Source organism: Clostridium sp. Ade.TY (assembly GCF_000498355.1).
Lineage (GTDB): Bacteria > Bacillota > Clostridia > Clostridiales > Clostridiaceae > Clostridium.
This window is the reverse complement of the sequence record NZ_AVSV01000028.1, coordinates 57,672-173,014: the sequence shown is the minus strand read 5'-3', so window position 1 is coordinate 173,014 and position 115,343 is coordinate 57,672. Positions and strand designations below refer to the sequence as shown.

Annotated in this window: 115 protein-coding genes (2 of these 115 cut by a window edge); 101 read left to right on the top strand and 14 right to left on the bottom strand. The window is 26.9% G+C overall.

The window, feature by feature from the left end:
- From O212_RS0111365 to O212_RS0111315, 11 genes are all read left to right on the top strand, one after another.
- Nucleotides 1-686, top strand: partial view of a formate/nitrite transporter family protein gene (locus tag O212_RS0111365; protein WP_024615228.1) — the 3' portion only. It extends 88 nt beyond the left edge of the window; the window shows 686 of its 774 coding nt (coding positions 89-774); its start codon lies off the left edge, out of view; the stop codon is at nucleotides 684-686.
- Between the two features lie 13 nt (nucleotides 687-699).
- A complete protein-coding gene (asrA, locus tag O212_RS0111360) occupies nucleotides 700-1,719 on the top strand; it encodes an anaerobic sulfite reductase subunit AsrA (RefSeq protein WP_024615227.1) in 1,020 nt (339 codons plus the stop codon).
- Nucleotides 1,709-2,503, top strand: coding sequence for an anaerobic sulfite reductase subunit AsrB (gene asrB, locus O212_RS0111355; RefSeq protein WP_029699343.1), 795 nt, complete (start codon nucleotides 1,709-1,711; stop codon nucleotides 2,501-2,503). Before asrA ends, asrB begins: the two co-directional genes overlap by 11 nt.
- 12 nt (nucleotides 2,504-2,515) lie before the next feature.
- The gene (gene asrC, locus O212_RS0111350; protein ID WP_024615225.1) at nucleotides 2,516-3,487 is read left to right on the top strand and encodes a sulfite reductase subunit C; all 972 of its coding nucleotides are present in this window, start codon (nucleotides 2,516-2,518) and stop codon (nucleotides 3,485-3,487) included.
- A 245-nt stretch (nucleotides 3,488-3,732) separates the two neighbouring features.
- Nucleotides 3,733-4,929 (top strand): glutamyl-tRNA reductase, encoded by a 1,197-nt coding sequence (hemA, locus tag O212_RS0111345; protein ID WP_024615224.1) that lies wholly within the window; start codon nucleotides 3,733-3,735, stop codon nucleotides 4,927-4,929.
- A complete protein-coding gene (locus O212_RS0111340) occupies nucleotides 4,887-5,558 on the top strand; it encodes an NAD(P)-dependent oxidoreductase (protein ID WP_024615223.1) in 672 nt (223 codons plus the stop codon). The genes hemA and O212_RS0111340 overlap by 43 nt, the downstream gene beginning before the upstream one ends.
- 13 nt (nucleotides 5,559-5,571) lie before the next feature.
- Nucleotides 5,572-6,441 carry a hydroxymethylbilane synthase gene (gene hemC / locus O212_RS0111335; RefSeq protein WP_024615222.1) on the top strand — a complete coding sequence of 290 codons (870 nt, stop codon included), beginning with the start codon at nucleotides 5,572-5,574 and terminating at the stop codon, nucleotides 6,439-6,441.
- Between the two features lie 18 nt (nucleotides 6,442-6,459).
- Complete coding sequence (cobA, locus tag O212_RS0111330; protein WP_024615221.1) at nucleotides 6,460-7,932, top strand: uroporphyrinogen-III C-methyltransferase; 1,473 nt, start codon at nucleotides 6,460-6,462, stop codon at nucleotides 7,930-7,932.
- A 2-nt stretch (nucleotides 7,933-7,934) separates the two neighbouring features.
- The gene (hemB, locus tag O212_RS0111325; RefSeq protein WP_024615220.1) at nucleotides 7,935-8,900 is read left to right on the top strand and encodes a porphobilinogen synthase; all 966 of its coding nucleotides are present in this window, start codon (nucleotides 7,935-7,937) and stop codon (nucleotides 8,898-8,900) included.
- A gap of 13 nt (nucleotides 8,901-8,913) precedes the next feature.
- Nucleotides 8,914-10,200 carry a glutamate-1-semialdehyde 2,1-aminomutase gene (gene hemL, locus O212_RS0111320; protein WP_024615219.1) on the top strand — a complete coding sequence of 429 codons (1,287 nt, stop codon included), beginning with the start codon at nucleotides 8,914-8,916 and terminating at the stop codon, nucleotides 10,198-10,200.
- A gap of 2 nt (nucleotides 10,201-10,202) precedes the next feature.
- Complete coding sequence (locus O212_RS0111315) at nucleotides 10,203-10,958, top strand: sirohydrochlorin cobaltochelatase (RefSeq protein ID WP_024615218.1); 756 nt, start codon at nucleotides 10,203-10,205, stop codon at nucleotides 10,956-10,958.
- A gap of 37 nt (nucleotides 10,959-10,995) precedes the next feature.
- Here O212_RS0111315 and O212_RS16860 read toward each other — a convergent pair whose 3' ends face one another.
- Nucleotides 10,996-11,145, bottom strand: a complete 150-nt coding sequence (locus tag O212_RS16860; RefSeq protein WP_173391488.1) for a hypothetical protein — start codon at nucleotides 11,143-11,145, stop codon at nucleotides 10,996-10,998.
- Nucleotides 11,146-11,318: 173 nt separating this feature from the next.
- Between O212_RS16860 and O212_RS0111305 the strand changes: the two genes are divergently transcribed.
- The 3 genes from O212_RS0111305 to O212_RS0111295 all read left to right on the top strand — a co-directional run bounded on the left by O212_RS0111305 (nucleotide 11,319) and on the right by O212_RS0111295 (nucleotide 13,432).
- On the top strand, nucleotides 11,319-11,825 hold the full coding sequence (locus O212_RS0111305; protein WP_024615217.1) for a hypothetical protein: 507 nt from the start codon (nucleotides 11,319-11,321) through the stop codon (nucleotides 11,823-11,825).
- Nucleotides 11,826-11,913: 88 nt separating this feature from the next.
- On the top strand, nucleotides 11,914-12,480 hold the full coding sequence (locus O212_RS0111300) for a DUF3867 domain-containing protein (RefSeq protein WP_024615216.1): 567 nt from the start codon (nucleotides 11,914-11,916) through the stop codon (nucleotides 12,478-12,480).
- Nucleotides 12,481-12,565: 85 nt separating this feature from the next.
- Nucleotides 12,566-13,432 carry an ATP-binding protein gene (locus O212_RS0111295; RefSeq protein WP_024615215.1) on the top strand — a complete coding sequence of 289 codons (867 nt, stop codon included), beginning with the start codon at nucleotides 12,566-12,568 and terminating at the stop codon, nucleotides 13,430-13,432.
- Between the two features lie 27 nt (nucleotides 13,433-13,459).
- Here the strand turns inward: O212_RS0111295 and O212_RS0111290 are convergent, their stop codons facing one another.
- The gene (locus tag O212_RS0111290) at nucleotides 13,460-14,140 is read right to left on the bottom strand and encodes a Crp/Fnr family transcriptional regulator (protein ID WP_024615214.1); all 681 of its coding nucleotides are present in this window, start codon (nucleotides 14,138-14,140) and stop codon (nucleotides 13,460-13,462) included.
- A gap of 127 nt (nucleotides 14,141-14,267) precedes the next feature.
- Between O212_RS0111290 and O212_RS0111285 the strand changes: the two genes are divergently transcribed.
- From O212_RS0111285 to O212_RS0111260, 6 genes are all read left to right on the top strand, one after another.
- Nucleotides 14,268-14,630: a C-GCAxxG-C-C family (seleno)protein gene (locus tag O212_RS0111285; RefSeq protein ID WP_024615213.1), complete on the top strand. Its 363-nt coding sequence runs from the start codon at nucleotides 14,268-14,270 to the stop codon at nucleotides 14,628-14,630.
- Nucleotides 14,631-14,933: 303 nt separating this feature from the next.
- The gene (locus O212_RS0111280) at nucleotides 14,934-16,265 is read left to right on the top strand and encodes an MATE family efflux transporter (protein ID WP_024615212.1); all 1,332 of its coding nucleotides are present in this window, start codon (nucleotides 14,934-14,936) and stop codon (nucleotides 16,263-16,265) included.
- A 38-nt stretch (nucleotides 16,266-16,303) separates the two neighbouring features.
- Complete coding sequence (locus O212_RS0111275) at nucleotides 16,304-17,059, top strand: carbohydrate deacetylase (protein ID WP_024615211.1); 756 nt, start codon at nucleotides 16,304-16,306, stop codon at nucleotides 17,057-17,059.
- A gap of 22 nt (nucleotides 17,060-17,081) precedes the next feature.
- Nucleotides 17,082-17,270: a DUF4250 domain-containing protein gene (locus O212_RS0111270; protein WP_024615210.1), complete on the top strand. Its 189-nt coding sequence runs from the start codon at nucleotides 17,082-17,084 to the stop codon at nucleotides 17,268-17,270.
- Nucleotides 17,271-17,395: 125 nt separating this feature from the next.
- Entirely contained in the window at nucleotides 17,396-17,518 is a 123-nt protein-coding gene (locus O212_RS17045; protein ID WP_278244710.1) for a hypothetical protein, read from the top strand.
- Between the two features lie 19 nt (nucleotides 17,519-17,537).
- Nucleotides 17,538-19,307, top strand: coding sequence for a bifunctional diguanylate cyclase/phosphodiesterase (locus O212_RS0111260; RefSeq protein WP_024615209.1), 1,770 nt, complete (start codon nucleotides 17,538-17,540; stop codon nucleotides 19,305-19,307).
- Between the two features lie 19 nt (nucleotides 19,308-19,326).
- Here O212_RS0111260 and O212_RS0111255 read toward each other — a convergent pair whose 3' ends face one another.
- Nucleotides 19,327-20,031 (bottom strand): polysaccharide deacetylase family protein, encoded by a 705-nt coding sequence (locus O212_RS0111255; protein ID WP_024615208.1) that lies wholly within the window; start codon nucleotides 20,029-20,031, stop codon nucleotides 19,327-19,329.
- Nucleotides 20,032-20,378: 347 nt separating this feature from the next.
- Between O212_RS0111255 and O212_RS0111250 the strand changes: the two genes are divergently transcribed.
- The 3 genes from O212_RS0111250 (at nucleotide 20,379) to O212_RS0111240 (ending at nucleotide 22,656) form a co-directional block, all read left to right on the top strand.
- The gene (locus O212_RS0111250) at nucleotides 20,379-21,644 is read left to right on the top strand and encodes a uracil-xanthine permease family protein (RefSeq protein ID WP_024615207.1); all 1,266 of its coding nucleotides are present in this window, start codon (nucleotides 20,379-20,381) and stop codon (nucleotides 21,642-21,644) included.
- A gap of 68 nt (nucleotides 21,645-21,712) precedes the next feature.
- Entirely contained in the window at nucleotides 21,713-22,093 is a 381-nt protein-coding gene (locus O212_RS16050; protein WP_024615206.1) for a SpaA isopeptide-forming pilin-related protein, read from the top strand.
- Nucleotides 22,094-22,179: 86 nt separating this feature from the next.
- On the top strand, nucleotides 22,180-22,656 hold the full coding sequence (locus O212_RS0111240) for a deoxyuridine 5'-triphosphate nucleotidohydrolase (RefSeq protein WP_024615205.1): 477 nt from the start codon (nucleotides 22,180-22,182) through the stop codon (nucleotides 22,654-22,656).
- A 35-nt stretch (nucleotides 22,657-22,691) separates the two neighbouring features.
- Here O212_RS0111240 and O212_RS0111235 read toward each other — a convergent pair whose 3' ends face one another.
- Nucleotides 22,692-24,626 (bottom strand): ABC-F family ATP-binding cassette domain-containing protein, encoded by a 1,935-nt coding sequence (locus O212_RS0111235; protein WP_024615204.1) that lies wholly within the window; start codon nucleotides 24,624-24,626, stop codon nucleotides 22,692-22,694.
- A gap of 150 nt (nucleotides 24,627-24,776) precedes the next feature.
- On the opposite strand from O212_RS0111235, the gene O212_RS0111230 reads away from it, so the two are divergent.
- The gene (locus O212_RS0111230; protein ID WP_024615203.1) at nucleotides 24,777-25,382 is read left to right on the top strand and encodes a TetR/AcrR family transcriptional regulator; all 606 of its coding nucleotides are present in this window, start codon (nucleotides 24,777-24,779) and stop codon (nucleotides 25,380-25,382) included.
- Nucleotides 25,383-25,431: 49 nt separating this feature from the next.
- On the opposite strand, the gene O212_RS0111225 is transcribed toward O212_RS0111230, so the two are convergent.
- The gene (locus O212_RS0111225) at nucleotides 25,432-26,052 is read right to left on the bottom strand and encodes a DUF4397 domain-containing protein (protein ID WP_024615202.1); all 621 of its coding nucleotides are present in this window, start codon (nucleotides 26,050-26,052) and stop codon (nucleotides 25,432-25,434) included.
- 8 nt (nucleotides 26,053-26,060) lie between these two features.
- The gene (locus O212_RS16245; protein WP_024615201.1) at nucleotides 26,061-26,603 is read right to left on the bottom strand and encodes a hypothetical protein; all 543 of its coding nucleotides are present in this window, start codon (nucleotides 26,601-26,603) and stop codon (nucleotides 26,061-26,063) included.
- A 135-nt stretch (nucleotides 26,604-26,738) separates the two neighbouring features.
- On the opposite strand from O212_RS16245, the gene O212_RS0111215 reads away from it, so the two are divergent.
- Together O212_RS0111215 and O212_RS0111210 are read left to right on the top strand one after the other, a co-directional pair.
- Nucleotides 26,739-28,046 carry an aminotransferase class V-fold PLP-dependent enzyme gene (locus tag O212_RS0111215; protein ID WP_024615200.1) on the top strand — a complete coding sequence of 436 codons (1,308 nt, stop codon included), beginning with the start codon at nucleotides 26,739-26,741 and terminating at the stop codon, nucleotides 28,044-28,046.
- Nucleotides 28,047-28,065: 19 nt separating this feature from the next.
- Nucleotides 28,066-28,332: a hypothetical protein gene (locus O212_RS0111210; protein WP_024615199.1), complete on the top strand. Its 267-nt coding sequence runs from the start codon at nucleotides 28,066-28,068 to the stop codon at nucleotides 28,330-28,332.
- A 41-nt stretch (nucleotides 28,333-28,373) separates the two neighbouring features.
- Here the strand turns inward: O212_RS0111210 and O212_RS0111205 are convergent, their stop codons facing one another.
- Nucleotides 28,374-29,591 (bottom strand): 6-phosphofructokinase, encoded by a 1,218-nt coding sequence (locus O212_RS0111205; RefSeq protein WP_024615198.1) that lies wholly within the window; start codon nucleotides 29,589-29,591, stop codon nucleotides 28,374-28,376.
- Between the two features lie 269 nt (nucleotides 29,592-29,860).
- On the opposite strand from O212_RS0111205, the gene O212_RS0111200 reads away from it, so the two are divergent.
- Nucleotides 29,861-30,280, top strand: coding sequence for a Fur family transcriptional regulator (locus tag O212_RS0111200; protein WP_024615197.1), 420 nt, complete (start codon nucleotides 29,861-29,863; stop codon nucleotides 30,278-30,280).
- A gap of 15 nt (nucleotides 30,281-30,295) precedes the next feature.
- On the opposite strand, the gene O212_RS0111195 is transcribed toward O212_RS0111200, so the two are convergent.
- The 3 genes from O212_RS0111195 to O212_RS0111185 all read right to left on the bottom strand — a co-directional run bounded on the left by O212_RS0111195 (nucleotide 30,296) and on the right by O212_RS0111185 (nucleotide 32,232).
- Nucleotides 30,296-31,090 (bottom strand): metal ABC transporter permease, encoded by a 795-nt coding sequence (locus tag O212_RS0111195; RefSeq protein WP_024615196.1) that lies wholly within the window; start codon nucleotides 31,088-31,090, stop codon nucleotides 30,296-30,298.
- A 16-nt stretch (nucleotides 31,091-31,106) separates the two neighbouring features.
- Entirely contained in the window at nucleotides 31,107-31,781 is a 675-nt protein-coding gene (locus O212_RS0111190; RefSeq protein ID WP_024615195.1) for a metal ABC transporter ATP-binding protein, read from the bottom strand.
- Nucleotides 31,782-31,854: 73 nt separating this feature from the next.
- Nucleotides 31,855-32,232, bottom strand: coding sequence for a hypothetical protein (locus tag O212_RS0111185; protein WP_024615194.1), 378 nt, complete (start codon nucleotides 32,230-32,232; stop codon nucleotides 31,855-31,857).
- Nucleotides 32,233-32,389: 157 nt separating this feature from the next.
- Between O212_RS0111185 and O212_RS0111180 the strand changes: the two genes are divergently transcribed.
- The 4 genes from O212_RS0111180 to O212_RS0111165 all read left to right on the top strand — a co-directional run bounded on the left by O212_RS0111180 (nucleotide 32,390) and on the right by O212_RS0111165 (nucleotide 36,377).
- Nucleotides 32,390-32,794 (top strand): DUF6762 family protein, encoded by a 405-nt coding sequence (locus tag O212_RS0111180; protein WP_024615193.1) that lies wholly within the window; start codon nucleotides 32,390-32,392, stop codon nucleotides 32,792-32,794.
- Nucleotides 32,795-32,894: 100 nt separating this feature from the next.
- The gene (gene pepF, locus O212_RS0111175) at nucleotides 32,895-34,691 is read left to right on the top strand and encodes an oligoendopeptidase F (protein WP_024615192.1); all 1,797 of its coding nucleotides are present in this window, start codon (nucleotides 32,895-32,897) and stop codon (nucleotides 34,689-34,691) included.
- Between the two features lie 99 nt (nucleotides 34,692-34,790).
- On the top strand, nucleotides 34,791-35,756 hold the full coding sequence (locus O212_RS0111170) for a rhomboid family intramembrane serine protease (RefSeq protein WP_024615191.1): 966 nt from the start codon (nucleotides 34,791-34,793) through the stop codon (nucleotides 35,754-35,756).
- 18 nt (nucleotides 35,757-35,774) lie between these two features.
- The gene (locus O212_RS0111165; protein WP_024615190.1) at nucleotides 35,775-36,377 is read left to right on the top strand and encodes a hypothetical protein; all 603 of its coding nucleotides are present in this window, start codon (nucleotides 35,775-35,777) and stop codon (nucleotides 36,375-36,377) included.
- A gap of 32 nt (nucleotides 36,378-36,409) precedes the next feature.
- On the opposite strand, the gene uvsE is transcribed toward O212_RS0111165, so the two are convergent.
- A complete protein-coding gene (gene uvsE / locus O212_RS0111160) occupies nucleotides 36,410-37,648 on the bottom strand; it encodes a UV DNA damage repair endonuclease UvsE (RefSeq protein ID WP_024615189.1) in 1,239 nt (412 codons plus the stop codon).
- Nucleotides 37,649-37,808: 160 nt separating this feature from the next.
- On the opposite strand from uvsE, the gene gdhA reads away from it, so the two are divergent.
- The 25 genes from gdhA to O212_RS0111035 all read left to right on the top strand — a co-directional run bounded on the left by gdhA (nucleotide 37,809) and on the right by O212_RS0111035 (nucleotide 68,744).
- Nucleotides 37,809-39,155 (top strand): NADP-specific glutamate dehydrogenase, encoded by a 1,347-nt coding sequence (gene gdhA / locus O212_RS0111155; RefSeq protein WP_024615188.1) that lies wholly within the window; start codon nucleotides 37,809-37,811, stop codon nucleotides 39,153-39,155.
- Nucleotides 39,156-39,385: 230 nt separating this feature from the next.
- Entirely contained in the window at nucleotides 39,386-40,774 is a 1,389-nt protein-coding gene (locus tag O212_RS0111150; protein WP_024615187.1) for a glycosyltransferase family 2 protein, read from the top strand.
- Nucleotides 40,775-40,993: 219 nt separating this feature from the next.
- Nucleotides 40,994-41,491: a thiol peroxidase gene (tpx, locus tag O212_RS0111145; RefSeq protein WP_024615186.1), complete on the top strand. Its 498-nt coding sequence runs from the start codon at nucleotides 40,994-40,996 to the stop codon at nucleotides 41,489-41,491.
- A 131-nt stretch (nucleotides 41,492-41,622) separates the two neighbouring features.
- Nucleotides 41,623-42,660, top strand: coding sequence for a tRNA 2-selenouridine(34) synthase MnmH (mnmH, locus tag O212_RS0111140; RefSeq protein ID WP_024615185.1), 1,038 nt, complete (start codon nucleotides 41,623-41,625; stop codon nucleotides 42,658-42,660).
- A gap of 13 nt (nucleotides 42,661-42,673) precedes the next feature.
- Nucleotides 42,674-44,623: a DNA topoisomerase IV subunit B gene (locus O212_RS0111135; RefSeq protein WP_024615184.1), complete on the top strand. Its 1,950-nt coding sequence runs from the start codon at nucleotides 42,674-42,676 to the stop codon at nucleotides 44,621-44,623.
- Nucleotides 44,624-44,643: 20 nt separating this feature from the next.
- Nucleotides 44,644-47,550 carry a DNA topoisomerase IV subunit A gene (locus O212_RS0111130; protein WP_024615183.1) on the top strand — a complete coding sequence of 969 codons (2,907 nt, stop codon included), beginning with the start codon at nucleotides 44,644-44,646 and terminating at the stop codon, nucleotides 47,548-47,550.
- A gap of 21 nt (nucleotides 47,551-47,571) precedes the next feature.
- Nucleotides 47,572-48,117, top strand: a complete 546-nt coding sequence (locus O212_RS0111125) for a DJ-1 family glyoxalase III (RefSeq protein ID WP_024615182.1) — start codon at nucleotides 47,572-47,574, stop codon at nucleotides 48,115-48,117.
- 16 nt (nucleotides 48,118-48,133) lie between these two features.
- Nucleotides 48,134-49,900 (top strand): single-stranded-DNA-specific exonuclease RecJ, encoded by a 1,767-nt coding sequence (gene recJ, locus O212_RS0111120; protein WP_024615181.1) that lies wholly within the window; start codon nucleotides 48,134-48,136, stop codon nucleotides 49,898-49,900.
- A gap of 40 nt (nucleotides 49,901-49,940) precedes the next feature.
- A complete protein-coding gene (locus O212_RS0111115; protein WP_024615180.1) occupies nucleotides 49,941-51,020 on the top strand; it encodes an undecaprenyldiphospho-muramoylpentapeptide beta-N-acetylglucosaminyltransferase in 1,080 nt (359 codons plus the stop codon).
- 301 nt (nucleotides 51,021-51,321) lie between these two features.
- On the top strand, nucleotides 51,322-54,834 hold the full coding sequence (gene nifJ, locus O212_RS0111110) for a pyruvate:ferredoxin (flavodoxin) oxidoreductase (RefSeq protein WP_024615179.1): 3,513 nt from the start codon (nucleotides 51,322-51,324) through the stop codon (nucleotides 54,832-54,834).
- 305 nt (nucleotides 54,835-55,139) lie between these two features.
- On the top strand, nucleotides 55,140-56,393 hold the full coding sequence (locus O212_RS0111105; RefSeq protein WP_024615178.1) for a PocR ligand-binding domain-containing protein: 1,254 nt from the start codon (nucleotides 55,140-55,142) through the stop codon (nucleotides 56,391-56,393).
- 8 nt (nucleotides 56,394-56,401) lie between these two features.
- Nucleotides 56,402-57,157: a response regulator gene (locus O212_RS0111100; RefSeq protein WP_024615177.1), complete on the top strand. Its 756-nt coding sequence runs from the start codon at nucleotides 56,402-56,404 to the stop codon at nucleotides 57,155-57,157.
- 240 nt (nucleotides 57,158-57,397) lie between these two features.
- On the top strand, nucleotides 57,398-59,062 hold the full coding sequence (locus O212_RS0111095) for a propanediol/glycerol family dehydratase large subunit (RefSeq protein WP_024615176.1): 1,665 nt from the start codon (nucleotides 57,398-57,400) through the stop codon (nucleotides 59,060-59,062).
- Nucleotides 59,063-59,079: 17 nt separating this feature from the next.
- Complete coding sequence (locus O212_RS0111090) at nucleotides 59,080-59,655, top strand: propanediol/glycerol family dehydratase medium subunit (protein WP_024615175.1); 576 nt, start codon at nucleotides 59,080-59,082, stop codon at nucleotides 59,653-59,655.
- A gap of 19 nt (nucleotides 59,656-59,674) precedes the next feature.
- Nucleotides 59,675-60,097: a diol dehydratase small subunit gene (locus O212_RS0111085; protein WP_024615174.1), complete on the top strand. Its 423-nt coding sequence runs from the start codon at nucleotides 59,675-59,677 to the stop codon at nucleotides 60,095-60,097.
- A 23-nt stretch (nucleotides 60,098-60,120) separates the two neighbouring features.
- A complete protein-coding gene (locus tag O212_RS0111080; protein WP_024615173.1) occupies nucleotides 60,121-61,953 on the top strand; it encodes a diol dehydratase reactivase subunit alpha in 1,833 nt (610 codons plus the stop codon).
- A gap of 6 nt (nucleotides 61,954-61,959) precedes the next feature.
- Entirely contained in the window at nucleotides 61,960-62,322 is a 363-nt protein-coding gene (locus O212_RS0111075) for a glycerol dehydratase reactivase beta/small subunit family protein (protein ID WP_242829571.1), read from the top strand.
- An 18-nt stretch (nucleotides 62,323-62,340) separates the two neighbouring features.
- Nucleotides 62,341-62,856, top strand: coding sequence for a cob(I)yrinic acid a,c-diamide adenosyltransferase (locus O212_RS0111070; RefSeq protein ID WP_024615171.1), 516 nt, complete (start codon nucleotides 62,341-62,343; stop codon nucleotides 62,854-62,856).
- A gap of 17 nt (nucleotides 62,857-62,873) precedes the next feature.
- Entirely contained in the window at nucleotides 62,874-63,305 is a 432-nt protein-coding gene (locus tag O212_RS0111065; RefSeq protein WP_024615170.1) for a heme-binding protein, read from the top strand.
- Nucleotides 63,306-63,351: 46 nt separating this feature from the next.
- Complete coding sequence (gene dhaT / locus O212_RS0111060) at nucleotides 63,352-64,509, top strand: 1,3-propanediol dehydrogenase (RefSeq protein ID WP_024615169.1); 1,158 nt, start codon at nucleotides 63,352-63,354, stop codon at nucleotides 64,507-64,509.
- An 89-nt stretch (nucleotides 64,510-64,598) separates the two neighbouring features.
- Nucleotides 64,599-65,309 carry an MIP/aquaporin family protein gene (locus tag O212_RS0111055; RefSeq protein ID WP_024615168.1) on the top strand — a complete coding sequence of 237 codons (711 nt, stop codon included), beginning with the start codon at nucleotides 64,599-64,601 and terminating at the stop codon, nucleotides 65,307-65,309.
- A 139-nt stretch (nucleotides 65,310-65,448) separates the two neighbouring features.
- The gene (locus O212_RS0111050) at nucleotides 65,449-65,832 is read left to right on the top strand and encodes a DUF1292 domain-containing protein (protein WP_024615167.1); all 384 of its coding nucleotides are present in this window, start codon (nucleotides 65,449-65,451) and stop codon (nucleotides 65,830-65,832) included.
- A gap of 120 nt (nucleotides 65,833-65,952) precedes the next feature.
- A complete protein-coding gene (locus tag O212_RS0111045; protein WP_024615166.1) occupies nucleotides 65,953-66,774 on the top strand; it encodes a PHP domain-containing protein in 822 nt (273 codons plus the stop codon).
- A gap of 14 nt (nucleotides 66,775-66,788) precedes the next feature.
- On the top strand, nucleotides 66,789-67,979 hold the full coding sequence (locus O212_RS0111040) for a pyridoxal phosphate-dependent aminotransferase (RefSeq protein WP_024615165.1): 1,191 nt from the start codon (nucleotides 66,789-66,791) through the stop codon (nucleotides 67,977-67,979).
- Between the two features lie 126 nt (nucleotides 67,980-68,105).
- Nucleotides 68,106-68,744, top strand: coding sequence for an HAD-IB family hydrolase (locus O212_RS0111035; RefSeq protein WP_024615164.1), 639 nt, complete (start codon nucleotides 68,106-68,108; stop codon nucleotides 68,742-68,744).
- A gap of 30 nt (nucleotides 68,745-68,774) precedes the next feature.
- Here O212_RS0111035 and O212_RS0111030 read toward each other — a convergent pair whose 3' ends face one another.
- Complete coding sequence (locus O212_RS0111030) at nucleotides 68,775-70,415, bottom strand: putative manganese-dependent inorganic diphosphatase (protein WP_029699332.1); 1,641 nt, start codon at nucleotides 70,413-70,415, stop codon at nucleotides 68,775-68,777.
- 152 nt (nucleotides 70,416-70,567) lie between these two features.
- Here O212_RS0111030 and O212_RS0111025 point away from each other — a divergent pair, with 152 nt between their 5' ends.
- Nucleotides 70,568-73,123 (top strand): calcium-translocating P-type ATPase, PMCA-type, encoded by a 2,556-nt coding sequence (locus O212_RS0111025; protein ID WP_024615163.1) that lies wholly within the window; start codon nucleotides 70,568-70,570, stop codon nucleotides 73,121-73,123.
- 94 nt (nucleotides 73,124-73,217) lie between these two features.
- A complete protein-coding gene (locus tag O212_RS0111020) occupies nucleotides 73,218-73,508 on the top strand; it encodes a Dabb family protein (protein ID WP_024615162.1) in 291 nt (96 codons plus the stop codon).
- A gap of 38 nt (nucleotides 73,509-73,546) precedes the next feature.
- Here O212_RS0111020 and O212_RS0111015 read toward each other — a convergent pair whose 3' ends face one another.
- The gene (locus O212_RS0111015) at nucleotides 73,547-73,960 is read right to left on the bottom strand and encodes a hypothetical protein (protein WP_024615161.1); all 414 of its coding nucleotides are present in this window, start codon (nucleotides 73,958-73,960) and stop codon (nucleotides 73,547-73,549) included.
- A 214-nt stretch (nucleotides 73,961-74,174) separates the two neighbouring features.
- Here O212_RS0111015 and O212_RS0111010 point away from each other — a divergent pair, with 214 nt between their 5' ends.
- The 27 genes from O212_RS0111010 (at nucleotide 74,175) to holA (ending at nucleotide 94,735) form a co-directional block, all read left to right on the top strand.
- The gene (locus O212_RS0111010) at nucleotides 74,175-74,558 is read left to right on the top strand and encodes an NADH-quinone oxidoreductase subunit C (RefSeq protein ID WP_024615160.1); all 384 of its coding nucleotides are present in this window, start codon (nucleotides 74,175-74,177) and stop codon (nucleotides 74,556-74,558) included.
- A 1-nt stretch (nucleotide 74,559) separates the two neighbouring features.
- Nucleotides 74,560-75,642, top strand: a complete 1,083-nt coding sequence (locus O212_RS0111005; RefSeq protein ID WP_024615159.1) for a nickel-dependent hydrogenase large subunit — start codon at nucleotides 74,560-74,562, stop codon at nucleotides 75,640-75,642.
- A 4-nt stretch (nucleotides 75,643-75,646) separates the two neighbouring features.
- Entirely contained in the window at nucleotides 75,647-75,985 is a 339-nt protein-coding gene (gene hypA / locus O212_RS0111000; protein ID WP_024615158.1) for a hydrogenase maturation nickel metallochaperone HypA, read from the top strand.
- Nucleotides 75,986-76,639, top strand: coding sequence for a hydrogenase nickel incorporation protein HypB (gene hypB / locus O212_RS0110995; RefSeq protein ID WP_029699331.1), 654 nt, complete (start codon nucleotides 75,986-75,988; stop codon nucleotides 76,637-76,639). It abuts the gene before it with no gap.
- Nucleotides 76,640-76,647: 8 nt separating this feature from the next.
- Nucleotides 76,648-77,172 (top strand): Na+/H+ antiporter subunit E, encoded by a 525-nt coding sequence (locus O212_RS0110990; RefSeq protein WP_024615157.1) that lies wholly within the window; start codon nucleotides 76,648-76,650, stop codon nucleotides 77,170-77,172.
- Entirely contained in the window at nucleotides 77,169-77,429 is a 261-nt protein-coding gene (locus tag O212_RS16955) for a monovalent cation/H+ antiporter complex subunit F (protein ID WP_024615156.1), read from the top strand. The genes O212_RS0110990 and O212_RS16955 overlap by 4 nt, the downstream gene beginning before the upstream one ends.
- Entirely contained in the window at nucleotides 77,426-77,758 is a 333-nt protein-coding gene (gene mnhG / locus O212_RS0110980; protein WP_051373009.1) for a monovalent cation/H(+) antiporter subunit G, read from the top strand. Before O212_RS16955 ends, mnhG begins: the two co-directional genes overlap by 4 nt.
- 2 nt (nucleotides 77,759-77,760) lie before the next feature.
- Nucleotides 77,761-78,018, top strand: a complete 258-nt coding sequence (locus tag O212_RS0110975; protein WP_024615154.1) for a DUF4040 domain-containing protein — start codon at nucleotides 77,761-77,763, stop codon at nucleotides 78,016-78,018.
- Entirely contained in the window at nucleotides 78,015-78,293 is a 279-nt protein-coding gene (mbhE, locus tag O212_RS0110970) for a hydrogen gas-evolving membrane-bound hydrogenase subunit E (RefSeq protein WP_024615153.1), read from the top strand. Before O212_RS0110975 ends, mbhE begins: the two co-directional genes overlap by 4 nt.
- Nucleotides 78,290-78,742 carry an MnhB domain-containing protein gene (locus O212_RS0110965; protein WP_024615152.1) on the top strand — a complete coding sequence of 151 codons (453 nt, stop codon included), beginning with the start codon at nucleotides 78,290-78,292 and terminating at the stop codon, nucleotides 78,740-78,742. Before mbhE ends, O212_RS0110965 begins: the two co-directional genes overlap by 4 nt.
- Nucleotides 78,723-79,076, top strand: a complete 354-nt coding sequence (locus O212_RS0110960) for a sodium:proton antiporter (protein WP_029699329.1) — start codon at nucleotides 78,723-78,725, stop codon at nucleotides 79,074-79,076. The genes O212_RS0110965 and O212_RS0110960 overlap by 20 nt, the downstream gene beginning before the upstream one ends.
- On the top strand, nucleotides 79,073-80,926 hold the full coding sequence (locus O212_RS0110955; RefSeq protein ID WP_024615150.1) for a proton-conducting transporter membrane subunit: 1,854 nt from the start codon (nucleotides 79,073-79,075) through the stop codon (nucleotides 80,924-80,926). The genes O212_RS0110960 and O212_RS0110955 overlap by 4 nt, the downstream gene beginning before the upstream one ends.
- A 13-nt stretch (nucleotides 80,927-80,939) precedes the next feature.
- Complete coding sequence (locus O212_RS0110950) at nucleotides 80,940-81,896, top strand: complex I subunit 1 family protein (RefSeq protein ID WP_024615149.1); 957 nt, start codon at nucleotides 80,940-80,942, stop codon at nucleotides 81,894-81,896.
- A 14-nt stretch (nucleotides 81,897-81,910) separates the two neighbouring features.
- On the top strand, nucleotides 81,911-82,342 hold the full coding sequence (locus tag O212_RS0110945; protein ID WP_024615148.1) for an NADH-quinone oxidoreductase subunit B: 432 nt from the start codon (nucleotides 81,911-81,913) through the stop codon (nucleotides 82,340-82,342).
- Nucleotides 82,343-82,344: 2 nt separating this feature from the next.
- Nucleotides 82,345-82,731, top strand: coding sequence for a 4Fe-4S dicluster domain-containing protein (locus O212_RS0110940; protein WP_024615147.1), 387 nt, complete (start codon nucleotides 82,345-82,347; stop codon nucleotides 82,729-82,731).
- 184 nt (nucleotides 82,732-82,915) lie between these two features.
- Nucleotides 82,916-83,884, top strand: a complete 969-nt coding sequence (locus O212_RS0110935) for a DUF4003 family protein (protein WP_024615146.1) — start codon at nucleotides 82,916-82,918, stop codon at nucleotides 83,882-83,884.
- Between the two features lie 3 nt (nucleotides 83,885-83,887).
- Entirely contained in the window at nucleotides 83,888-84,943 is a 1,056-nt protein-coding gene (locus tag O212_RS0110930; protein ID WP_024615145.1) for a DNA polymerase IV, read from the top strand.
- A gap of 92 nt (nucleotides 84,944-85,035) precedes the next feature.
- Nucleotides 85,036-85,710 (top strand): deoxyribose-phosphate aldolase, encoded by a 675-nt coding sequence (gene deoC, locus O212_RS0110925; protein ID WP_024615144.1) that lies wholly within the window; start codon nucleotides 85,036-85,038, stop codon nucleotides 85,708-85,710.
- 170 nt (nucleotides 85,711-85,880) lie between these two features.
- Nucleotides 85,881-88,172 carry an AAA family ATPase gene (locus O212_RS0110920; RefSeq protein WP_024615143.1) on the top strand — a complete coding sequence of 764 codons (2,292 nt, stop codon included), beginning with the start codon at nucleotides 85,881-85,883 and terminating at the stop codon, nucleotides 88,170-88,172.
- Nucleotides 88,173-88,320: 148 nt separating this feature from the next.
- Nucleotides 88,321-88,656: an anti-sigma F factor antagonist gene (gene spoIIAA / locus O212_RS0110915; RefSeq protein WP_024615142.1), complete on the top strand. Its 336-nt coding sequence runs from the start codon at nucleotides 88,321-88,323 to the stop codon at nucleotides 88,654-88,656.
- A gap of 15 nt (nucleotides 88,657-88,671) precedes the next feature.
- Entirely contained in the window at nucleotides 88,672-89,106 is a 435-nt protein-coding gene (gene spoIIAB, locus O212_RS0110910; protein WP_024615141.1) for an anti-sigma F factor, read from the top strand.
- A gap of 9 nt (nucleotides 89,107-89,115) precedes the next feature.
- Nucleotides 89,116-89,871: an RNA polymerase sporulation sigma factor SigF gene (gene sigF / locus O212_RS0110905; RefSeq protein WP_024615140.1), complete on the top strand. Its 756-nt coding sequence runs from the start codon at nucleotides 89,116-89,118 to the stop codon at nucleotides 89,869-89,871.
- 135 nt (nucleotides 89,872-90,006) lie between these two features.
- Entirely contained in the window at nucleotides 90,007-90,507 is a 501-nt protein-coding gene (spoVAC, locus tag O212_RS0110900; protein WP_051373010.1) for a stage V sporulation protein AC, read from the top strand.
- A gap of 23 nt (nucleotides 90,508-90,530) precedes the next feature.
- Nucleotides 90,531-91,547 carry a stage V sporulation protein AD gene (spoVAD, locus tag O212_RS0110895; protein WP_024615138.1) on the top strand — a complete coding sequence of 339 codons (1,017 nt, stop codon included), beginning with the start codon at nucleotides 90,531-90,533 and terminating at the stop codon, nucleotides 91,545-91,547.
- A 19-nt stretch (nucleotides 91,548-91,566) separates the two neighbouring features.
- Complete coding sequence (spoVAE, locus tag O212_RS0110890; RefSeq protein WP_024615137.1) at nucleotides 91,567-91,920, top strand: stage V sporulation protein AE; 354 nt, start codon at nucleotides 91,567-91,569, stop codon at nucleotides 91,918-91,920.
- A 62-nt stretch (nucleotides 91,921-91,982) separates the two neighbouring features.
- Nucleotides 91,983-93,677 (top strand): ComEC/Rec2 family competence protein, encoded by a 1,695-nt coding sequence (locus tag O212_RS0110885; RefSeq protein ID WP_024615136.1) that lies wholly within the window; start codon nucleotides 91,983-91,985, stop codon nucleotides 93,675-93,677.
- Between the two features lie 23 nt (nucleotides 93,678-93,700).
- Nucleotides 93,701-94,735, top strand: coding sequence for a DNA polymerase III subunit delta (holA, locus tag O212_RS0110880; RefSeq protein ID WP_024615135.1), 1,035 nt, complete (start codon nucleotides 93,701-93,703; stop codon nucleotides 94,733-94,735).
- A 112-nt stretch (nucleotides 94,736-94,847) separates the two neighbouring features.
- Here the strand turns inward: holA and rpsT are convergent, their stop codons facing one another.
- Nucleotides 94,848-95,111 carry a 30S ribosomal protein S20 gene (gene rpsT, locus O212_RS0110875; protein ID WP_024615134.1) on the bottom strand — a complete coding sequence of 88 codons (264 nt, stop codon included), beginning with the start codon at nucleotides 95,109-95,111 and terminating at the stop codon, nucleotides 94,848-94,850.
- A gap of 174 nt (nucleotides 95,112-95,285) precedes the next feature.
- Here rpsT and gpr point away from each other — a divergent pair, with 174 nt between their 5' ends.
- The 16 genes from gpr to O212_RS0110790 form a co-directional block, all read left to right on the top strand.
- Nucleotides 95,286-96,260, top strand: coding sequence for a GPR endopeptidase (gpr, locus tag O212_RS0110870; protein WP_024615133.1), 975 nt, complete (start codon nucleotides 95,286-95,288; stop codon nucleotides 96,258-96,260).
- Between the two features lie 70 nt (nucleotides 96,261-96,330).
- Nucleotides 96,331-97,389 carry a stage II sporulation protein P gene (locus O212_RS0110865; protein WP_029699323.1) on the top strand — a complete coding sequence of 353 codons (1,059 nt, stop codon included), beginning with the start codon at nucleotides 96,331-96,333 and terminating at the stop codon, nucleotides 97,387-97,389.
- Nucleotides 97,390-97,461: 72 nt separating this feature from the next.
- Nucleotides 97,462-97,833, top strand: coding sequence for a hypothetical protein (locus tag O212_RS0110860; protein ID WP_024615132.1), 372 nt, complete (start codon nucleotides 97,462-97,464; stop codon nucleotides 97,831-97,833).
- Nucleotides 97,834-97,962: 129 nt separating this feature from the next.
- Nucleotides 97,963-99,768 carry a translation elongation factor 4 gene (gene lepA, locus O212_RS0110855; protein WP_024615131.1) on the top strand — a complete coding sequence of 602 codons (1,806 nt, stop codon included), beginning with the start codon at nucleotides 97,963-97,965 and terminating at the stop codon, nucleotides 99,766-99,768.
- A gap of 209 nt (nucleotides 99,769-99,977) precedes the next feature.
- Nucleotides 99,978-100,247: a hypothetical protein gene (locus O212_RS0110850; RefSeq protein ID WP_024615130.1), complete on the top strand. Its 270-nt coding sequence runs from the start codon at nucleotides 99,978-99,980 to the stop codon at nucleotides 100,245-100,247.
- Between the two features lie 87 nt (nucleotides 100,248-100,334).
- Nucleotides 100,335-100,775, top strand: coding sequence for a hypothetical protein (locus O212_RS0110845; RefSeq protein WP_024615129.1), 441 nt, complete (start codon nucleotides 100,335-100,337; stop codon nucleotides 100,773-100,775).
- 106 nt (nucleotides 100,776-100,881) lie between these two features.
- A complete protein-coding gene (gene hemW, locus O212_RS0110840; protein WP_024615128.1) occupies nucleotides 100,882-102,006 on the top strand; it encodes a radical SAM family heme chaperone HemW in 1,125 nt (374 codons plus the stop codon).
- 172 nt (nucleotides 102,007-102,178) lie between these two features.
- A complete protein-coding gene (gene hrcA, locus O212_RS0110835; protein WP_024615127.1) occupies nucleotides 102,179-103,210 on the top strand; it encodes a heat-inducible transcriptional repressor HrcA in 1,032 nt (343 codons plus the stop codon).
- 23 nt (nucleotides 103,211-103,233) lie between these two features.
- Nucleotides 103,234-103,845, top strand: coding sequence for a nucleotide exchange factor GrpE (gene grpE / locus O212_RS0110830; RefSeq protein WP_024615126.1), 612 nt, complete (start codon nucleotides 103,234-103,236; stop codon nucleotides 103,843-103,845).
- Between the two features lie 72 nt (nucleotides 103,846-103,917).
- Nucleotides 103,918-105,774, top strand: a complete 1,857-nt coding sequence (gene dnaK, locus O212_RS0110825) for a molecular chaperone DnaK (RefSeq protein WP_024615125.1) — start codon at nucleotides 103,918-103,920, stop codon at nucleotides 105,772-105,774.
- 102 nt (nucleotides 105,775-105,876) lie between these two features.
- A complete protein-coding gene (gene dnaJ, locus O212_RS0110820; RefSeq protein WP_024615124.1) occupies nucleotides 105,877-107,013 on the top strand; it encodes a molecular chaperone DnaJ in 1,137 nt (378 codons plus the stop codon).
- Between the two features lie 350 nt (nucleotides 107,014-107,363).
- Nucleotides 107,364-108,323, top strand: a complete 960-nt coding sequence (locus tag O212_RS0110815) for an ROK family protein (protein WP_024615123.1) — start codon at nucleotides 107,364-107,366, stop codon at nucleotides 108,321-108,323.
- A gap of 669 nt (nucleotides 108,324-108,992) precedes the next feature.
- Nucleotides 108,993-111,149 carry a 1,3-beta-galactosyl-N-acetylhexosamine phosphorylase gene (gene gnpA, locus O212_RS0110805; protein WP_024615121.1) on the top strand — a complete coding sequence of 719 codons (2,157 nt, stop codon included), beginning with the start codon at nucleotides 108,993-108,995 and terminating at the stop codon, nucleotides 111,147-111,149.
- A 115-nt stretch (nucleotides 111,150-111,264) separates the two neighbouring features.
- Nucleotides 111,265-112,977, top strand: coding sequence for a sensor histidine kinase (locus tag O212_RS0110800; protein ID WP_024615120.1), 1,713 nt, complete (start codon nucleotides 111,265-111,267; stop codon nucleotides 112,975-112,977).
- Nucleotides 112,970-114,553 (top strand): response regulator, encoded by a 1,584-nt coding sequence (locus O212_RS0110795; RefSeq protein ID WP_024615119.1) that lies wholly within the window; start codon nucleotides 112,970-112,972, stop codon nucleotides 114,551-114,553. Before O212_RS0110800 ends, O212_RS0110795 begins: the two co-directional genes overlap by 8 nt.
- 122 nt (nucleotides 114,554-114,675) lie before the next feature.
- A protein-coding gene (locus O212_RS0110790; protein ID WP_024615118.1) for a carbohydrate ABC transporter substrate-binding protein crosses the window boundary here: on the top strand, nucleotides 114,676-115,343 show its start. 688 nt of this gene lie beyond the right edge of the window; the window shows 668 of its 1,356 coding nt (coding positions 1-668); its start codon is at nucleotides 114,676-114,678; the stop codon falls past the right edge of the window.

Sequence of the window (115,343 nt, the reverse complement as noted above, 5' to 3'; positions counted from 1 at the left end):
GTGCTATTCTTGCAGGTCTTTTTGTGGGATTTGGAGTAATACTTGCTTATACAGTAGGAGGCACATTAAACGAAGCAGGATCGTCATTTACAAAAATAGTTATGGGACTTTCGTTTTCAGTAGCGTTAGCTTTAGTTATTTTTGCAGGTGCAGAGCTATTTACTAGCAATGCTTTAGTTATGGCATCAGGATGTTTAGGAGAAGAAATTAAATTTAGAGATTTAATAAAAATATGGGGAGTTAGTTACTTTGGTAATTTTATTGGATCAGTTTTAGTAGCTTTTCTTTATTATGCATCAGGGCTTTGGAGAGGCATTTCAGGAGAATTCATGGCAGAGTATGCAATGAAAAAAGTAAATGTTATGCCAGGGGAATTATTTGTAAGAGGAATTCTTTGTAATATATTAGTTTGTTTAGCTGTGTGGTGTTGTTACAAAATGAAAGAAGAATTAGGAAAAATTCTAATGATTGTACTTTGTGTATATGTATTTTTTACAACAGGATTTGAACATAGTATAGCAAATATGTCACTTCTTACTATTGGGAATCTAGTGCCTTATGGAGATGTTAACTTAATAGGAAGTTTGTATAACTTAGTATTTGTAACATTAGGAAATATTGTAGGAGGAGTAGTATTCGTTGCAATCCCATATTATATAATTTCAACAAATAAAAGAGCTCATTAGGAAGGAGTTTATTATGGGATTTAAAATTAGAACTAAAGATTTAAACGATGTTTTTGAAAACTTATCAAAAAGTTATAAGATTATGGCACCAACTGTTATAAAAGGAGCTGGAAGATCATCAGAAACAGATGTTGTAAGATACGAAGAAGTAAAAAGAGTAGAGGATATTGAATTTAATAAAAAATCAGATTATTCATATAAGGAAGCGTTAATTCCTATAACAGAAACAATATTATTTTTCAATCAAGATGAATATAAAGTACCAGATTATAAAGATAAACCTCAAATAATATTTTTAAGAAGCTGTGATTTACATGCTGTTAAAAGATTAGATGATATTTATTTAAGAAATGGATTTGAAGATCCTTATTATAAAAGAATAAGAAATAATGTAAAGTTTGTTCTTATTGGATGTGAAAATAGTTTTGATAGCTGTTATTGCGTTGATATGGGAACAAATAAATCAGAAAATTATGATGCATATTTAAAAGTTAAAGATGAATACGCATACTTAGATATAAAAGATGAAGAATTTAATAGCTATTTTAATGATATTCCTAAAAAAGAGGAAGATATAAAACCAGATTTTGTTTTAGAAAATAAAGTGAGTGTTAATATTCCAGATAATTTAAATATAAATATATTTAAATCAAAAATGTGGGATGAATATTCAGAAAGATGTATAGCTTGTGGAAGATGTACATTTGTTTGTCCAACTTGTACTTGTAATTCAATGCAAGATATATACTACAGCGATAATGAAAATGTAGGTGAAAGAAGAAGAGTTTGGGCTTCATGCCAAGTTCCTGGATATACTACAATGGCTGGTGGACATGAATTTAGAAAATCAAATGGGGAAAAGATGAGATTCAAAATCATGCACAAAGTATATGATTATAAAAAGAGATGGGGATACCATATGTGTGTAGGTTGTGGTAGATGTGATGACATATGCCCAGAATACATAAGTGTATCAGGATGTATAAATAAGTTACAAGATGCAATGGATGAGGTGAACGCAAATGATAAATAATGATTATATACCATTTCCTTCAAAAATATTAGAAGTTATTGAACATACAGATATAGAATATACATTTAGAATGGAATTTAAAGGTGATGTAAAACCAGGACAATTCTTTGAAGTTTCAATACCAAGATATGGTGAAGCACCAATATCAGTAAGTGGGATAGGAGAAAATTTTGTTGACTTAACAATAAGAAGAGTTGGAAAAGTTACAAATGAAATATTCAAAAACTATGTTGGAGATAAATTATTCATGAGAGGACCATATGGAAATGGATTTGATGTGAATAATTACAAAAATAAAGAATTAATAGTTGTAGCTGGAGGAACAGGACTTTCACCAGTTAGAGGAGTTGTGAATTATTTTGCTAATAATTCAGAAGAAACTACTGGTTTAACTTTAATTACAGGATTTAAAAGCCCAAAAGATATGCTTTTTAAAGATGATTTAAAAGCTTGGGAAGAAAAAATGAACTTAATAGTTACAGTTGATTCAGCAGAAGAAGGATATACTGGACACACTGGTCTTGTAACTAAGTTTATACCTGAACTTGAAATTAAAAATAAAGAAAGTGTTCAAATTATAGTTGTAGGACCACCTATGATGATGAAGTTTACTGTAATGGAGTTTTTAAAACTTGGAATAAAAGAAGAAAATATTTGGATTTCTCAAGAAAGAAAGATGTGTTGTGGTCTAGGAAAATGTGGACATTGTAAAATAGACGATACATATATATGTTTAGATGGTCCAGTATTTAATTATACAAAAGGTAAACTTTTAATAGATTAGGAGGAACGCTTTATGGATATGAATACAAAGAAGCTTAAAAAAAATGCGTTCAGAGTAACTAAGACAAGAGGAATTACTGCTTCAAGAGTAAGAGTTCCAGGAGGACACTTAGATTCAAAATATTTAGGGATGATTCAAGAAATAGCAGATAAGTACGGTAATGGATCTGTTCACATAACAACAAGACAAGGATTTGAAATACCAGGAATTAAATTTGAAAATATTGATGAAGTTAATAAAATGCTTCAACCTATAATAGAAGGACTTCAAATAAATCAAGAAGTTGAAGGTGAAGGATATACAGCAGCAGGAACAAGAAATGTTTCAGCTTGTATAGGAAATAATGTTTGTCCTTTTGCAAATTATAATACAACTAATTTTGCAAAAAGAATAGAAGAAGCAATATTCCCAAATGATCTTCACTTTAAGGTAGCTCTTACTGGTTGTCCAAATGATTGTATAAAAGCTAGAATGCATGACTTTGGAATAATTGGAATGACAAAGCCACAATATGATTATTATAGATGCGTAAGTTGTAAAGCTTGTGTTAATGCATGTAAAAAGAAAGCTACAGGGGCATTAACTTTTGAAAATTATAAAGTAAAAAGAGATGCTAGTAAATGTATTGGTTGTGGTGAATGTGTAATGGCATGTCCTACAAGAGCATGGACAAGAAGTAAAGAAAAATATTATAGACTTTCAATAATGGGAAGAACAGGAAAGAAAAATCCAAGACTTGGAGAGGATTTCTTAATTTGGGCTGATGAAGATAGTATAGTTAAAATTATAGAAAATACTTACAAGTATGTAAGAGAATATATAGCTAAAGATGCTCCAGGTGGAAAAGAGCATATTGGATATATTATAGATAGAACTGGATTTATGGAATGGAAAAAATGGGCTTTAGAAGGAGTTAATCTTTCAGATGAAGCTATAATGAAAAATAATGTTTATTGGAGTGGAATAAAATATCCTAATCTTTAATAAGTTTTAGTTTTAAATCTCATATAACTACGAGTTTATATAAAATATAATAAAAAGTTATTTGAATATCACTAGAATCTGATTTACAATTTATATTGAAAGTCATATTTCTAGTGATATTTTTTATTTAATAAAATATAATGAAAAAATAAAATAGAAGATATATATAAATCGTTGTATAATGGTAAAGATAGTTATAAATAATATTTTATAATTTTATATAAATTAATTAATGGAGTGAGAAGATGATAGCAGTTTTAGGAATACGCAAACATATTCCATTGCATATAAGGGAAAAATTTTCTGTAAAGCAAACCCTTAGAGAAAAAGCAACAAAGGAACTAAAAGAAAGCCTTAAAGAAGTAGTTATATTAAGTACTTGTAATAGAACAGAAATATATTTTAATCATTCTTTATCTGAAAAAGAGGCTTTAGAAAAAATATTTAAAGCATTTGGATGGGATGAAGAATTAAGAGAATATATTTTTTATATAACAGGTGATGATGCAGCAAGACATTTATTTAAAGTAATATGTGGATTTCATTCTAAAATATTAGGCGAAGATCAAATTTTAGGTCAAGTAAAAGATGCTTATATGTATGCTTTAGAAGCTAAATCAATAAATTTAGAACTTCAAAGATTATTTCAAGAAGGAATAACATGTGGTAAGAAATTTAGAAATGAGGCTAAACTTTATGAAATACCAGTGTCATCAGCATCAATTGCTGTTAATAAAGCTATAGAAAGTAATTGTAAAAAAATTATGGTTTTAGGACATGGGGATGTAGGAAAACTTGTTGTTAAACATTTATTATCTCACAATGTTAAAGAGGTAATCATAGCTGTAAGAAATATAAATTCTGTAAGCTATGATGAAGAAAATATTAAAATAATAAGTTTTAATGATAGAGATAAGTACATAAATAATGTTGATGCTATAATATCTTGTACATCAGCACCTCATACTGTAATTACAGAAAAAGAGATAATTAATGAAGGTGAAGATATTATTGTATTTGACTTAGCAATTCCAAGAGATGTAAGTGAAGAAGTTAAAAAGATAGATAGAGTTACTGTTTATAATATAGATGAAATTAGTAAAATAGATGATATAAATAAAGAACTTAGATTAAAAAGAATGGATGAGTTTTATTATTTAATAGATGAATATATAGAAATTTATAATAATTGGAGAAGACTTAGGGAAGTAACTCCATATATAATAAATTTTAAAAAACATGGTGATTTAATTTATAAAAAAAGATATGAAACATTTAAAAATAAAGAGAGTAAAGAAGACAAGTTAGTTAAAATGCTCATGAAAAGTACATCAGATGCTTATGTAAATAAGGCTATAGAAGTTTTGAAAGAAGAAACTATAAAAGGTCGTGGTAATGAATGTATGAGAATTCTAGAGAAGATATTCACGGAGGAAATTTAAATAGATTAATGATTTCACTTTATTCTGAAAGCTTAAGTGTTTTAGTAATAGGCGCTGGAAGAGCTGCTTTTATTAAGACAAAAACTTTTTTAAAAGGTGGAAGCAAAGTAGTTGTTGTTGGAAAAGATATAAGTGAAGACTTTTATAAAATAAAAAATGAAAATTTGAAGATAATAAAAGGTGAATACAACAAAACATACTTAAAAGGAAAAAATATAATTATTATTGCAATAGATGATAAGCTTGCTATGGATAATATAATAAAGGATTGCAAAGAGAAAGATAAAATTTATATAAATTGTAATGATATTAAAAAAAGTATTGGAATGATACCTATGAATATAAAATCTAATGAGATGATTATAGGTATTAATACTTTAAGAGGAAATCCAAAAGGCGCAAGATTTGTATCAAATAAAATATTAAATGAAGCTAAAAATTTAGATAAATTTATAAAGGTAACCTCTATAATTAGAAATAATTTAAAAAATATAGATTGCAATAAAGAAGAAATATTAAATTTTATAATAAGTGATGATTTTAAATTAGCTATAGATAAAGGTAAGGAAAAGATTTTGTTGAATATTTTTTATGATAATGATTTAGTAAATAAATTATTTTATATTTAGGTAGGGTGAAAAAATGAAATTTATAGTAGCAACAAGAAAATCTATGTTAGCTCAAGTTCAGGCAGATAGATTTATAGATTTGTTAAAGAAAGTTAATGTAGAAGGTGAAAAACTTTTAGTTGTAACTGAAGGTGATAGAAGATTAGACATAACTTTAAATAAAATAGGTGGAAAAGGCTTATTTGTTAAAGAAATAGAACAAAAAATGATAGATAAAGAAGCTCATATAGCTGTTCATAGTATGAAAGATGTACCACATGAACTTCCAAAAGGATTTGAACTTATATGTATTCCAGAAAGAGAAGATATAAGAGATGTATTTGTATCTTCAAATGGAATACATTTTAATGATTTAAAAAAAGGTGCGGTAATTGGAACAAGTAGTTTAAGAAGAGAAATTATGCTTAAAGAGCTTAGACCAGATTTGAAAATTGTTCCTATAAGAGGTAATGTTCAGACAAGACTTAAAAAGATGGAAGAAGAAAATATGGATGGAATAATTTTAGCTGCAGCTGGACTTAAAAGATTAAATATGGAAAATATAATAACAGATTATTTTGATCCTAAAGTATTTTTACCAGCAGTTGGACAAGGTGCACTTGGTATAGAATGTCTTGAAAGTTTAGAAGGTAAAGAAGTTTTAGAAAAACTTGATAATCAAGAAGTTAGATTACAAGTTTTATCTGAAAGAAGTTTTATGAGAGCTTTAGGAGGAGATTGTCATAGTATGATTGGAGTTTACTCTGAAATTCAAGAGGATAACTTATATATGATTGGTACGTTTTTAGTTAATGGAAAAGTAGTTAGAAAAGAGATTATAGGAAATAAAAATAATGGTGAGCAGTTAGGAAAAACTTTAGCTGATAAAATATTAAGTAAATAGATATTTAGGAGGAAGACTATGAGCAAAGCTTATATTATAGGGACAGGACCTGGAGATGAAGAACTTTTAACTTTAAAGGCAAAAAGAGTAATAAATGAATGTACAGCAGTACTTTATGATAGATTAGTTTCAAATAATATTTTGAATTATTTAAATGAAGATTGTAAAATTTATTATTGTGGAAAAGAGCCAGGAGCTCATTATAAGACACAAGAAGAAATAAATGAAATGATTGTAAAACTTGCTAAAGAAGGACATATAGTAGGTAGAATAAAAGGCGGAGATCCATATGTATTTGGAAGAGGAGGAGAAGAAGTTTTAGCTTGCAAGGAAGCTGGTGTAGACTTTGAAGTTATACCAGGGGTTACATCACCTATTGCAGTATTAAATTATGCAGGCATTCCAATAACACATAGAGGAATAGCACAAAGTTTTCATATTGTAACTGGTATGTCGGCTAAAGATTTAAATGTTAATTATGAAGCTTTAGCAAAAGAAAATGGAACATTAGTATTTATGATGGGTCTTTCAAATATTGATAAAATCACGAGTGAGCTTATAAAATATGGAAAAGATAAAAATACTAAAGCTGCTGTAGTTATGAGAGGAACTTCTTCAAAACAGAAGAAGGTTATTGGAAACTTAGAAAATATAGGTGATAAAGCTAGAGAAGCAAATTTACAATCTCCATGTATAATAGTAGTTGGAGATGTTGTATCTTTAGAAAATGAATTATCATGGTATGAAAATAAGCCTTTATTTGGTAAAAATATATGCATAACACGTTCAAAGGAACAAGCTAAAGACTTAAAAAATGAACTTAAAGTTTTAGGGGCTGAAGTTACAGAAATAAATTCTATAGTAATAAAAGATACATCAGATAAACTTGATGCTATTAAAGAAGAATTAGGCTTATTTGATCATATAGTATTTACTTCAGTAAATGGAGTTAATAAATTTTTTGATTATTTAGTTAGAGAACAGATTGATGTAAGAAGTATAAAGGCTAAAATATCATCTATAGGAAAAGCAACAACTAAAGCAATAGAAAAAAGAGGTATAATTCCATTTAAAACTTCAAGAGAGTTTGTTGGTGAAGCACTTTTTGAAACTATAAAACCTTTTGTGAATGAAGGAGATAGAGTACTTATACCATCATCATCAAAAAGTAGACCTTTCTTAGCAGAACAACTTAAAACTTTAGGTGCTATAGTTACTAAAATAAATGTTTATGATGTAGAAAAAGGCGAAGTTAAAAATACTAGAGCTTTTGATGAAGTTGATGCAATTTTATTTACATCACCATCAACATTTGAAAATATGAAAGAAATGGTAGGACTTAATAAAATAAAAGAAAAAATATGTATAGCAATAGGACCTATAACTAACAAAGCATTAAAGGAAAGCGGTGTGGATGCATTTGTTTGTAAGGAACATTCACAAGCTGGATTTTTAAAAGAGATAAAGGATATATTAAAGGAAGTGCATTAATAATGATGAGAAGAGGAAGAAGATTAAGAGTAAATGAAAATATGAGAAGTTTAGTAAGAGAAACTTCTCTAGCTCCAGAAGATTTTATATTACCATTATTCGTTGTTGAAGGTAATGGAATAAAAAGAGAAATTAAATCTTTACCAGGAGTGTATCATTATTCAGTTGATATGCTAGATGGAGTTATAAATGAAGCTGTAAGACTTGGAATAAAAGGAATAATTTTATTTGGAATACCAGAGCATAAAGATGCTTGTGGTAGTGAAGCATTTGCAGATGATGGAATTGTACAAAAGGCAGTAAGAAAAATAAAAGAAATAACAGATGATATATTAATAGTTACAGACGTTTGTATGTGTGAATATACAGATCACGGACATTGTGGAATAATACATAATCATGATGTAGATAATGATGAAACATTAGATTATTTATGTAAAATAGCTGTATCTCATGCTAAAGCAGGAGCAGAAGTTATAGCACCATCAGATATGATGGATGGAAGAGTATATAGAATAAGAGAAGCTCTTGATAAAGAAGGATTTAAAAATGTTTCTATAATGAGTTATTCAGCTAAATATTGTTCAGCTTATTATGGACCATTTAGAGCTGCTGCAAATTCAGCACCTTCATTTGGAGATAGAAAAACATATCAAATGGATCCAGCAAATAGAAGAGAAGCAATAAAAGAAGTTTTATATGATATAGAAGAAGGAGCAGATATTGTAATGGTAAAGCCAGCTCTTTCATATTTAGATATAGTAAGAGAAGTTAGAGATACTGTTAATCTTCCTGTATGTGTTTATAATGTAAGTGGTGAATACGCAATGATAAAAGCTGCTGGTAAAATGGGATTAATAGATGAAAATAGAATTATACTTGAAACTTTAACATCAATGAAAAGAGCAGGAGCGGATATAATAATTACTTATCATGCATTAGAAGCTTCTAAGCTTTTAAGAAAGTAAGGAGATGTTATTTATGATGAACGAAAAAATATTTGAAGAATCAAAAATTTACATGCCAGGTGGTGTAAATAGTCCAGTTAGATCTTTTAAAGATATGGGAATAACTCCTCCAGTAATAAAGAGTGGAGAAGGAGTTATAATTAAAGACGAAGATAATAAAGAATATGTTGATTTTGTTTTAGCATGGGGACCATTAATACTTGGTCATTGTGATAAAGATGTGGTTAATGCAATAAATGAAGAATCAAAAAGAGCATTAGCTTTTGGAGCTCCAACTAAACTTGAACTTGATATGAGTAAATTTATGTGCGAAAACTTAGATACAGTTGAAATGATTAGAATGGTTAACTCAGGAACAGAGGCTACTATGAGTGCTATAAAACTTGCAAGAGGATATACTAAGAAAAATAAAATTGTAAAGTTTGCTGGATGTTATCATGGTCACTTTGATGGGTTTTTAGTTGAAGCAGGTTCAGGAGTGCTTACAGAAGGAATAGCAGGATCATTAGGTATACCAGAAGGAAGTATAGAAAATACTTTAATAGGTATATATAACGATGAAGAAAGTATGGAAAAATTATTTTCAAAGTATGGTGATGATATTGCTTGTGTAATCATAGAACCAGTTGCAGGTAATATGGGTGTTATAAAGGCTAAAGATAGTTTCATAAAAACATTAAGAAGACTATGTGATGAATATGGAGCACTTTTAATATTTGATGAAGTTATGAGTGGATTTAGAGTAGCGTTTAAAGGAGCTCAAAGTCTTTTTGAAGATAAACCAGACTTAGTAACTTATGCTAAAATAATGGGAGGTGGACTTCCATCAGGTGCTTATGGCGGAAAGAAAAATATAATGGAAAAGCTTTCACCTTTAGGAGGAGTATATCAAGCAGGAACTATGTCAGGAAATCCTATTGTTATGGCAGCAGGTCTTACTACATTAACTAAACTTAAAAATAATTTAAATTTATATGATCATATAGAGAGTTTAGGAAAAAAATTTGAAAATGGTATAAAAGAAATTTCTGAAAGGTATGGAATAGGAACTGTTGTAAATAGAGTTGGTGGAATGATGACAGTATTCTTTACAGATGCAGAAAAAGTAGAATTTTATGAAGATGTTAAAAAGTGTGATGGAGATAGATTTAAAAGATATTTCCTTCATATGTTAAATTCAGGATTTAATATACCACCTTCACAATTTGAGGCGTTATTTTTATCAGTGAAACATGAAGAAAAACATATAGATAAATTTTTAAACGCTTTTGAAGAATTTGCAAAAAGTGAAGTGAAATAGAAATGAATAATAAAAAAGCTGTCGTTATTGTAGCTTTTGGAACAGCAAAAGATGAAGGCTTTAATAAATACTTATTACCCTTTTTAAAAGATATAAAAGATAAATATGGAAAAGAATATGATTACTTTTTTTCTTTAACAAGTGAAAAGATGATTAGTAAATTAACAGTAGATATAAAAGGTTATAAAGAAACTTTAGAAGAGCTTAAAAATAATAATTATAAAAAAGTTTATGTAGAAGCTTTGTATTTATCTAGGGGCAAAGAATATTCAAAAGTATTAGAAGCTACAGATGAGTACAAAAAGTATTTTGATAAAATTAAAGTTACTAAACCTTTAATGGAAGAAAGAGAAGATCTAATAGATTTTTATATTAATAAATATAAAAACATATTATTTATTTGTCATGGAATATTAGGAAGTAAAGATAATTTTGAAGAAAAATATATAAGAAAATCTATAGAAGTTAATAACAAGTTAGATAAAAGCTATATAGCATTAATTAATAATAAAGATGGTTATAAATATTTACTAGAAGATATAAAAAGAGATAAAATAAAAGAGTTAGCTATAATTCCTGTTCTTATAACGAAAGGATATCATTTTAACATAGATATTATATCTGATAAAGATGATAGTATATTAAGTAAACTTAAATCTATGAATATAAAAGTTGAAGTGATTGATAAAGTTTTATCGGAAAATAAACTATTTAGAAATATAGTTTTAGATGTATTTGATAATATGATTATAGAATAAAAATAAAGAGGTAATTTAAAATTACCTCTTTATTTTTTTAAATATCATCTACATCAGTTTCTTCTCCATATCTAACTGTTCCTTCAGCTGAAAAACTATCTTTAGGACTTCTGTTTATAAAAGTTCCATCATTAGGTTCAGGCGAATTAATTGTACTTCTTTTTTGATTTTTCTTTTTATTTTTCATACTAAAAAACCTCCTTACAATAATGATTATTTTGTGCATATATAATTTGGTTATTCATAAAATATAAAAATAAAATTTACTAATTAGAAAAAAAGTTTACAAAATAGTTTAAAATATGATGTTTTGTGATAAAATATATATAAATATTAAGTTTCTTAGATAGGAGATTAAAAATGCCAGAAGAATTAATAAAATCATTAAGTACAATATTTATTGTAATGACTATTTTCTCATTTATAAATTATATTGTTGTTTCTTTAGCTCTTTATAAAATAGCTAAAAAAGAAAAATTAGACAAGCCATGGCTTTCATGGATACCTGTTGGTAATGCATACATATTAATTACTTTGGGAAAAGGAAATATTGGATTTGTATTCACTTTAGTTGTAGCTATGTTTAGTAGAGGATTAATTGCAGATATTGCAATGACGTTATATACTGTGTATTCTGTTTATATGTATTTTAAAATATGTAAAAAATATAATGTTAGTATAATACCTATTGCAATTGGAGCATCTTCATTAGTAGTAAGTATTATTCCTTTTTTATCAATGCTTGTAATTCCAATGTATTTAATAAATCTTTATGGACAATGGAAACTTTTAAAAGCAGCTGATAATGAAGTAGTTGGAAATAAGAAAAATATAAAAACAAAGATATCTTTAAGTAATGGAAGATAAATATTTAGGATACCACTTTTTTGGTATCCTATTTTGATATATAATATGATTTAAGGGGACGTAAATTTTTTTTAAGGAGCTGAAATTTATGAGCGATGATAGAATAATTGATTTTAATGAATTAAAAAATAGAGTAAATGAAAAAGATATAGATAATTTTGAAAGTTATATGTATGATTTATATTATAAAACTCAAACTGGTGAAATGAATTTAAGTGATTTTTCAACTAAAATTGCAGATTACATGGAAAAAAATAATATATCTCAAAAGAAACTTTTTGAAATTCAAAAAAAGGTTATGGAGAGATATGGGTTTGACCCATCTAGTATGGAAGAAAGTCTTAAAAGTATGGGTGTTGATTTAAATTTAGAAGATATTCAACCAGATTATGAAATAATGAGAAAGAAGATGTCTTTTAAGGAAAAGTATAATCAAAAAGTTGAATCAAAAACAGTTGATACTTATTATATAAAAAATCAAATAAATGATGTTAAAATAAACTTAGATAAAGAATATGTAACACTTATAAGTGAAAAAGCTATTGATTTAAATGATAATGAGTTAAATGAGTTTTTATGTTCATACAAAAAGATGGTTGAGGGAGATACTTTAAAAATAACAATATGTCAAAATAGTAATATTTATGAATATTAAAGTTTAAAAGTCAGATTATTTTCTGACTTTTAATTTTATTTTTTTTTAAAAGATGATATAATATTTTGATGGATGAGGTGATAAGATGAGCGATATAGCAGGACAAGGATGTCCAAGATTAATTCCAGAAGAGGAAAAAAAGCCTTTAAAAGAAATAGAAAGAAGTATTGTAAAAAGATACAGAAAAAATATTTGGTCTAAATTTATTAAGGCTATTAAACAATATAATTTAGTTGAAGAAGGAGATAAAATTGCTGTTGCAATATCTGGAGGAAAAGATTCGCTTTTAATGGCAAAACTTTTTCAAGAATTAAAAAGACATGGACAAATAAATTTTGAATTAGAATTTATTGCTATGGATCCAGGATATCATGAGCAAATAAAAGAATTATTAGTAGATAATTTAAATTATTTAAATATACCAGCACATATTTATGAATCAGGAATATTTAATGTTATAGATGAAAAAGCTAGTGATTATCCATGTTATCTTTGTGCAAGAATGAGAAGAGGTTCATTATATGCAAAAGCACAGGAACTAGGTTGTAATAAACTAGCACTTGGTCATCATTATAATGATGTTATAGAAACTACACTTTTAAATATTTTATATGCTGGTAACTTTAAGACTATGCTTCCTAAATTAAAATCACAAAATTTTGAAGGATTAGAACTTATAAGACCAATGTATCTTATAGAAGAAGATTACATAAAAAGATTTATAAATTATAGTGGAATATGGCCACTTAATTGTGCATGTATGGTTGCAGCTAAAAAAGTTGGAAATAAGAGATTTGAAATAAAAGACTTAATAAAGAACTTAAAAGAAAACTTTGATGGTGTTGATAAATCAATATTTAAAGCAGCAGAAAATGTTTCAATGGATTCTATACTAGGATGGGAAAAAGACGGGGTAAAACATTCTTATTTAGATTTTTATAACGAAGAATAAAAAAGATGATTTAAAAATCATCTTTTTTTATTTTGATAGTTCTATTAGTTTAGTTTTATCTATTAATTCTATTTTACCTCTATGAAGTTTAAGTATATTTAATAATTCAAATTTTTTAAGCATACGACTAACTACTTCTCTTGCAGAACCTAAATTATTTGCAATTGAATCATGAGTTATATTTAAAGTAGTAGTGTTTTGAAGAAATGATTCATTTATTAAAAACTTACTAAGTCTTTTATCAAAACTTAAAAATACTATATCTTCAATTAAACATAAAACTTCTGATAGTTTATCTTGAGTTAAATCAAATAAAAATTTTTGAACATGTATATTAGAATCAGATAAACTTTTAAAATAAGCTCCATTTATAATTAAAACTAATGAATTCTCTTCAGCTTGAAGACTTACATCATAAGACATATTTTTAAAAGCACAAGATGCAGATAATAAACAAAAATCTCTACTAAGAAGTCTAAAGATAGTAATTTCTTTACCTGATTTTGAATGAATAAAACTTCTAATTTGTCCTTTTAAAACAAGTATAATACCTGAACAATTTGATGAATATTTTGAGTTTATTAAATCACCTTTTGAGTAATTTTGTATATGACTTATTGATAATAATTTATTTAATTCATCTTTAGATAATTCATTGAAAAAAGGTAGAAATTCTTTTAAATAAAATAAATTATCTTCATTTATCATTAAAATACCTCCATAATCTGATATAATTAAATATTATCACTTACATGTGATAATGTCACAGAAAAAAATAAAAAAATTATATATTATATATAGAGAATAAAAATAAAATTTTAAGGAGAAATGTATAATGATAAAGCCATCAGAATACCACAGTCAAGGATATACTTGTGCAGAATCTATAATAAAATCATATAATGAAGAGCATAATACTGATATTCCAGTATCACTTGGAAGTGGAATGGGGACAGGAATAACAGTTGGAAGTCTTTGTGGTGCAGTTAATGCTGCAGTATTAATAATTGGATATTTAAAAGGAAGAGAAAATAAAATAGAAAAAAATGAAGCAAGAATTTATTCAAGAGAGCTTATGAATAGAGTTAGAGAAAAATATAGTTCAGAAATATGTTTAGATTTAAAAAAGAATAAAGTTGGATGTGGAGAAATAATAAATTTCGCATATGAAGCACTTAATGATATATTAGATAATTAAAATAAAAGCATTTAAAATAGTACGTTATGTTTAAAGATAATGTTGAAAATAAAATGTTTTAAAAGGAGCAATGAATTAATAATTTATTGCTCCTTTTAGTGCATTATTTTATATTAAAATTGCTTTAGGTATTATCCTACAAATTTTAAACTAATGATTATCTGTGGTTTAATATATAATTATTAGTTAATCTTGACATTTATGTATTTGAAAAGTATTTTATATATAGAGATATTTGAATAAATAACTTTAATAATGTAGAAAAATATATTAATAAAATTATTAATTAAGAGGTAGCTTTTTATGAAAAAATTAGATCCAATAAATGATAATATAATTAGTTTAGTTATTAAATTTATGTTGCCAAGTGTAATTGGCATGATAGGGTTATCTTTATGTATATTTTTAGATACTATGTTTATTGGAAGAGGCATTGGAAATGATGGATTAGCGGCTCTTAATATATCAATACCTGTATATAATATATTTTCAGCAACTGGATTAATATTTGGAGTTGGAGGAGCTACAGCACTTGCAATAAATATTGGTAGAAAAAAATATAATGTTTTAAATGAAATATTTACTACATCAATAGTTTTAGCTCTATTGGTTGGGATAATATTTTCAGTTTTTGGTAGCTTTTATTTAAATAAAATAGCAATTATTTTAGGTTCATCTAATGAACTTCTACCATTAGTAATGGATTATTTAAAAGTTATTTTGTTTTCAAGTATTATATATATACTATCTAATTGTTTAAATGTATTTGTAAGAAATGATCATGATCCTAAAGTTGCAATGTGGGCAATAATAGTTACTAATATTATAAATATAGTTTTAGATTATATTTTTATATTTAATTTAAATATGGGAATGAAAGGTGCATCACTTGCCACAACTATAGGACAGCTTTTTGGAGTTTTTGTTTTACTTACACATTTTTTAAAAAAATCATGTAGAATAAAATTTAATATTAAAAATTTATCTTATAAGTACATAAAAAGAATAATTACAAATGGTTTTGCAAGTTTTATTTTAGAAATATCAGGTGGAATAGTAATACTTATGTTTAATATGAGATTGTTAAGTATAGGTGGAGATATTGCTGTTTCAGCATATAGTATAATAGCAAATGTTGCATTAATATTTATAGCAATATTTAGTGGGATATCCCAAGGAATACAACCACTTTTAGGAACAAATTATGGGGCTAATAAAATGGATAGAGTTTTATCAATATATAAAATAGGAACTAAAATTTCTTTTTCACTTGGAATAATATTTTTTGTTATAGGAATTTTAGAGCCTCAAGTTTTAGTTAGTATATTTTCAAGTAGTAAAGATGAATTAATGGAAGTTGCAAAGGTTGGAATAATGATTTATTTTATAGCATTTATTCCAGCAGGAGTTAATATTATAAATATTGGTTTTCTGCAAGCTATAGAAAAGTCTAGATTTTCAATTTTTTTATCTTTAATGAGAGGGTTAATATTAATATTTATAATACTTAATATATTTTCAAATATATTTGGACTAAATGGAGTTTGGATGACTATACCAATAGTTGAATCTTTAGTTGTTATAATATCTACTTTATTAGTTCGATATGTAGAAAATAAAGTTATTGTAAGTTAAAAATATATTTTAAAATAAGATAAAAGGGATGTGGGAACATGAGATTATTAATTAATGGAGATGATTTTGGTTTAACTAAAGGTGTATCAGAGGCAATAATAAAATGTTTAAAAGATGGAATAATGGGTGATACTAGTGCTATGGCAAATATGCCATTTTTTGAAGATGCCATAAAATTAGCTTTTGATTCTGGAATATATGAAATGGGAATTCATTTAAATTTTACGTGTGGAAAACCTGTAAGTGAAGTTTCAGAAGTAAATAGTATATGTGATGAAAATGGAAATTTTTATAGAAGACCTGATCTTATACCTAAGGATATAAATATTATAGAAGCTGAAAAAGAAATTAGAGCACAAATAGATAAGTTTAAGAAAACAGGAATGAAAATTAACCATATAGATAGTCATCATCATTTTTATGGATTTAATAAAGAAATATTTAATTTAGTTGTAGATATAGCAGATGAATTAAAGGTTCCTATGAGATGTCCATTTAATGAAGATAAACATATTTTAAAAGAAAAGAGAGTGGTATGTCCGGATTATTTTGATAATTCATTTTACTTAAATAATATATCTTTAGAGTATTTAAAAGAAAGATTATATTATTTAAAAGATAAATATAATACTGTAGAATTTATGGCTCATCCATCTAATAATGGAAAAGAGCTTAATAATATATCATCATATAATATGATAAGAGAAAAAGAATTAGAAATACTTACATCAGAGAATATGAAAGACTATATTTCAAAAAATAATATAAAAGTTATAAGTTTTTCAGATTTATAATTAATATATAGGAAGTGAAGTTATGACAACAGAAGAAATAAAAGAAATGGATGTAAATATACTTTTAAGTATATTAAATCTTAAATTAAGAGATTACTATTCAAATCTAGATGCTTTATGTTACGATATGGATATTAATAAGGACATATTAACAAATAAGTTAAAAGAAGCTAATTATATATATAATAAAGAATTAAATCAGTTTAAATAAGTAAAAATAAAAAAGTATCTTAAATTTTAAGATACTTTTTTATTTTAAATTAACTGTGGAATAAATGGTATAATATAGGTTATAATATATGAAGAAATGCTTGAATTTGAAAGGATGGTTTTAGTATGAACGTCAAAAAAACAGGTAAATTTGCAGTTTTATTAGCCGCTACAACAGCACTTGTAGCTACATTAATTAATGATAAGAAAAGAAAAGATGAAACTTTAAAAAAGGATGAAAATGAATAATCAAATTTGAGGTAAAAAAATGAAGAGGCATGATAGAGATATCAAAAATGTTGAGATATTTTTTGATAATAATTTATCAAAAGATAAAAATTTCAAAGCATCCATAAGTTTAGAATCTATTAAAAATATTTCTAGGTATGCAAAAGACACATTCATAAAGTGGAGTTCTAACAAAAACAATGTTCAGCTAATTGGTGGATTTGTAAATACTATATTTGATGAAGATAAATATACGATAGAATTAACAAAAGAAGAATTTTTATCTAAATTTAGCAAAGATAGTGTTACATTATTTAACAAAATAATAAGTAATTTAGATGAAGATGATGTTAATGAATTCACTGTGAAATGTGTTGATAATGAAAATAGGATGTATTGGTTTAAGTGCACTATAAGGAGAAATGAGAGTATTGTAAATGATGATTTTTCATATATTGGGATACTAAGTAATATAACATATGAAAAGCTTTTAGAAAAAGAATATAATAAGGTGTTAGATTATGATATTACTATTGGAATGCCAAATAAGAAGTTTATAAAAAATTTAGTAAATAATCATTTAGTAAAATATGAAGAATGTGAAGGATTGGGTGCGCTCTTTTTAGTAGATATAGACAATTTTAAGTTTATAAATGATATCTTTAATCATGAAATTGGGGATGAATTACTATTAAAAATAGCAGATGAATTAAAAAAAAGATTAGATAAAAAAGATATAATATGCAGGCATAGCGGAGATGAATTTATTATATTTAAACCATTTATAGTAAATATAGATGAGGCAGAAAATTTTGCAAAAAAAATAATTGATATATTTGATATTCCATTATATGTAGAAGAAAGGGAGCTTTACGTTACAGCAAGTATAGGTATAGCTATATCCCCACATAATGGAAGAGATTTTGATGTATTATTAAAATCAGCAGATACAGCTATGTATTACACTAAAAAAAATGGAAAAAATGGATATACATTTTTTGATAACAGTATATCAGTAGAACTTAAAAGAATATATACATTACAAAGGTGTTTAAAAGAAGCATTAGTTAAAAATGAATTATTTGTACTTTTTCAGCCTAATATATCTTTATCTGATTTAAAAATGCATGGTATGGAAGCACTACTTAGATGGAATAGTAAAGAACTTGGTATTGTAAGTCCAAATGAGATAATACCAATAGCTGAATCAACTAGGTTAATATTACCTATTGGAAGATTTGTTATAGAAGAAGTTTTTAAAAAGGTTAAAAAACTATTAGATGATGGATATGATGATTTTAAAGTAGCAATAAATTTATCAGAGTTACAGTTAAGGTATAATACAGTAATAAATGATTTTGAAGATTTGTTAAAAAAATATAAAATCCCACTTAAGTATATAGAAGTTGAAATTACAGAGAGTATACTTATGAAATCATTTAATAAAAATGTAAATATTTTAAATGCTGTAAAAGAGCTTGGAGTAAGTATTGCATTAGATGATTTTGGGACAGGATATTCCTCGCTTAATTACTTAACTAGACTACCTATTGATATATTAAAAATAGATAGAAGTTTTATTGTAGATATACTACATAATGAAAAAGTGAGATGTATTGTAGAAAATATAATTCAGCTTTCTCACAAATTAGGAATAGAAGTTATTGCAGAAGGTGTAGAAAATTTTGAGCAAGTAAAAATATTAAAAGAAATTAATTGTGATAAAATACAAGGATATTATTTTAGTAAACCAGATAAATTAGAAAATATAAAAATTTTATTTGATAAAAAATTTAGTTTAATAAAGTAAAGCAGCCAATGAAGCTGCTTTATTTTATATAATGAAATTCTTCTTTAGTATTTTCATCAATAACTTTAAAATTATAATCTTTAGATTTATAATAGTCTATTATAGATGGAAGAGCACCAATTGTATTTTTATTTATGTCAGCACAATGCATTAATAGGATAATGTTATCTTTATTACTTTTAGAATTTTTTATGTATGTAGAAGAAGCTGCATTAGGACTAGCTCCATCTCCACTATCAATATTCCAATCATATATTTTAAAATTATTATTATGTAGAAGTGATACCATGCTAGGGGTAATCTTATATGTCATATTATTAGTTCCAAAAGGAAATCTTAAAATATTAGGAGATATTCCAATTTCTTTTTTTATTAACTTTTGAGTTTTAATCATTTCATTTAGAAAATTTTCATTAGAAGAATAAATATTATTTCTTTCATGTGAAAAACTATGAAGACCTATTGAGTGACCTTCATTAAAAATTCTTTTTAGTATATCTTCTTTTCCTTCAATTTCTTTTCCAATAACAAAAAAAGTAGCTTTTACATTTTTATCTTTTAGAATATCTAATATTTTAGGTAAAACATTTTTTGATGGGCCATCATCAAAAGTTAGATAAATATTTTTTTCTTCTGATTTATTAAATGAATAAGTAGAAGTCACAGGAATCAGAGAAAATATTATAGAAATAAAAATTACTATAATTAAAAAAGTTTTTTTCATAAAAACACCTCATTTAAGTATTAATAATAAAAGTTCTATATTATTTTTACTAATAAATTATAATTATATTCAAAATTAAAAAAGTATTGAATATAATATTAAGATATGATATACTTCAATCAAATAAAATAATCTTTAAATTAGTCCAGAGAGGCTAGTAAGAAGTCAATAAGTATAATATAGCTTAGTAGCTATATTAGTCTTTGTGTTAAAGTAGTATACATACTTCTTACTAGCTAGTAAGAAGTTTTTTTTATAAATAAAAAACCTTTTTAATACAGTCCAGAGAGGCTGAAAAAGGGAGAAGTTTTAAATTTCTCCTTAAAATAATAAGGAGTGGTATTTTTATGCAATTATTTGAAACATGTGAATTAAAAGTAGAAAGAGATTTAAAAGCAAAAGCTTTAAGATGTGTTTTAGCACTTCAACATCTTATAGCAATGTTTGGAGCAACAATATTAGTACCTATGCTTACAGGATTAGATCCATCAGTAGCATTATTTACAGCAGGTGTTGGAACATTAATATTTCATATATGTACTAAGGGAAAAGTTCCAGTATTTTTAGGATCATCTTTTGCATTCATAGCAGTAATAAATGCTGTAAAGGCAGATTATGGTGATTTAAGATATGCACAAGGTGGCATGTTTGTAGCAGGACTTATATATGTACTTACATCTTTCTTAATTAAGAAAATTGGAGTAGAAAAAGTAAAAAGAGTTTTACCGGCACAAGTTGTAGGACCTATGATAATGGTTATAGGACTTAATCTTTTACCAACTGCTGCTGGAATGGTAGGCAAAAATATTATTCTTGGATTAGTAACTCTTGGTGTAACATTATTAGTAAGATTCTTCGGAAGAGGATTTATAAAACAAATAGCTATACTTATAGGGGTAGCCGTAGGATATACAGCTGCACTTTTAACAGGATTTGTAGATACAGTAGCAATAAGACAAGCATCAATATTTGCGATTCCTAATTTTACACTACCTAAATTTAATATAGGTGCAATAATGATAATAGCACCAGTAGTACTTGCAGTTTTTATGGAACATATAGGTGATATAACAACTAATGGTACTGTAGTAGGTAAAAACTTTATTGAAGATCCAGGTTTAAATAGAACATTACTTGGAGATGGATTAGCTACTTTAACAGCTGCTATGCTTGGAGGACCTGCTAATACTACATACGGTGAAAATACAGGAGTACTTGCATTAACTAAAAACTATGATCCTTCAATACTAAGAATAACAGCATTGTTTGCAATAGCTCTTAGCTTTGTAGCTAAGTTTGGAACAGCAATAAGAACTATACCTGAACCAGTAATGGGTGGAATAAGTTTAATGTTATTTAGTATGATAGCATTAATTGGAGCTAAAACAATAAAAAATGAAAAAGTTAAATTTAACTGGAAAAATATTATTGTAATAGGATCAATATTATTCGTAGGGCTTATAGCACCATATATAAATCCATACTTAGATCAAAATTTTGGATTTATAATAGGGATAAAGGTTACAGAAGCCGTAACTATATCAGGATTAAGCTTTGCTGCAATAGTAGGAGTTTTAGTGAATGTTTTATTAAATGGAGTAAAAAGAAAATAGTAATTTAATCACAACCTTCAAATGCTAATCATATTGTGTAATAGGATTATTGTTTGGAGGTTTTAATTTTGAGAAAAAGAAGTTATGAGTATGAAGATAAAAAGAAAACCATGTTTACTAAAGAAGGCATAAAAGAAAAGTTTGGAAAAATAACTGTATATGTCTTTAAAGATAGATTAGATGGTGAGAGATTAGAAAATTTTAAGATTAATCTTTATAGAATAAATGGTATTTCACCTCAGCTTGAAAAGAGTAGTTATACTGATAAATTAGGAAAAGTTGAATTTTTGAACATAGATAATGGAAATTATAGAATTATAGAAATAGTTGATAAAAGTAAGTATGAGAAGCCAATATATATAAAATGGAATGAGATAAATATTACAAATAATTATACTGAAGAAACTATATATATAATTAATAAAGAAAAGAAAACATATAAAAGCTAATAAACGAATCCATTAAATTGGATTCGTTTATTTATTTTATGATATAATTTATTAAAACTTTAATTTAAAAGAAATGGAGATAAAATATGAAAATAAGAGTTAAATATTTTGAAGGTGCAACTAGATTAAAAAAGATAGAAAAAGGAAACTGGATAGATGTATATGCAAATAAAGATGTGTTTATAAATATAAATGAAAGAGCAATGATACCTCTTGGATTTGCATTAGAATTACCAAGTGGATGGGAAGCACATTTAGCTCCAAGAAGTTCAACATTTAAAACATGGGGAATAATTCAAACAAATTCAGTAGGTGTTGTTGATGATACATATATAGGAGATAATGATCAGTGGCATATGCCAGTATATTGTCTTGAAGGAAGAAATTTTAAATATGAAAGAAATTTAAATGAAGATGGAAAGTTTGAAGGAACTTGGATAAGAAGAGGAGATAAAATAGGTCAATTTAGAATAATGGAAGTTATGCCAGAAATTGAATTTTTAGAAGTTGAATCTTTTGGAAATGCTGATCGTGGTGGATTTGGTTCAACTGGATCAAAATAAAAATGCAAAAGCTTTAAAAGCTTTTGCATTTTTATTTAATCATTATTTAATTCTTCACTTAAAGTTTCCCATTCTTCATAAAGGTTTTCTATTTTAATCTCAGTTTCAGAAATTTCTTTATTGACTCTTTCTGATTCTTTAGGATTTGAATAAATTTCTTCTAAACATAAATCATTATTAAGTTTTTCTAAAAGCTCTTCTGAGTTAGATATTTCTGTTTCAATTTCTCTAAGTCTTGTACGTTTAACTCTAATTTCTTTTTGTGCAAGCTTAACTTTTTTCTTTTCTTCTTTTATTTGAGTTTTTGTTTTACCATTAGATAAATCTTCAAACTGTTTAAATCTTGTAGGATTCTCTTTTTTTTCTATATAATAATTGTAATTTCCAAGATATTCATTCATACCATCTTCTTTAAGTTCTACAATCTTATTTATTACTTTATTTAAAAAGTATCTATCATGAGATACTATAAGCATACTTCCATCATAGCTTAAAATAGCATCTTCTAATGCTTCTCTAGATGGGATATCTAAATGGTTTGTAGGTTCATCTAGAAGTAAAAAATTTGACTTAGATAGCATTAACTTTAATAGATTTATTCTACATTTTTCTCCACCACTTAAAGTTTCAATTTTTTTAAATACGTCATCTCCAGTAAACAAAAATGAAGCTAGAGCATTACGTATTTTTGTAGTCGTAAGGTCTGGAAAGGCATCCCATACTTCATCTAAAATAGTTTTATTATAATCAAGATCTGATTGCTCTTGATCATAATAGCCTATATTTACATTAGCTCCAAGTATAACTTTTCCTTTATCACTATTAATTTTTTTCATAATAATATTAAGAAGAGTAGTTTTACCTCTTCCATTTTCACCAATTAATGCAACTTTTTCTCCACGTTTTAAATCAAATGATATATCTGAAAACAACTTAGTATTATCAAATGATTTTGATAAATTTTCTATATGAAGAACATCATAGCCGCTTTTTACTGATGTTTCAAATGAAATTTTAGATGCTTCTTTTTCTTTATCTGGTGCATCTAATCTTTCAAGTTTTTCTAAAGCTTTTTCTCTACTTTCAGCTTTTCTTACGCTTTTTTCTCTGTTGAAAGATCTAAATTTTTGAATTATTTCTTCTTGTCTTTTAATTTCAGCTTGCTGAAGATTATAAGCTTTAAGCTGAGATTCATAATCCTTTTCTCTAAGTTCTAAGTACTTTGTATATGGTGCATTATAACAGTTAACATGACCATTTATAACTTGAAATGTTTTATTTGTTACAGCATCTAAGAAAAATCTATCATGGGATATTACAAGAAGAGTACCTTTGTATGTTTTTAAAAATTCCTCAAGCCATTCAATAGCTTCTAAATCAAGATGGTTTGTAGGCTCATCTAAAAGTAGTATATCAGGAGATTGAAGAAGTAACTTACAAAGAGCAACTCTAGTTTTTTGTCCGCCACTTAGAGTTTGAATTTTTCTATCAAAATCTTCTTCTAAAAATCCTAATCCTTTAAGTACTCTAGCTATATCTCCTTTATATGTATAACCACCTCTATGAGTATATAAATCTTGAGCTGTTGTATAATCTTTTATTAGCTTTTCATGGTAGCTAGAATTAGACTCATCATATGGTTCACTCATTTTTATTTCTAAATTTTTTATTTTATTTTCTAGTTGAATTAAGGAGTCAAAAACGGTGCATGCTTCTTCATATATTGTATTTGTTGAATCAAGGTCTAAATGTTGAGCTAGATAACCTATAGTTTTATTTTTATCTAAAAATATTTCACCAGAATCAGGAGATAAATTTTTTGATAATATTTTAAATAAAGTAGATTTACCTTCACCATTAGGACCAATTAAACCAACTTTATCACCTTCATTTATTGATACAGTTACATCTTTTAATACATCTTGTATACCGTAACTTTTTTTTATATTTCTACAACTTAAAACAATCATATCTTATCCTCGCCTCGTATTTTAATAATCTTGTTTTATTATACTATTTATAAGGGTTTATATCAATTTATTACATAAATAGAGGTTTTAATTACCTTTAATAGGTGATAATATTAAAGATAATTATAAGTATTTTTAATGGAGGACGATATGAGGGATAATAATATAGTTAGCACTTTACTTTTAAAAAAGAAAAAAAAAGAATTCGATTTATATAATTCAGCTTATGAATTATTTAAAAATAAAGGAATTAATAATACATCTATAGATGAAATAGTAAAAAAGGCTGGGGTTGCAAAGGGAACTTTTTATTTATATTTTAAAGATAAATATGATGTTGTAGATAAATTAATTAATTTAAAAAGTTCAATGTTAATAAAGAAAGCATATGAAGAAACTCAAAGTAGAAATTTTAAAGAATTTGAGGATATGGTATTTTACTTTATAGAGTATATAATAGATTATTTTAAAGAGGACAAACTTTTATTAAAAGTTATAAATAAAAATTTCTCTTATGCTATACATAAAGATTCTAAATTTTTAGAAAGTAACAAGGAAGTAAAAGAAATAATAGATGTATTTTTAGAGGAATTATCAAAAAAGGGGATTAAAAAAGAAGAGGGAGAAATAACATTGTTTATGATTTTAGAGTTAGTTGGTAGTGTGTGCTATAGTTCAATAATCTTAAATGAACCTGCAGATATAGAAACTATAAAACCTATTTTATTTAAAAAGGTTAGATGTATGATTAAATAAACTTAAAAGGAGCATTATCTAAGGTTTAAGATAAGCTCCAAAATTAAGTTTATTTACTACCGTCTTTTGAAAGTATATATCCAAGTTGAGGTTCACCTTTTAATAATCCTATTACATATAATGTTTCAAATTCGCCAGGCACTAAAGATACATTATTTAATGTTTTAGTAATTATGTTAGCATCAGAAAAGGATAAATCAAAATCATATATACCAGGAGATAATGGATAATATCCAGTTGTTTCTAAATACTCAACTTCTTTAAATAGGGGATCACTATTTTTTAGTGATAATGTAAGAAGTGGAGAATTTGGAGATAAATTTATAAATCTTAAAAATGATATTTCAGAGTTAGTTTTAGTACCAGCATCTTTTAATTTAAATAGTGAAGTTTTAGAATTATTTGTTACTATGCTTACTGTATATACGCTAGATGGTAGTATAGTAACATTTTCTTTTAAAAGTGGAGTATCGTATGTTCCAGCTTTAAATAGTTCTACTATATAAGTATCAGGTGATAAGTTTACATACTCTGTTAAAGTACCAAAACTAGCATTTGATGCAACTAAAGAACCATTAGCATATATATCAACTGCTTCAGCACCTGGAACTGCATGAATAAATCTAAGTTTACATGATAAGTTAGGAAGGTTTGAATTTAATAAAAACATTTAAACACCTACTCTCTACAACAATACATATTAGTTAGTTTTATAATTCTCTTTATTAAAGTTTTTGCAATTGGAAAAGGAATTTTATAAGATTCCATAGTTTTTAAAATCATTGGATTATTAATTCTAATTTTTTCAAATATTTCATTTGGATTGCAATTATTTTGATTTATAGGTCGAAAATTATTATTGTAATTATCTAAAAGATCATTCTCATCTAAATCCATATCAAAATTTCTTAGAATTTCAGTTGGAATTGGAACATTAAATTCACTTTCGAATTCGTTACTAATTGCTTTGTTATAGCAATAAAGTTCATTACTATTTCCTAAAGCATCTTCTATAGCTTGTTTTCTTAAATCAAATTGAGACCCTAAAATTTGTGGGATTTTACTATCAAAGTTTAAAAACCCTTCAATATTTAAATTTACTGGGTCAATATTTGGACTAAAACCTGAACTTAAATTTCTAAATGATGAATCTATATCAAAAGGTTCAAATATAGTTTCATCTTCCTCAAGAAAAGACATATATTTTTTATCTGGTTTCATTTTTTACCTCCAAAGAATAATATATATTAAGTATATGAATTTAAAACATTGTTGTTACTTATACATATTCGTAAATTCCATTATATAGAACAATATAAGATGATGTGAGTATTATATAGTGGGGAGGTAGTTAAAATGGAAATGTATAAAAATGAATTAAGAGAAAAGATTGTAGGGATAGATAGTAAAATAACTCTAGGAGATGGAACTAAATCATGCCAAATAAATTTTGATAATGCAGCAACAACACCTCCGTTAAAGAGTGTAATTGATTATATAAAATCATTATCAAATTATTATGGCTCAATAGGAAGAGGAACTGGTCAAAAAGCAAACTTTACAACAAAAATTTATAATGAATCTAGGGAATATCTTTTAGATTTTTTTAATATAAAGAATAAAGAAGAATATACAGCTATATTTGTTAGCAATACAACAGATGGAATAAATAAAATTGCAAAAACTTTATTATGTGATGGAGATATAGTATTAACAACTAGAATGGAGCATCATTCAAATGATCTTCCATGGAGATTAAATGGAACAGTTGATTATATAGAAGTTGATAAACTAGGAAGGATAGATTTTAATTCTTTAAATGAAAAACTTGAAAAATACAATGGAAAAGTAAAATTTTTAACTATAACAGGTGCATCAAATGTTACAGGATATATGAATGATATTTATAAAGTAAGCAAATTAGTTCATGAAGTTGGTGGAAAAATAATAGTTGATGGAGCACAGTTAGTACCTCATATAAAAGTTGATATGAGTGGAAGAGGAAAAAATGATTATATAGATTTCTTAGTATTTTCAGCTCATAAGTTATATGCTCCCTTTGGTGGTGGGGTAATAATATGTAAAAAAGATGATTTCAATTCGAAGTGTCCTGATAGACAAGGTGGAGGAACTGTTGAGTTAGTAAAGGATTTTGAAATTGAGTATTTAAAAACTCCAGAAAAAAATGAAGCAGGAACACCTAATTTCTTTGGCGCTGCATCTTTAGTTAAAGCTTTAAAAGAATTAGATAATATAGGGTTTAATAAACTAATAGCTAGAGAAAAAATGCTTTTAGGAATATTGAATAATGGGCTTAAAAGCATAAATGGATTAAAACTATATGGAGATGTTGAAAATATACAAGATAAGCTTGGAATAGAAGTATTTAATATAAATGGCATTTACCATAGAGATGTAGCTAGACTTTTAGCAGAACATAAAGGTATAGCAGTTAGACATGGATGGTTTTGTGCTCACCCTTATTGTAGAAGGCTTATGGGGATTAATGAAATAGAAGCATCAGAATATCTTGTAGATAGTTCAAAGAAAATGTATGGAATGGTAAGAGTTAGTCTTTCTCCATATAATACTATTTCTGAAATATATGATTTATTAAATGAGCTTGAATATATATCAAAAAATTATTCTAAAAAAGTTTATTAATAGAAAAGAGAATTAAAATATGAAAAGGTGTATATATTGTGATAGAGAAATAGAAATAAAATATTTATTAAAACAAAAGAGAAATGATATTATAAAATGTCCTTATTGTACCAAAGAATTAAAAGTTAATAAAATATCAAAATTATTTGCAGATTCTACTTTAATTTTAATTTCATCTTTATTAATAATATTTCCAATAGGTTATACAATTAAAATAATTGGGATAATTTTATGGATAATATTATTTGGCAATTTAATAAGACCTTTATTGTATTCATATGAATAAAAGCACAGCTTTTTTGCTGTGCTTTTTATGTTATGGTCATATTATTTATGAAAAACTTTATACTTTGGAAGGTTATTTTCCAAGCATAAAGAAGGAGTCCCTTCAAATAAAGGTGAAAAATATTCAAAAGCTTCTTTTGTTAAATTATTTCCATCTTCATTAATCCATTCTTTAGGGAAATATTTAACGTTATTTGCTATTTTAGAAGCATCAACTTCAAAGAATGATGTTTTATAAGGATAATTACTTTCTCTCTTTATAGCAACCATAGAACCATTTTTATTATCCATAGCATACTTTAATGCTTCATATCCAGCAAGGTAAGCTTCTTCGATATCAAGCTTTGAAGCACAGTGCATAGCACATCTTTGAAGAACACCAAGTTCTAGTGCTTTAACCCTAGTTGTAATACCAGCAGTTAATATAAGAGTTCTTAAATATTCGCTTACACCACCTAATTGAGTATGTCCAAAATTATCTTGTGAAATGCAATTAAATTCAGTTATAAACTTTCCATTCTCATCTTTTAATCCTTCTGAAACAACTATATATACTTGATTTTGCTTTTCAAATTTTTCTCTTACATCAATTAAAAACTTTTCCTTATCGAATGCTACTTCAGGAAGATAAATAAAATCGGCAACTTGTCTACCATTTATTTTTGCACAACATGCAGATGCTGCAAGCCATCCAGTATCTCTTCCCATTGTTTCAATAATAAATATTCCGTTATTAGTATATACTGAAGCATCAAGATAAGTTTCAAGAACCACAGTTGAAATAAATTTTGCAGCGCTTGCAAAACCTGGAGTATGGTCAGTATATTTTAAATCATTATCTATTGTTTTAGGTATACCTATAAATTTTATGTTTAAACCATTTTCCTTAGCATATTTTGATAACTTTGCAGTTGTATCCATTGAATCATTACCACCTACATAGAAAAAGGCTTCTATATTTAATTTAGATAAAATATCTAATAATTTATCATATTCTTCTGTAGAATCTTCTATAGGTTTTAATTTATATCTACAAGATCCAAGTCCTGATGATGGAGTGTATGTGAATGTATCTAATTCATCACAACTTTTAGAGGATAGTTCTATAATATCACTTCTTAATATTCCTTCAATTCCGTTTAATCCGCCATATACTTTATCATATAACTTTAATTCCTCATTTGCTTTAACTAAACCAACTACACTTGAATTAATTACTGAAGTTGGACCTCCTGATTGTGCTATAATACAATTTGCCATAAATACTCTCCTTTAGAACAACATATATTTAGTATATGTGATATACTATTTAAAAATTAATCTACTCTGTTTATTAATATACAATAAAAAACGTATAAAATAAAGTGTTTTTATTAAAAAAATTTTAAAAATAGAGTAATTATATGTATTTTTTAAATAGAGTATACTAAAACAAAATAAATTTTTTATGTATCTATTCCTTTAAAAATAGACAAATAAGTGTTAATATTTAAGTATAAAATCTTTTAAATTTAGGATGGAGTAATTTAATGGATATTCAAAATGTATTAAGAGATAAAAAGATAAAAGTAACTAAGGCAAGAGTAGAAATTTTAAAAGTCTTATTAAATAAAAAAGATGGTGTTACAGCTGAAGAAATTTTAATGGTATGCAAAGCTGAAGGAGTAAATATTAATCTAAGTACAGTATATAGAACTCTAGACTCTTTTCATGAAAAGAAAATTGTAGATAAGTTTATTTTAGAAGATGGTGTATCTTCTTATAAAATTCATAAGCATAATCATAAACATTTATTAGAATGTGATATATGTCATAAAGAAGTTGAAATGCCATGTCCTATAGTGCAAATAGAGGAATTAATTAAAAGACAAACAGGTTTTACATTAACAGAGCACAATATAGAAATAAAGGGAATTTGTGAAGAATGTAAAAAAACATCTCAAAAATAAATTTGAGATGTTTTTTTATTTAGAAAATAAATTTTTAATAAGAATTGTTAAAAGTAAGGTAAATACAGATACTATAGCAATAGTACCTCCTGGTGCACTATTTATATAATAAGATAGCACTAGTCCAAACATTATATCAAAAAAACCAAAAAGTATTGAAAATATAAGTGTCTTATTAAAATTTTTATTTAATTGTATTGCTGTTGCAACAGGAACAACTATTATTGAAGATATAACTAGTATACCCATTATTCTTATTGACATTGATATAGTCGCACCTATTAACATAGTAAAAATATAATTTATAAGTTTAACTTTTATTCCGGAAGTCTTAGCTCCTTCTTCATCAAATGTAACATATAATAATTTATTATATATTAAAAGAAGAATAGCAAGGCATATAATGCCTGTTATAAGTATTAAAGCTATATCTTGTTTTGTTACTGTAAGTATACTTCCAAATAAAAATGAATTTACATTTGCAGAGGCTTTTCCACTACTTATAAGTATTATAGCTATACCTAGGCTTAAGGTAAGAACTATAGACATTACAAGCTCTGCATAACGCTTATAATAATCTCTTAAAAATTCTATTATTAGTGCACAAAGTGTAGTAAATAAAAATGCTGTTATAATTGGGTTAACCCCTATAACAAGACCTATTGCAACTCCTGCAAAAGATGAGTGTGATAGAGTATCACCAATCATAGAGTACCTTCTTAATACTAAAAATAATCCTATGAAAGGACATAGTATAGATATAACAGAACCTGCTATGAAGGCATTTCTCATAAAATCTAATTCAAACATAAAAAGCACCTTTCTATTATAAGTTTAAAATTTTCTTGTCAAATGAAGCTCTATGCTTTAAGTAATCTGATTTAGTATATAAAGTTGGAGATCCATTTATAACTTCAAGTATGTGAGTTGAATATTTTAAGGCCATATCAATATTATGTTCTACTGAAATTATAGTTTTTTCATTTTCTTTATTTAATTTATGAAGTAGAGAATAAATTGATAGTTGATTTTTATAATCAACTCCAGTTGAAGGTTCATCCAAAATAATAAGTTCAGGATTTCCCATAAGAGCTCTAGCTATAAAAACTCTCTGTTGTTGTCCACCTGATAAACTTCCTATTAATTTATTCGTAAATTCAATCATATTGACTTTATCTAAAACTTTTTTTATTTCATTTTTGTTTGATATACCAATTGATTTACCGTGTGTTTTTAATATTTCGTATACGGAAATAGGGAACTGTGAGTTAAAGCTTTCAAGTTTTTGCGGAACATAAGCTATTCCATTAGCATGAACATTTATAGTTCCGGAAGTTGGTTTTAAAAGTCCAAGTATAAGTTTTAATAAAGTAGTTTTTGCACTACCGTTTTCTCCAACTATAGAAAGATAAACACCTTTAGGTATTGTTAAAGTAATATTATCTATCAGATAAGGAGGTTTATTTGTATATGAAAATGTAAGATTATTTATATCAATCACTGTATCATCTCCTAAAAAAATAATCACTTCTTATTATACACTTTTATGCAAATGATTTGCAAGTTTAATAAGATTATTTTAATAAATATGAATTTTCTAATTTCCAATGATTATTAGAATACTTTAAATGACATTCAACTTTCATAGATTCATGTGGTTTATCCTTTGAAAGTCCTGAAATTTCAACAACTGCAGAATTACCATCTGAAAATTTAAGTTCCATAGTTTGAACTCTAAGTAATGAGTTTTGAACGTTAGATGTCATAATATATTCAACAGCAGAAGAAATATCTTGACACTTCATATACGCATATACTTTTTTAGTAGTAAAGACAGTTACTAAAGAAATTGATAAAATTAATATTATAAATGTTCTTCGTCTTTTTTGCATACGTATATATTTTTCGCGTCTAGTAAGTCTTCGATTTCTTTTAATTTTAGTTTTTCCCATAATATCACCCCAAAAATACTTTATAATAAAATATTACCATATTTTACCATAAAGTAAATATGTAAAGAATATTATATTAAATTATTTTATAAATTAGTAAGTATGGTTTATAATAAAAACAAATAATAATTTACTCAAAGAGGAAAGGATGTAAACTATGGATTTTTCAAGTTTAGTTTTAATGGAAAAAGATAAAGAAACAGGTTTTATAAAAAAAGAATTAGGAAGTTATAATGTTGATGAAAATGCTTTATTTGTAAAGAAGTTCTTTTTAGAGGATGGAGAAGTTAGTCTTTATTTTGATACTAATAAAGATGTTGAAGAATGGGAATATTCTGCTATATATGATTTATTTAATAAAGATGTTTTTGAAGAAAAAGGATATAAAGTAGAGGAAGATTTAGAAGAATATAATCCTACATTTGTTTTAAAATTTGATTATGTGGATGATCATAATGGTATGCAAGAGAAGGTAAATGAAATGTTATCTTTAATTTCTTCTGAAATGGAAAATGTATTTAATAATATACAAGGAAAAGAAGAAGAATATAAAGAAGATTAGAATTTTATTTTAAACATATAATAATTAAGTAGATAAAGTAATAGGTGGAGTTTAAAAGATTTAAACTTCACCTATTAATATAGTATAGGGAGGAAAATGTATGGCAAATGATGTATTAAAAAGTAGAAATGAAATAAAAGAAGAAGATAAATGGGAAATAGAAAAAATATATAAGTCAAAAGAAAAATGGGAAGAAGATTTTGAATTTTTAAAAAAAGAAGCACCAAAGCTTAAAGAGTTTAATGGAAAACTTAATGAACCTAAAAATATTGTTGAATATTTAAAAGAAACAGAAAAAGTTTCAAGACTTGCAGAAAAATTATATGTATATGCACATCTTAAAAGTGATGAAGATACTACAAATAATGAAAATCAAGCTAGAATGAGTAAAATTGATAGTTATATGGCTGAATTTTCAAGTTATACAGCATATTTTGTTCCAGAGATACTTTCACTTGGTGAAGATTATATTAAATCAGCTATGGAAATGGAAGATGAACTTAAAAAATATAAATTTATATTTGAAAGTATTTTAAGTGAAAAAGATCATGTTTTAAATAAAGAAATGGAAGAACTTATGGCAAAAGTATCAGATTGCTTAGATGCACCAAGTTCAATTCAAAATATATTAAGTAATGCAGATATGACTTTCCCAGAAATAGAAGATGAGAATAAAAAACTTGTAGAACTTACAGAGGGAAATTATTCAGGATTTATAAAATCTAAAGATAGAAAAGTTAGAGAAGAAGCATTTAAAGCATTATTTGGTTCATACAATAAACTAAAAAATACTTTTGCAACAACGCTTACATCATCAATAAAGAATTTTTATTTTAATGCTAAAGTAAGAAATTACAAATCTTGTTTAGAAGCTTCACTTAAACCTAATAATATACCTGTAGAAGTATATAAGGAAGCAATTAATACTATAAATAAACATTTAGCTTCCCTTCACAAATATGTTTCTTTAAAAAAGAAAATGCTTGGACTTAAAGAAATGCATATGTATGATTTATATGTTCCAGTTATTGAAATTGAAAAAGAACATATAGAATTTAATGAAGGAGTAAAAATTGCAAAAGAAGGTTTAAAACCACTTGGAGCTGAATATCTTAATATATTTGAAGAAGGAATAAATTCAGGATGGATAGATAAATATCAAAATAAAGGTAAAAGAGGTGGAGCATATTCTTGGGGATGTTATGATACAATGCCATATGTGCTTCTTAATTATAATTTTGAATTAAATGATGTATCTACATTAGTACATGAGATGGGACATTCAATACATTCATATTATTCAAGAAAAACTCAAAGTTATTTTTATGCAGGATATACTTTATTTTGTGCAGAAGTAGCTTCAACTACAAATGAAGCATTACTTATTCATTATTTAATAGAAAAAGAAACAGATAGAAATAAAAAGTTATATTTAATAAATCAAGAACTTGAACAAATAAGAACTACAGTATTTAGACAATTAATGTTTGCTGAATTTGAATTATTCTCACATGAAAGTATTGAAAATGGAAATCCACTTACAGCTTCTGAATATTCAGCTAAATGGCACGAATTAAATAAAAAATATTTTGGTCAAGATATAATAATTGATGAAGAAATTGATATTGAATGGGCTAGAATACCACACTTCTATTCAGATTTTTATGTTTATCAATATGCAACAGGATATGCAGCTGCATCAGCATTTGCAAATTCAATATTAAATAAAGAAGAAAATGCAGTAAATAAATATATAGAATTCTTAAAAAGCGGCGGAAAAGATTACCCTATAAATTTACTTAAAAATGCAGGAGTTGATATGACAACTTCAAAACCATTAGAGGCTACAATAAATAGATTTAATGAATTATTAGAAATGTTAGAGAAAACTTTATAATATTAATAAAAAGGCAATCTAAAGCATATCTTATTAGATTGCCTTTTTATGTAATTATCTTTTATAATTATAGTATTATAAATTTATTTTGGAGGAAATATGAGAAACTTTAAAAATAAAGTTTATTCTTTTCTTGCTGAGACACAAGGTTTTTATATGAAGCAATATTATAGTAAGTTTCATGATGAAGACTTATGGATAGCATTAAAAGATGTTGAAGGCGGTATTTATGCTGTTATAATATCAAAAGATTCAGAGGAAGACATAGATTATAATGAAGCATATAATTATTTAAAAACATTAGGAAAAAATTTTTTGCTAAATAATATAGTATTAGTTAAAGATAATTATATAAGTTCGAATAAAAATTCAATTAGTAAACTTATATATAATATTAACACTAAAGAGATTTTATATTGCAGTGAAAGTGCTGTTCCTCTTAAGGAGTGCATTAATATTATAGATAAAGAAAAAGAAAGAAATGAAAAGGTAAAAATATTTAAAGAATATCCTGTAACAATCATACTTATAGCAATTAATGTAATTGTATTTATAATAACAGCTATATTATCAAAAAATATTATTGATATAAATACTTTGGTGTTAGTTGAATGTGGAGCTAAAGTAAATTATTTAATAAATAAAGGCCAAATTTTTAGACTTTTAACAGCTGCATTTTTACATGGAGGAATAGTACATATATTATTTAATATGTATTCTTTATATATAGTAGGAACAGTTGTTGAAAAAATATATGGATGGAAAAAATATATTACAATTTATATATTATCAGCATTAACCTCAAGTCTTTTAAGTTATATTTTAGCACCTATGACTATATCTGTTGGAGCATCAGGAGCTATATTTGGTATTTTAGGAGCATTCTTATATTTTGCAATTAAAGAAAGAAAGCATCTCCAAAGAGGGATTCTTGGAAATATTATTGCAGTTATAGTATTAAATCTTTATATAGGTTTTACATCAACAAGTATAGATAATCTAGGACATATAGGTGGTTTCTTGGGAGGATTTATACTTTCAATTTTATTATATAAAAAGAGATAATAGAGAGGAGATCATAGAATGAAAAAATTAAGCTACGATATGTTAATAACATATTTATTTTTAGCTTTAGTAGCAGTTACTGGTGTATGGGATTATATTGCAAGGGGAGGAATAAAGTTACCTAGAATAGCACTTATAATATTTACTGTAATGGCAGCTAAATTGTTTTTTAAATTTACTTTTTTAAAGAAATGTAAAATGCTTTATGTTTGCGTTATTGTTTTTATATTCTTTTCAATGTATTTAGCAAATGTATTAGATTTTTATTCAATAACTGGGTATGATAAAATACTTCACTTTGCATCAGGATTTTTAATAGGCATATTTGGTTTTGCCTTTTATGTATTTTTATTTGGAATAAAAAATAAAAATGCAAAGGGTGTTGCTGTAGTTATATTCACAATTATGTTTTCTATTTCAGCAGCTGGAGTATGGGAAATCTGGGAATTTACTACAGATCAATTATTTGGACTTATGGCTCAAAATGGATTACATGATACTATGTATGATATTATACTTGGAAGTTTAAGTGGCGTAATAGTTTCAATTCCAATTTATTTTTATACAAAAGGTAGAAAAAATAGAGTTTTAGATAGAATAGTTAAAGAAATAGAAGAGTAAAAAAGGTAGGCAAATAAGTTTGCCTACCTTTTTTATATATAAAAATAATACATAGATAGCATATTTGATAAATTTTTCTTTTTGCATATTTTATGTAAATAACTTTTGCCCTTTAAGAAATCTTTATTTTTTATAAGTTTATTAAAATGATTAATTTCTGAAGAGGTAAGCAATGGCTCTAATTTAAAATAAATTTCTTTTAATGCTAAGATAAAATTTTCTTGATTTGAATCTTTAAAATAAATTTCTTCAATAAAAGAGTAAAATTTCTTAAGACCGTAACTATGTATTAAATAATTACCTTCTTCAAAGGCAAATTTATCTTTTTCTTTTAAATAAAATTCATAAGTTTTAAGTTCATTATCTATATTAGATGTAGTAATTAAATTATTTTTTTCCTTTAATAAGTTAACAGCTTTTATTGCAGAAAAGTCTTTGTCTTTAACTTCTAACATAATGTCTATATTTAGACCATTAGTTTCTAAAATGTAATTTAAAAACTTTTCTGAATTTATAGTAAAAGAATGAGAGCCAGTTTTTTTGTTTATATTTTGCTCACTATAATGTACTTTTATATTTCCATCATTTATATTCCAAGAATGTTTTATTTTATTTAAAATTGAATATGGATTTTCATAAATTCCTTTAAAGCAGTAGTTGTGTAAATTATCATAAATTATAGGAATAGAACATTTTTCGCTAATATATATTAAATCATCAATATTATAATTTTTTTCATCATTTTCTATAACCAATCTATTTTTTATATTTAAAGGAAGGGAATTATATATTTTTATAAAGTTATTTATTGCATATGGTTTATTGTTATATACACCACCAACATGTAAAATTATTTTGCATGTGTTATTTACTTCTAAACTATCTAAAAATTTGGCATGATATTCTAAATCTTTAATAGAATTTTTTACTGTATTAGGATTATTACTATTTAGTATTGTATATTGTCCAGGGTGCATAGAAACTCTAATATTATTTTCCTTTATAAAATTTCCTATAAATTTTAGTTTATCTTTAAATTTATAATGCCAGTTATATTCATTTACCGGATGACTTCCAAATGGAATAATATCAGAACTTATTCTAAAAAGATATATATCTTTAGATATGTTGTATTTTAAAATTTCTAAAAGATCATCTAAATTTGAATTTATTTTATCGATAAGTAGTTCTTGATTATAATTTTTTAAAGAAAAACTTCTGTTAGTTCTATTTAAAACTTTTAAAGGGGTACATGCATAACCTATTTTCATAATTATTCTCCAGTTTTTATTTGTTTTATATAGTTTTAGAAATTACAATATAAAAAATTCATTAATTGTATAGGTAAAATTTTAAAAAATATTTAATTATATGGAAAATAACATGGAAAAGTTGTATTATATATATAAAATATTTAAGGGGGCTTAATTTATGAATGGTAAAAAATATGTAGAAAATGTATTAGAAACAGTAAAGTTAAGAAATGCTTCGGAGAATGAATTTATAGATGCAGTAACAGAAGTATTAAATTCTTTAGTTCCTGTATTAGATAAAAACCCGGAGTTTATTAAAAGTGGAATATTAGAAAGAATTGTAGAACCAGAAAGACAAATTTTCTTTAGAGTACCATGGGTTGATGATGAAGGTAATGTTAAAGTTAATAGAGGTTTTAGAATACAATTTAATAGTGCTATAGGACCGTATAAGGGTGGACTTAGATTTCATCCATCAGTAAATCAAAGTATAGTAAAATTTTTAGGATTTGAACAGATTTTCAAAAATTCACTTACTGGTTTACCAATAGGTGGAGGCAAGGGAGGTTCTGATTTTGATCCAAAAGGAAAGTCGGATATGGAAGTCATGAGATTTTGTCAAAGTTTTATGGCAGAACTTTGCAGACATATAGGTAGTGACATAGATGTTCCTGCGGGAGATATAGGTGTTGGGGCAAGAGAAATAGGATATATGTATGGATACTATAAAAAAATAAGAAATTTAAGTGAGCAAGGTGTATTAACAGGAAAAGGATTAAGTTATGGTGGAAGTCTTGGTAGAAAAGAAGCTACAGGTTATGGATTAGTATATTTTGTAGATGAAATGTTAAGAGACAAAGGCGATAGCTTTAAAAATAAAAAAGTAGTAATATCAGGTTCAGGAAATGTTGCTATATATGCAGCAGAAATGGTTAAAACATTAGGCGGAAAAGTTATTGCACTTAGTGATTCAAATGGATATATATATGATGAAAATGGAATAGAATTAGATGTTATAAAAGATATAAAAGAAGTTAAAAGAGGAAGAATAAAAGAATATTTAGATTATGTTAAAACAGCTAAATACGAAGAAGGTTATAGAAACATATGGAATATAAAATGTGATATAGCTCTTCCATGTGCAACACAAGGCGAAATAAATGAAGAATCAGCAGAAACTCTTGTTAAAAATGGAGTATTATTAGTTGCAGAGGGAGCTAATATGCCTTCGACTTTAAAGGCTATAGAAGTATTCCAAAAAAACAATATTATGTTTGGACCAGCAAAAGCTGCAAATGCCGGTGGTGTTGCATGTTCTGCACTTGAAATGTCACAAAATAGCATGAGATTATCATGGACTAAAGAGGAAGTTATAGAAAAACTTAAAGAAATTATGAGAAATATATATATAAACTCAAGAGATGCAGCTAAAGAGTACGGAGAAGAGGGTAACTTACTAATGGGTGCTAATATAGCAGGATTTTTAAAAGTTGCTGAGGCCATGCTAGCGCAAGGAATAGTTTAGTTTAAATATACAAATAGGTTTAGTAAAAAACTAAGCCTATTTTTTTATAATTAAAGGAAGTGAAAAAGAAAACTAGAAAAATGGCAAATTAACTATAAATTCTTAAATAAATTTAATTTTTATATACTTGATTTTTGTTTTATATTGAATTATATTTAAAAGGATGTATTTTAGAGAAAATAGAAAAATGAATGGGGAAGAATTTCCATTTGTCATTAGGAGTGAATTTAATGGGAAAGATAATTTATGCCGTAACAGCAATTTTTCAATTCTTAGTATTTTTCATAACTATGTATTACTTAGTATTGGCTTTTTTTGGCCTATATAGAAAAAAAGAAAAGAAAAATTATACGCCAACTAAAAAGTTTGCTATGATAGTAGCGGCACATAATGAAGAAGTAGTTATAGGTAAACTTATTGAAAGTATGCAAAAACTTAACTATCCAAAGGAATTATATGATGTTTTTGTAATTGCGGATAACTGTACAGATAAAACTGCAGAAATATCAAGAAGACATGGAGCAAATGTTTTTGAACGTTTTAATAAAGAAAAAAGAGGTAAAGGTTACGCTCTTGAATGGATGTTTGATAAACTTTTTAAAATGGACGAAAAATATGATGCTATATGTATATTTGATGCAGATAATTTAGTTCATGAGGACTTTTTAAAAGAAATAAACTCAAAAATGTTAGAAGGATATAAAGTTGTACAAGGATACATAGACAGTAAAAATCCAAATGATTCATGGATTGCAACTTCATACTCAATAGCATTCTGGTCACAAAATAGAATGTTCCAATTATCAAGAAATAATATTGGATTATCAAATCAATTAGGTGGAACTGGTTTTGCTATAGATACAGATATGCTACAAAAGTTAGGATGGGGTGCTACTTGCCTTACAGAAGACTTGGAATTTACTTGTAAACTTGTATCACATGGAGAAAAAGTTGGCTGGGCACATGATGCAAGAATATTTGATGAAAAACCATTAACTTTAAAGCAATCATGGTCACAAAGAAAAAGATGGATGCAAGGATTTGCCGATGTTTCATCAAGATACTTCTTTAAGTTAATTAAAGAAGCAATTAAGAAAAGAAAATGGTATATGTTTGATTGTGCATTATATGTAATGCAACCATTTGTAACACTTTTATTAGCAGCATCAGCACTACTTACTTTAATACAAGGTAATTTTGGAACTTCAGATATATTTGTAATAAGTAATGTGTTTAGTGATGTAGGTTGGAAAGTATTTATTATTTGCCAATTTTTAATAACTCCTCTAGTTTTAAAATTAGAGAAAAAAGTTTCAACTGGATTCTTTGCGATAATATTTATATATTCAATGAATGTATTTATATTACCAATACTATCAAGTATGATAGATAGTCAGTTCTCTTTCTGGATAGTAACTGCTTTATATAATTTAATTATGCTTGTAGTTACATTTATCGCTTTAGGAAAGAGTGGTTTAATATTATTTATAAGATTCCTATTATATGGATTCTATACTTTAACTTGGATTCCAATTACAATTCAAGGTATATTAAACAAAAACAATAAAGAGTGGAGTCATACTAAACACGTAAGAAATGTTGAAATATGTGATTTATAAAAAAGATTTAAGGCTTTTGCCTTAAATCTTTTTTTGTTTAAATAAAAATAAAATGTTTTGAGAATAATATTTTTATAATTATTAATATAAATCCAATTAATAAAATGTTCAAAAAAATTATGTTGAAATTATTTTATTTAATTGTATAATATATTTATAGATAATAATTATTAAGTGAAATTAAATATTAAATAAAAATAGCGCAAAGGAGCGATATATATGGATATAAAATTAAATGGAGAGAAAGTAACAATAAGAGGAGCAGAAGTAAAAGTTGGTGAACAAGCACCAGATTTTGTTGTTTCAAATGTTGAATTAAAACCTGTAACATTAAAAGATACAAGTGGAAAGAGAGTATTTTTAACTGTTCCATCATTAGATACACCAGTGTGTGATTTAGAAGTTAAGAGATTTAATAAAGAAGCAACAAAATATAAAGATACTACAATATATGTAGTTTCAGTTGATTTACCATTTGCTCAAGCAAGATGGTGTGGAGCTTCAGATGTTGATAATGTAGTTACTTTATCAGATTATAAAGATAGAAGCTTTGGAGAAAATTATGGAGTATATATTGAAGAAGTTGGATTTTTAGCAAGAGCTGTATTTGTTGTTGATGAAGACAATAAAGTTGTGTATGTAGAATACTGTAAAAATGTTAGTGATCATCCAAATTATGATAAAGTTTTAGAAGTTTTAGATAACTTAAATAAATAATAAAAATAATAAATTAATACAAAAATTTTATATAAAAAGTCGTACAAACATATGTACGACTTTTTTTCTTTTTTTATTTTATAAAAATGTGATAGAATAGAATGGTTAATAAATTGAATAGGAGTTTTTGTATGTTTAACATAATAGATTACGAAAAAATAGCAAATGATAAAAATTGTATTTTTGTTGATGTTAGAAGTGAAAGTGAATTTAAAAAATCAACAATAAAGGGAGCAATAAATATTCCAGTTCTTTTAGATGAAGAGAGAGCGGAAGTAGGTACTCTTTATGTTAGAAAGTCAGTAGAAGAAGCAAGAAGTAAAGGAATTGAATGTATTTCAAAAAGACTTCCCGAAATTTTTAATAAAATGCAAGATTTATATAAAATAAGAAATAAAAAAATTATAGTATTTTGTTCAAGAGGTGGAATGAGAAGTGGAAGTATATATTCTCTTTTATATTCATTAGGAATAAAGGTTTATAAATTAAGAGGTGGATATAAAGCTTATAGAAACTACATAAATGAAAATTTTGAAAAAGTAAATAAAGATGTTAAATATATAGTTTTACATGGTAAAACAGGAGTAGGAAAGACTGAATATTTAAAAGCTTTAAAAGAAAAGGGTTATGATATTTTAGATCTTGAAGGTGCAGCTAATCATAGAGGATCATTTTTAGGTGCAGTTTCTCTTGGAGGATGCAATTCTCAAAAGAAGTTTGAAACAGAAATTTTTGAGGCACTTAAAAATAGAAAAAGCAATTTAGTCTTTATTGAAGGCGAAAGTAAAAGAATAGGAAATGTTATAATTCCTGATTGTGTGTGGAATTCTATGAACAACAATAGTATAAGAATATGTATAGAAGATTCTATAGAAAATAGAAGTAATTTATTAATAAATGAATACATAAATGGTGAAGATAGTGTAAAGGAACTTATTAAAGCTTTAAATAATTTAAAAAAATATATTGGAGAAAAAAGAATAGAAGAGTATAAGGTTCTTTTAGAAAAAGGTGATTATAAAACTGTTTGCGAGGAGCTTATGGTAAAATATTACGATCCACTTTATTCAAATGGATTTAAAGTAAAAGAGTTTTATGAAACTATAATGAATAAAGATAAAGAAGATACTATAAATAAATTAATTGATATATATAATAAAAATTCTTAATATGGAGGTAATGATGGTAAAGGAAAGTAAAGTGTCATATGATGTTACTGATTTAACATCTTTAGAAAAATTAGAACCGGTAAGGATAAGACCTGGAATGTATATAGGTTCTACAGGAAGCAAGGGTTTACATCATTGCGTTTGGGAAATACTAGATAACTCTATAGATGAAATATCTAATGGGTATGGAAGTAAAGCAACTATTATTTTAAATAAAGATAAAAGTGTAACTATAATTGATGATGGTAGAGGAATACCAACAGGTATACACCCTATTAAGAAAAAAAGTGGAGTTGAGATGGTTTATACTGAACTTCATACTGGAGGAAAATTTGATAATAAGAACTATAAAACTTCAGGTGGATTACATGGTGTTGGAGCGGCTGTTGTAAATGCGTTGTCAAAATGGGTGGAAGTAGAAGTTCATCAAAATGGGAAAATTTATAAGCAAAGATTTGAATATGCTTATGACAAAGAACTTAAGAAAAATATGCCAGGTACTCCTGTGACTTCCTTAGATATAGTTGGGAAATGTAAAGATACAGGAACTAAAGTAACTTTTTTACCTGATAAAGATATATTTTCAACAACTGAATTTAAATTTGACATAATAGATGAGAGACTTCAAGAATTAGCATTCCAAAATAAAGGTATGAGACTTGAACTTATAGATAATAGAAAAGATGAAGAAATTAAGAAAGAATATTATTCAGAAAGAGGTCTTTTAGATTTTATAGAATACTTAAATGAAAGTAAGATTCCACTTCATAAAGATCCTATATTGTTTGAAGGAGATAAAGAAATTAGTGGTATATTTATGTCAGGCGAAGTTTGTATGCAATTTACAGATTCAACAACAGATAATATAGCAAGTTATGTAAATAATATACCAACAACTGAAGCTGGAACTCATGAAACTGGATTTAAGACAGGGATGACTAGAGCATTTAAAGAATGGTCTAAAAAACTTGGGCTCGTAAAAGAGAAAGATAAAGAGTTTGAAGGCGATGATTTAAGAGAAGGTATGACTGCCATAGTTAGAATAAAAATTTCAAATCCAGTATTTGAAGGTCAAACTAAAACTAAGCTTGGAAATGCTGAAGCATATACTATGATGAATGAAGTTGCATACACTAAACTTTCAGAATGGATTGAAGATAATAAGGAATTAGCATCTAAAATAATAAATAATGCACTATCAGCAGCGCAAAGAAGAGAGAAAATTAAAAAAATAAATGAGGCAGAAAAAAAGAAAATAGGTAAAGGGACTGCTCCTCTTGCTGGAAAAGTGGCAGTTTGTACGGGGAGAGCTAAAGAATATAATGAATTTATAGTTGTTGAGGGAGATTCAGCAGGTGGTTCAGTAAAACAAGCTAGAGATAGAAGATTTCAAAGTATAATGCCATCAAAAGGTAAAATAATGAATACTGAAAAGCAAAAGCTTGAAAATGTACTAGCTTCAGAAGAACTTAAAATATTTAATACAGCTATAGGAACAGGAACTTTAGATAATTATAGTGAAGATGATTTAAAATATAACAAAATAATTATTATGAGTGATGCTGATGTTGATGGATATCATATAAGAACATTATGGATGACTTATATATATAAGTATATGAGACCATTAATTGCAAATGGACATTTATATTTAGCTATGCCGCCACTTTATAAGGTTTATAAAAAGGTTAAAGGTAAAGAAATAAGTAAATATGCTTATTCAGATGAAGAACTTGAAGAAGTTAAAAAAGAAATTGGAAAGGGTGCTCTAATTCAAAGATACAAAGGACTTGGAGAAATGAACCCTGATCAATTATGGGATACTACTTTAAATCCAGAAACTAGAACTTTACTTCAAGTTACAATAGAGGATGCTGCAAAGGCTGAAAAAATGGTATCACTTCTTATGGGCGATATTGTTGAACCTAGAAGAAAGTATATGTACAAATATGGAGAATTTTAAAATAGAAATGGAGTAATTTTATGGCTAAAAAAGTTAATAATATACCGATAGATAGAAATATAATAAGAGTTCCGCTTGAAGAAGCTATGCCAGATAATTATTTACCTTACGCTATAGAAGTTGCAAAAGATAGAGCACTTCCAGATGTAAGGGATGGACTTAAGCCAGTTCATAGAAGAATTCTTTATGGGGCATATCTTTTAAAGGCTTTTCCAGAAAGACCTTATTATAAATCTGCTAGAATAGTTGGAGATATTTTAGGTAAGTTTCATCCACATGGAGATTCATCAGTATATGATGCTATGGTAATACTTGCACAAAATTTTTCAACTAGAGAACCCTTAATAGATGGACACGGAAACTGGGGTTCAATAGATGGTGATGGGGCAGCTGCTATGAGATATACGGAAGCAAGACTTGCACCTATTGCAATGGAAATGATAAGAGATATAGATAAAGACACTGTTGATATGGTTCCAAACTATTCAGATAGTGAAATGGAACCTACAGTTCTTCCAAGTAGATATCCAAATCTTTTAGTTAATGGAACTTTTGGTATAGCAGTTGGACTTGCAACTAATATACCTCCACATAATTTAGGAGAAGTTACAGAGGGAGTATTAGCATATATTGATAATCCTGATATAACAACAGAAGGTCTTATGGAGTATATAAAAGGACCAGATCTTCCAACTGGTGGAGTTTTAATTGGTAAAAATTCATTGAAATCTGCTTATGCAACAGGTGAAGGTAAAGTAACTTGTAGAGCTAAAACATCTATAGAAACATTAGAAAATGGAAGATTAGGAATAGTAATTACAGAATTTCCATATAGAAGAAATAAATCAAAGCTTCTTCAAGTTATTTCAGAAATGACAGCAGATAAAAAGCATGCTAAAGTTTTAGAAGGAATAACAGATATAAGAGATGAATCAGATAGAAATGGTATTAGAGCTGTTATAGAATTTAAAAAAGCATTTACAGAATCAGAAGTAGAAAAAGTTTTAAAGTATTTATTTAAAAAAACAGATCTTCAATGTAACATAAGTTTTAATATGGTTGCATTAGCTGATGGAAAACCTGAAACTATGGGACTTAAAACTATTATAGGCCATTATGTTAACCATCAAAAAGAAATTGTAATTAGAAGAACTAAAAAAGAACTTGAAGTAGCTGAAAAGAGATTTCATATAGTTGAAGGGTTTATAAAGGCTATAGATATTATGGATGAAGTTATTAAAACAATTAGAGCATCAAAATCTAAAAAAGATGCATCAGAAAATTTAATTAATAACTTTGGATTTACAGAAATACAGGCTGGTGCAATACTTGAACTTATGCTTTATAGACTTACTGGACTTGAGATAAATGTATTTAAAAAAGAATATAATGAACTTTTAAAATTAATAAAGAAATTTAAGAAAATATTATCAGAAGAAAAAGAACTTTTAAAAGTAGTAAAAAAAGAACTTAAAGAAGTTACTGATAAATATAAAAATGATAGAAGAACTAAAATTATAGAAGATGATAGTAAAGCTAAAATAGATGTAGAAGAACTTATAGTAGTAGAAGATGTAATGGTTACATTATCAAAAGATGGATTTATAAAAAGAATTCCAACTAAAAACTATATAAGATCAAATCAAGATGTAAGTCTTATTGAATATAGAGAAGGAGATGAGCTTAAATTCTTATTTGAATCAAATACAAGGGATAATATATTATTATTTACTAATAAAGGTAATATGTATCAAATAAAAGGTATAAATATCCCAGAAGGAAAATGGAAGGATAAAGGAGAGAGAATAGATACTTTAATTAAAACACTTAGTTTAGATGATGAGGAAATAGTATTTGTAACATCTCAAACATCTCTAAATCCTAATAAATATGTTCAATTTATAACAGATAGAGGAGTTATTAAGAAAACATCATTAGATAAATTCCAAACTTCATATACTAAGCTTCAAGCTTTAAAACTTAAAGATGGAGAAGAAGTTATAAATGTAATAATATTAGATAGAGAAGATAATAAAGAATTCTTAAAAATAAAAACTAAACTAGGACTAGAGTTTAATTTAGAACTTAAAGAAATATTAGAAACTCCAAGAAACATATTAGGAGCTGAATTATTTAGACTTGTAGATAAAGATAAAGTAATAGAATGTGAATATGTAGATAATTTAGAATATAAAGAGTTTGTAGTTGGAGTAACTAATAAAAATAGTTTAAAAGCATTCTCTAGAATTAGTAAAAATGATGATTTAAAAACTTACACTGATACTTTAAGTGATATATTATTATTTACTAATAAAGGAAATGCATTTAAAATAAAATCATTTATATTAGATAGTGTTACTAAAAATGATATTGAATTAAATAAAGTAGTTGATGGATTATTAAAAGATGAGAAAATAATTAAAATAATTTCAGTAAAAGAATATAGAGATGATTTAGCTGTTTATGCTGCTATAAATAGTGGGCTTATAAAGAAAACATTATTAAATGAATTTAATAATGATTTTTCAGAAACTCAATATTATAAATTAAAGCATGAAGATGATGAAGTTGTTTCAGTTCAAATAAGTAAAGTAGATAATGGTCAAATAGTACTTATAACTAAAAAAGGAATGGCCATTCGTTTCTTATCAACTAATATAAATACTATGGGTAAAATTGCATCAGGAGTAACTGGAATAAGTTTAAAAGAAGATGATGAAGTTATATATGCTAAAGTTATTGATATTAACAATGATGAAATAGCAGTTACGTCTAATATTGATAAAACATTTATTTTAACATCATCTAATAAAAATACTGAGGAAGTAAATTTAACTGATATTAAATTACAAAATAGAGCAGGTAGAGGAACTGATATAATGATGGTTTCTTTAGATGATGAAATAAAAACAGTTCAATATAATTAATTTTAGGAAGGATGAGTATTTATGAAAAAAGTTTGTGTATTATTAGCAAATGGTTTTGAAGAAATTGAGGCATTAACAGTTGTTGATGTTTTAAGAAGAGCAAATATAGAATGTAATCTTGTATCAATTGATAAAGAATATGTTACTGGAGCACATAATATAACAGTTAAAGCTGATCTTTTAATTGATGATGTAAATTATGTTGATATGGTTGTACTTCCAGGTGGAATGCCAGGAGCTACTAACTTAAGGGATAATTCTAAAGTTATAAATTTAATTCAAAATGTATTAAAAGATAATAAAAAGGTTGCAGCTATATGTGCGGCACCAATAGTTTTGGATAAAGCTTCTGTAATAGATGGAAAAGATGTAACTTCTTATCCGGGATTTGAAAATGAATTAAGAGGTGCTAATTATAAAGAAGATTTAGTGGTTGTAAGTGGCAACATAATAACAAGTAGAGGACCTGCAACAGCATTAGAATTTTCTTATAACATATTAAAAGAGTTAGGATCAGATAAAGAAAAGTCTTTAAGAGAAGAAATGTTATATAATTTAGTAAAATAATAAAAGGTGAATTAGAATGAAAGAGAAGTGGCTAGTAAGAAATAAAAAATTAGAATTTCAAAATTTAGCTAAAGAATTTGATGAAAATAGTCTTATATTAAGATTGTTAGCTAATAGGGGAATTTCTAATAAAGAATCCGCTTCTCTTTTTCTTAATGGCAAAATTTGTGATATGTATGATAGCTTTTTACTTAAAGATTTAGAAAAAGGTGTCAATATAATAAAGGATGCTATAGAAAAAGGGAAGAAGATAGTTATATATGGTGATTATGACTGTGATGGAGTATGTAGTACAGCTATACTTTATAAAGCACTTAAAAATCTAAATGCAAATTTTAAATATCATATACCAAATAGAGAAAACGAAGGTTATGGTATGAATTCAAATAGAATAAAAGTCTTAAAAGAGGAAGGTGCTGAAGTTTTATTAACTTGTGATAATGGAATATCAGCTGTTGAAGAAGTTAAATATGCAAAAGAATTAGACTTAGAAGTTGTAATAACAGACCATCATGATATACCTTTTGTAGAAGAGGATGGATTAAAAAGAAGTGTTATGCCAAATGCTGATGCTGTAATAAATCCAAAAAGAGAAGATTGTAATTATCCATTTAAAAATCTTTGTGGAGCAGGAGTTGCATTTAAATTTGTTCAGGGTTTGTATAAAACTTTAAATAAAAATGAAGAAGATATTATAGACCTTTTAGAATATGCAGCTATTGCTACAGTCTGTGATGTTGTTGATATTTTAGATGAAAATAGAATAATAGTTAAAAAAGGTTTAGAACTTATAAATAATAGTAATAAAAAAGGTATTAAAGAACTTATAAAAGTTAAAAAACTATCAGATAAAAAAATATCAGAATATCATTTTGGATTTGTTATAGGTCCATGTATAAATGCAACTGGTAGACTTGAAATTGCTGATATATCTTTAGAACTTTTAATAACAGAAGATGATGAAAGGGCTAAAGAATTAGCAATTAAACTTAATGATTTAAATGAAAAAAGACAAGAGTTAACAGTTGAAAGTACAGAAAAAGTAATAGATAAAATAGAAAGTACAAAAAAGAAATCAGAGAAAGTAATATTAGTATATCAAGAAGATATACATGAAAGTATTGCTGGAATAGTAGCAGGAAGAGTTAGAGAAAAATATAATTTACCAAGTATAATTATGACTAAAGGTAAAGATATGCCAAAAGGATCAGGAAGATCTATTGAGGAATATAATATGTTCGAAGAATTAGTTAAATGTAAAGAGCTTATATTTAAGTTTGGTGGGCATCCAATGGCAGCAGGTTTATCTGTTGAAGAAGTTAATATTCCATTGCTTAAAGAAGCTTTAAATAAAAATTGTACATTAACAGAAGATGATATAACACCAAAAGTTATTATAGATGCACCTCTTCCACTTGAATATATTAATTTTGATATAATAGAAAAGGTCAATAATATGAGACCTTTTGGTAAAGGAAATAATAGTCCAATATTTGCTGTAAAAGATGTACTTATAAAAAGAGTAATATTTATGGGAAAAGAAAAGAATTTTTTAAGATTTAAAATTCAAATGAAAGATGGAAAAATAATAGATGGAGTAAATTTTAATAAATATGATTATTTTAAAGAATTATATGAAAATAAATATGGCAGAGAAGAATTTTTAAAACTCCAAGATGTAGGATATTGTAACTTTAATATGGATATATTATACTATCCAGAAGTGAATGAATTTAATAACAATAAAAATATACAATTATCTATAAAAAGTTTTAGACTATAATTGTTAAAATATATAAAAGTTAATAAGGAGAGGATATTTTTTGAGTAAATATAAAATAATAATGACTGGAGGAGGAACAGCAGGTCATGTTACTCCAAACTTAGCATTAGTTCCATCATTAAAAGAAGAAGGTTTTGAAATAAAATATATAGGAAGTAAAGATGGTATAGAAAAAGAGATAATAACAAGTAATAATATACCTTATTATGGAATATCATCAGGTAAGTTAAGAAGATACTTTGATGTTAAAAATTTTACAGATCCATTTAAAGTAATGAAAGGTATAGTTCAAGCTAGAAAAATATTATCTAAAGAAAAACCAAATGTTATATTTTCAAAAGGTGGCTTTGTAACAGTACCTGTTGTTATAGCTGCATCAATGCTTAAGATACCAGTAATTTCTCATGAATCAGATATTACTCCAGGTCTTGCAAACAAGCTTGCATCACCATTTTGTGATAAATTATGTGTTACTTTTAGGGAAAGTTTACAATTTGTTAAAAACAATAAAGGAGTACTAACTGGGAGCCCTATAAGAAAGGAAATTTTAGAAGGGTCTAAGTTAAAGGGGAAGGCTATATGTAACTTTAAATGTGATAAAGATGTAATATTAATAATGGGAGGAAGTTTGGGTTCTAAAGTAATTAATGACGCCATAAGAGAGAATATAGATAATATTCTGAAATCTAATAATATTATACACATTTGTGGTAAAGGCAATGTAGATGAGAGTATGAAAAATATTGAAGGTTATAAACAGTTTGAGTATGTAAGTGAGGAATTGAGCCATTTAATGAATTATGCTGATTATATAATCTCAAGAGCTGGAGCAAACTCAATATTCGAATTTTTAGCTCTTAGAAAACCAACACTATTAATTCCACTTTCTAAAAATGCAAGTAGAGGAGATCAAATCTTGAATGCTAATTCATTTAAGAAAGAAGGGTTTTCGATTGTTATGGAAGAAGAAGAACTTCAAAAGGAAGGTATTTTAAAAGGAATTAAAATGTTAAAAGAAAATGAACAAGAACTTGTTAAAAATATGGAAAATAGTAAAATGAATGATGGTGTAAAAGAGATTATAAATGTGATAAAAAGTAGTATTACAAGCAAAATTTAGGAGAAGTTAGAAGTTGGGATTTAGAAAATAAATTTTAGTGTATTAAAGCTTACGATACTCTTGCAAATTTAAAATAGTGTTATATAATAAAAGAGACGGTTTGTTTTAATTTTGTTCGTTTACAAATTTAATAGCAAACATCAAAAGATATTAAATAAAATTGTATTTTAAGTATGTAATATTGCTACAATAATATATAATTTTATTTTATATAAGATTATAAGAAGTTCCTAGCTTCTTATTTAATACACACAAAGAATTTAAAAATTTAATTTTTATTTTCAGAAAGAGGGGTCACGCGATGAGAAAAATGAAAACTATGGATGGTAATACAGCTGCTGCTCATATATCTTACGCATTCACAGAAGTTGCGGCTATCTATCCAATAACACCATCATCACCAATGGCAGAGCACGTTGATGAGTGGGTAGCACAAGGAAGAAAAAATATTTTCGGTCAACCAGTTAAGGTTATGGAAATGCAATCAGAAGGTGGAGCTGCAGGAGCAGTTCACGGATCATTACAAGCTGGTGCATTAACAACTACTTATACTGCATCACAAGGATTATTATTAATGATTCCTAACATGTACAAAATTTCAGGGGAATTACTTCCAGGAGTATTCCACGTATCAGCTAGAGCATTAGCTACTTCAGCATTAAACATCTTCGGAGATCACCAAGACGTTATGGCTGCAAGACAAACAGGATTTGCTATGCTTGCAGAAGGTTCAGTTCAAGAAGTAATGGATTTATCAGCTGTAGCTCACTTAGCAGCTATTAAGTCAAGAATTCCATTCTGTAACTTCTTTGATGGATTCAGAACTTCACATGAAATACAAAAAATTGAAGTTTTAGATCAAGAAGAATTAAAACCATTAGTTGATATGGAAGCATTACAATCATTCAGAGATAGAGCATTAAATCCAAATCACCCTGTAACAAGAGGTACTGCTCAAAACCCTGATATTTACTTCCAAGAAAGAGAAGCTGTTAACAAATTCTACAATGCTGTTCCAGACATCGTTGAAGGATACATGGCTGAAATTACTAAATTAACAGGAAGAGAATATCACTGTTTCGATTACTATGGAGCTGCTGATGCAGATAGAGTTATCGTAGCAATGGGATCATGTACAGATGTATGTGAAGAAACTGTTGATTATTTAAATGCTAATGGAAACAAAGTTGGGGTTGTTAAAGTAAGACTTTACAGACCATTCGATGTTGAAAGATTAAAGAAAGCTATTCCAGCTTCAGTTAAGAAAATAGCTGTTTTAGATAAGACTAAAGAACCAGGATGTAATGGAGAACCATTATTCTTAGACGTAATGAGCGCATACTACGGAGTAGAAAATGCACCTGTAATCGTTGGTGGAAGATATGGATTAGGATCAAAAGATCCAAACCCAGGTCACATCGCTGCAGTATATGAAAACTTAGCTAAAGATGAACCAAAGAACGGATTCACTATAGGAATAGTTGATGATGTAACTAATACTTCATTAGAAGTTCATGAAGATATCGATGCTACTCCAGAAGGAACTACAGCTTGTAAGTTCTGGGGATTAGGATCAGACGGTACTGTTGGTGCTAATAAGAGTGCTATAAAAATCATCGGAGACCATACAGACATGTATGCTCAAGGATATTTCTCATATGACTCAAAAAAATCAGGTGGTATAACTGTATCACACTTAAGATTTGGTAAGAAAGCAATAAAATCACCTTACTTAATAAACAAAGCTGATTTCGTAGCTTGTCACAACCAATCATATGTATTTAAATATAACGTTCTAGAAGGATTAAAGAAGAATGGAACATTCTTATTAAATACTATCTGGAGCCCAGAAGAAGTAGAAGAACATCTACCAGCTTCATATAAGAGATATATAGCTGAAAACAACATTAAGTTCTACACTTTAAATGCTGTTAAGATAGCTCAAGAAATCGGATTAGGCGGAAGAATCAACATGATAATGCAATCAGCTTTCTTCAAGTTAGCTAACATTATCCCAGTAGAAGACGCTGTTAAATATCTTAAAGATGCCGTTGTAACTTCATACGGTAAAAAAGGTCAAAAAGTTGTTGATATGAACAACGCTGCTATTGATAAAGGAATTGAATCAATCGTATCAATCGAAGTTCCAGCAACTTGGAAAGACGCTAAAGATGAAGTTAAAGAAGAAGGAAGACCAAGACCAGAGTTTGTTAAGAAGATCGTTGATCCAATGAACAGACAAGAAGGATTTGAACTTCCAGTATCAGCATTTGATGGAATGGAAGATGGTACTTTCGAACAAGGTACTGCTGCATTTGAAAAGAGAGGTATAGCTATAAACATACCTGAATGGGATAAGGATAAATGTATCCAATGTAACCAATGTTCATATGTATGTCCACATGCTGTAATAAGACCATTCTTATTAACTGAAGAAGAAAGTAAAAACGCTCCAGAAGGATTAAAGTTTGTTGCTGCTAGAGCATTAAAGACAGAAGAGCCAATGAACTATACAATGGCAATTTCACCACTTGATTGTACAGGATGTGGAAACTGTGCACAAGTTTGTCCAGCTCCAGGAAAAGCTTTAGTTATGAAGCCAGCTCACACTCAAGAATCAGAAGAAGCTAATTGGGATTACGTATTAAACGAAGTATCAGTTAAGAAGAATCCAATGAACAAAAATACAGTTAAGGGTAGCCAATTCGAACAACCATTATTCGAGTTCTCAGGAGCTTGTGCAGGTTGTGGAGAAACTGCTTACGCTAAACTTATAACTCAATTATTCGGAGACAGAATGATGATAGCAAACGCTACTGGATGTTCATCAATCTGGGGAGGATCAGCACCTTCAACTCCATATACAACTAACCATAAAGGATTTGGTCCTGCTTGGGCTAACTCATTATTCGAAGACAATGCTGAATTCGGATTAGGTATGTTCTTAGGAGCAAAAGCTATAAGAGAAAGATTGGTTGAAAAAGCTAACTTAGCTATCGAATCATTAGAAGAAGGAGAAGCTAAAGAAGCTCTTAAGGCTTGGGTTGAAAAAGTTGAAATCGGAGAAGGAACTAGAGATAGAGCTGATAGAGTTATCGCTGCTTTAGAAGGATTAGATAATGAATTCGCTAAAGATATCTTAAAAGAAAAAGACTTCTTAGTAAAACCATCACAATGGATCTTCGGTGGAGACGGATGGTCATATGATATCGGATTTGGTGGAGTAGACCACGTATTAGCATCAGGAGAAGATGTAAACATATTTGTATTTGATACAGAAGTTTACTCAAATACTGGTGGTCAATCATCAAAATCAACTCCAACTGCTGCAATAGCTAAATTCGCTGCATCAGGTAAGAAGACTAAGAAAAAAGATCTTGGTATGATAGCAATGAGCTACGGATACGTATATGTTGCTCAAATAGCAATGGGAGCTGACAAGAACCAAACTCTTAAAGCTATAGCTGAAGCTGAAGCATATCCAGGACCATCATTAATCATAGGTTATGCACCATGTATTAACCATGGAATTAAGATTGGTATGGGTAACAGCCAATTAGAAGCTCAAAGAGCTGTTGATTGTGGATACTGGGCTATGTACAGATACAACCCACAATTAAAGGGAACTGAAAAGAACCCATTCATCTTAGATTCAAAAGAGCCAAAAGGTGACTTCAAAGAATTCTTAATGGGAGAAGTTAGATACGCTTCACTTGCTAAGGCATTCCCAGAAGCTGCAGATGCTTTATTTGAAAAGACTTATAATGATGCTATGGAAAGATTAGAAGGCTACAAAAAATTAGCTGGAAAATAATAGTTCATTAAATGATATAGACTAGGTAAGTTAATTCTTATCTAGTCTTTTTTTATTTAAAAAAATAGAATTATTATAACTTAAAAATAAAAAATTTTTTTATCTTAAAGTATATAGTATATACTAAAATAAGAGGTAAATTTAGATATAAGACCAAATTTAGTTTTTTATTATATTAAAAATATTTTTAAATACTGTTGAAATTTATGACTATTGCAAAGTATAATAGAAAAGTATTTAATAAAATTCAAAAAAAGTTTAAAAATGAAATTTATTAAATAAATTAAGTTATATAGGAGATTAATATGGGTAAAAAAATTCTACATTTAAATGACGTAATAGATATAGATATATTTCAAAAAATTCAAGATGATATTGCGGAAGCTACGGGAATATCAATAATAACAGTAGATTATAAAGGTAAGCCTGCGACGAAACATAGTAAATGTAGTGATTTCTGTAATCTTATGAGACAAGAAGAATCCTATTCAGAATTATGCGAAAGATGTGATTCAAGGGGAGGTCTTGAAGCAGCAAGAATAGAAAAGCCATATATATATAGATGTCATAAAGGGTTAATTGATTTTGCTACACCAATAATAGTTGATGGTCAATACTTAGGCTCCGTTATGGCAGGACAAGTTTTAGCAAAAGAAGATAATTTAGATTTAGAAGATATAGTTTCTATTAAAAATTCATTGCCAAATTTAAATGATGAAAAGAATAAAAAGTTTTTAGAAGCATATAAAAAATTACCATTAGTTGAATTTGAAAAAATAAAAGCTACAGCTAATATGATGTTTCATATTAGTAATTATATAGTTGAAGAAGCTGTACTTAAAATGGCTCAAAAAGAATTGAATAATAAAAATATAAAAATAATTGAAGCAAAAAGAGAAAAAGCTGAGCTTGAAAAAGAATATGAAGCATGTAGGCTTAAAGCTCTTCAATCACAAATAAATCCACATTTTTTATTTAATGTTTTAAATAGCATTTCATCTCTAGCTATAATTGAAAATGCACCTAAAACTCAAGAAGTAATATATAATTTATCTAATATGTTAAGATATACTTTAAGAAAATCTGATAAAATAGTTTCACTTGAAGAAGAAATAGAATATATAAAGTCATATTTAAGTCTGCAAAAAGTAAGGTTTGGAAAACGATTAGAATATAATGTTGAAATAGACAGCGAATTTATAGATAAAAAAGTTCCGTTTATGACTATACAAACTTTTATAGAAAATTCTATAGTTCATGGTATAGAAAGTAAAGAGGAAGGCGGAAGAATTTCGTTATATTCTAAAAAAGAAGACTATGGTTTTAGTATATGCATAGAAGATAATGGCATAGGAATGACAAGAGAACGATTAGAAGAAGTAAGAGAAGAATTAATAGGAAAATATGATAATAATTTAGATAAAATTGGGGTTAATAATGTAAATAAAAGAATGGCTAATTACTATGGTGAAGATTATAAAATAGAAATAAATAGTAAGGTTAGAGAAGGAACTATTGTGAAAATAAAGTTTTTTGAGAAAAAATTTAGCTGGAGTTGATAAAAAATATGTTTAAAGTAATGATAGTTGATGATGAAAACCTAGAGAAGGAAGCGTTAAAAGTAATTTTAGGAACTATAAAAAATTTAAAGATAGTTGCAGAAGCATCTAATGGAAGGGAAGCCATTGATTTAGATAAAAAATATAATCCGGATTTAATAATAATGGATGTTAAAATGCCTGGAATAGATGGTTGTAAAGCTACTGAAATAATAAAAGCTTATAATAAAGATAAAATAATAATAATGGTAACAGCTTATGATGATTTGAATATAGTTAGAAAAGCATTAAGTTTAGGTGTTGATGATTATATATTAAAACCTATAAATCCACAAAAAATATATGGGTTAATTGAAAATATAATCGTTAATTATAAAATTAACGATAGTTATGAATTGAATAATATTGTTCACGATAAAGAAGTTAATAAAAAAAATTTAAGTTCTAATAATAATCAAATTATATCAGCAATAGATTACATAGAAGATAATTTTAAGGAAAATATAACTTTAGATAAAATAGCAGCTACATGCAACTTAAGTCCATGTTATTTTAGTAAGTTATTTAAAAAAGAAATGGGAATAAACTTTAATACATATTTAAATAATAAAAAAATAGAATATGCAAAAGAAATATTGAAGACTACTGATACTCCTATTCTTAATATAGCACTAGATTTAGGTTTTGATGATTGTGGTTATTTTATAAAGGTTTTTAAAAAAGTTGAAGGTGTAACGCCTAAAAAATATAGGGAAATAATTTAATAAGAAAAGGGAAGTTATATAAATTATATAGCTTCCCTTTTTTATTTATATTTAAATGTCAAAAAAATTCGATTTTTAAAAGAAGGACAAAAAAATACAATTAAACCTGATAAAAAAGAAACAATATAATCATAGAAAAAGACAAAATATTTTAATGGCTTTCAAGTATATTTATATTAAAATGTATACATCGATAAAAAAATAACAATCACAATTACATTCTGAGGGAGGAATTTTACAGTGAAATCAAAAAGATTTGAAGCTTTAGCAAAACGTCCTGTAAACCAAGATGGTTTAATTGGGGAGTGGGCAGATGAAGGCTTAATAGCAATGGAAAGTCCAAATGATCCAATATCATCTATAAAAATAGAAAATGGAATAGTAGTAGAACTAGATAGTAAAAAAAGAGAAGACTTTGATATGATAGACAGATTCATAGCTGACTATGCAATAAATTTAGAAAATGCAGAAGAAGCTATGAAATTAGATTCAGTTGAAATAGCAAAAAAATTAGTAGATATAAATGTTTCTAGAGATGAAATAGTTAAAATAACAACTGCAATAACTCCAGCTAAGGCTGTTGAAGTTATGACACATATGAACGTTGTTGAAATGATGATGGCACTTCAAAAAATGAGAGCTAGAAAAACACCATCAAATCAATGTCACGTAACAAATCTTAAAGATAATCCAGTACAAATTGCAGCAGATGCAGCAGAAGCAGGAATAAGAGGTTTCTCAGAACAAGAAACAACTGTTGGTATAGTAAGATATGCACCATTTAATGCTTTAGCAATACTTATAGGTTCACAAGTTGGTCGTCCTGGAGTATTAACTCAATGTTCAGTTGAAGAAGCTACAGAGCTTGACCTTGGAATGAGAGGACTTACAAGTTATGCAGAAACAGTTTCAGTATACGGAACAGAATCAGTATTTACAGATGGAGATGATACTCCATGGTCAAAAGCTTTCTTAGCATCAGCATATGCTTCAAGAGGACTTAAGATGAGATATACATCAGGAACTGGTTCAGAAGCATTAATGGGATATGCAGAAGGTAAATCAATGCTTTACTTAGAATCAAGATGTATTTATATAACTAAAGGAGCTGGAGTTCAAGGACTTCAAAATGGAGCAGTTAGTTGTATAGGAATGACAGGAGCAGTTCCATCAGGAATAAGAGCAGTACTTGCAGAGAACTTAATAGCAGCAATGCTTGATATAGAAGTAGCATCAGCTAATGACCAAACATTCTCACATTCAGATATAAGAAGAACTGCTAGAACATTAATGCAAATGCTTCCAGGAACAGACTTTATATTCTCAGGATATAGTGCAGTTCCAAACTATGATAACATGTTTGCAGGTTCAAACTTCGATGCAGAAGACTTTGATGATTACAATATAATCCAAAGAGACTTAATGGTAGATGGTGGACTTAGACCAGTATCAGAAGAAGAAACAATTGCAATAAGAAATAAAGCAGCAAAAGCTATTCAAGTAGTATTTAGAGAACTTGGATTCCCTAAAATAACTGATGAAGAAGTTATAGCAGCAACTTATGCACATGGAAGTAAAGATATGCCAGAAAGAAATGTAGTTGAAGACTTAAAAGCAGCAGAAGAAATGCTTAATAAGAGAATTACAGGATTAGATATAGTTAAAGCTTTAGGTTCAAACGGATTTGAAGATGTAGCAAGCAATATATTAAATATGCTTAAGCAAAGAGTTACTGGAGATTATCTTCAAACATCAGCAATACTTGATAGAGACTTTGATGTAATAAGTGCTGTTAATGATGTAAATGACTATAAAGGACCAGGAACAGGTTATAGATTAAGTAAAGAAAGATGGGAAGAAATTAAAAATATTCCTAACGTAATAAAACCAGAAGATATTGAATAAGAAAAGGTGGTATACATATGGAAAATGGAGCAAATAAGTTTGTCATGCCAGAGCTTACTCTTACAGAAGTAGGAGAAGCAAAAGTTGGAACAAGAGCGGATGAAGTTGTAATTGGACTTGCCCCAGCATTTGAAAAATTTCAACATCACACACTAGTTAATATAGATCATAAAGATATTTTAAGAGAAATTATAGCAGGTATTGAAGAAGAAGGATTACATGCAAGAGTAGTTAGAATATTAAGAACATCAGATGTTTCATTTATAGCAAATGATGCAGCAAAATTAAGTGGATCAGGAATTGGTATAGGAATTCAATCTAAAGGAACAACAGTAATCCATCAAAAAGATTTACTTCCTTTAAACAATTTAGAATTATTCCCACAAGCACCATTATTAACTTTAGAAACTTTTAGATTAATAGGTAAAAATGCAGCTAAATATGCAAAGGGTGAGTCACCAACTCCAGTACCTACAAAAAATGACCAAATGGCTAGACCAAAATTTATGGCAATAGCAGCATTATTCCACATAAAAGAAACTAAGCATGTAGTAGTTGGAGCAAAACCAGTACAAATAGATGTAAAATTCTAAAAGATAAGGAGAGAGACTTATGGAAGCAAATAAAATGAGCCCTAAAGATTATCCTTTAGCAATTAAAAGACCAGAGGATATAAGCACACCAACTGGAAGAAAATTAAATGATATAACATTAGAAAATATATTAAATGGAGATATTAAACCAGAAGACGTTAGAATATCACCTGAAACATTAGAAATGCAAGCTCAAATAGCTGAAGGTATGAATAGAGATGCAATAGCAAGAAACTTTAGAAGAGCAGCAGAACTTATAAAGGTTCCAGATGAAAGAATACTTGAAATGTATAATGCATTAAGACCATTCCGTTCAACTAAAGAAGATCTTTTAAAAATTGCAGAAGAACTTGAAAATGTATATGATGCAAAAGTTAATGCAGACTTCGTAAGAGAAGCTGTAGAAGTATACGAAAAGAGAAATAAATTAAGACAAGAATAATTTATTTCTTTTAGGAGGAAAGTATGAAAATTGTAGCAGGTGTTGATATTGGTAATGCTACTACGGAAACAGCATTATCAAAAATAGAAAATGGAAAGATAGAATTTCTTTCAAGTGGTATAGTTCCTACAACAGGTATAAAAGGTACTGAAGAAAATATAGAAGGTGTATTTGATTCCTTAAAGCAATCATTAAAAAAAGTATCTTTAACTCTTAATGATTTAGATTTAGTTAGAATAAATGAAGCAGCTCCAGTTATAGGAGATGTTGCTATGGAAACTATAACTGAAACTATAATAACAGAGTCAACAATGATAGGACATAATCCACAAACACCAGGTGGTATAGGAATCGGAACAGGGAAAACTATATATATAGAAGACTTAGAAAATATAAATGAAAATGAATTATCAGAAGATGAAGCCTTTATACCACTTATATTAAGTAAAATAAATTTCCTAGAAGCAGCAGCTAGAATAAATCATGCTACAAGAAGAGGCATAAATGTTACAGCAGCAATAGTTCAAAGAGACGATGGAGTACTTATTAACAATAGATTAGATAAAAAAATTCCTATTGTAGATGAAGTTATGTTACTTGAAAAAGTACCAGTTGACATGAAGGCTGCTGTAGAAGTTGCCGGACAAGGTGAAGTAGTAGAAAGTCTAGCTAACCCTTATGGTATAGCAACAGTATTTAATTTAACAGCTGAAGAGACAAAAATGATAGTTCCAATATCAAGAGCTCTTATAGGAAATAGATCAGCTGTAGTAATTAAAACTCCAAAAGGAGATGTTCAAGAAAAAAGAATACCAGCAGGATGTATAAATATAGACGGATTGAATCGTAAGGAAAGCGTTGATGTAGAACACGGAGCAGAAAAAATAATGGATGCTGTAAGAGCATGTGTCCCAATACAAGATGTAAAGGGTGAAGCTGGTACAAATGCTGGCGGAATGCTTGAAAGAGTAAGACAAGTTATGGCAACCCTTACAAAGCAGAAAATATCAGATATAAAAATACAAGACCTTTTAGCAGTTGATACTTTTATCCCACAAAAAGTAAAAGGTGGTCTTGCAGAAGAATTTTCCCTTGAAAATGCAGTTGGAATAGCAGCAATGGTTAAAGCTGATAAATTACAAATGCAAATGATAGCAGATAAATTAAGAGAAGAACTTAATGTACCAGTAGAAGTTGGTGGAGTAGAAGCTGACATGGCAATTCGTGGAGCACTTACAACTCCAGGAAGTAGTACACCTCTTGCCATATTAGATATGGGAGCAGGATCTACTGATGCATCAATTATAAATAAAGAAGGAAGAATTTCATCAATACATTTAGCTGGTGCTGGAAATATGGTAACTATGCTTATTAAATCAGAGTTAGGACTTGATTCATTTAATTTAGCAGAAGACATAAAAAAACATCCATTAGCTAAAGTTGAAAGTCTTTTCCATATAAGACACGAAGATGGAACAGTTGAATTCTTTAAAGAGCCTTTAGATCCATCAGTATTCTCAAAAGTTGTAATAATTAAAGATGGAACATTAGTACCGATAGATGGACAAACTTCTATAGAAAAAATAAGGACTATAAGAAGAGGGGCAAAAGAAAAAGTATTTGTAACAAATTGTTTAAGGGCCTTAAGTATAGTTTCACCAACAGGAAATATAAGAGATATTGAGTTTGTTGTATTAGTAGGTGGATCATCATTAGACTTTGAGACTCCACAATTAGTTACAGATTCATTGTCACAATATGGAGTAGTAGCAGGTCGTGGAAATATAAGAGGTACAGAAGGACCTAGAAATGCTGTTGCTACTGGACTTATATTATCTTGTAATGAAATGGAGTAATTTATTATGGCAATGGTAATGAAAGCTTATGAGTATGAAGTTCCTAGTATATATGTATATTATTCAAATGATTTAAAAGATTTAAGTAGATTTGATGAAATATTATGGGGAATAGAAGAAGAAGGAATTCCTTTTGAATTAAAAGCTAAAGACTGTAATATTTCAGAAGAACTTAGCCATTTAGCATCAATGCAATCAAAACTTTTAGTTGGAATAGGAATTGATAGTAAGGGCAAAATAACTTTAACATTAAATAAGTTAGAAAAAGATAAACCTTTATTTACTATAAGCATAGATGATGAAAATAGTAATTTAAGAAACTTAGGTTCTAATGCTGGAAGATTAGTTAAAGGGATAGCTTTTAAATAATATTAAGGAGTAATTACTATGTATAAAATTTACACAAAAACAGGTGATAAAGGAACTACAGCATTATTTGGAGGAAGTAGAGTAGATAAAGATAGTCTTAAAGTTGAAGCATATGGTACTGTAGACGAATTAATATCATCAATAGGCTTTGCTTATTCAAAAATTCAATTAACAGAACAAAGAGATGAACTTAGAAGTATACAAAAGAAGTTATTTAATTTAGGTGCTGAACTTGCAAGTGATGAAGACGGAATTAAATATTTAAAAGATATAGTTACTAAAGAGGATATAGAAACTTTAGAAAAACTAACAGATAAATATATGGAAATAACAGGTCCTTTAAAAGAATTTGTTATACCAGGTAAAAATGAAGTGTCAGCAAGTTTACATATGGCAAGAACAGTGTGTAGAAGAGCTGAAAGAAGAATAATAACTTTAAAGAGAGAAGAATCTTTAAGAGATGAGGTTACAAAATATATAAACCGTTTATCAGATACACTATTTGCAGTAGCAAGATTCTTTGAAGAGATGTAAAGGAGGATATGATTACTATGAAAAAATTAAATGAAGTTAAAGAATTAAGTTTAGAAATAGTAAAAGAAATGGCAAAAGTAGCAGAAGAAAAGGCAACAGAAATGAACGTTCCTGTTATATTTGCAGCTGTAGATAAAGGGGCTAACTTAATGTTAATGCACAGAATGGAAAATGCATTTATAACAAGCATTGACATAGCTATAAATAAAGCTTATACAGCAGCATGTTTAAAGCAAGGAAGTCATGAAATAGCAAATGTTGTAAAACCTGGAGATAGTCTTTATGGATTACAACTTACAAACAATTGTAAGATAGTACCATTTGGTGGTGGATTCCCAATAATAGTTGATGGACAAGTTGTTGGGGCAGTTGGAGTAAGTGGTGGAACTGTTGAAGAAGACATGGCGATAGCACAATCAGCAGTTGATGCTTTTAATAAAGAATATTAATATTTATAAAATTAATATATAAATAATTTTTAGGAGGAATTTAGATATGAGAATGTACGATTATTTAGTACCAAGCGTAAACTTTATGGGAGCTAACTCAATATCAGTAGTTGGTGAAAGATGTAAAATATTAGGTGGAAAGAAAGCTTTAATAGTTACAGATAAATTTTTAAGAAGTTTAAAAGGTGGAGCAGTTGAATTAACTGAAAAATATTTAAAAGAAGCAGGAATTGAAGTTGCTTACTATGATGGAGTTGAACCAAATCCAAAAGATACAAATGTTAGAGATGGATTAAAAATATTCCAAGATGAAAAGTGTGATATGATTGTTACAGTTGGTGGAGGAAGCTCACACGACTGTGGTAAAGGAATAGGTATTGCAGCAACTCATGAAGGAGATCTTTATGACTATGCAGGAATAGAAACTTTAACAAATGCACTTCCTCCAATAGTTGCAGTTAATACAACAGCAGGAACAGCTAGTGAAGTTACAAGACACTGTGTTATAACTAACACTAAAACAAAAGTTAAATTTGTTATTGTAAGTTGGAGAAACTTACCATTAGTTTCAATAAATGACCCAATGTTAATGGTTGGAAAGCCAGCAGGACTTACAGCTGCAACAGGAATGGATGCTTTAACTCATGCAGTAGAAGCATATGTATCAAAAGATGCTAACCCTGTAACAGATGCTGCTGCAATCCAAGCTATAAAATTAATATCAAATAACTTAAGACAAGCAGTTGCTTTAGGAGAAAACTTAGTAGCTAGAGAAAATATGGCTTATGGTTCATTATTAGCTGGTATGGCATTTAATAATGCTAACTTAGGATATGTACATGCTATGGCTCACCAATTAGGTGGATTATACGATATGCCTCATGGTGTAGCAAATGCAATGCTTTTACCACACGTTGAAAAATATAACTTAATCTCAAATCCTCAAAAGTTTGCTGATATAGCTGAATTTATGGGAGAAAATATAGAAGGATTATCAGTAATGGATGCTGCACAAAAAGCAATAGATGCAATGTTTAAGCTTTCAACTGATATCGGAATTCCTGCTAGACTTAGAGATATGGGAATAAAAGAAGAAGATTTCGAATATATGGCTGAAATGGCTTTAAAAGATGGAAATGCTTTCTCAAACCCAAGAAAAGGAAATGAACAAGATATAATCAATATATTTAAAGCTGCATACTAATTATAAGTTATAATATAAAGCCCCTTTAGCTTTAATAACTAAAGGGGCTATTTTACTGACATAATTTCTTACTACAGGAGGAGTTTTTAATGAATTTAAGTACATTTATGGCGGAACTTATAGGAACTGCAATATTAGTATTATTAGGTGATGGCGTAGTTGCAAACGTTGTTTTAAAAAAATCAAAAGGTTTTAATTCAGGATGGATGGTTATTGCATCAGGTTGGGCATTTGCAGTAGCAGTTCCAGTATTCATGTTTGGAACTATAAGTGGAGCTCATTTTAATCCAGCAGTAACTTTAGCTTTAGCTGTTACAGGAAAGTTTGCTTGGAGTCAAGTTCCAATGTATATATTAGCTCAATTCATAGGCGCATTTATAGGAGCTACATTAGTTCTTTTATCATACTATAATCATTTTGAAGTTACTGAAGATAAAGCTACAAAACTTGGAGTATTTTGTACAGCTCCAGAGATAAGAAATCCAAAATGGAATTTTATAACTGAATTTATAGGTACATTTTTATTAATGTTTGGAATATTAGGTATTTCATCAAGTCCTTTTGTTGATGGACTTCAACCATTAGCTATAGGAATACTTATCTGGGCTATAGGATTATGCTTAGGAGGTCCAACAGGATATGCAATAAATCCAATAAGAGATTTTGGACCAAGATTTGCACATTTTATTTTACCTGTGCCAGGTAAAGGAGGATCAGATTGGAAATATGCATGGATACCTGTAGTAGCACCTATATTAGGAGCTATAGTATCTGCAATAGTATATGGAATTATATTTTAAAGTGGTTTAATAACCACTTTTTTTTATAAGTTGTTTATAAAAAATAAAAGTTTTAAATTAAGCTTTTATTTTAAGGAAAATAAGGGTACAATTAAACTATAATGTTAAGTAATGTGACTTAATTAAAGGAGGAATGAAAATGGATAAAGAATTAAATAAATGTGGATGTGGAAATCACAATCATGAAGGAGAACATGAATGTTGTGGAGGACATAATCATGATGAAAATCATGAGTGCTGTGGAGGACACAATCATGAACATGGAGATGCATGTGGATGTGGAGAAGATCATCACGATCATTTCGTAGTAGATTTAGTAGATGATGAAGGAAACACAGTATCATGTCCAATCATAGATGCCTTTGAATTCGAAGAAAATGAATATGTTTTAGCTAAAAACATGGATGATGATTCAGTATATCTATTCAGAGTTTCAGAAGAAAATGAAGAATTAATAGTACCTGATGAAGCTGAATTTGATAAAGTTAGAGCTTATTATGAAGAAGTATTAGCAGAAGACTAATATTTAAATAGAGAGTGGTATTTTGCCACTCTCTTTTTAGAAATATTTATAAGATTTTATTATTTACATATAAAATCAATAGCGGTATAGTCATTATAGAAGTGAGGAGGGTGTAATTATATGAAATATGCAGATTTACATTTACATTCTACCTTTTCTGATGGCAAACTAACACCAGAACAAATATTAGAAATATCTAAAAAAAATGGAGTTAAATATATTTCTATAACAGATCATGATTCTATTGATTCTCAATATATAACTAAAGAAAAATTTGATGGAGTAAATATTATATCTGGTATAGAATTTAGTAGTGAGATATATGAATTTGAAATTCATATATTAGGATACTTTATAGATATAGAAAATGAAAATTTAAATAATGTAGTAAATAATTTGAAAAAATCTAGAATAAAAAGAGCAAAAATAATAATAGATAGACTTAAAAATGAAGGAATAGAATTAAATATAGATGATATTATAAAAGATAATTCATCCGTTGGAAGAGCTCATATTGCAAGTGAAATTGTTAAAAAAGGTTATGAAGATACTTTTAAAGGGGCATTTTTAAAGTATCTTTTGAAAGGAAAACCAGCTTATGTAAAAGGAGAAAAGTTAAATTATAAAGAAGCTATAAAAGTTATAAAAGAAGCTGGTGGTATAGCTGTTTTAGCTCATCCAGGAAAAATATATAAAAGCATGGTTATAGAAAAAGTTATAAAAGAGTTAAAATGTTATGGATTAAGTGGGCTTGAAGTTTATCATCCAAGTCATTCAAAAGAACAAATAAACTTATTTAATAACTTAAGTAGAAAATATAAATTAGCTATAACAGGTGGAAGTGATTTTCATGGAGAGAATAACAAGGAAGTTTGTATAGGCTCTGAAGGAATAAATGAAAAGTTATTAAATAAATTAATTAATATAAAAAGCAATAAGTAGAAGAGGGGATAAAAATGAAATTATCAGAAAGAGCAAAAGGAATATCAGCATCAATAACTTTAGAAATTACAGCGAAAGCTAAGGAATTAAAAGAAAATGGTGTTGATGTAATTAGTTTTGGAGTTGGAGAGCCAGATTTTAATACTCCAGAAAATATATTGAAAGCAGCTAATTGCGCTATGGTAGAAGGAAAGACTAAATATACAGAAGTTGCTGGGGTAAAAAATCTTAGAGAAGAGATATGTAAAAAGCTTAAAAAAGAAAATAATTTAGATTATAAAATAGATCAGATAATAGTAAGCAATGGAGCAAAGCAATGTTTAGCAAATGCTTTTATGGCAATATTAAATCAAGGTGATGAAGTTATAATACCAATGCCTTATTGGGTTAGCTATCCAGAACTTATTAAACTTTCAGGTGGTATTCCAGTAACGGTAAATACCAATGAAAATAATAGTTATAAATATACTATAGATTGTTTAAAGGAAGTTTTAACAGAAAAAACAAAAGCTTTAATTATAAATAGCCCTAATAACCCAAGTGGAGCAGTTTATACTAAAGAAGAACTTTTGGATATTGCAAATTTTGCAGAAGAAAATAATTTAATAATAATATCTGATGAAATATATGAAAAATTAATATATGACAATGAAGAACATATAAGTATAGCATCTCTTTCAAAGTATGCTTATGAAAATACAATAGTAATAAATGGGCTTTCAAAATCATCTGCTATGACTGGATGGAGAGTTGGATATGCAGCTTCAAATAAGGAAGTTATAAAACATATGATTAGTATACAAAGTCATATGACATCAAATATTAATTCTGTATCACAGTATGCCTCTATAGAAGCTATTAAAAATTCTATAGAAAGTATTAAAGAGATGGTAAAAGAGTTTGATAAGAGAAGATTATACATGGTTGAAAGATTAGATAAAATAAAAGGAATAGATTATATTGTTCCAAAAGGTGCATTTTATATAATGGTAAATGTATCAAGTACTTATGGAAAAGAAATTAACGGCAATAAAATAATTGATTCAATGAGTTTTTCAAGGGAATTGCTTGAAAATAAAAATGTTGCTGTTGTTCCAGGAATTGCTTTTGGTCTTGATAATTATATAAGACTTTCATATGCAACTTCAATAGAAAATATTGAAAAAGGATTAGATAGAATAGAAAGTTTTATTAATTCACTATAATAATTAAAAGTGATTAGTTTATATTAGCTAATCACTTTTTTTATAATAAAATTTTATTTAATAATTAAATAAGTTTAATAAATAGTATATAATAGAATATAGTAATCAAAAGATTTGGAGGAACATATGGTAAAGCTAGGAATATTCGATGTTGATTTTACAATAACAAAAAAAGAAACATTAATGCAATTTTTTAAATATATGATACGTAAGGATAAGAAAAATATTAAGTTTCTTCCAAGAGCTATATTTTCAGGTGCTATGTATGGCATAGGAATATATGATGAAAAGAAGGTTAAAGAAACTTTTCTTAAGTTTATAGATGGAGTAGATGAAAAAGAATTAGCATCTATAGTTAAAGAGTTTTATGGAGACGTCCTTAGCAACATATTATATGAAGATGCTATAAATATGATGAGAAATTTAAAATCAAAAGGTTATAAAATATATTTAATTTCAGCATCACCAGAATTTTATTTAAATGAATTTTATAGATTTAAAGAAGTAGATAAAGTTATTGGAACTAAATTTAAATTTAAAGATGGAGTTTTCATGAGAGAAATGGATGGGCACAATTGTAAGGGTGAAGAAAAAGTTAGAAGATTAATGGAAGAATTAAAAAAAGATAATTTAGAAGTAGACTTTAAAGATTCATATATGTTTTCTGATTCTTTATCAGATAAGCCACTTTTAGATTTAGTTGGGCATCCGTATCTTATAAATTTTAAAAAGGAAAATGATATAGAAATACTTAATTGGAAATAAAAAACCATGCTTTTGGCATGGTTTTTATTTTTATGAATTCATTATTGAATTTGTAAGTGGTGGTATTACTTGTTTCTTTCTTGAAAGAACTCCAGGTAAAAATGCCATAGAATCTTTAAGTTCTACTTTAAATGCTTTTTCAACTATTTCAGGTTCTTTTCCAGCAACAAGTATTTGTGAGCCTTCAGTTAATATGTCAGTTAATAATAACATAAGCATATCAAATCCGGCTTCTTCAGCTTTTTTGCTCATATATGATAACATATCATCTTTTAAAGGCATAAATCCTTCAATGTCCATTGTATTAACTTGAGCTACACCTATTTTAGTATCTCCAATAGTAAATGGCTTAAAGTCTTGGTTGAATATTTGTTTAACTGTTTTACCTTGTAATGAAGTACCTGCCTTAAACATTTCTTTTGCAAATTCTTCTAAGTTAATACCTGCTATTTCAGCAAGTTTATTGCAAATATATTTATCTTGTTCTGTGCAAGTTGGGCTTCTAAATAATAATGTATCAGAAATTATAGCACCACATAATAATCCAGCTACTTCTCTTGATGGTCTTATTCCATTTTCAAAGTAACATTTAGCAACTATAGAAGATGTACTTCCAATAGGTTCATTTCTAAAGAATATTGGGTTGCTTGTTTGAATATCAGCAACTCTGTGATGGTCTATTATTTCAAGAACTTCTGCTTCTTCAAGACCTGGTACTGATTGACCTCTTTCGTTATGGTCAACTTGTATAACTTTTTTCTTGAAGTTTGATATTAAGTGATATCTTGAAATAGTACCAATAACTTTTCCTTCAGAATCAACTACAGGATAGCTTCTATATCTAGTTTCAAGCATTGTTTCTTTTACTTCTTCAACTAAATCATCAGTAGAGAATGATACTATATCATCCTTAACCATAACGTATCTTACTGGGATACTTTGAATTATAAGTCTTGAAGCTGTAAATGAATCATGTGGAGTTGAAATAACTGTTATTCCAGCTTCCTTAGCTTTAGCTAAAAGTTCATCATTTAATGAGCTTGAACCTATTAATATCATTAAAGAAACTTTTTCGTTAATAACTTCTTCATGAATTTCAGGTCTATCTCCAACTATTACTATATCACCTTCATCAACATGTTCTTTCATTGAATTTGGTTGCATAGCAGCAACACAAATTTTACCTGGGAATACTTTAACATTTTCATTTATGTATAAAGCTTTTGCTGATAAAGTATCAATTATATTATCGATACTTGTTTCGCTTTTGCTTAATATTTTATTATCCCATATGTCCATGTATGAAGATGTTAGGTTTGAAATTGATAATACACCTATAAGATGATCATTACAGTCACCTACAGGAATTGATTTGATATTTTTATCTCTCATTATATTCCAAGCCATTTTTAAAGATATATCAGGTGATATAGGACTGATATTATCTATTTTTAAATCTTCAACTTTTAATTTAACTGTCTCTAAAAATTCAGGTGCTTGAACGTTAAAGTAGTCTAAAATAAATTGAGTTTCTCTACTAACGTTTCCAAGTCTTACAGGAATAGCTGGAAGATTACCAGTTTTGTTTTTAAGCTCTGCGTAAGAAATGGCAGCACATATTGAATCTGAATCTGGATTTTTGTGTCCAGTAACATATACTACGTTCTTCAAAGACATTACCTCCTTTATCTTATGAATTTACAGTATAATTGTACGACCTAAATAAAAAATTGTAAAGTAATAACTTAATCAAAACTTTTCATAAGTTAACAAATTTTAAATATATATATATAAGAATGCTTAAATAAGGAGGAATTCTTAAAGTGATACAGGAACAAAATATAATTCCAGGACTTACAACAAAAGAAGCTGAAAAAAGACTTAAAAGCTTTGGATTAAATGAATTAGAACAAAAAGGCAAAGCATCTCTTATAAAAATATTATTGGCTCAATTCAATGATTTTATGGTTTGGGTACTTATAGGTGCAACTCTTATATCAGGATTTATGGGCGATACTGCAGATGCAATAACAATACTTATTATAGTTATAGTTAATGCATTACTTGGTTTTTTTCAAGAATTTAAAACTGAAAAATCATTAGAAGCCCTAAAAGATATGGCAGCACCTACTTGTAAAGTTTATAGAGATGGGAGAATAAAGGTTATAAATTCTAAGTATTTAACGATAGGAGATATTGTTATATTAGAGTCTGGAGACAGAATACCAGCAGATGGAGAGTTTTTAGAAGCTTCTGGAATAGTTGTCGATGAATCTTTATTAACAGGTGAGTCCGTTGGAATTAATAAGGATTGTAACAAAGGAAATAATTTAGGTTTTATGGGGACAAATATTTTAAAAGGAAAAGGTTTGTTTAAAGTATTAGAAGTGGGAATGAAAACCGAAATGGGAAAAATAGCAAACCTTTTACAAAATATAGAGGAGGATAAATCACCACTTAAAGAAAAGTTAGATTCATTAGGTAAAATATTAGTAGTTATTTGTTTAGCTATATGTTTAATAGTTACTGTTCTTGGAATTATAAGAGGAAATGAAATTAGAGAAATGTTTTTACTTGGAGTTTCATTAGCAGTAGCTGCAATACCTGAAGGACTTGCTGCAATAGTTACTGTTGCATTAGCACTTGGTGTATCTAAAATGCTTAAGAGAAATGCACTTGTTAGAAAATTACCAGCAGTTGAAACATTAGGGTGTACATCTGTAATATGTTCTGATAAGACAGGAACTCTTACTCAAAACAAAATGACAGTAAAAGAAGTATATATAAATGGAAAGATAGTTGAACTTGAAAAAGAAGATGTAAATAATATTAAAGGTATATTAAAGTTAAAATCAGTATTAGTACATTGTAATGATTGTCAAATTGATAAAAAGAGTAAAAAAATAGATAGAGCATTATTTGGAGATCCTACAGAAACGGCATTGGTTAGAATGTTTTTTAAAAATGTAGACGAGGTTAAAAATTTTACTAAGGATGTAAAAAGAGTATTTGATATTCCTTTTGACTCAACTAGAAAGATGATGTCTGTAATAGTTAATGAAAATGGGAAAGAAGTGTGTTATGTAAAAGGCGCACCAGAGAGAATATTAGAGAAGAGTAATTATATATATGAAGATGGGATAGTAAAACCTCTTACTTATCAAAGAAAGAAAATGATAAGTAATTCAATTGAAGCGATGTCTTCTAGAGCATTAAGGTGTATTGCAGCAGCCTATAAGGTTGATAATTTAACAAAAAGCGAAAGGCTTGAAAATGATTTGATATTTGTAGGTCTTGCTGGAAGCATAGATCCACCAAGAAGTGAGGCAAGAGATGCAGTGCTTAAGTGCAAACTTGCGGGAATAAAACCAGTAATGATTACAGGTGATCATAAAAATACAGCATTTGCTATAGCAAAATCTTTAAACATATGTAAAAGTGAAAATCAAGTTTTAACAGGTCAAGATTTAGAAAGTCTTACAGATAGAGAACTTTATACCAAAATAGATTCAGTTAGAGTATTTGCAAGAGTATCACCAAGTCATAAGCTTAGAATAGTTAAGGCATTTAAATCAAAAGGAAATATAGTTGCAATGACAGGTGATGGAGTAAATGATGCACCAGCTATAAAAGAAGCTGATATTGGAATTTCCATGGGGCTTTCAGGAACAGATGTTACTAAAGAAGCTTCATCAATGATACTTATGGATGATAATTTTAGTACTATAGTTGCTGCTGTTGAAGAGGGAAGAAATATATATGATAATATTAGAAAATTTATAAGATATCTTTTATCATGTAATTTAGGTGAAGTTTTAACAATGTTTTTAGCAACAATATTTATGTTACCAAATCCACTTACACCAATACAAATTCTTTTTGTAAATTTAGCAACTGATGGACTGCCAGCTATTGCTCTTGGTGTTGATCCGGCAGATAGTGATATAATGAGGCAACAGCCAAGAGAGAAAAAAGAGAGTGTATTTGCAAGAGGTCTTACAGAAAAAATAATGATAAGGGGAACTCTTATAGGTGTTTGTACACTTTTAGCATTTATGATTGGAAGATTTTATAGAATGGATCTTGAAACTTGTAGGACAATAGCTCTTTCAACTTTAATAATGTCACAATTATTTCATGTATTTGAATGTAGATCAGAGAGACATTCAATATTTGAAATAAAGTTATTTACTAATCCATATTTAGTTTTAGCTGTTTTAGTATCAATAGTAATGTTGCTTTCAATTTTATATGTACCATTTTTAAGTGCTATATTCCATACAGTTCCACTTATGCTTAATCACTGGATGATAGTATTATTATTTTCAGGAGTAATAGCTTTTATAAACAGTATGTATTTATTTATAAAAGCAAGATAGTTAAGAAAGAGAGCTAGTAAATTTTAGCTCTCTTTAAAAAAATACTTTATTTAAAATGAAAATTATAAGATAATTATTAAAGAGGTGATATTTTATGATTAAACATATAGTTATGTGGAACTTAAAAGAAGAAAAAAGAATGGAAAATGCAAAGAAATTAAAAGTTTTATTAGAAGAATTAAAAAAAGATATAAAAGAAATAAAGGAAGTTGAAGTTGGAATAAATATTAATAATAGTGATGCAAGCATGGATGTTATTTTATATTCAGTTTTCAATAATTTAGAGGATTTAAATATTTATCAAGATCATCCAAAACATTTAAAGGTTAAAGATTTTGTTAAAGAAATTGCAACAGATAGAAAAGTTGTAGATTATGAAGTTTAAATAATAAAAGCTACGTTTATATAAAACGTAGCTTTTTATTATCTTTGTCTCATTCTTGAAGCTGTTTGTCTAGCTTTTTTAATTTGAGAGTGATCTATTGGTATTAAATCTCTCTTTGTAGTTAAGTTTAAGATGTTTTGAACTTGAAGAACTTCAGCATCTTTCTTTCCTTTAACACCTTTAAGTCCCATAATCATTACTTTATGACCTTTATTTAATTGAATAAAATCAGGCTCTTTAAACCATCTATTTTTCTTATATCTACATTTAATAGCAGCTCTACCTACTTCAGGTTTAATTATCATATCAACAATTAATTTATGAAAAATAATATAATTTTTCTTTTCAGTTTTAACTGAAATTACAGTACCAGAAGCACTTGTTATTCTATCTCCATATTTTTCAAAATAAGAGTCTCTAAAATATTTATCAAATTTATCTCTTAATCCCATAAACAAATTCTCCTTTTTCAATATATAAGTCCGTGTCACTTGGATAAATCCATTATAACAAATAGTATTATAACATAAATAAAAAATTAATAAAATAAAAAATTACCATAATGAAAACCTTCAAAACATAAAAATATAATTTAATTAATAAATAAAGCATAAATCAAAAATAAAAATAATAAAAAGTTAATATAAGTAAAATAGGAGGATTATTATGCATGAATTTAAATGTATTGAAATAAATGCTAAAGAAATAATTAATGTGGCAGAAAATTTAATTAAGGAAAATAGAAGGTTAGTTATAATTAATGGATATATAAACAAAAATAAAGAAAATGTAATTTGCTACAACTTTGATATAGATGGAGATATAGTAACTTATAAAGTTACAAATGTTAATGAAATAATGACTTTAACATCTATATATAAAGAATCAGCAAGATGGTGTGAAGAGGAAATAGAAGAAGTTATGAATGTAAAGTTTATAGGGTTAAATAGAAGTAATAGATTATTTTTACCAGAAGAATTTAAGGATGGGGAAGGACAAATATTAATAATGCCACTTGATGAACTTAAAAAATATAAAAAGGAGGATTAATATGAGCTATATAGTACCACTTGGTCCATATCATCCAGCATTAGAAGAACCTATTCATGTTAAATTATTTACTGATGGTGAAGTTATAAGGAATTCTGAAGTATTTATAGGTTATAACCATAGAGGAATTGAAAAATTATGCGAAGAGAGAAATTATATACAAACAATAACATTAGTTGAGAGGGTTTGTGGTATATGTTCTCATTCACATACTTTAGCATATTGTTTAGCTTTAGAAAAAATTTCAGGATTCAATGTTCCAAAGAGAGGGGATTATATAAGGATTATAGTATGTGAACTTGAGAGACTTCATTCTCATTTTTTATGGCTTGGTCTTGCAGCTCACATAATAGGTTTTGATTCTTTATTTATGATGTGCTTTAAAACAAGGGAAAAAATAATGAATATTTTAGAAGAAGCATCTGGAAATAGAGTTAATTATGCAATGAATATTATAGGTGGGGTAAGAAGAGATATAAGTATAGAACAAAAAGAAAACATTAAATATTTATTAAATGAAGTTTTAGAAGAACATAAAAAAATTACAGAAATATTTATTAAAGATAAGATTACAGAACTTAGAACTAAAGGAGTTGGTATATTAACAAAAGAAGATGCAATAATATATGGAGCTTGTGGGCCACATGGTAGGGCATCTGGAATGAAAGATGATGTTAGAAAACTTGATCCATATTGTTCATATGAGGATTTTGATTTTAGAAATATAGTAGAGACAGGCTGTGATGTTTTTTCTAGAGTTGTAGTTAGAATATTAGAAATAAATGAAAGTATTAAAATAATAAAACAAGCATTAGATAATTTACCGGATACAGAAATAAATTTAGGAATTAAATTTATGAAAATACCAGAAGGAGAATATTTATCTAGAATTGAAGCACCAAGAGGTGAAGTTACTTATTATGTAGTTTCAAATGGAGGACAAACAAATGGAAGAGTAAATATTCATGTACCAACATTTAAAAATGCAGCAACTATTCCTAAAATGTTGAAGGAAAATACAATAAGTGATGCTGGACTTATTGTAGCAAGTATAGATCCATGTTTTTCTTGTTTAGATAGGTGATATTATGCATGAATTATCTGTTACACAAAGTATATTAAATATTTGTTTAGAAGAAAGAAGGAAAAGAAACTTTAAATTTATAAAAGAAATAAATTTATGCGTTGGTGAATTTTGCGGACTAGTACCAAATTGTATAAATTATTATTTTGAAATTATTAGTAAAGGAACAGTAGCTGAAAATGCAAAAATAAATATAAAAAAGATAAATGCAAAAATAAAATGTTTAGATTGCTTGTATGAAGGTGAAATAAATAAAGATTATATTTGCCCATTATGTAGTAGTTTAAATTTAAAAATTTTAGGGGGAAATGAATTTTATTTAGAAAGTTTGGAGGTTGATTAAATGGAAATAAAGGTAGTAAGACAAATAATGGAATGGAATGAAGACTGTCATAAAGAACTTAATGAAAAGTTAAGTGAAAATGGAGTAATTATGTTAAATGTTATGGGATCTCCTGGAGCTGGCAAGACAACATTTATATTAAATTTAATAAAAGAATTAAAAAAAGAAAATTTAAAAGTCGCTGTAATAGAAGGGGATATAGCAGGAAAGATAGATGCTGAATTAATATCTAAAGAGAATGTACCAGTAGTTCAATTAAATACAGATGGGGCATGTCATATAGAAGCTCAATCAATTAAAAATATACTTAATAATTTTAATCTTAAAGAAATAGATATATTAATAGTTGAGAATATAGGTAATTTAGTTTGCCCTGCTGAGTTTAATATAGGAGAACATTTAAAAATTGCTCTTTTATCAGTTCCGGAAGGAGATGATAAAGTTTCAAAATATCCATTAATGTTTACTAAATGTAATAGTTTAATAATAACTAAAAGTGATTTGAGAAGTTATTTTAATTTTGATTATAATAAAGTTTTTGATGAAGCTACAAAAAGAAATAAAAATATAAAAATTTTTGCTGTTAATTCAAAAGTTCATGGATGCTTAATGGAAGTTAAAGAGTGGATAGTTAGTAATATAAAAAAATGCTAGGAGAAATTATGAAAGAATATAAAAAGCTTTTATTAACTTGGTTTATTTTGTTTTTAATTTGGGAAGGTCTTTCAATTTCTGATTTTAGTTTAAGTATTATAAATATTCAAGAAACTATTTTAGGATTAATAATTTCATTAATAATAACTATATTTATAATTAAAAGATTAGATAATGATTTAGAAAAAATAATTTTTAAAAATAACTTTTTAATAAATTTTATAATATTTATTCCAATATATATTTTAGAACTTATTAAAGCGAATTTTGATGTGGCAAAAAGATCATTATCTAAAAAAATAAATATAAGTCCTGGAATATTTAAATATAATACTAGTTTAAAATCAGACTTAGGAATATATTTCTTAGGAAATAGTATAACTTTTACACCTGGAACTATAACAATAGATATTGAAGAAAAAGATAAAGAAAATATTCTTTATATACATGCTATAGATATTAAAGATAAAAATAAAGTATCAAATGATATAAGAAATAACCTTGAAAATTATATTGGGAGGTTCTTAGAGTGATACATTCAATATTAAATTTTGCTCAAATAATAATTTTGGTTTTGTCTATAGCACTTGTAGTTAAAATTTTTAATGGAAAAACTATTATTGAAAAAGTTATGGTTGCAGATTGTATAGATATTTTAATTGGCATTTTTATGGTTCTTTATGGAGTAAATAAAGAAAGGGCTATATTTATTGATTTAGGTCTTATAGTAACGCTTTTAGGATTTTTAGGAACTATATTGATATGCAAATATTTGGAGGGAAAATTATGATTATTAATATTTTAGCTTCAGTACTCATATTTGTAGGAATATTTTTTTCTTTTGCTGGTGTTATAGGAATATTTAGAATGAAGGATATATTTTGTAAGATTCAATCATCAACTAATATATCAACTCTTGGAGCTATTTCTGTATTTTTAGGGTGTTCTATATATTCTTTTAATATAGGCAATTTATCAATAGGTTTAAGATGTATCATAATAACTATATTTTTAATAATAGTAAATCCAGTTGCTTCACATTACATGGCAAGGACAGCATATAAAATTAATTTGAAGTTTTGTGATGAAACAATACTAGATGAATATAAGGAGGAATAGATATGGATTCTTTCAATATATTAAATGGCCTCATTATATTAGCTGTAGTAATAATTGCTGTAATAGTTTATGTAGTTGACGATATATTACAATGTGTAATAGCTATGGCAGTTCTTGGATCTTTTATAGCGATTGAATTTTTACTCCTTGGAGCACCAGATGTTGCAATTGCAGAAGGAGCCGTAGGCGCAGTATTAACTCCAATTATATTTGTAATTACATTAAAGAAGGTGTCTAGTAAAAGGAGTGATAAAAAATGAAAAAGTTTTTAAAGGTTTTAGCATTAATAATAATTGCAATTAGCTTTTTAAGAATTTCTATTGATATAAAGGATAATGAAGGAACATATGAAGGGATTGGTAGTGAAATTTTTAATAATACAATAGAAAAAACAGGAGCTATAAATGCAGTAACAGCAACTGTTTTTGATTTTAGAGGATATGATACTTTAGGTGAATCATTTGTTTTATTTACTGCAATTTGTGGAGTTTCAGTAGTTTTAAGAAGCAATAAAAAAGGAGATATTTCTAAATGACAAGTAAGAGAAAAGAAATCATATTACCTTTATGTTCAAAGCTTGTACTAAAAATATCTATATTATTAGGATTTTATATAATTGTTCATGGGCATTTAAGTCCAGGAGGTGGATTTCAAGGTGGTGTTATAGTTGCAAGTGCAATTGTTATATATTATTTAGCTAATGGAAGAGAAAAAACTTTAAATACATTTAATATAAAGAGGCTTGAAAATACTGAAAAAATTTCTGCATTATCATTTATATTTATAGCATCTTTAGGAATAATATATGGAGTTCCGTTTTTTACTAATATATTAAGCAAAGGAATAGTTGGTAGTGTATTTTCATCTGGCTCTATATTTTTTATGAATTTTGCTGTTGGACTTAAAGTGCTTTCAGGAGTTTCAGTTCTTATATTAGTTATAATATCATCCTTAAGAGAGGGGGATGAAAGAATTGATAATTAATTATTTAGGGGGATTTACACTATTTATAATAGGAATATTAATAATTATAAATAAAAAGAATTTAATAAAAATAGTTATTGGAATGGGGATATTAGACTATGGAATAAATTTACTTCTTATAAGCATTGGATATTCAAAAGGAGGGACAGCACCTATATTTTCAGATGGAATTAATATAACTAGTAATATAGTAGACCCTGTACCTCAGGCGTTAACTCTTACATCAATTGTAATAGGTGCATGTGTAACAGCACTATCTTTATCTATAATAATAAAGATAAAAGAGCATTATGGTTCTATAAATGCAGATGAGGTAAGGAGGATTAAAGGATGATTACAAATTCAAACTTACCTATAATTTCAATAATTGTCCCATTTATAGCTACATTTTTAATTGGCCTTTTAAGTAATAAAAAAATAAATATAAAAAGATATATTGCAATAATGGCTTGTTTTATTAGTTTTATAACAACTTTATTTATGATAAATGATGTGTTTTTAGAAAAAAAAATACTTATTTATTGGATGGGAGGATTTAAGCCTATAAATGGGGAAGCTATAGGAATATCATTGAATGTAGATGCTTTTTCATTATTTATAGCAATAATAATAACTTTAGCTTGTTTTATATCAAGTATATATTCATTTAATTACATGGAGAGGGATTCTGAACTTTCAAAGTATTATATGCTTTTTATGCTTTTAACTGGAAGCATGATAGGATTTGTATTTACAGGAGATCTTTTTAATATGTATGTAATGCTTGAAATAATGACTATAGCTGCAATTTCATTAACTATATTTAGAAATAATAAAGATAAGTCAGTAGAAGCTGGATTTAAGTATATAGTTACAGGTGGATTAGGATCATCTTTTATATTACTTGGAACAGTTTTAATATATATGGAAACTCACACATTAAGCTTAAATGAAATATCAAAAAAAATTTCTATTGAAAATTTAGGAAATAATAAGGTTTATATATTAGCGTTAGCATTTTTAATAGTTGGGTATGCAGTAAAATCATTTATAGTTCCATGTCATACTTGGCCTACTGATGCTCATATGGCAGCACCCTCATCAATATCAATGTTATTGTCAGGCGTTATGAGTAAAACTGGTATTTATGGATTAATTAGAATTGTTTTTATTATATTTCCTATTGTAGGTAATATAAACATAGCATATCTTTTTATAATTTTAGGCTTAATTAGTATGATAGCCGGAGTATCTATGGCTTTTATGCAAAGTGATTTTAAAAGGTTATTAGCATTTCACTCTGTATCGCAAATAGGATATATAGTAATTGGGATTGGATTAGCGCTTTTAGGTAATAACGTTATTTATGATTTAGGTCTTTTAGCAGCACTTTTCCATATGTTAAACCATGCTGTTTTTAAATGCTTATTGTTTTTAGTAGCAGGTGCAATATTATATAAAACAGGAACAACTAATTTAGATGAAGTTTCAGGAGCGGGAAAAGATATGCCATTTACGATGTGTGCATTTATAATTGGAGCTTTATCTATAAGTGGGATACCTCCTTTTAATGGATTTAGTTCAAAGTGGTTATTTTATATGGCAAGCTTTAAGGTTAGAATGCCAATTATAACTGTTTTATGTTTAGTTGTTTCATGTATGACACTAGCTTCTTTTATAAAAGTATTTCATACAGTTTTTACTGGAAAGCAATCAGATAATTTAAAAAATAAGGGAGATATTCCTTTGTTAATGAAAATATCTTTAGGTATTTTATCGATTTTATGTATAGCTATAGGATTATTTCCAAATGCAGTATCAAATATTTTTTTAAAGCCTGTATTAAATAGTATTAGATTAAATGATAGTTTATTATATTATGAATCACCATATAATCCAGTAGCATTCTTCTTATTATTTATAGTAATTACTTTAGCATTGATATTGTTTTTAAATAGTAAATCATTATTTTATAAAGGCTATGATAAATTAAATTCAAATAGTAAATATGAAGTATTTACTGGTGGAGAATTAGATTATAATTCAAAATTATCTTCTCATGATATATTTTGGGGAATGAAATATAATTTTAAATTTTATTTTGAAAAGTTAACAAAACTCCATAATGGATCGGTAAATGATTATGCATTTTGGATAGTTTTAACTTTAAGTAGTGTTATTTTATATTTCTTCATGTTTATATAGGAGGGGTGATATTTTGGATATTTTAAAATTTTTATTTTATATTTTTATATTTCCAGGTGGATTATTTTCAATATTAATTTCAATTATTATATTTGGAATAGATAGGAAACTTGTTGCAAGAATGCAAAGAAGAATAGGTCCACCAATAACACAAACCTTTTATGATATATTAAAGCTTTTTGGAAAAGAAGTTATAATACCTAAAGAATCAAATAAAAAGATTTTTATATTAGCTCCTATAATTGGATTAATAAGTATTTTATTGATACCTCCTATTATACCTATGTTTAATAATATATTTTTGAGTTTTAATAGTGATATTATTTTAATAATATATTTATTAACTATATCAGCTATAGTTTTAATTGTATGCGGAATTAATTCAAAATCATCATATGGTGCTATAGGTGCTTCAAGAGAAGGGGTACTTTTATTAAGTTTAGAATTTCCTATGGTTATTTCTATATTATCTGTATGTATATATTCGGCAAAAATTTCAAATGAAAGTTTAAGTTTTTCACTTCAATCTATAGTTAATAATCAAACTATTTATAATAATTTTTTGTTTTCACCAATTTTAATTCCAGCAGCAATAGCTTTTTTAATGGTAATTCCAGGAGAGGCTGGAGTGATTCCTTTTGATATAGCAGAAAGTGAAACAGAGATATGTGAAGGCCCTTTAGTTGAATATTCAGGAAAGTATTTAGCTATTTTAAAAATTATGCAAATGGTTAAAGGAGTTGTAATAGTATCACTTTTTGTTTCATTATTTTTAGGAGGAGTTATTAAAGAAAAAGGGATTTTGGGAATATTGATTTTTATATTAATGATATTTTTAACAATATTTCTAACTATAACTTTAGTAAGAACAACTTTTGGAAGAATGAAAATTAATCAAGCTTTAAAATTTTATTGGACATTTCCAACTCTAGTAGCTTTAATCAGCCTTATACTAGTTACATTGATTTAGGAGGTATATATTATATGTCTATAAATAAAGGAAGAGAAAAATCTATTTGGATATATCATTTAAATACAGGTTCGTGTAATGGATGTGATATTGAATTAGTAGCTCTTTTAGGGCCTATGTATGATGCTGAAAGGCTTGGGGTTAAACTTGCTGGAAGTCCAAGACATGCAGATGTTATTGTAGTAACAGGACCTGTAACTACTATGTCTAAAGAAAGAATGCTTAGAGTAATTTCACAAGTACCAGAACCTAAAGTAATAATGTCTCTTGGGTCATGTCCTATATCTTGTAATGTTTTTAAGGGAAGTTATTCTATAGATGGGCCTCTTAGTAAATGGGTTGACATTGATGTATCAGTTTTTGGATGCTCTCCAAAACCAGAGGCTATAATAGAGGGATTAAAAAAGGCTAAAGAAATTTTGAAAAATAAAAGAGGAGATGAATAAGTTTGAGATTTCCCTTTTTAAAAGAAGCTATTAAAAATTTATTTAGAAAACCTTGTACAGAAACTTTAAATAATAGAGAAGTTAAAAATTATAGAGGAAAGATTCAATTTGATAATGAAAAGTGTATAGGTTGTGGAATTTGTATAAGAGTATGTTCACCAAAAGCTATAGAAAAAAATATAATAAAAATTGACGATACTACTGAAGAAATAAGTATGAATTTTGATTTAGGAAGTTGTACATTTTGTGGTATGTGTAGTGATTTTTGTCCTAAAAATGCAATAATATTAACAAATGATTTTAATATGGTTACAGAGAAAAATGAAGATATTATAGTTTCAGGAAAGTTTAAAAAAATTGTACCTAAAAAATTTATAAATAAAAAATAATTTCCATAAAAGACTAATTCATTATTAATAGAATTAGTCTTTTGAAGTTAATTTGATAATTTTTAGACATATTAATGACATAAATTTATAGTATAATTAAAATGATTTTAATCAATACTTAAAAGATTTTTATGAATTTTAATATATAATATATTTGTTATTAGGAAATGGGGATGGTTAAATAATGAATAATATTTTATACTCTATTACAAATAAAGTTATTGAAAATTATAGATTAGCAAAATATAAATTAAGATTTGATGGAGAGTATATAAATCACTTTGCATCATTAATATTTACAGGAAATGATAATATTGATATAGATAAAATAAAAGAAATAAGAAAATATATAAAAACTAATACAAATAAAATGTCAAGTTTTAGAGGTGACATTTTATATATGTTATCAATACTTATAAGTAAAGAAAATAACTATAAAGAATTTTCTGATAAAGTAATAAAAATAAATGAAAAATTAGAAGAGAATGACTTTAAAGAAAATGATTTTTTAGTATTATCTTCTTATACTATAGCAAAACACATTAATATAGATGAAGTTTATAATATTATAAAAGATATGAAAATAATATATAATTCTTTAAAAGAAAATTATAAAGGTTTTACAGATGAAGAAGATTATTTAGCTTGTGCTCTTCTTGCAATAAAAAATAATAAAGATAAAGGTGAAGCTAAAAATATACATGAATATATAGAAAGTATGTTTAATCATTTATCTGATCTTGATTATTATTCTAAAAATGACCTTCAAGGTATTGCAAGTAGTATAGTTTTAAATGACAAAGCATCAGCACCTTATGAAATTAAAGAATTAATAAATGCTTTCAATGAAAATGGCATGAAAATTGGTGATGAAGTATTGCCTTTAATTGGAATAATTGAAAGAGAAGAAAATATAAAAAGTTATTTAGATAAAATAAATGAAGTAAATCAATATTTATGTGATGAAGATGGAGAATATGCTTTTTATATGGATAAAACATTTAGAACATTGATTGCAATAGTCATAGTTGAAGTTTATGAATTATTAAAAAATTCTACAAAAAATGAATTTTTAAATGAATTAGTATGCTTTTCAATATATTCATTTCTTGTTAGCAAAAAACAAGGGATTTTTGAGGAGGTTTTAGCCTAATAAATGGAGCTTTATGAAAAGATAATACTTCATGTTGATATGGATGCTTTTTTTGCATCAGTTGAGCAAATGGATAATAAAAAATTAAAAGGAAAACCAGTTATAGTAGGAGGAGTTAGTGAAAGAGGTGTAGTGTCTACATGTTCTTATGAGGCAAGAAAATATGGTGTTCATTCAGCAATGCCAGTTTTTATTGCAAGGCAACTTTGTCCTAATGGAGTTTTTTTAACAGTAAGACATTCAAGATATAAAGAAATATCAAGAAGAGTATTTGAAATATTTAAAGAAGTTACTAATTTAGTTGAACCATTGTCTATAGATGAAGCTTATTTAGATTTAAGAAGTGGAAGTATAAAAGATGGAGAATATGCAGCTAAATATATAAAAGATAGAGTTTATAAGGAATTAGGATTAACTTTATCAATAGGAATTTCTTATAATAAATTTTTAGCAAAACTTGCATCAGACTGGAATAAACCAAATGGAATAAAAATTATAAGTAAAGATATGGTTCCAAATATATTATTTCCTTTATCTATAGAAAAAATATATGGGCTTGGAAGTAAATCTGTAAATAAGCTTAATAATATGGGATTTTTTACAGTTAAAGATTTATATCCAGTTTCTAAAGAGTTCTTATTTGAATACTTAGGTAAACAAGGAGTAGAAGTATTTAATAGAATAAGAGGAATTGATAATAGAGAAGTAACTGTAAGTAGATATAGAAAATCTATTGGAAAAGAGAGAACACTTAAAAGTAATACAAAAGATAAAGAAGAACTTACTAAATACTTGGAATTTTTTTCGAGTGAAATATCAAAAATGTTAATAAAGGATAATAAGTCTATAAAAACTATTACTTTAAAATATAAAACAAGTTCCTTTAAAAATCATACAAGAAGTAAAACATTAAAAGATTACATTAGAAACTTTGATGATATATTTAAAATATCAAAAGAAATTTTAAATGAAGAGGATTTAAATGAAGATATAAGATTAATAGGTCTTAGTGTATCATATTTTAAAGAGAGTTTAGAGGAACAAATATCATTATTTTAGAATATTTAAAAAATTTTTATATATTAATTGACAATCTTGTCGAAATAGTTCTATAATCACAGTATAGCTATAATGTAAAGGAGTGCAAAAAAATGAACAAAAAAGAATTAGCTAGAATGATAGATCATACATTATTAAAGCCAGAAGCAACAAGTGAAGGAATTAAAAAGTTATGCGAAGAAGCAGTGAAATATAATTTTGCATCTGTATGTGTAAATCCTGGTAGAGTTAAAGAAGCATATGAAATAGTTAAAAACAGTGATGTTAAAGTATGTACAGTTATAGGATTCCCTTTAGGAGCAACAACTACTGAATCAAAAGTTTTTGAAACAAAAGATGCCATAAAAAATGGGGCAACAGAAGTTGATATGGTTATAAACGTTGGAAGACTTAAAGATAAAGATTATGATTTTGTAAAAGAAGATATAAAATCTGTAGTTGATGCTGCTAAAGGAAAAGCTTTAACTAAAGTTATAATTGAAACTTGTCTTTTAACAGACGAAGAAAAAGTTATAGCATGTAAGTTATCAAAAGAAGCAGGAGCTGACTTTGTTAAAACTTCAACTGGATTCTCAACAGGAGGAGCTACAGGAGAAGATATTAAGCTTATGAGAGAAACAGTAGGAAAAGAAATGGGAGTTAAGGCATCAGGTGGAGTAAGATCATTAGAAGATGCTTTAGTTATGATAGAAAATGGAGCTACAAGAATAGGTGCATCAGCATCAATAGAAATATGTGAAGGAAGAGAATCAAATAGCACATATTAATTATAAATAAATTAAAAAAATCCTTAAGGAGACAATCCTTAAGGATTTTTTTTATAATTTGAAAAATTTATATCTAAAATGAAATAACTCGAATATTAATATAATATACAAATATAAAATAAGGAGGAATTATCTAAATTTACTAAAGGTGAATTTAGTAAAAGCATTATATGAAGAAAGAATTAACTCTAAATGAAATAATTTATGATTTGGAATATATTAATGAAAGTGATGGGGTAACTACTATAGAAGATATTCCGGAAATAAATACTCCTTACAATGAAATAAAAAGTGCCCTTAATATAAGAAGAGCAGGATATAACTTGTATATTATAGATTCATTCTCTAAAGATAAGATAGATGGGTTAGTTAATTTCATAGATAATGAGTATAAATCTTTAAAGCCTCCTTCAGATATATGCTATGCAACTATTAAAGATATAAAGATTCCATTTCCTATCTTTGTTTCAAATGGAAAGGGTAGAAAGTTAAAGATGGAAATAAAAAAATTAAAAGAAGAATATATGATAAATTTTTTAGAGTTTTTTAATATGTCATCAGAGGAAGAGAAAGATGAAATTATAGAAAATATACACCTTAAAAGAAACAAATATATAGGTGAATTAGTTGAGGTTGCAAAGCAAGATGGGTTTGATGTTAAAGCAACTTCAGGAGGATTTGCATTTATACCATTAAATGAAGGGGAAGTAATGACAGAAAAAGAATATGATGAGTTAGATATAAAGGATAAAGATATAATAATTCAAAAAGCAAGTAGACTTAAAGAAAGAGCAGAAGTTATTTTAGATGATTTAAAAGAATTAGAAGTAGATTCTATGGAAAGGCTAAGAGTTATATTTAGAGATTATATAAATGAAAAGATGGAAAATTATAAAGATGATGTTCTTTTAGATTTTATAGGAGATGATGGTGTTTATAATTATCTAGAAAAATTATATGAAAGTATTGAAGATGATCTTATTGAAAATTATAGTATAGATTTAGAGGATGAAGATGAAACCGTTGAAAAAGTATTATCAAAATATAATATTGAAGTAGTTGTAGATAACTCAAAGAATAATCATCCTTTAGTAATATACGAAGATGATCCAAGTATAATAAATCTTATAGGAAATATAGAATATGAAAGTCAAAATGGTAATTATACAACAGACCTTTCATTAATAACAGCAGGTTCACTTCTTAAAGCAAATGAAGGTTGTTTAATAATAAGACTTAATAAGCTTATTCAAAATGGAAATAGTTATTATCAACTTAAAAATGCCCTTATGTCTGGAAAGGTTAATTTAGATAGTAATAGAAATTATTTAGAACTTTTATCTATAAACGGGCTAAAGCCAAGTCCAATACCTATAGATGTAAAAGTTATAATTATTGGAGATTATGAAAGTTATTCTATTTTATATAACAATGATGAGGAGTTTAAAAGCTTATTTCCATTAAGATGTGAAATAAAAACAGAAATAAGTAATGTTAAAAAAATAATTAATGAATTAGTAGAATTTATAAAAGGTAGAGTTAAGAAAAAAGAATTATTAGATATTGAATATGATGGTATTAAAGTTTTATTGAGGTATTTAACTAGAAAAGCATCAAATAGAGAAAAAATAAATATAGATGAATATAAAATAGATACTATATTAGTTAGAGCTGATAATATGGCTAGAGAAAATAATAAAAATATAATATTAAAAGAATTTATAGAAAAAGTAATATATGAAAAAGACAGTATAATCGATGAATATGCTGATATGTATAAAGAAAATAAGATTTTTATAAAAACAGATGGTAGATGCATGGGAAATGTAAATGGACTTGCGGTATTAGATACTGGAATATTTAGTTTTGGAAAACCTTTAAGGATAACATGTTTGGCAATAAAAGGAGAAGGCAGTGTAATTGATATTCATAAAGAATCAAAATTAAGTGGAAAAATACACGAAAAATCAATAAAAACATTAACTGGACTGTTGTATAGTTTAATTTCCCCATACGAAAAACTTCCTATAAATCTTCACTTAAGTTTTGAACAAAGTTATGGAATTATAGAAGGAGATAGTGCATCAGTTGCAGAAATGATAGCTATATTATCTGCTATAAGTAAAAAAGGAGTAGATCAACGTATTGCTGTTACTGGATCTTTAAATCAGTTTGGAGAAGTACAACCTATAGGTGGAGTTAATGAAAAGATAGAAGGCTTTTTTAATGTATGTAAAAGAACTACTGGTTATAAGGGAAAGGGAGTTTTAATACCATCAACTAATAAAGATGAGTTAGTATTAAATAAAGAAGTTGAAGAAGCTATAAAAGATGGAGATTTTCATATATATGAGATGGAAAAAATAGATGATGCTATAGAAACTCTATTATTAGAAAATGATGAGAATATAGAATATTTTTATAATATAGTAAGTGATGAAATAAAAAAATATAATAATTAATATAAGGAGCAAATTTGCTCCTTATATTTTTATAAAATATAAAATATGTAAAGTAATTGACTTTAAAAGGAATTATATGTTAAAATATGGAAAAGAAAAGTTAAGTGAGGAGGTGAATTACTCTAAAGAGTGCTTTAGGGTATTTAATATGTATCTTAAGTTTAGTGTTATAGAAGATAAATTAGTCGCTCATCTTATTGGAGAGTTAGATCATCATAGTTCTCAAGAAGTTAGAGTTAAAATTGATGATAGAATAGACAGAGATAACATAACAAATGTTATATTGGATTTTAGTAAAGTAACATTTATGGATAGTTCAGGAATTGGCGTTGTTGTTGGAAGATATAAAAAAATAGCTTCAAATGGAGGAAACATTTGTGTTGCAGATGTAAGTAAAAGTGTAAATAGAGTTTTTGAATTATCAGGATTATTTAAAATTATAAAAAATTTTAATACTGTAGATGAGGCAGTAAGGTGCATTTAATGGAGGGGTTTTATAATGTACGATAATAAAATAAGTATTGAATTTTTAAGCAAATCTGAAAATGAAGGTTTTGCAAGAGTTGCAGTGTCAGCTTTTGTTTCACAATTGGATCCTACAATAGAAGAACTTACAGATATTAAAACAGCTGTTTCAGAAGGTGTAACTAATTCAATTATTCATGGATATGAAAATAAAAAAGATGGAAGAGTTAGGATTGATGCATCTATTACTGGGAATTGCATTGAGATAATAATATCGGATTTTGGGATTGGTATAGAAAATGTTGAAAGAGCAAAAGAGCCATTATATACTTCAAGACCAGATCTTGAAAGATCAGGAATGGGATTTACAGTTATGGAAAGTTTTATGGATAGTTTAGAAGTGTATAGCGAAAAGGGAAAAGGTACAAGGGTTGTTATGAAGAAAAATATTGATACTGAAGTAGATTAGGGGAAAAATATGAGTATTGAGAATTATAAGAGAGAGGAATTTAATTATGATGACAATTCTGAATTGTTGCCTTTAGCTAAAAATGGTGATAAAAAGGCATTAGACAGATTAATTGAAATGAATCTTCCTTTAGTATCATCTATAAGTAAGAAATTTTCTAATAGAGGATATGATTATGAGGATATATATCAAATAGGTTCAATAGGTCTTGTAAAGGCTATAAAAAACTTTGATGAAAGATTTAACGTTAAATTTTCAACATATGCAGTTCCTATGATAATAGGAGAAATAAAAAGATTTTTAAGAGATGATGGAATTATAAAGGTAAGCAGAAATGTAAAAACTTTAGCTAGAAAATTACATTATTCTAAGGAAGAGCTTACAAAAAAGTTAAATAGAGAACCTACTATAGATGAATTATCAGAGTATTCAAGTATTGATAAAGAAGAAATTATAATTGCATTAGAATCAGCATCAAGTATGCAGTATTTATATGATACTATACATCAGGATGATGGTGCACCTGTGCTTCTTATAGATAAAATAAGTGAAAATGGTGAAGAAGATTCAGAAATGATTGAAAGACTAGCACTTAAAGAAGCTATAGGAACATTAGATGTTAAATCAAGACAAATTATAATACTTAGATATTTTAAAGATAAAACTCAAGTTCAAGTAGCAAAAATGCTTGGTATAAGTCAGGTTCAAGTATCTAGAATAGAAAAAAAAGTATTATCAAAAATGAAAGAAAAATTACAAGATTAGAATGAGATTTTAAAATCTCATTCTTTTTTATTTTAAAAATTTAAATAAATATTTTAGATGTTTAAAAAAGAAATGAAAATATATTTTATAAAAATATTAATTAAAAGAATTAGATTTATTATTTTACAAATAATAATGTTATATATATTTGAAAGGAGAGAATATATTTTGAGAAAAGAAAATACGAAAGAAGATATAGTAAAAGAAAGATTTGAAATAATAAAGCAGGAAACTGAGCCTAAGCCACAACTCACAAGACATTGTATAAGAGCATTTATAGTTGGCGGGTTAATTTGTGATGTAGGACAAATAATATCTGATATATTTTTAAGGCTTGGGTATCCTAAAGATGAGGTATCTAGTATAACAGCAATAATAATGGTATTTTTAGGAGCTTTATTAACTGGTGTTGGTATATATGATAAGATTGCAAGCTATGGTGGAGCAGGTACTGTAGTTCCTATAACAGGCTTTGCAAATGCTGTTGTTGCACCTGCTATAGAGTTTAAAACAGAAGGTTTTGTTTTTGGTGTTGCAGCTAAAATATTTACAATAGCTGGACCTGTACTTGTTTATGGAATAGGATCTTCTGTGATAATTGGAATTATATACTATATAAAACAGATGTTTATTTAATGTATAGATGGAGGCGTTAATATATGGGTCATATAAAAAAAGTTGGAGGACAGACTGTAAAACTAAAAAATCCACCTAAAATAATATCAGCATTTTCTATTGTTGGTCCTAAAGAAGGTGAAGGACCTTTAAAATCATATTTTGATGAAGTGCTTACGGATGATACATGTGGTAAAGAAAGTTATGAAAAAGCAGAAAGTGAAATGATATATATAGCTATAAGAGAAGCTATAAGACGTGCAAATTTAAAAGAGGAAGATATAGATTATATGTTTTCTGGAGATTTGTTAAATCAAATAATTTCATCAAGTTTTGCAGCAAGAGAATTAAATATACCATTTTTTGGACTTTATGGAGCTTGTTCAACAATGTCAGAATCTTTAAGTCTTGCATCACTTATAGTAGATGGGGAATTTGCAAAATATGTAGTAGCAGCTACATCATCACATTTTTGTGCAGCAGAAAGACAATTTAGATTTCCATTAGAATATGGGTCTCAAAGGTGTAAAACAGCTCAGTGGACAGTAACAGGGTCTGGAGCTATGATTCTTGGGCGAGAAGGAGATTTTCCTAAAGTAACATATGTTACAACTGGTGTTGTAAAAGATTATGGAATAAAGGATGCAAACAATATGGGAGCTGCAATGGCTCCTGCCGCCGTTGATACTATATATAATCATTTTAAAGACACTGGAAGGAAACCTAAAGATTATGACATAATAGCAACTGGAGATCTTGGGAAAATAGGAAAAAAGATATGCGATAAATTAATATTAGAATATGGTTATGATATAAGAGAAAACCATGTAGATTGTGGAGATATTATATTTAATAATGAACTTCAAGGAACAGATTCAGGTGGAAGTGGTTGCGGATGTTCAGCTGCTGTTTTATGTGGTTATATTTATAAAAAGCTTATTAGAAAAGAAATAAAGAGTGCTCTTATAATATCAACTGGGGCTTTAATGAGTACAACTTCATCTCTACAAGGCGAAAGTATACCAGGAATAGCACATGCTGTAGCCATAGAGATGGATTAAGGAAGGAGAAAATCAAAAGATGGATTATATAAAGGCATTTATAGTTGGGGGGCTTATATGCGTTATAGCTCAAATTCTTATGGATAAAACTAAACTTACACCAGGAAGAATATTAGTTTTATTTGTTACTATGGGAGCTATATTAGGAGCGTTTGGAATATATGATAAACTTATAGAATTTGCTGGAGCTGGAGCAAGTATACCATTACCTGGTTTTGGAAATTCTTTAGCTAAATCAGCTATAAAAGAAGTTGAAGAAATAGGAATATTTGGTGCATTTAGTGGAGGAATAAAAGGAACAGCAGCTGGAATTACATCTGCAATAGTTTTTGGATATATAATGGCTATTATTTTTAAACCTAAAAGTAAATAATTGTATTTTTTAGAATAAAAAATATAATTAAGTGTCTATACTTACTATTAGAGGTGAGCCTATTGAATATAAATAAAATAGGAAAAGTAAGATTACCTATTGTATATATAATTATTTCATTACTTTGTAGTAGTATATATTATAAATATTTTGAAGATGATATTTGGCTAGCTATCACTATAGTTGGCCTTTTATTTTTATGGGTTTTATTAAAAGAGGGAATAGAGTTTTGTATATTTATATTTTTAATATTTATAATTGGGATAACTATAAATATAAATTTTTATAATTTAAAAGTTAATAATTTTGAAAGTATAAAAATAGAAAAATTATATTCTTACGGTGGTATAGGAAAAATAAAAGGAAGAGAAGTATTTATAAAAGGTAATTTATCTAATTTAAATGAAGATGTAGTAATAAATGCTTTAGGAGATTTTGAAAGAAAGTTAGATAAAAAACAAGGAAGAATAGGAAATTATGAAATAAAAAAATGGTTTGTAAATGATAGTAATATAAATACAAAGCTTTCAAATATAAAATATAAATTTAAAGAAAGATTAAAAAATAATATTGGAACTAGAAAATCAAGCCTTATAACATCAATGACTTTTGGAAAAGATGCTTCTTTAGACTTTGAAGATCAAGAAGATATGAAAAAATTTGGAATAGTTCATGCATTAAGTGTATCAGGACTTCATATAGGTATTATATTTTTAATAATGAAAAAGTTATTTAAGGAAAGAATAGCACTTATTATAACTTTTTTATATGTAATTATGACCGGAATGGCTTTTTCAAGTATAAGAGCATTTATCATGTTATTTTTTATAAATTTAGGGGTAATGTTAAAGCGTAGATATAATCCTATTTGTGGATTATCATTAAGTGCAATAATAATATTTTTAATTTCACCTTATTGTATATTTGATGTAGGATTTTTATTATCTTTTGGAGCAACTATTGGAATTATATTATATAACAAAGATTTAAATAAGAAATTTTATAAAATGCCTAAAATAATTAGAGAAACTTTAAGTATATCATTTAGTGCTCAATTATTTACATTACCAATACTTATAATATTTTTTAATGAAATTTCAATTGGTTTTATTATAGGAAATTTAATACTTATTCCTATAATAAATTTAACTTTAATAATAAGTATATTATCCTTATTTTTTATAAATATAGATTTTTTATTTAATTATATTAGTTTCATATTGAAAAATATAATAATGCTTTTTGACAATATAAGTAAAGTATTTTTAGAGATAACACCAGATCTTATATATACAAATGAGTATTATGGATATTTTTATATTAGTCTTTTAATAACATTTTTCATATATAAAAGAGGTTATAAAAAAATTATTATATTACCGATTTCTTATATAGTATTTATAGCACTTAGTTTATATAGTATAAATCCTAAAATAGAATATAGATATAAAGATACACTTTTAGTTTCTTATAGAGGGCAAAGGATTATATTATATAATGATAATATTGATGTTAATAAAATTAAGTCAATATCTGCATCTAATAATTATTATAAAAATTCTAAGAAAATTTTTATAAAAGAAAACTGTTATTTAGAATCTGTTAAGAAGGATTATATATTAAATATAGATGGAAATAAATATTATCTAAACATGAGTTTTAATAATAAAAGCAATATTAAATATGATATAATTAATTTCAAAGAAGATGATGTTACTAGTATAGTTATATTGGGAAGAAAAGTATTAGTAAGATAGATTTTACTTGAAAGGTGATTAACTTGATAAATTATGAAACGTTAGAAAAAGATATAAAAAATAATAATATAAAAAATTCATATATTTTTTGTGGACCAGATGAAGAATTAATTAAAGAAGGAATTGAAAAACTTGTAAATCCGTATATTGATGAAAACTTAAAAGATTTAAATTTTATAAAATTTGATGGAGTTCAATGCGAATTTGATGAAATAGTAAATGCTTGTGAGACATTACCTTTTATGACTGAAAAGAAAGTTGTAATTGTATATAGATGCCCATTTTTGAAAGAAAAATTAGATGCTTCAAATAAAAGTTTTTACAACAATATGAAAGAATATTTAAAAGATATGCCAAGTCATACAATATTAGTTTTATATCATGTACTTGGGGATAAAAGGGATACTTTAAAGAAAAATAAAAATATTATGGCTCTTGATAAAATAACTACAATTGTTCAAGTAGATAAGTTAAAAAGAGATGGATTTTATAAGAGAGTAGATAATATATTTAAAATAAATAAGAAAAATATAAATAAAGTAGAACTTAGATATTTTTGTGAAAAAATTCCTATGAATTTAGAAATAGCACAAAAAGAAGTAAGTAAATTAGTTGATTATACTTTTGGAAGAGAAATAACTAGAAAAGACATTGATGTATTAATTCCAAATAAAAGTGAAGATGATGTATTTGATTTAGTTGATTTAGTGTCACAGAAAAAAATAGAAAGAGCTCTTGATATATTAAATGAATTATTATTTAAAGCAGATCAACATATGTTAATAATAACATCTATACAAAATCAATTTAAAAGATTATATGATATGAAAATAGGTTTAGATTCAGGTAAAAAGATGAATGATTTTGTATATGAATATAGAATACCACAGTTTGTTGTTGAGAAACTTGTAGCACAAAGTAATAAATTTTCATTAAAACAATTAGAAAAAATATTACGTTTATGTATAGAAGTAGATAAAAACTTAAAAAGTGGATTAGGAGATAAAAAATCAGAGTTAGAATTATTTTTAATAAAGATAGCTATGGTAAAGAAATAAAAAAACACCTCAAATAATTTGAGGTGTTTTTTATGTATCTTGGAAAATTAAATCTAAGACACAAGTTCTAGAAAGTAAATAACCGACCGTTGAAGGTCGGTTTATGTTACTACTATGCCATAGCGTTTAACTTTGCAGCTAGTCTTGACTTCTTTCTAGCAACCATGTTCTTATGAAGAACTCCTTTTGAAGCAGCCATGTCTAAAGCTTTAGTAGCTTGAACGAAAGCAGCTTTAGCTTCTTCAGCGTTGTTAGCAGCGATTGCAGCTTCTAACTTCTTTATTTCAGTTTTTAAAGCTGATTTAACCATTCTATTTCTTAAAGTTTTAGTTTGAGTAACTTTAATTCTTTTTTTAGCTGATTTTATGTTTGCCATTACTTTTCACCCCCTCTAAATTTTATAGGGCCTCTCTGCAGTTTTGGGGAATCTGCGTACGAGTTTACATTCAACAAACCATATTATAGCATTGAAATTTATTATATTCAAGTATTAAATTCAAACAAAAAGGAAAAATAATTTTGAAAGCATAAAAATAAGAGAGGTGAAATTATGTTAAATTTTAGAACAGACCTTGCAATTGAGGCAAAAGAACACTACTCAAAAGCTCATAAAGGCGAGATTGACGGCGTAGTTGTAAATGAAGAAATAATTAGTGATAGTAAAGTTACAACTGTAAAAATAAAAAATAATGAAGGATCAAAAAAATTAGGAAAACCTATAGGAACATATATAACTATAGATATACCAGAATACACCATATATGATGGTGAATTAATGGATAATGTTTCAGAAACTGTAGGTGTAACACTTAAAAAGATTGTAAATATGGACGAAAAAAATACTGCTTTAGTAGTTGGGCTTGGCAATTGGAAAGTAACTCCAGATGCTTTAGGACCAAAAGTTGTTGAAAAGATAATGATAACAAGGCATTTAAAAGAAGTTATGCCAGAGGCTATTGATGAATCAATAATGCCAGTTTGTGCTATTGCACCAGGTGTTTTAGGTATAACTGGTATAGAAACAGGAGAAGTAATAAAAGCACTTGTAGAAAAAATACATCCAGATTTAGTTATATGCATAGATGCTTTAGCTTCAAGAAGAATAGAAAGGGTAAATAGAACTATTCAGATAAGTGATACAGGTATATCACCAGGTGCTGGAGTTAATAACCATAGAATGCGTATAAATGAAGATACATTAGGAGTTAAAGTTATAGCTATAGGAGTACCTACTGTTGTTGATGCTGCAACTATTGCAAATGATAGTATAGATTTAGTTATAGATGAGCTTATAAGTAAATCAGAAGAAGGGTCAGAATTTTTTAATATGATAAAAAGTGTTGATAAAAATGAAAAAGGAATGCTTATAAAAGAATTATTAAATCCGTATGTTGGAGATTTAATGGTAACCCCAAAGGAAGTTGATCAAGTAATTGATTCTTTATCAAAAATAATTGCAAATGGAGTAAATATAGCAGTACAACCTAATCTTGAGATGGAAGATATAAATAAATTTATGAATTAAAAATTAAACAAACATATAATAATTATGTAAATTCCCTCATATACTTTTAGAAGTGAGGAGGGGATAGAGTGTGGGGTTAAGTAGTACTAATTTAAGGCGAAAAAGCTCTGTTGATATAGGAATAGTAATTTTACTTATATGTTTAGTAGTGTTTTTTGGAAGATGTATATATATAATGAAAAATAGTAGTGAAAGGGGAGGTTTAGCTTACGTTGAACTTTTAAATTTTTCAATGCCTCTAGTAAAAACTCAAGTTTATGATGAGGAAGTGTATTATGAAAATAATTTTTCTTTAAAAAATATAGCTTTAGAAGCGCTTGGATTATCAGATTTAAGTTTGGAAAGACTAGTAAGTAGTGAAGTTCCTATTTTGAAAATTACAGATTATACAAAAAGATATGGAGAAGATGAAGGATACAGTCCTTTTGAACTTAATTCTGGATCTATAATAAAATATTCAGATGAGGAAAAAAATAATTTATATAATCCAAAACTTAAAAAGGAATTAAATCAATCAAAACCAGAAGTTTTGATTTATCACACGCATACAGGAGAAGGATATTCAGAAACAAAAAACTTTACAGATAAAAGCGATAACAATGTAGTTGGTGTTGGTGAAATAATTACAAAAGAACTTGAAGAAAAATATGGTATATCAGTAATTCATGATAAAACCGTTCACGATGTATCTTATAATGATAGTTATAATAGATCAAGAGATACTGTTAAAAAATATTATGATAAATATGGAGATAATTTTAAATTAGTAATTGATATTCATAGAGATGGTATAGATAAAAAGAAAGCAACTAATAGAACTAAAGATTTGTTTACAGTTAATGTTAACAGTCAAAGTATGGCAAGAATAATGTTTTTAAATACTAGAGGAAGTTCTAAGTTTAGTGCAAATGAAAAGATGAGAAAAGAATTATATAGTATAGCCAATTCGTTATATCCAGGTCTAGTAATTAGTGAAACATGGAACAGAGGAATAAATTTACTTAATCAAGATGTATTAAGTAATTCAATATTGTTTGAAGTAGGTTCTAATATAAATACATCAAAAGAAGCCATGACATCAGCTAAATACATTGCAAGAGTTATAGCAGAATATATAAACGGAAAGTAATTAATATTGAGTACTTTTTGAATAAAAGTTTTATAAAGTGTCTAGTATTTTAAAGAAGTGAGGTGGAGCTTTATGAAATTTAAAAAGTACTCAATAATTTTATTTTCAAGCATTATATTAATATCAGCATTTATGGGACTTATAAAAATAAATATAATAAATACAAAATCACTATCACCAGTTGGTAATACAGATGATAACAAAAAAATTGTTAACACAGAATTTGGTGATGACTTTAATAACTTTATTCAAGATAATGCAAATGTAAAAATATATAATAAAGAAAATGGAGATTATTTGTTAAATATAAATGAAAATGCTTTAAGAATTAAAAATGAATCAGAATTAGTTAATTTTATAAAGAAAACATTTTATAAAGTTACAGATAGTGTAAAAAATGTAATCATAAACATACAAAATCTAATAGAAAATATAATATCTTAAAATAAAGGCAGAGTTATATACCCTATAAATATTGACACTACCTAAGGAAAGTATGATATAATTTAGCTTGACTTTAATATATGGGGGTGAAATAACTGCTTTCTTACATAAGAAGAGCAGATTTTATATATGAAAAATGATAGACAAAAATTTATTAGAAATTTTTCAATAGTAGCACATATAGATCATGGTAAATCAACATTAGCAGATAGATTATTAGAAATTACAGGTACTTTAACAAAAAGAGAAATGGAAGAACAAGTACTTGATAATATGGAACTTGAAAGAGAAAGAGGAATAACAATAAAATCTCAAGCTGCAAGACTTGTATATAGAAAAGATAACGGAGAAGAATATATATTAAATCTTATAGATACTCCAGGGCATGTAGACTTTACATATGAAGTATCAAGAAGCTTAGCTGCTTGTGAAGGAGCTGTATTAGTTGTTGATGCAACTCAAGGTATTCAAGCTCAAACTTTAGCAAACTGTTATTTAGCTTTAGATAATGATTTAGAAATAACACCTGTTATAAATAAAATAGATCTTCCATCAGCAAGACCTGATGAAATAAAACAAGAAATAGAAGATGTAATAGGTATTCCAGCAGAAGATGCACCAATGATATCTGCAAAAACAGGATTAAATGTAGAAGATGTATTAGATGCTGTTGTTCGTGATATACCAGCACCAAATGGTGATGAAGAGGCACCTCTTAAAGCATTAGTTTTTGATTCTTATTATGATACATATAAAGGTGTTGTAAGTTATGTAAGAATTATTGATGGTACAGTAAAAAGAGGAACTAAAATAAAGTTTATGGCAACTAACAAAGTTTATGATGTAACTGAAGTTGGAGTCTTTACACCAGGATTTTTACCAGTTAATGAATTAAAGGCTGGAGACGTTGGATATGTTACAGCATCTATAAAAAATGTAAAAGATGCTAGAGTTGGTGATACTATAACTGAAAGTGGAAGAGAAACAAAAGAAGCTCTTCCAGGATATAAACCAGCTATACCAATGGTTTATTCAGGTATATACCCAGTAGATGGAGCAAAATATGAAGAACTTAAAGAAGCACTTGAAAAGCTACAAATAAATGATGCTGCATTAAATTTTGAACCAGAAACATCAGTAGCTTTAGGATTCGGATTTAGATGTGGATTTTTAGGTCTTTTACATATGGAAATAATTCAAGAAAGAATAGAGAGAGAATTTAATCTTGATATTATTACAACAGCACCATCTGTTATATATAAAATAAAGAAAACTGATGGAACTATTTTAGATATAACTAATCCAACAAATCTTCCAGAGATGAGTGAAGTAGATTATATGGAAGAGCCAATTGTTAAAGCTTCAATAATTACTCCAACTGAATATGTAGGGGCTGTAATGGAGCTTTGTCAAGAAAGAAGAGGAACATATATTGATATGCAATATATGGAGGAAACAAGAGCTGTAATTAATTATGATATACCTTTAAATGAAATAGTTTATGATTTCTTTGATACGTTAAAATCAAAAACTAGAGGTTATGCATCATTAGATTATGAATTTAAAGGATATGAAAAAGCAGAACTTTGTAAGCTTGATATTCTTTTAAATGGAGATGTTGTTGATGCACTTTCAATGATAGTTCCAAAAGAAAGAGCTTATCATAAAGGTAGAGGAATAGCTGAAAAACTTAAAGAAATTATTCCAAGACAGCTTTTTGAAGTGCCAATACAAGCAGCTATAGGATCAAAAATAATAGCTAGAGAAACAGTAAAAGCTATGAGAAAAGACGTTTTAGCTAAATGTTATGGTGGAGATATTTCAAGAAAGAGAAAACTTCTTGAAAAGCAAAAAGAAGGTAAGAAGAGAATGAGACAAGTGGGATCAGTTGAAGTTCCACAAGAAGCATTTATGTCAATTTTAAAAGTAGATTAATTTACAGAGCCTAGTAATTGAAACTAGGCTCTTTTTATTGAAGTTATAAAATTTAAAAAAGTATAAACTAATTTATAAATATTTTAAAAAGAATAAAATTAAATAGTGTATAAACCTCAGTTCTTTAATTTAAATAACATTTAATATGTGTAATTATTTAATCTATTTTGAATATACATTACTATAAGAGATTATGGAGGTGTATATAGATGATTGAAATTACTTTAAGAGATGCAAATATTAAATGTAAAAAGTTAAGAAGAAAAGGTATAATAACAGGAACACTTAAAAGATTGAATGGAGAAATAATTCCTATAAGCTTAAAAGGAAGCAAAATAGATTGTTATATATTAAATAATGGGCTTAATAAAGAATTGAAAGTAAGTTTAAATGGAGAGGAAATAAAGACTAAAATTTATAGGGTTCAAAAAAATCTTCTTATTCATAATGTAGATAATATAGAACTTTTAGAAAAATAATTGTTAAAATAGATTTAAGTTAGTTTATCTTAAGTGAAAATTAGTAAAATTTAATGTATAATAAACAAAAGAAAAGGAGGTTTAGTCATGTTTTTAAAAGAATTAAATAATAAAGAAGCAATAGCTTTTATAAATTTAGTAAATGAATTTGCAAACATAGATCATGTACTTAGAAGAGAAGAAAAGAGATTAATTAAAGACTATTTAAAAGAACTTAATTTAGATTCAAGTGAAATTGGAGCTGTATCATATGATGAAGCTTTAGAAATATTAAAAAATAGTAAAGAAAGAACAAAAAGAATAGTTTATTTTGAATTAGTTGGATTAGCTTTAGTAGATGGTAATTATGGAGAAGTTGAAGTAGATTATTTAGATAAAATAGCTACTGATCTTGATATTAATAGATCACAAAAAATTTCCTTTGCAAATTATTTTTACAATTTTAAAGAAATACATGATTTTTCAGTAATAGAAACTGAAGGAAAAGAATTAAAAAATTTAGAGAGACAAGCAGAAGCGTTATTATAAAATAATTTTTTGAAGAAGGAAGATTCTAATTAAATTAAAGATTAGAATCTTCTTTTTTGTTATAATAAATAAAATAGAAAAATTAAAATAAAAGAAGGTGATAAAGATGAAAGAAGTTTCATTATATGTACATATTCCTTTTTGCAAACAAAAATGTCTTTATTGTGATTTTCCATCTTATGCAGGAAAAGAATTATTAGAAGATGATTATATAGATGCATTAATTAAAGAGATAAAATTAAAATGTGAAGGTAAAATTATAAAAACTTTATTTATAGGAGGAGGTACTCCTTCATATTTAAGAGAAGAAAATTTAAATAAGTTATTATTATGTTTAAAAAATTTGAATTATAAAGATAATGCTGAAAAAACTATAGAATGCAATCCAGGTACTTTAACTTTTGAAAAACTTAAAATAATTAAAAACAATAATATAAATAGAATTAGTATAGGGCTTCAAACTACAAACAATAATTTATTAAAAAGTATAGGAAGAATACATACAATTGAGGAATTTGAGGAAAATTATAATAGAGCAAGAGAGTTTGGTTTTGATAATATAAATATAGATATTATGTTTGGGCTTCCAAATCAAAGCATTTTAGATTATAAAAATAGCTTAGAACATATAGTTAGACTAAATCCAGAGCATATTTCTTGTTATAGCTTAATAATTGAAGAAGGAACACCTTTTTATAATATGTATGAAAAAGATTTATTAAAGCTTCCAACAGAAGATGAAGAGAGAAAAATGTATAATTTAACAAAAGACATATTAAGTTCTTATGGATATCATCAATACGAAATATCAAATTATTCAAAAGTAAATAAAGAATGTGAGCATAATAAAGTTTATTGGAAACTTGAAGAATATATAGGGGTAGGAGTATCTGCAAGTTCATATATAAACAATAATAGAATAAAAAATGTTGATAATATAAAAGAATATATAGAAAAAGTAAATAGTGATGAAACTATAGAAGATAATATTGTTAGCAATAGTAAAAAAGAAGATATGGAAGAATTTATGTTTTTAGGACTTAGGATGATTAAAGGAGTAAATAAAGAAAACTTTAAACAAAAGTTTAATGAAAATATAGAAGATATATATGGTGATGTTATAACAAAAAATATAAAGTTAGGCTTAATAGAAGATAATAAAGGATATATATATTTAACTTCTAAAGGAATAGAAGTATCAAATTATGTTATGAGCGAATTTATTAAATAGGGATAGATAAATGAAGCAATTTGGAGAAAAATAAAAATAATTTAAATCAAACTCTTTTTATGGGTAAAATAAAGTAAATATTCTCGTTGACAAAAATATGCAACGAGAATATTATTTAAATATAGTCATTAGCACTCGTTGTTAGTGAGTGCTAACAAGTAGAGGTGATGATATGGTTATTGATGATAGAAAGATAAAAATATTAGAAGCTATTATCAATGATTACATTAAGACTGGTGAACCTGTTGGTTCTAGAACAATAGCTAAAAATTATGACTTAGGTGTTGGTTCTGCAACAATAAGAAATGAAATGGCAGATTTAGAAGATATGGGGTATTTAGAACAACCACATACATCGGCAGGAAGAGTTCCATCTAGCAAAGGATATAGATTATATGTAGATAGTTTGATGGATAAACCAATTTTAAGTAAAGAAGAAGATTTGAAAATAAGAGAGTATGTTATAAACTCAGCAATGCTTGAGGTTAATAAGATAGTTAAAAATGCGAGTACATTACTTTCAGAATTAACTCATCTTACATGTGTTGTTAAAACACCATCTCTTAGTATGAGTTGTATAAAGTCAATTCAACTTATGAGAGTTGATAGTGTAAGTCTTTTAGCAGTAATAGTTACTGATGGAGGTCTTATAAAAAATCAAATAATAAAGGTTGATAAAGTACCTTCAATAAATATATTAAATAAAATGAATGAAGTATTAAATAAAAGGCTTATAAATTTATCTATAGATGAAATTAACTTAGAAGTTATAAATCATTTAAAGATAGGCTTAGATGGTCAAGATGAAGTGTTTAATGCAATAATTCCAGCACTTTATCAATGTTTAAAAGAAGACGATACTTCAAGAGTTTTTATGGAAGGTGCAACAAATATATTTAACTTTCCTGAGTATAATGACATAGAAAATGCAAAAAGAATATTATCACTTCTTCATAATAAAGATTGTGTTGTAGAACTAATAGAACCAGAAAGCGATATAACAATAAAGATTGGTGATGAAAATTACCTTCCAGAAGCAAAGGAATGCAGCGTTATATCAGCAGAGTATTCTTTAGGAGATAATGCAAAAGGAACTATTGGACTTATAGGTCCTAGAAGAATTGATTATTCAAAAATAATTGCAATAATGGCACAAGTCATGAAAGAGCTTAATGAAACTCTTAGAGGACAGTCTAAAAAATAAGAGAGACGAGGTGTGGGAAAAAAGTGAAAGAAAATTTAGAAAATCAAGAACAAGAATTAAAAGGTGAAGAAAACATAGCAGCTGAAGAAGAAATGACAAAAGAAGATTTAAATTCATCAGATCAAGAAGAAGTAAAGGAAGAGTCTCAAGTAGAAGATAAAAAAGAAGAGGATGAGTTAAAAATGTTTAAAAAGACAAAGGAAGAAAACAAAAAACTACAAAATGAACTTGAGACACTAAAGGACAGACTTTTAAGACTTACAGCTGAGTATGATAATTACAGAAAAAGAACTACAAAAGAAAAAGAAGGAATTTATACAGATGCATGTGCAGATGTATTAAAAGAAATAATTCCAAACCTTGATAATCTTGAAAGAGCTATTGAAGCAGATGGTAGCGTTGAAGATATGAAAAAAGGATTAGAAATGACACTTAAAGGTTTTAAAGGAGCTTTAGAAAAATTAGGTGTTGAAGAAATAGCAACAGAAGAAGGCTTTGATCCTAATATGCATCAAGCAGTAATGCATATTCAAGATGAAAACCTAGGTGATAATGAAGTAGCTGAAGTTTTCATGAAAGGCTATAAAAGAGGAGATAAAGTTATAAGACATTCTGTTGTAAAAGTAGCAAACTAAAATATAACATTTTAAAATAGATTAAATTAGAATTTAAATCAAATGAAAGTTTGAGTTAAGGAGGAATATATTATGGCAAAAATTATAGGAATTGACTTAGGAACTACAAATTCATGTGTAGCAGTTATGGAAGGTGGAGAACCAGTAGTTATCACTAATGCAGAAGGAGCAAGAACAACTCCATCAGTTGTTTCATTCCAAGCAAATGGTGAAAGATTAGTTGGTCAAGTAGCTAAAAGACAAGCAATTACAAATCCAGATAAAACAATAATATCAATAAAAAGACATATGGGAACAGATTATAAGGTTGATATAGATGGAAAAAATTATACACCACAAGAAATATCAGCAATGGTTCTTCAAAAATTAAAAGCAGATGCAGAAAGCTATTTAGGAGAAAAAGTAAATCAAGCAGTTATAACTGTTCCAGCTTACTTTAATGATGCTCAAAGACAAGCAACAAAAGATGCTGGTAAAATAGCAGGACTTGAAGTATTAAGAATAATAAACGAACCAACAGCAGCAGCTTTAGCTTATGGATTAGATAAAACAGAAGCTGAAGAAAAAGTATTAGTATATGACTTAGGTGGTGGTACTTTCGATGTATCTATCCTAGAACTTGGCGATGGAGTATTTGAAGTATTATCAACAAATGGAGATACTCATCTTGGTGGAGATGACTTCGATAACAAAATAATGGACTATATTGCAGATACATTTAAAGCAGAAAATGGTATAGATTTAAGACAAGATAAGATGGCACTTCAAAGATTAAAAGAAGCAGCTGAAAAAGCTAAAATTGAATTATCATCATCAACACAAACAAACATCAACTTACCATTTATAACAGCTGATGCAACAGGTCCAAAACATATTGATATGAACTTAACTAGAGCTAAATTTAATGAATTAACTCATGACTTAGTTCAAAGATCAATAGAACCAATGAAGAAAGCATTAGCAGATGCTTCATTATCAGTAAAAGATATTGATAAAGTATTATTAGTTGGTGGATCAACAAGAATACCAGCAGTTCAAGAAGCAGTTAAAAACTTTATAGGAAAAGAACCTTCAAAAGGAGTTAACCCAGATGAATGTGTTGCAATTGGTGCAGCTATTCAAGCAGGTGTATTAACAGGAGAAGTTAAGGATGTATTATTATTAGATGTTACACCATTAACACTTGGTATTGAAACTTTAGGAGGAGTTGCAACTCCACTTATAGAAAGAAATACAACAATCCCAGCTAAGAAGAGTCAAACATTCTCAACAGCTGCAGATGGTCAAACATCAGTTGAAATTCACGTAGTTCAAGGTGAAAGACAAATGGCTGCTGACAATAAAACTTTAGGAAGATTTACATTATCAGGAATTGCACCAGCTCCAAGAGGAATTCCTCAAATCGAAGTTACATTTGATATAGATGCTAACGGTATAGTTAATGTATCAGCTATGGATAAAGGAACTGGTAAAGAAGCAAATATCACAATCACAGCATCAACTAACTTAAGTGATGATGAAGTAGAAAAGGCTGTTAAAGAAGCAGAAAAATTTGCTGAAGAAGATAAGAAGAGAAAAGAATCAATAGAAGTTAAAAATAATGCTGACCAAGTTGTTTATCAAACAGAAAAAACTTTAGAAGAACTTGGAGATAAAGTTTCAGCTGAAGATAAAGCAAAAGTTACTGAAAAATTAGAAGAAGTTAAGAAAATAAAAGATGGAGATGACTTAGAAGCAATTAAAACAGCAGTAGATGAATTAACTAAAGAATTCTATGCAATCTCATCAAAAATTTATCAAGAATCAGGAGCACAAGCTGGAGCTCAAGGATTCGATCCAAACAACATGGGTGGAGCTCAAGGAACTAACGAAGCACCACATGATGATAATGTTGTAGATGCCGACTTTAAGGTAGAAGATGATAAATAGTTGTAAATAAATTATAATACCTTTATAATAACAAAGGGGAAGGCAGTACTCGTCTTCCCTTTTGTAAAGTTTAATAATATAAATAATACGGTGGTGAAATAGATGGCGCAAAAAGACTATTATGAAATTCTTGGTTTAGAAAAGGGTGCAAGTGATGCAGAAATTAAAAAAGCCTTTAGGAAGCTAGCTATAAAATACCATCCTGATAAAAATCAAGGAAATGATGAAGCAGAACAAAAATTTAAAGAAATAAATGAAGCTTATCAAGTACTTTCAGATCCAGAGAAAAAGGCTAGGTATGATCAATTTGGAACAGCTGATTTTGATGGAAGTGGATTTGGAGCAGGAGCTGGTGGATTCGGAGGTTTCGATTTCTCAGATATCGGAGGCTTTGGAGATATATTTGATTCATTCTTTGGTGGCGGTGGCGGAAGCTCTGCTAGAAATAATGGACCAAGAAGAGGAGCCGATATTGAATATACAGTAAGATTAACATTCGAAGAGGCTATAAAAGGCGTAGAAAAAGAAGTATCAATTACAAGAAGTGAAAATTGTGAAGCTTGTCATGGTACAGGTGCTAAGCCTGGAACAACACCTAAGACATGTCCAACTTGTCATGGTACAGGACAAATTAGAGTCCAAAGACAAACACCTCTTGGAAGTTTTGTAAGTACAACAACATGTGATCAATGTCATGGTACTGGAAAAATTATTGAGGAACCATGTGAAACATGTAAAGGAAAAGGTAAAGTTAGAAAGCATAGAAAAATAAAAGTTAATATACCAGCAGGTGTAGATACAGGAAATGTAATTCCACTTAGAGGACAAGGCGAAGATGGTACTAATGGAGGTCCAGCAGGAGACCTTTATATAAATATAATTGTAGCAGCATCATCTAAGTTTAAGAGAAAAGGTATCGATATATATGTAGATACTCATGTATCTATGGCTAAAGCTGCATTAGGTACTGAAATAACTGTTGAGACAGTAGATGGAAATGTTAAGTATACAGTACCAGCTGGAACTCAATCAGGAACATTATTCAGATTAAAAGGAAAAGGTGTTCCAAGAGTTAATGGTGGTGGAAGAGGAGATCAATATGTAAAGGTAACTGTTGATATTCCGAAGAAACTTAACGAAAAGCAAAAAGAAGCTTTAATGATGTTTATGGAAGCATCAGGAGAAAAAGTGGATGGAACAGAGCATCATAAAAAAGGATTTAGAGATTTATTTAAATAATAGTTAAAAGGCTACTTAAATTTAAGTAGCCTTTTATTTTGATTAAATAAAAAAGAGAAATGAAAACTTATAACTTTTTTATATTTTGGGGATAAAATAATATATAGTTAAAGTATAGTAGTTAATATATTTAAATTATAAAAATATTTTTAATGAAAATGAATAGAATATTTTTACTATATACATAAAATAATTTACTTTGAAATATGATGGATAATTATATATGTATAATTATTTTAACATGTACTATTATTTTTTTAAGTTAAACTTCCTATATTGACCATATAAATATTAAATTGATAAAATTTATTAAAGGGTATTAATGTAAATTTTAATCTGGGAGGTTTAATATGTATTATTTAGGAGTTGATGGAGGGGGAACTAAAACTAAATATATATTAGTTGATGAAAACTTAAATATAGTAAAAGTTATAGAAAAAGGGACAATTCATATCCATCAAATAGGAGAAGAAAATTTAAAAAATGAGCTTTTAGAATCTATTAATAAAATAATATCGGATGCTAAAATTAATAAAGAGGATATAGGATATGTTTTTTTAGGAGTACCAGGATATGGGGAAAGTGAAAATGATAAAATAATAATTGATAAAATATTATGTGAAGTTTTAGATGGGATTAACTATAATGTTTCTAATGATTCGGTTGTAGGTTGGGCAGCCGGTACTGGGTGCAAGGATGGTATAAACATAATTGCAGGAACTGGTAGTATCGCTTATGGAAGAAATGAAGATGGATATGAAGAGAGAGTTGGAGGATGGGGTCCTGGAATAGGCGATGATGGTAGTGCTTATTGGATTGGATTAAAAGTAATTAATGAATATACTAAACAAAAAGATGGAAGAAGAGAAAAAACAGTTTTGTTAGATATTATGGAAAAAGAACTTAATATAAAAGATTATTTTGAAATAGTAGATATAGTATTTAATAAAATGAAATTTTCAAGAACTGAAATAGCAGCATTTTCTAAGATAGGTGCAATGGCAGCAAATAAGGGATGTAGAGTATGTAAATTTATTTTTGAAGAAGCAGCTTATAATTTGTACCTTCATATTAAAGTTCTTGCAAGGAAATTAAAGTTTAGTAATGAATTTATTGTATCTTATAGTGGTGGAGTTTTTAATTCAGGTGATTTAATTTTAGATCCGTTAGTTAATATGATTAAAGAAGATGGATTAAATTGTATAGTCAAAAAACCTGAAATAGAGCCATGTCATGGAGCAGCATTATTAGCATATAAAATGTATGGAAATGATATACCAAATAATTATAAAGAAAAATTTAAAGAATAAAAGGAGTCTAAACTTAGACTCCTTTTATTTATAATTATATAGTTTTAAATAAATGAGTTTTGGTTAAGATTAAGTATTTAATTTAGTTTATATTGGATATTTTCTTTTTAATAAGAAAGCTTATAATACCCAATATATTATAAATTACTAGTAGTTCAATACAACTTCCCATGTGAAACAATAAATTTATAGGTATTATAAAGGCTAAGGAAGATAAAAGAAATCCTATAGGTAATTGTTTTTTTAAATCAGAGTATATAATTCCTTGGATAATAAAAATAATTGGAAATAATAAAAATAATCCAATTAAAATGTTTTTGTCATTTCTACTTAAAAAAGTTAATGCAAGTATTATTATACTTGGTAAAAACATAGATGTTATTTTTTTCATAAAATCTCCTTTTAATATATAAAATATATATATTTATAGTATATATAACACTTTAATAAATTACAATAAAAAAGAATTTTAGTAATTTATAGGTAATTTAAAATAGTTTATAGAAATTTATTTTAAATATGATTGCTAATTAGATAAGTTAATAAAGTTTTTAATATAAAAAAGTAAAAATTTTATATGTAATTAGAAAAAAGTTCTATGTAATTTAGTATTTATATAAATTAGAATTTAAATTAGAAGTTCTATATGAATTTAGGGAGGTTTAATTTATGGAAAAGGGAAGAGTTACTATACCAACAGATAAGGGAATGAATGATTATATAAAGGAAATAATAAAAAGATGGGGAGCAGATGCAATTAGAGATTGTGATGGAACAAAGCTTGGAGATGAAATAGAAAAGTTAGGTATGAGAAATTATAGTACATACTTAACAACTAGAAATGACCAAGAATTTATAAAAGAAAATATGGATGAAGTTCAACAGCTTTATTTAATGTCAGAACCTGTAGTTGCAACTGAAAAAAATATAGAGATTGATTTATTAAAGGGGTATTTTAAAGAACAATTTGATGTTGATAAAATTCATGATGAAAAAAAATATTGGGAAGTTTATGATAGAACAACAGGAAAAGTTTTAGAAAATAATAAATGGGAATTTGATAAAGAAAATAATAAGGTAATTATAAAAAATTGTAATCTTTGGCATAAGTACACGGTAAACTTTTTAGTGTATATGATTTGGGATCCGACTCAAATGTATAACCATATTACAAATAATTGGGGAGACAAACCTCATGAAATACCATATGATTGTAGACAACCAAAATCACAAAAGCATATGTTAAAACTTTTAGAAAAATGGTTAGATGAAAATAAAGATATAGATGTTGTTAGATTTACTACGTTTTTTCATCATTTTACATTATGTTTTAATGAGATTGGAAAAGAAAAATTTGTTGATTGGTTTGGATATAGTTCTTCAGTAAGTCCTAAAGCAATGGATGATTTTGAAAAAGAAAAAGGTTATAAATTAAAATCAGAAGATATAGTTGATGAAGGCTATTATAATTCTCCATTTAGAGTTCCAACTAAAGAATTTAAAGATTATATAGATTTTCAATCAAAATGGACATCCACTTTAGCTAAAAAAATGGTTGATATGTGTCATGAAAAAGGAAAAGAAGCAATGATGTTTCTAGGTGACAATTGGATTGGAACTGAACCATATGGAAAATATTTTGAAGAGATAGGATTAGATGCTGTTGTTGGTTCTGTAGGAAATGGAGCTACAATGAGAATGATAAGTGATATACCTGGAGTCAAGTATACAGAAGGAAGATTTTTACCTTATTTTTTCCCAGATGTATTTAAAGAAGGTGGGAATCCTGTTAAAGAAGGTCAAGAAAACTGGCTACAAGCAAGAAGAGCAATCATTAGAAAACCTCTTAATAGAATAGGTTATGGTGGATATTTAGGTCTTACTAAAGATTTTCCAGAGTTTGTAGATGAAGTTGAAAAGATATGCAATGAATTTAGAGAAATTCATAATACTATAAATGGAGAAAAGGCTTATGCTTCATTAAAGGTTTGTGTATTAAATGCTTGGGGAAAACTTAGAACTTGGCAAACAAATCAAGTTGCACATGCACTTTGGTATAGAGAAATTTACTCATATGTTGGTGTTATTGAATGTTTAAGTGGAATGCCTGTTGATGTTGAATTCATAAGTTTTGACGATATAAAAACTTATGGAATACCAATGGATGCTAAAGTAATTATAAATGCTGGAAGTGCTTATACTTCATGGAGTGGAGGAGAGCATTGGAAAGATTTAGAGGTAGTTACTAAAATAAGAGAATGGATATATAATGGTGGTGGATTTATTGGAGTTGGAGAACCAACTGCATGTCAATATGAGGGTAGATATTTTCAGTTAGATGATATACTTGGTGTAGATAAAGAGATTGGATTTTCACTTAGTACTAGAAAATATAATAAGGTAGATAAAGAACATTTTCTTCTTGAAGATATAAAAGAAGATTTAGATTTTGGTGAAGGTATGGATGGAGTATATGCTAAAGGAGATAATTATCAAGTTTTATCTATGAATAAAGAATATTCAGAGTTAGTTGTAAATAAATTTGGAAAAGGTAGAAGTGTTTATTTTGCAGGACTTCCATATACACCTCAAAATTGTAGATTGCTTTTAAGAGCTATTTATTTTGCAGCTAATAAAGAAGAAGAAATGAAAAAATACTATGTTTCAAATGTAAATACCGAATGTGCGTGTTTTGAAAATATAGGGAAAATAGCTGTTATAAATAACACTAGAGAAGTTCAAGAAACTAATCTTTTTATAAATGGAGAAATTTTAGAGAATATTAAATTAGAACCTATGGAAATGAAATGGGTTGAATATAAATAAATTTTAAGGGATTACTTTTAAGTAATCCCTTTTATTATTAACAAAAAGTAAATTTTGTAAAAAAATATATAATATGTTATATTAGTTAATAATGGGTGTTTAAAGGGTGGGATATATGTTAAATGAGAAAATAAGAAATGTAAGTATAAAAAAGAGACTTATATTAGGATTTTCTATAATACCAATATTATCAATGATATTTTTGTTTTTTATATGCGTAAAGCAAAGTAAAATAATGATAAAAAATAATATGAATGACTATTCTACTGAGATGCTTAACATAATTGATGAAAATATTGACTTAAATATAGAAAAGTTTGAGCAACAATTAGATGAGGTATTAATGTCTCCTTTAATATATTATGGACTTAGAAATTCAAATGTTATGACAGCCATTGAGAGACATAATTTTTCAAATAAATTAAATAATTTTTTATATTCAAAATTACATCTTTTATCAAGTGCAGGAGAGGTAGAAATATTAACAAAGGACCTAAGTATATTATATACTCAAGGATTTAAGTATTTTAATAAAAATGATGTACTTCGATATACTTTTATGGCTAGAGAAAATATAGGAAAGACTATATGGTTTCATACTCAAATAGATGGACAAGGTGTTATATCAATGGCTAGGACAATTAAAGATCCTTTAAGTAAAAATATTTTAGGATATATTTTTGTTGCCTTAAATGAGCAATCTTTTACAAAATCCTTTTTAAACAAATCTTTAAGTAATTCCACGTCAACTATTATATTAGATGAAAATAATAAGTATTTATTTGGTGAACTTCCGGTAAATTATAAAGAAAAAATAGAGCTACAAGGTGATAAAACAATAATTGGAGATATAAGATATATATCAAAATATAAAAATGTAGAAAAGTTTGATTGGAAAGTAGTAACTCTTATAAATTATAGCAATTTCTTAAGGCAATTAATAAATGTGATTATAGTTTTAGGAATAGTAGTTTTAATATTTACAATATTTTTTATAATAATATCAAAATACATATACAGAAGTATATATATACCTATATATAAATTATCAAACTGTATGGAATCTTTTATAGAAGGTAAATTTAAAACAAAATTAATAGATGATAGCAAAGATGAAATAGGAACTTTATCTAGACAATTTAATAGTTTGGTAGACGAGATAAATAGTTTAATAATAAAAGTTAAATATGAACAAACTTTAAAGCGAAAATCAGAAATAAATATGTTGCAAGCTCAAATAAATCCTCATTTTTTATTTAATACTTTAAATACATTAAAGTGGATTGCAATTATGAATGAAGATATGTCAGTTTCTGATGGCTTAAATGCACTTGCAAAATTACTTAGAAATACTATTGTAAATTCAAATGAATTTATAACAATAAGAGAAGAAATAGATAATATTAAAAATTATATAGTTATTCAGAAATTAAGATATGGGGATTCTTTTGATGTAAATTATAATATTTGCGAAAAAGATTATAATAAAAAAATAATAAAATTTATACTTCAGCCAATAATAGAAAATTCAATACTTCATGGCTTTGATGAGGATAAAGAAGGACAAAAGATAGATATTGAGATAAAAAGCGGTGAAAAATTTTTAGAAATAACAATAAAAGATAATGGAAAAGGATTTGATTATAACAATAAAAGTAATGATGAAAATGGGAAGTTATCGGGTGTTGGTTATAAAAATGTATATGAAAGAATTAAGTTAACCTATGGGAAAAAGGCAAAAGTAGAATTAAAAAGCAAAGTTTTAAATGGGACTTGTGTAAAAATAATACTTCCAAATAATTTTGATGAGGATGGGGTTTATGATTAAGGTTTTAATAGTGGATGATGAAAGACTTATTAGAATTGCAATGAGAAATATAGTTGATTGGGAAGGGTTAGGCTGTAAAGTTATTGGATACGAAAAAGATGGTATTGAGGCATTAAAAAAATTAGAAAATGAGTATGCAGATCTTATAATAACAGATTTAAAGATGCCAAATTTAGATGGTATATCATTTATAAAAGAAATAAAAAAGAGAAAAATTTTAAGTAAAATAGTAGTTCTTAGTAATCATGGTGATTATGAATTGGTCAGAATGGCAATGAAAGAAGGAGCTTTTGATTATTTATTAAAAGTTACTATTGAAAGAAAAGATATAGAGGATATTGTAAAACAAGTAAAAGATGATAAATGTAATTTAAATAAAGAAGTAAAAGAGATAGAAAATAAGGAAATAGAAGTATTTGATACAGAGGAATTTAAAAATAATCTTAATTTTATAAAAAAATATAATGAAATCGAAGATAATGAGTTTATTAAGTCAATAAGAAATGCAGGTATTAGCAACATATTAGAAGATAATTATAAAATAAGTTATTTTAATGTAGATAATATTAGGAAAATTTATAATAGTAAAATAAAAGAAAAATCTAATTTAAAAATAAATATAAGAAATATAATTGAAGAGTCAATTTCAAAAGATTTAAATTACAAAATAATTTTTATAAATAATCATAGTGGAATAATAATTTTTTATAATCTAAAAGAGGATAGTTTAATACAAATTAACAATTATATTTCTAAAAATATTAATCAATACTTAAATATAACAATTACTATAGTATTATCAAAATGCTATAAAGGATTAAAAAATTTTAAAAAATGTTTTAAAGAAACTATAAATTTATTTGAGCTTAGTTTTTATTTAGGTGAAAATTCACTTATAGATTGTGAAAAGGCAAATGATTTTAAGGAAATAGATTATACAGCTATAACTTATCCAATGGAAATAATAAAAAATATAAGGGAAAGAAATTTTAAAAAAAATTATGAGCTTTGCAAAAAAATATTGAAATATTCTATTGAAAACAATTGTAATCCTAATGATATAAAGGAGATATTTAAATTTATATTTTCAAATATAGAAGGATATGAAATTCAAAAGGGGATTAAAAAAGCTGATAAGTTTAATGAAATAAGAAAAGAGATAGATAAGTGTAAATATATAAGTAGTCTTGAAGAGTATTTATATAAAGAGTTTATTGATATAGAAAGTTGGATAAAAGAAAATAACAAAACATATAGAAGAGAAATAGAAATTATTGTAGATTATATAGATAAAAATATAGATAAAAAAATTTCTCTTACTATGTTAGCTAAAAAAGTAAATATGAATGAAAGTTATTTAAGTAGAATATTTAAAAATGAAACGGGTAAAAATATAACATATTTTATTAATGAAAGAAAAATGAATAAAGCTCTAGAGTTGCTTTCAAAGAAAGATATAATGGTAAAACAAGCCTCTTTAATGGTTGGGATAGATGATCAATTTTATTTTAATAAATTATTTAAAAAATTTTATGGAATTAATCCAAGTGAATTTAAAAAAAAGTGCTTTGTGTAATTACGTAAAAATATTCCATATTATTGTAAATTGAGTTTATATTAAATGAAAACGATTAATGATAATATTTATTTGTAATTAAAATAAAATTAAAATTTAAAGGTATTTAAGGGGGAAATAAAATGAAAAAGAGAAGTATCAAAATGCTAACTCTTTTAGCAACTGCAACAATTGGATTGTCATTATTTGCAGGTTGTGGGAATAGTGCTTCAAAAACTGACGGTAAACCGGCAGAAGGAGAAGAACAAGTATTAAATGTAGCTGTTTTTGAAGGTGGTTTTGGAAAAGAGTATTGGGAGGCAGTTGCAAAAGGATTTGAAGAAAAAAATCCAGGTGTTAAAGTTAACTTAGAATGTAATCCTAAAATTGGAGACATTATAAGACCTAAAATAGCATCAGGAAACTCACCAGATTTTGTTTACTTAAAAACTGGAGATCCATCAGGATTAACTGAAGCTTTAATAAAAGATAAGGCTTTAACAGATATAACTGATGTTTTTGACATGAAGTTATCAGATGGAACTGTATTAAAAGATAAAATTATGGATGGATTCTTAGATACTCCTTTAACAGCACCTTATGGAGATAGTAAAATCCATTTAGCTCCACTTTATTATAATTTAACAGGTCTTTGGTATAACAAGACATATTTTGAAGAGAAAGGTTTAAAAGAACCAAAAACATGGGATGAGTTTTATGCTTTAAATGATGCTGCTAAAAAAGATGGAAAAGCATTGTTTACTTATCAAGGAATGGCTCCAGGATATGTGGAAGCTATGTTATATCCAGC

What these genes read in the sequence shown, in the direction of transcription:
- gpr (WP_024615133.1), top strand. Translation starts at nt 95,286, where the DNA reads ATGTTAAATTTTAGAACAGACCTTGCAATTGAGGCAAAAGAACACTAC.
- O212_RS0111005 (WP_024615159.1), top strand. Translation starts at nt 74,560, where the DNA reads ATGAGCTATATAGTACCACTTGGTCCATATCATCCAGCATTAGAAGAA.
- gdhA (WP_024615188.1), top strand. Translation starts at nt 37,809, where the DNA reads ATGAATGGTAAAAAATATGTAGAAAATGTATTAGAAACAGTAAAGTTA.
- O212_RS0111085 (WP_024615174.1), top strand. Translation starts at nt 59,675, where the DNA reads ATGGAAGCAAATAAAATGAGCCCTAAAGATTATCCTTTAGCAATTAAA.
- mnhG (WP_051373009.1), top strand. Translation starts at nt 77,426, where the DNA reads ATGATTATTAATATTTTAGCTTCAGTACTCATATTTGTAGGAATATTT.
- asrA (WP_024615227.1), top strand. Translation starts at nt 700, where the DNA reads ATGGGATTTAAAATTAGAACTAAAGATTTAAACGATGTTTTTGAAAAC.
- O212_RS0111075 (WP_242829571.1), top strand. Translation starts at nt 61,960, where the DNA reads ATGGCAATGGTAATGAAAGCTTATGAGTATGAAGTTCCTAGTATATAT.
- hemA (WP_024615224.1), top strand. Translation starts at nt 3,733, where the DNA reads ATGATAGCAGTTTTAGGAATACGCAAACATATTCCATTGCATATAAGG.
- O212_RS0110975 (WP_024615154.1), top strand. Translation starts at nt 77,761, where the DNA reads ATGGATTCTTTCAATATATTAAATGGCCTCATTATATTAGCTGTAGTA.
- O212_RS0111040 (WP_024615165.1), top strand. Translation starts at nt 66,789, where the DNA reads ATGAAATTATCAGAAAGAGCAAAAGGAATATCAGCATCAATAACTTTA.
- cobA (WP_024615221.1), top strand. Translation starts at nt 6,460, where the DNA reads ATGAGCAAAGCTTATATTATAGGGACAGGACCTGGAGATGAAGAACTT.
- mbhE (WP_024615153.1), top strand. Translation starts at nt 78,015, where the DNA reads ATGAAAAAGTTTTTAAAGGTTTTAGCATTAATAATAATTGCAATTAGC.
- O212_RS0111090 (WP_024615175.1), top strand. Translation starts at nt 59,080, where the DNA reads ATGGAAAATGGAGCAAATAAGTTTGTCATGCCAGAGCTTACTCTTACA.
- O212_RS0111340 (WP_024615223.1), top strand. Translation starts at nt 4,887, where the DNA reads ATGTATGAGAATTCTAGAGAAGATATTCACGGAGGAAATTTAAATAGA.
- O212_RS0111035 (WP_024615164.1), top strand. Translation starts at nt 68,106, where the DNA reads ATGGTAAAGCTAGGAATATTCGATGTTGATTTTACAATAACAAAAAAA.
- O212_RS0111045 (WP_024615166.1), top strand. Translation starts at nt 65,953, where the DNA reads ATGAAATATGCAGATTTACATTTACATTCTACCTTTTCTGATGGCAAA.
- hrcA (WP_024615127.1), top strand. Translation starts at nt 102,179, where the DNA reads ATGGTTATTGATGATAGAAAGATAAAAATATTAGAAGCTATTATCAAT.
- O212_RS16245 (WP_024615201.1), bottom strand. Translation starts at nt 26,603, where the DNA reads ATGAAACCAGATAAAAAATATATGTCTTTTCTTGAGGAAGATGAAACT.
- O212_RS0111170 (WP_024615191.1), top strand. Translation starts at nt 34,791, where the DNA reads ATGAGAAACTTTAAAAATAAAGTTTATTCTTTTCTTGCTGAGACACAA.
- O212_RS0110815 (WP_024615123.1), top strand. Translation starts at nt 107,364, where the DNA reads ATGTATTATTTAGGAGTTGATGGAGGGGGAACTAAAACTAAATATATA.
- O212_RS0110945 (WP_024615148.1), top strand. Translation starts at nt 81,911, where the DNA reads ATGTCTATAAATAAAGGAAGAGAAAAATCTATTTGGATATATCATTTA.
- pepF (WP_024615192.1), top strand. Translation starts at nt 32,895, where the DNA reads ATGGCAAATGATGTATTAAAAAGTAGAAATGAAATAAAAGAAGAAGAT.
- O212_RS0111275 (WP_024615211.1), top strand. Translation starts at nt 16,304, where the DNA reads ATGAGATTATTAATTAATGGAGATGATTTTGGTTTAACTAAAGGTGTA.
- O212_RS0111015 (WP_024615161.1), bottom strand. Translation starts at nt 73,960, where the DNA reads ATGGGATTAAGAGATAAATTTGATAAATATTTTAGAGACTCTTATTTT.
- asrC (WP_024615225.1), top strand. Translation starts at nt 2,516, where the DNA reads ATGGATATGAATACAAAGAAGCTTAAAAAAAATGCGTTCAGAGTAACT.
- O212_RS0111080 (WP_024615173.1), top strand. Translation starts at nt 60,121, where the DNA reads ATGAAAATTGTAGCAGGTGTTGATATTGGTAATGCTACTACGGAAACA.
- spoVAC (WP_051373010.1), top strand. Translation starts at nt 90,007, where the DNA reads ATGTTATATATATTTGAAAGGAGAGAATATATTTTGAGAAAAGAAAAT.
- O212_RS0110795 (WP_024615119.1), top strand. Translation starts at nt 112,970, where the DNA reads ATGATTAAGGTTTTAATAGTGGATGATGAAAGACTTATTAGAATTGCA.
- gnpA (WP_024615121.1), top strand. Translation starts at nt 108,993, where the DNA reads ATGGAAAAGGGAAGAGTTACTATACCAACAGATAAGGGAATGAATGAT.
- O212_RS0111230 (WP_024615203.1), top strand. Translation starts at nt 24,777, where the DNA reads ATGAGGGATAATAATATAGTTAGCACTTTACTTTTAAAAAAGAAAAAA.
- O212_RS0110960 (WP_029699329.1), top strand. Translation starts at nt 78,723, where the DNA reads ATGAAAGAATTGATAATTAATTATTTAGGGGGATTTACACTATTTATA.
- O212_RS0111100 (WP_024615177.1), top strand. Translation starts at nt 56,402, where the DNA reads ATGTTTAAAGTAATGATAGTTGATGATGAAAACCTAGAGAAGGAAGCG.
- O212_RS0110860 (WP_024615132.1), top strand. Translation starts at nt 97,462, where the DNA reads ATGAAATTTAAAAAGTACTCAATAATTTTATTTTCAAGCATTATATTA.
- O212_RS0111070 (WP_024615171.1), top strand. Translation starts at nt 62,341, where the DNA reads ATGTATAAAATTTACACAAAAACAGGTGATAAAGGAACTACAGCATTA.
- rpsT (WP_024615134.1), bottom strand. Translation starts at nt 95,111, where the DNA reads ATGGCAAACATAAAATCAGCTAAAAAAAGAATTAAAGTTACTCAAACT.
- O212_RS0110845 (WP_024615129.1), top strand. Translation starts at nt 100,335, where the DNA reads ATGTTTTTAAAAGAATTAAATAATAAAGAAGCAATAGCTTTTATAAAT.
- sigF (WP_024615140.1), top strand. Translation starts at nt 89,116, where the DNA reads ATGAGTATTGAGAATTATAAGAGAGAGGAATTTAATTATGATGACAAT.
- spoIIAB (WP_024615141.1), top strand. Translation starts at nt 88,672, where the DNA reads ATGTACGATAATAAAATAAGTATTGAATTTTTAAGCAAATCTGAAAAT.
- O212_RS0111315 (WP_024615218.1), top strand. Translation starts at nt 10,203, where the DNA reads ATGAATAATAAAAAAGCTGTCGTTATTGTAGCTTTTGGAACAGCAAAA.
- hemW (WP_024615128.1), top strand. Translation starts at nt 100,882, where the DNA reads ATGAAAGAAGTTTCATTATATGTACATATTCCTTTTTGCAAACAAAAA.
- hemL (WP_024615219.1), top strand. Translation starts at nt 8,914, where the DNA reads ATGATGAACGAAAAAATATTTGAAGAATCAAAAATTTACATGCCAGGT.
- recJ (WP_024615181.1), top strand. Translation starts at nt 48,134, where the DNA reads ATGAAAGAGAAGTGGCTAGTAAGAAATAAAAAATTAGAATTTCAAAAT.
- O212_RS0111210 (WP_024615199.1), top strand. Translation starts at nt 28,066, where the DNA reads ATGAAAAGGTGTATATATTGTGATAGAGAAATAGAAATAAAATATTTA.
- O212_RS0110965 (WP_024615152.1), top strand. Translation starts at nt 78,290, where the DNA reads ATGACAAGTAAGAGAAAAGAAATCATATTACCTTTATGTTCAAAGCTT.
- hypA (WP_024615158.1), top strand. Translation starts at nt 75,647, where the DNA reads ATGCATGAATTATCTGTTACACAAAGTATATTAAATATTTGTTTAGAA.
- O212_RS0111050 (WP_024615167.1), top strand. Translation starts at nt 65,449, where the DNA reads ATGGATAAAGAATTAAATAAATGTGGATGTGGAAATCACAATCATGAA.
- spoVAD (WP_024615138.1), top strand. Translation starts at nt 90,531, where the DNA reads ATGGGTCATATAAAAAAAGTTGGAGGACAGACTGTAAAACTAAAAAAT.
- O212_RS0111250 (WP_024615207.1), top strand. Translation starts at nt 20,379, where the DNA reads ATGCAATTATTTGAAACATGTGAATTAAAAGTAGAAAGAGATTTAAAA.
- uvsE (WP_024615189.1), bottom strand. Translation starts at nt 37,648, where the DNA reads ATGAAAATAGGTTATGCATGTACCCCTTTAAAAGTTTTAAATAGAACT.
- deoC (WP_024615144.1), top strand. Translation starts at nt 85,036, where the DNA reads ATGAACAAAAAAGAATTAGCTAGAATGATAGATCATACATTATTAAAG.
- O212_RS0111200 (WP_024615197.1), top strand. Translation starts at nt 29,861, where the DNA reads ATGGATATTCAAAATGTATTAAGAGATAAAAAGATAAAAGTAACTAAG.
- O212_RS0110920 (WP_024615143.1), top strand. Translation starts at nt 85,881, where the DNA reads ATGAAGAAAGAATTAACTCTAAATGAAATAATTTATGATTTGGAATAT.
- O212_RS0111300 (WP_024615216.1), top strand. Translation starts at nt 11,914, where the DNA reads ATGAGCGATGATAGAATAATTGATTTTAATGAATTAAAAAATAGAGTA.
- O212_RS16860 (WP_173391488.1), bottom strand. Translation starts at nt 11,145, where the DNA reads ATGAAAAATAAAAAGAAAAATCAAAAAAGAAGTACAATTAATTCGCCT.
- asrB (WP_029699343.1), top strand. Translation starts at nt 1,709, where the DNA reads ATGATAAATAATGATTATATACCATTTCCTTCAAAAATATTAGAAGTT.
- O212_RS0111105 (WP_024615178.1), top strand. Translation starts at nt 55,140, where the DNA reads ATGGGTAAAAAAATTCTACATTTAAATGACGTAATAGATATAGATATA.
- O212_RS0111150 (WP_024615187.1), top strand. Translation starts at nt 39,386, where the DNA reads ATGGGAAAGATAATTTATGCCGTAACAGCAATTTTTCAATTCTTAGTA.
- hemB (WP_024615220.1), top strand. Translation starts at nt 7,935, where the DNA reads ATGATGAGAAGAGGAAGAAGATTAAGAGTAAATGAAAATATGAGAAGT.
- dnaK (WP_024615125.1), top strand. Translation starts at nt 103,918, where the DNA reads ATGGCAAAAATTATAGGAATTGACTTAGGAACTACAAATTCATGTGTA.
- O212_RS0111065 (WP_024615170.1), top strand. Translation starts at nt 62,874, where the DNA reads ATGAAAAAATTAAATGAAGTTAAAGAATTAAGTTTAGAAATAGTAAAA.
- O212_RS0110955 (WP_024615150.1), top strand. Translation starts at nt 79,073, where the DNA reads ATGATTACAAATTCAAACTTACCTATAATTTCAATAATTGTCCCATTT.
- O212_RS0111225 (WP_024615202.1), bottom strand. Translation starts at nt 26,052, where the DNA reads ATGTTTTTATTAAATTCAAACCTTCCTAACTTATCATGTAAACTTAGA.
- O212_RS0110930 (WP_024615145.1), top strand. Translation starts at nt 83,888, where the DNA reads ATGGAGCTTTATGAAAAGATAATACTTCATGTTGATATGGATGCTTTT.
- O212_RS0111125 (WP_024615182.1), top strand. Translation starts at nt 47,572, where the DNA reads ATGAAAAAAGTTTGTGTATTATTAGCAAATGGTTTTGAAGAAATTGAG.
- O212_RS0111135 (WP_024615184.1), top strand. Translation starts at nt 42,674, where the DNA reads ATGGTAAAGGAAAGTAAAGTGTCATATGATGTTACTGATTTAACATCT.
- spoIIAA (WP_024615142.1), top strand. Translation starts at nt 88,321, where the DNA reads ATGTATCTTAAGTTTAGTGTTATAGAAGATAAATTAGTCGCTCATCTT.
- O212_RS0111240 (WP_024615205.1), top strand. Translation starts at nt 22,180, where the DNA reads ATGAAAATAAGAGTTAAATATTTTGAAGGTGCAACTAGATTAAAAAAG.
- O212_RS0110800 (WP_024615120.1), top strand. Translation starts at nt 111,265, where the DNA reads ATGTTAAATGAGAAAATAAGAAATGTAAGTATAAAAAAGAGACTTATA.
- mnmH (WP_024615185.1), top strand. Translation starts at nt 41,623, where the DNA reads ATGTTTAACATAATAGATTACGAAAAAATAGCAAATGATAAAAATTGT.
- O212_RS0111185 (WP_024615194.1), bottom strand. Translation starts at nt 32,232, where the DNA reads ATGGGAAAAACTAAAATTAAAAGAAATCGAAGACTTACTAGACGCGAA.
- lepA (WP_024615131.1), top strand. Translation starts at nt 97,963, where the DNA reads ATGAAAAATGATAGACAAAAATTTATTAGAAATTTTTCAATAGTAGCA.
- O212_RS0111260 (WP_024615209.1), top strand. Translation starts at nt 17,538, where the DNA reads ATGAAGAGGCATGATAGAGATATCAAAAATGTTGAGATATTTTTTGAT.
- O212_RS0111180 (WP_024615193.1), top strand. Translation starts at nt 32,390, where the DNA reads ATGGATTTTTCAAGTTTAGTTTTAATGGAAAAAGATAAAGAAACAGGT.
- tpx (WP_024615186.1), top strand. Translation starts at nt 40,994, where the DNA reads ATGGATATAAAATTAAATGGAGAGAAAGTAACAATAAGAGGAGCAGAA.
- O212_RS0111010 (WP_024615160.1), top strand. Translation starts at nt 74,175, where the DNA reads ATGCATGAATTTAAATGTATTGAAATAAATGCTAAAGAAATAATTAAT.
- O212_RS0110935 (WP_024615146.1), top strand. Translation starts at nt 82,916, where the DNA reads ATGAATAATATTTTATACTCTATTACAAATAAAGTTATTGAAAATTAT.
- dnaJ (WP_024615124.1), top strand. Translation starts at nt 105,877, where the DNA reads ATGGCGCAAAAAGACTATTATGAAATTCTTGGTTTAGAAAAGGGTGCA.
- O212_RS0111285 (WP_024615213.1), top strand. Translation starts at nt 14,268, where the DNA reads ATGATAAAGCCATCAGAATACCACAGTCAAGGATATACTTGTGCAGAA.
- O212_RS0111270 (WP_024615210.1), top strand. Translation starts at nt 17,082, where the DNA reads ATGACAACAGAAGAAATAAAAGAAATGGATGTAAATATACTTTTAAGT.
- O212_RS0111280 (WP_024615212.1), top strand. Translation starts at nt 14,934, where the DNA reads ATGAAAAAATTAGATCCAATAAATGATAATATAATTAGTTTAGTTATT.
- nifJ (WP_024615179.1), top strand. Translation starts at nt 51,322, where the DNA reads ATGAGAAAAATGAAAACTATGGATGGTAATACAGCTGCTGCTCATATA.
- hypB (WP_029699331.1), top strand. Translation starts at nt 75,986, where the DNA reads ATGGAAATAAAGGTAGTAAGACAAATAATGGAATGGAATGAAGACTGT.
- O212_RS17045 (WP_278244710.1), top strand. Translation starts at nt 17,396, where the DNA reads ATGAACGTCAAAAAAACAGGTAAATTTGCAGTTTTATTAGCCGCTACA.
- O212_RS0111290 (WP_024615214.1), bottom strand. Translation starts at nt 14,140, where the DNA reads ATGATAAATGAAGATAATTTATTTTATTTAAAAGAATTTCTACCTTTT.
- O212_RS0111215 (WP_024615200.1), top strand. Translation starts at nt 26,739, where the DNA reads ATGGAAATGTATAAAAATGAATTAAGAGAAAAGATTGTAGGGATAGAT.
- O212_RS0111255 (WP_024615208.1), bottom strand. Translation starts at nt 20,031, where the DNA reads ATGAAAAAAACTTTTTTAATTATAGTAATTTTTATTTCTATAATATTT.
- O212_RS0111020 (WP_024615162.1), top strand. Translation starts at nt 73,218, where the DNA reads ATGATTAAACATATAGTTATGTGGAACTTAAAAGAAGAAAAAAGAATG.
- O212_RS0111195 (WP_024615196.1), bottom strand. Translation starts at nt 31,090, where the DNA reads ATGTTTGAATTAGATTTTATGAGAAATGCCTTCATAGCAGGTTCTGTT.
- O212_RS0111295 (WP_024615215.1), top strand. Translation starts at nt 12,566, where the DNA reads ATGAGCGATATAGCAGGACAAGGATGTCCAAGATTAATTCCAGAAGAG.
- O212_RS0110990 (WP_024615157.1), top strand. Translation starts at nt 76,648, where the DNA reads ATGAAAGAATATAAAAAGCTTTTATTAACTTGGTTTATTTTGTTTTTA.
- spoVAE (WP_024615137.1), top strand. Translation starts at nt 91,567, where the DNA reads ATGGATTATATAAAGGCATTTATAGTTGGGGGGCTTATATGCGTTATA.
- dhaT (WP_024615169.1), top strand. Translation starts at nt 63,352, where the DNA reads ATGAGAATGTACGATTATTTAGTACCAAGCGTAAACTTTATGGGAGCT.
- O212_RS0111055 (WP_024615168.1), top strand. Translation starts at nt 64,599, where the DNA reads ATGAATTTAAGTACATTTATGGCGGAACTTATAGGAACTGCAATATTA.
- O212_RS0111235 (WP_024615204.1), bottom strand. Translation starts at nt 24,626, where the DNA reads ATGATTGTTTTAAGTTGTAGAAATATAAAAAAAAGTTACGGTATACAA.
- O212_RS0111130 (WP_024615183.1), top strand. Translation starts at nt 44,644, where the DNA reads ATGGCTAAAAAAGTTAATAATATACCGATAGATAGAAATATAATAAGA.
- hemC (WP_024615222.1), top strand. Translation starts at nt 5,572, where the DNA reads ATGAAATTTATAGTAGCAACAAGAAAATCTATGTTAGCTCAAGTTCAG.
- O212_RS0111305 (WP_024615217.1), top strand. Translation starts at nt 11,319, where the DNA reads ATGCCAGAAGAATTAATAAAATCATTAAGTACAATATTTATTGTAATG.
- O212_RS0111205 (WP_024615198.1), bottom strand. Translation starts at nt 29,591, where the DNA reads ATGGCAAATTGTATTATAGCACAATCAGGAGGTCCAACTTCAGTAATT.
- O212_RS0110850 (WP_024615130.1), top strand. Translation starts at nt 99,978, where the DNA reads ATGATTGAAATTACTTTAAGAGATGCAAATATTAAATGTAAAAAGTTA.
- O212_RS0111165 (WP_024615190.1), top strand. Translation starts at nt 35,775, where the DNA reads ATGAAAAAATTAAGCTACGATATGTTAATAACATATTTATTTTTAGCT.